Source organism: Thiomonas islandica, from assembly GCF_055383445.1.
Map to the genome: position 1 here is coordinate 968438 of NZ_AP042391.1, position 111279 is coordinate 1079716.

Here is a 111279-nt window from a genome sequence, read left to right on the forward strand (position 1 = left end):
ATCGACGTCTCTATGGCAAGGATGATGAATGCCAGCAGATCGGGGCGCTTGGCATGCAAGGCTTCGTACTCGCCGGGCCGTAAGCGCCGGTCGCGGGCATCAGAACGCTTGGGTTTGCGTACCAATCGGCATGGGTTGCCCCCTGGCAAATCAATGCTGAGGTCCTTTGCCATGTACGTGAACAGGGCGGAAAGGCTGGTGAGGTGATGGCCCACGGTCGTGTTGCTTAGGCCTAATTTCAATAAGTCATCGCACCATCTCGAAATCTCTAGTCCACGGATGTTCGCGATGTAAAACGCTCCGAACCGCTCGCGGATCCGTGCGAGGTGGCCTCGGACCGTTGCCTGACTGCGCAACTGCGGCAATCGGTCACTCTCGTACCGTTCCAACACGTCGGCGATGGTTGTGCGCACTGCATCTTGTCTCAAGACCGCGATATTGCCGCGCTGGTGCTCTCGCTCAATCTCCCGAGCCCATGTCTCTGCGTCGGCTTTCAGGTCGAACGTACGGCTGATCGTAGGCGCACCTTTCTTTCGAACCTTGGCTTGCCAGACGCGCTTGCCATCCGCGCCGATTCGCTCCGAGATTGTTGCCATGTTCGTCCCTCAAGTGTCCCGCTACTGTCCTAAATGGCCAAGACAATAGTGGAGAACATAGCATTCATGGGGTCTGCGTGGCAAATTGGATTCGGGCTCATAACCCGAAGGTCGCAGGTTCAAATCCTGCCCCCGCAACCAAAATTTTCTCAATCAAGCCAAGCACTCAGCGGTGCTTGGCTTTTTTGTGCCCCCAGCATGGGCGCCCTCTTGAGGGTGCAAGTCCCTCCGCGAGCTGACCACAGCGAGCGAAGCCAAGCGCAACTGCGCAAGGGTGACCGACCGTGGGGAGTTGGAAGGCATATTTCCAGCTGGCGCAGACACCGAAGGTGTTTCGCTCTCTGGACGAATGGCTGCGACGAAGGTTGCGCGCGCTGCAATTGAAACAGTGGCGGCGTGGCACCACCCTGTTGCGTGAGTTGCGCGCTCTCGGTGCAAGCAAGGATCTGGCTGCGAAAATCGCCGGCCACGGCCGGCACTGGTGGCGTGCCAGCCGGTCGGAAATACATCGTGTGCTGAACAACGCATCCTTCGAGCGGCTCGGCGTGCCACGCCTGTCATCACCCTGAATCCGTGACCTCGATCTCCACAGGTCGGTACTGGATGCCAATGGCATGACCGGGGCCACCGACTGAAAAACCAAAGACCGAGTAAAACCCGCCGCAGGTGATTTTTAGTCGTGCAGGCTCCTTGCTCCATGCCAAATCTGGATAGGGGCTAATGGACCATCTGGGATGATTTCTCATGCTGAAGCGCGAAGGGTCGAACGGGCCGTCCAGCGCGCACACCATCGCCGACCTGCGCCCGCCACGGGCTTGACGCAGATCATCCCCACACCACAAATCGTCCACCCGGAGCGGCCCTCACTTGCCAGTGGCGGGCTGGCGCACTAGCCTGCGTCGCATCAGCAAACTGCACCCTCTGTGATCTGCCATGCAGGATTCCATGCAAGCACCAGCCCTTGCGGATGCCGCACTGCTGCGCCCGGTGCGGCTGGGGATCGACACCCACCACGAGCCGGTGGTGGTGCTGCGCGCCGACTCTCCGGTGTGCCGGGCCGAGGGGTTCGAGGCGCATGCGCGGGTCGAGGTCATCGCCCCGCAGCGCAGCATCATCGCCACGCTGAACATTCTGGTGACCGGATCGCTGCTGCAGCCCGACGAGGTGGGGCTGTCGGAATCGGCCTGGCGGCGGCTTGCGCCGGCCGAGGGCGAGCGGCTGCAGTTTCGTTACGCCCCGCCCAGCGACAGCATGAGCCATGTGCGGGCGAAGATCTACGGCCAGCACCTGAGCGAAAGCCAGCTCGACGCCATCATTGCCGACGTGGTCGCAGGGCGGCTGTCGAATGTGGAGATCAGCGCCTTTTTGGTGGCCTGCGCGGGCGGGCGAATGAGCGCGGCCGAGGTCACTGCGTTGACCCGGGCGATGGTACAGCGCGGCCGGCGTCTGAGCTGGGCGCATCCGGTGGTGGTGGACAAGCACTGCATCGGCGGCCTGCCGGGCAACCGCACCACGCCCATCGTCGTGCCCATCGTCGCCAGCCTGGGGCTGGTCATGCCCAAGACCAGTTCGCGCGCGATCACCTCGCCCGCGGGCACCGCTGACACGGTGGAGACCATCACCCGGGTCGATCTCAGCCTGGATGCGATGCGCCGCGTGGTCGACGCCGAGGGTGGCTGCATGACCTGGGGCGGGGCGATGAACATGAGCCCGGCCGACGATCTGCTCATCCGTGTCGAGCGCACGCTCGATCTGGACAGTGAAGGCCAGCTGGTTGCCTCGGTGCTGTCGAAAAAGCTCGCTGCCGGGTCCACCCATGTGGTGATCGACATCCCCACCGGGCCGACCGCCAAGGTGCGCAGCCAGGCCGAGGCGCAGTCGTTGTTGCATGCGCTGCAGCGCACCGCGCACGCCATCGGCCTGAAGCTGCACGGCCTAATCAGCGACGGCAGCCAGCCGGTGGGCCGGGGTGTTGGGCCGGCGCTGGAGGCGCACGATGTGCTCGCGGTGCTGCAGAACCAGCCGCACGCGCCCGACGACCTGCGCCAGCGCGCTCTGCAGGTGGCTGCCGCGGTGGTCGAGCTGGGCGGTCTGGCCGCCGGGCAGGCGGCGTTCGATCTGGTCGCATCCGCCCTAGCCGACGGCCGCGCGTGGAGCAAGTTCCAGGCAATCTGCCGCGCGCAGGGCGGGTTGCGCGAGCCGGGCCGCGCGCCCTACGCCCATCCCATCGCTGCGGAGCGGGATGGGCGTGTGGCGCGCATCGACAACCGCCTGTTGGCGCGCGCGGCCAAGCTGGCCGGGGCGCCGCATGCCAAGACCGCCGGGCTGTGGCTGGGCGCGCATGTGGGCGAGCGGGTCGAGCGCGGCGCGCCGCTGTTCGTGCTGCATGCCGAGTCGCAGGGCGAGTTGGCGTATGCGCTCGACTTTGTCGCGCGCCATCCCCCGATCATTCACCTTGAGGATTGAGATGAACGGCCCCCTGCTGCTCTATCCCATGCCGGGCAATGCCGCCCGCGCGCAGGCCATGGCGCGGGCGCTGCAGAGCAGGGCGGATGTGCGCGTGATGTCCTGCACGGTGCATGCGTTTTCCGATGGCGAGAGTCTGGTGCGGGTGGAGCCGCCGCCGCCGGGCAGTCAGGCCGTGCTGGTGTGCAGCCTGAACCAGCCGGACGCGCGCACCGTGCCGCTGCTGATGGCCGCAGACACCCTGCGCGAACTCGGTGCGCTGCAGGTCGGGCTGGTGGCGCCGTATCTGGCGTACATGCGGCAGGACATGCGCTTTGCGCCAGGTCAGGCGGTGTCCGCGCGGCTGTATGCCCGCCTGCTGTCGGCGCATGTCGACTGGCTGCTCACGGTCGACCCGCACCTGCATCGCATCCATGATCTGTCCGAGGTCTACAACCTGCGCAGCCGCGTGCTGCATGCTGCGCCGCACCTGGCGCAGTGGATCGTGGCAGAGGTGCCCAAGCCGCTGATCGTCGGGCCGGACGGCGAGAGCGCGCAATGGGCGGCCGATGTGGCCGTGCGCGCCGGGGCGCCTGTGATCGTGGTGCGCAAAACCCGGCTGGGCGACACCGAGGTGCGCTCGACCATCCCCGATCTGCACCGGCATCCTGGGCGCACCCCGGTGTTGATCGACGACATCATCAGCACCGGCCGCACCCTGGTCGCCGCGCTCGATCATCTGCGTGCCGCAGGCAGTCCGCCGCCGGTGTGCGTCGCAGTGCATGGCCTGTTCGCGGGCGATGCGCTGGATGCGATGCGCGCCGCGGGCGCCGCACGCATCGCGGTGACCAATACAGTGGATGATGTTGCCGCGCCCGGTGTGGACACCATCGCGCTCGACACCGATCTGGCGCAGGGCGTGCTCGACCTGTGCGCCGCGGGATGCAGCCAGACGCCTAGCAGCAAAGGAAGCTCGCCATGATTCGACTATCCTGCCACGGTGCCGCCAAGCAGGTCACCGGTTCCTGCCACCTGATCGAAACCGACTCGGCCCGCGTGCTCATCGACTGTGGGCTGTTTCAGGGCGGGCACGAACTGGCCGAGGAAAACGCGCAGGACTTCGGCTTCGACGCCAGCAAGATCGACGTGCTGCTGCTCACCCATGCTCACCTCGATCACTGCGGCCGCATCCCCCTGCTGGTCAAGCGGGGCTTTCGCGGCCGCATCATCAGCACAGCGCCCACGCGCGAGCTGGCCCGGCTGGTGCTCACCGATGCCGCCGGGCTACAGGAAGAAGAGGCCCGCCGCGCCGAGCGCCATGCCCACCACCGTGGCGATACCAAACCGCCGCAGCCGCTCTACACCCTGGCCGATGCGTTTCACAGCATGGACTTTTTCGACGGCACCGCCGCCTACGGCCAGCCAATGCAGGTGGCAGGCGGCGTGCGGGCCACGTTCATGAACGCCGGTCACATCCTGGGCTCGGCCTCGATCTTTCTCGAACTGCAAGACGGCGGTGGCACGCACACGGTCTACTTTTCCGGCGACATCGGCAACCCCGGTCGCCCGCTGCTGGCCGACCCGCAGGCTCCGCCCGCCCCGCCCGATTATGTCGTGATGGAAACCACCTATGGCGACCGCGACCACCGCGCTTGGGACGCGTCGGTGGATGAGCTGATCGACGCCATTTCCACCACCCACGCACGCGGCGGCAATGTGGTCATTCCCACCTTCGCGCTGGAGCGCGCGCAGGAGGTGCTCTACGCCCTGTCGGTGGGCATGGAGCAGGGCAGGCTGCCGCGTCATCTCACGGCGTTTCTCGATTCGCCGATGGCCATTTCCGCCACCGAGATCTTCACCCGTTATCCCGAGGCGCTGCGCGACAGCTTCAACGTCCGGCTCAAGACCAGCGACCCGTTTGCGCTGCCGGGACTGCGCATGACCCGCGACGCCGCCGAGTCGATGGCGATCAACACCATCCGCGGCGGTGCAGTCATCATGGCGGGTTCCGGCATGGCCACCGGCGGGCGCGTGCGCCACCACCTGCGCCACAACCTGTGGAACGCCGCAGCCAGCATCATCTTCGTCGGCTACGCCGCGCAGGGCACGCTTGCACGCCTGATCATCGACGGCGCCAAGCATGTGCGCCTGTTCGACGAGGACATTCAGGTGCGCGCGCAGATCCACACCATCAACGGCTTTTCCGCCCATGCCGGGCAAAGCGAACTGCTCTCCTGGCTGGCGCGCTGCGGTTCGCCGCGCAAGGTGTTTTTGGTGCACGGCGACCATGAGCGCGGCATGAAGGCGTTTGGCCAGCAGCTGCAGCAGCGGCGCATGCCATGGCAGATTCCAGGCGCGGGCGAGCCGATCCTGCTGCGTTGAGGCCGGTGCGAGGTCGGACGCCACGCGGCGTCTTGCGCCAGTGCGGTGCGGGCTGAGCCGGACGCGGGTTTATCCTGTGCACTGCACAGACTCACTGCCGCGCCTGCCGATGTCCGCTCCCGCCGATTCCCTGCAGCAAAGCCCGCCCGCGGCCTCGGCTTGGGCGGTGTTCGGTAACCGCCGTATCGCGGCCATTCTGCTGCTGGGGTTTTCCTCTGGGTTGCCGCTGGCGCTCACCGCGGGCACGCTGCAGGCCTGGCTGACGGTGGAAGGGCTGAGCTTGAAGGCGATCGGCTTTGCCACCCTGGTCGGGCAGGCGTATGTGTTCAAGTTCCTGTGGTCACCGGCGATGGATCGGTTCACCGTGCCGCTGTGGGGCCGCTGGCTGGGGCGGCGGCGCGGCTGGCTGCTGTTGGCGCAGCTGTTGCTGGCGGCCGCGCTGGGGATGATGGCCGCTGTCGGTGTGCCCGGGCCAGATCAGGCGGCGGCCTGGCCGGGTCTGGTGCACGCGGCCGAGCGTCTGGGGGTGGATGCCGCCAGCGCCCGCGCGGTACCGCTGCTGCTGCTGGCGGTGGGGGTGGCGTTCTTTTCCGCGTCGCAGGACATCGTGATCGACGCTTACCGCACCGATGTCCTGCCGGCGGAAGAGCGCAGCGCCGGAGCGGCGGTGCTGGTGCTGGGCTATCGTCTGGCGATGATCGTCTCCGGCGGCCTGGCGCTGTGGCTGGCCACCGATGTCACCGGCTGGCGCGGGGTGTACGCGCTGATGGCTGTGCTGATGCTGCTGTTGACCGCAGCCACGCTGTGGGCGCCGCGCCCACGGCTGCATGTCACGCCGCCGCGCACCCTGCGCGAGGCGGTGGCAGAGCCGCTGCACGAGTTCTTCAGTCGCAAGGGCGCATGGGTGCTGCTGCTGGCCATTGTGTTCTACAAGCTGGGCGATGCGTTCGCCGGGGCGCTGTCGACCACCTTCCTGATCCGTGGCGTGGGCTTCAGCCCGGCGGACGTGGGGCTGGTGAACAAAAGCATGGGGCTGGCTGCCACCATTTTCGGCGCGCTGCTGGGCGGGGCGTTGCAGGCGCGGCTGGGGCTGTGGCGGGCGCTGCTGCTGTTCGGCGTGCTGCAGGGCGGGTCCAACCTGGCGTACTGGCTGCTGGCGGTGTCTGCCAAGAGTCTGCCGCTGATGGCCACTGCGGTGGGCATCGAGAACTTCACCGGCGGCATGGGCACGGCCGCGTTCGTCGCGCTGCTCTCGGCACTGTGCGATGTGCGGTTCTCGGCCACGCAGTTCGCGCTGCTGTCGGCGCTGTCGGCGGTCGGACGGGTGTATGTCGGCCCGGCCACCGGCTATCTGGTGGATGCGATGGGTTGGCCGGCGTTCTATCTGTTCACCGTGGCCGCTGCCGTGCCCGGCGTGGTGCTGATTTACTGGCTGCGCGACACCATCATGGCGCGCGATGTCACCCGGGCGCAGGGCTGAGCGTCCTTCAGAACCCGTTAAGCCGCGCCTGCTCGAATGATCGAAGGAGGAACCCGACATGGCTGATACCGAACATGCTCTGGAGTTGGGCCGCGAAGCCCGGCTGTTCGTGCGTGCGCATCAAAACGGCGTGCTGTCCACCCTGTCCAGGCGGCTGGACGGCTTTCCCTTTGGCTCGGTCTGTCCCTTCGTGCTCGACCACGACGGCAATCCAGTCATCCTGATCTCGACGCTGGCCGAGCACACCAAGAACATCGACGCCGACCCGCGGGTGAGCCTGATCGTCCATCCCTGCGCGCCCGACATGCAGGCCGCCGGTCGCGTGACCCTGGTCGGCCGCGCCGCGCGTCTGCCCGACAAGACCGCGTTTGGCGCGCGCTACCTGCGCTATCTGCCGCAGGCCGAGGGCTATTTCGCGATGCACGACTTTCACTTCTACCGCATCGAGGTCGAAGACGTGCGCTACATCGGCGGATTCGGCAAGATTCACTGGATCCGCCCCGAGCGCTACGCGCCGCCGCCGGCGCCTGCGCTGGCCGCAGCCGAAGACGACATCCTCGCGCACATGAACGCCGACCACACGCACAACCTGCGCGCATACTGCCGCCATGTGCACGGCGTGGAGGTGCTGGACGCCGCGATGATCGGCATCGACTGCGACGGCTTCGATGTGCGCGCCGACGGCCATGTGCTGCGCTTTGACTTTCCCACCGAGGTGCGCGACCCCGAATCTGCCCGCGCCGCGCTGGTCGATCTCGCGCGGCAAGCGCGCGCCACGGCGCCGGTCTGAACCGCAGCGCGAAAGACGCGTCTGGCCGAGCGCTTCGCACTGATCGCGCAGACCCTGGACAAGCAAGACGATCTGCTGCCCAGCGGCTTCAGCATGGCCGCCGCGTTGGCCGCCGCGCGCGGCGAAAAAGGGCTGATTTCAGCCCAGCGGCCCGAAAATCGCCCACACGCCGGACAGGATGGTCGGCACGGCGAGCACGATGTTCACCGTAGACAGTCGCCGGATCTGCCCGGCTTGGGCACAGGCCGCATCCCAGTCGGCCCGCCGCACCGCGCTGCGCATGCGCAGGAAAGGCACGAAAAAGATGTACAGCGCCAGCAGCACCATGCCGCTGCCCAGCACCACCATCACCCACTGTGCCGCACTCAGCGCGCCAAAGCCGCCGCGCAGGAGCACCATGCCGTAGCCGGTGATCACCAACGCCGCGCCCGCGCCCCAGATTGCGGCGAAAAAGTTGCGAAACAGCAGGTAGAGCAGTTGCGCCCGCGGTCGGGGCTGATCAATGGCCCGCCGCAGCGCCGGGGCGACAAACCCGTCCAGGAACACGATGCCGCCGATCCACAGCACGACGGCGAGCAGGTGGATGAATTGCGCGGTGGCGTTCCAGTTCATGGCAGGCGGCGACTCGACAGGCGTGCGCTGATTGCAGCAGAACATGGGGACGCGCGGTTTGATTTGTCTCAGTGCGCACACGAGACACGCAGTCGGCCACAATGCGCGCATGTTCCGTCCGTTTCTCTCGATGTCGCCGCGCCTGAAATCTGCCGCTGCGCTGCTGGCCGCCATGCTGTGTTGGCTGGCGCAATACGGCAGCAGTCAGGCCGTGGCCGCGCAGGTGGCGCCGCTGTTTCAGGCGTCGATTTCCGCGGCCTGGGCCATGCTGCTGCTGTGGCTGTGGTCGCGCTGGCGCGGCATCGCGCTGTTCGCCCAAGGCGTGTCGCTGCCGGCCGCGCTGTGGGGTGGCGTGCTGTTCACTCTGCAGTGGGGCTGTCTGTATCTCGCGGTCGATCTTCAGGCGCTGTGGCGCGTGGCGGTCGATTTTGCGCTGCTGGCGCTGCTCGCGCTGCAGGTGGGGCACCGAAAGCAGGCGCGCGCGTCAAGACTCTGGCTGCTGGGGGCAATCTGTGCGCTGCTGCTCGGCGCATGGGGGTGGTTGGCTGGACAGGGCGGTGCGTGGCTGCTGAGTCTGGTGGCTGCAGGCAGCTTTGCGCTCGGGTTGCACCAGACTGGCTGCGCCCACATGGCGCCGCAGGACTTGATGCGCTGGCGCTTCTATCAGCTCTGCGTCGCTGCGCTGCTGTTGCCGCTGGTGGCCGTGGCGTTCAGCCCAAGCTGGAATTTCCTGCCCGACGGCAGCGCCTTGCTGGCCATGCTGCTGCAGGCCGTGTGCGGCGGGCTGGGGTTTGCCTTTCTGCTGGCCCGCGCCCTACCACACCCCGGGGATGAAGCGCCGCGTGGCCTGCATATAGCCCGCATACTGCGGCCACACGCCAAGCAATAGGCGCTCCTCCATCGCCGCCTTGAAGTTGAGCACGATGCACAGCGCGATCCACAGGCCCCAATGCACCGGACTGTGCGCTGCAGCGGCCACACCGGCCATGAACAGCATCAGCGCGACATACATCGGGTGGCGCACCCAGCGGTAGGGCCCGGTGGTCACCAGATGCGCCCCCTTGCGCGGCTCGGGCACGATGTTGAAGTTGCCCGGCCGGTTGTGCCAGAACACCCACAGCGCAAGCAAAGACCCGGCTAGCAACAGCGCAGACGACGGCCCGCTGCGCGCCCAGTGCGGCGCAGGCCAGGCGACCATCAGGCCGATCAGCCCGAACTGCGCGGCCACCCACAGCCGGGAGAGGGTGTGCGTTTGCATGTCGCGGCTTACCACCGGCGCTTGCGCACATGGCGCAGGAATTCGTCGAGGATGGGGGCGCAGTCGAGCAGAGCGGGGTTGGACGGATGGTGGAACTCGGGGTGCCACTGCAGGCCGAGCAGAAAGTTGCGCCCGGTGCCGCGGATGGCTTCGGGCAGGCCATCGTCGGGACAGATCGCATCGACCACCAGATCGCGGCCCAGGGTGCGCACCGCCTGATGGTGCACTGACACGACGTGGAGCGTGGCCGGATCGGCTTGGGCATACAGCCGCGCGAGCAACCCGCCCTCGGTGAAGCGCACGGGGTGGAAGTGGCGGTCGTAGGCGTCGCTCAGGTGCTGGACCGGGCCGGGTTTTTGTGTCGGCAGATCTTGGTAGAGCGTGCCGCCCATCGCGACGTTGATCAGCTGCGCGCCGCGGCAGATGCCCAGCACGGGTTTGCGCGCTTCAATGAACTCGTGCAGCAGTTCCATTTCATAGCCGTCGCGAACCGGGTCGCCGGCCCATTCGGGTCTGAGCGGATCTTCCCCGTAACTGTGCGGGCTCATGTCGGCGCCGCCCTGCAGGATCAGGCCGTCGAGCGCGTCGGCGTAGTCGGACAGGCGGATGTTGCTGCGCACCAGCCCGCTGTTGGTCGCCACGGTGGGCACCATGAACACCAGCACATCGCGCGACATGGCCCAGTGCGCGACCGATTGTTCGAGGTATTGCAGGGTCTTGCTGCGCAGCCCGGCTTGACCCGGCTGCGGATGGTCGATGCGGGCGGAGATGCCGATTTTCAGGGGTTTGGCGGCCATGGTGTCCTTACTCTGGCGATGTCGATCTCATGTTATGCGCCGCAGCCCGGGTCTGCGCTGTATCACTGGAATTCAAAGGTGTAGAGTAGGTCGACTGCGTTTTCGGTGCCGGTCCGCGTCTGCACCGACAGGCGTTTGGTGAGCTGGTACTGGATGGTGAAAATACTCGACACCCCGTCCAGCCCGCGCGAAAAACTCACCAGGGTGTTGGACGACAGGCGCTTGCTCAGCGTCACGATCGTGCCCTGCAGCCCGTTGCCGTTGGTGCTGCTGGCGGCGCTTTGCACGCTGATGCTGTCCAGCCCGACGGCGCGCGCCAGCCGGGTCTGCAGTGGCAGGCCGTCGCTCGGGCCCATCAGCGCGGCAGCGGCGGTCTGCAGCAGGCCGATGTCGGCGGCGCCGACCTGATCGAGCGGCTGGCCCAGCACCAGCCACGACAGGATCTGGGTGTCGGGCATCGGCGGAGTCGAACTGAGCTTGACCACCGGCTGTTGCGCGCTGCCGGTGACGCTCACGCCCGCGCTGATGCCAGAGGGTAGATTAGGCCGGGTGGCGGTGATGTTGAGGCCGGGGTTGTCCAGCGGGCCGGCGAAGTTGATGCGGCCATGCGTGACCTGCAGTTGCTGGCCGTAGGCAGTGTAGTCGCCCTTGACCACCTCGATGCTGCCGGTGGCCGTGGGCGCGGCGCCGCCGTCTGCGCGCAGGCGCACGCTGCCCGCCAGCATCGCGTCCAGCCCCTGGCCGTAGAGATGGAAGTCGGAGCCGAGGTGGAAGGTGCCGTCGAACCGCACTGCGTGCGGCATCGCTGCAGCGGGCTGCGCGGGCGGTGCGGCGCGGCCTTTGATGACCACGTCGCTGCTGAGGGTTGGGCCGCTGCTGCGCGGCAGGGCGATGTCGGCGCGGTCGGCGGTGAGGTCGGTGGTGATGTCCAGCACCTTGTCGGCCAGCCGCGCCTGCGCCGTGCCGCTGAGCACGAGCTGGCGATCCGGGCGGTTGAGCGCGTGCAGCTTGGCGGCCTTCAGCTCGAGCGTGGCGCGCGGCAGGCCGCCTTCCAGCCGGGCGTCGCCAGTGGCGGTGAGCAGGCCGCTGCCGCTGTGCAGCGTGAACTGGTCGAGCTGCAGGCGGTCGCCGGTGAAGTGCGCGCGCAGCACGCCATCCTTTAGATCGATTCCCTGCGCGGGCCAGGCCAGCCGCAGTGCGCGGCCAGTGAGTGTGCCACTGAACTGCGGCTGGGCGATGGTGCCGCGTCCCTGGACCGCAAGCTGCAGCCGCCCCTCGGCGCGGTAATCCAGGCCGATCAGCGGCGCGGCCCAGGCCAGGCTGGGCATGTCGGCCCCGGCGTCGAGCTGCAGCGGCGCATCGCCCGCCACCCCCCAGACCCCGTTGCGCTGTGACAGCACCAACTCTGCGCTGGCCTGCGCGGCGCCGATCGCGGTCTGTACCACGGCCTGCGCGCGCAGTCGGCTGTCCTTCGCGGTCAGGTCGAGCACCAGCTGACCGATGTCCAGCGGTAGGAAGCCACCGCGCGACCGCGACCCGCCGAGGGTCGCAGTGCACAGCGGCGCCACGGTCACACTGCCCACCTGCGGCGGTGGTGCGGCGAGCTCAAGCGCGATGTCGCCGCTGTCGCGCTGCAGGTGCAGGCGGCCATTGACCTGCGCACCGGCGTCGAGGGTCCAGTCGCCCGACAGCACCAGGGTGTTGCGCATCCGGGCCGGGGTGATGCCGGCCAACGCCAGCAGATCGGCGGTGTTCACGGCCTGGAGTTTGCCTTGCGTGCGCAGCTGCCCCGGGGCGATGTCCAGGTCGGCCAGGTCGATGCGCCCGGCCTGCAGCGTGAGTATCGCGCGTTGCAGTCGCAGCCGCAGTGGGCTGAACGCCAGATCGAGGGCGGCCGGGGACTGTAGGTGCAGCGCCGCGCTGCCGCGGTTGTCCAAAGCAGTGATGCTGCCACGCCAGCCCTGCTGGGCACCCAGCCAGCTGCCCTCGGCGCGCAACCGCAGATCGATCGGCATGGCGGGCGCGGCGCCCGCGCCGCTGCGCTGCCACTGGCCCTGCGCGTCCAGCGCCAGGGTGTGCTGCGCGCGAGTGCCGTCGATCTGCAGTGTGGCGGAGGTCAGCTTTTGCGCGCCTGCCTGCAGGTTCTGCAGCCGGGTGGACAGTTGCAGATGGCCGCCCATCCCCGCAGTGGTGCGCGCCTGCGACTGCAGCGCGTCCAGGCGCACGGTCTGCGCGCCCAGCGTCCATTGCAGGCCGTCCAGGTCCAGGCTGAGGGTGCCGGCCAGACGGTCGAGCAGCGCGGCAAGCAGCGGTCTGCCCTTGCCCGAAGGCGCGACGCCGGTGCCGAATGTGCTGTTCGCGCGCAAATGATGCAGCGCGAATTGCTGCGCCCAGCGCAGCTCGTCCGCCTGCAGCGCCACGGTGCCCGCAGGCGCTTGCAGGCCGCCGCGCAGCGTGCCCTGCGCTTGCAGCCTGCCGCCGAGCGCAGGGTCGATCTGCGCCAGCGCGGGCGCGGTAAGCGTCCACTGCAGGGTGTCGCGCGGCAGGCCGAATGCGCCCTGCGCGGTGAGCTGGTTGTCACCCAGCCGGAGCGCGGCGTCCACGTCCCACAGCCGCTGCGCGGAGAGCGCCAGTCGGGCGTGGCCGGTGAAGGTGTGGCCGCGCCAGATGCTGGGCTCGACCTGCAGCGCGAGCTGCGCACTGCGCTGCCCAGCCGTGCCCCGGGCGCTGAGGTCGGCATTGAGCGTGGCCGCGGGGTAGGCGCCAAAGTGCGCCGGATTGAACTGCCGCAGCCGGGCGCGCAGGTCAAAGCGCTGCGCGCCCGCGGTAGATAGGGTGCCGCTGGCGTCCAGCCGCCCGCCCAGCGCGGACAGCAGCAGATGCTCCAGGCGCACGCTGTCGCCTTGGCGCGCGGCGTCGAGCCGCACATCCCAGCCCGGCTGGGTCAGCGCGATCTGCGCGCGCTGCTGCCGTGCGGACGCGGTGAGCAGGATCGGCCCGGACAGGCGGGTCGTGGCAAGTGCGCTGTCGATCGCACCGGCGTTGAGCTGGCTGGCCTGCAGCCGGGCCTGCAGCATGGGCGCGTTCCAGTCCAGCGCACCGCGCAGCTGCCCGCCCGCGCCGAGGTCGATGACCAGATCGTGCATGCGGGCCTGCTGCGCATCGCCAGCCAGCCGGGCCTGCAGGCGGCGCAGCGGCAGGCGCTGTCGGTCGATCGGGCCGGGAAGGCGGTTGCGCAGGTCGATCTGTCCTTGCAGGCGCTGCGCGCTCGACGGCCCGAGATCGAGCTGCAGGTCCAACGCGGCGCGGGGCAGCGCGGGGTCGAGCGCGGCGGGGTCGAGCGCGGTCGAGGTCAGCTGCGCGCTGACCAGCGGCGTGCGGTCGAACGGGGCCAGGCGTGCCTGCAACCGGGCGCGGGCGGCGTCCAGGCGCAGCGTGCCGTCAAGGGTGAGATCGCGCAGCGTACCGCCGGCCTGCAGCGAGGCCGCGTCGGCGGCGGTCGCCTTGCCCGGCGGGCCGATGTGTGTGGCGCTGAGGGTGGCATGCAGCGCGAACGGCGCGGCATCTCCAAGTGTGGCGTGCAGTTCCGCCCGGGCCCAGGGCGTGATGGCGCTGAGCTGCGCGCGCCAGCGATGCTGTGCATAGTGGATCTGGCCGCTGGCGCTGCCGATGGTCTGCAGCTTGCCCGGCGGGCCCACGCGCAGCGCGCCGATTGCGATGTGATCGATGTCCAGTCGCAGCGGCAGGCGCAGGCTGGTCGGTCGTTGCGGTGATGCGCTGGGCGGCGCGGGGCGGTCTTGCCGCAAGTCGATGCCGCGTGCGCGCAAGGTTTGCACCTCCAACCGGCGCTGCCACAGCGCAGACGGCACCCATCGCAGTTCGGCGTCGTCTAGGGTGAGGGTGTCGGTCGGAGTGACGATCTGCAGCCGGCCGATGCGCACTGCGCTCCACAGACTGCCGTGCACGTCCTGCAGCGCGATGCGCGTGGCGCCCAGATGCAGCGGGCCGCGCGCCGCCAGCCATTGCAAGCCCGCCGCGCTGCCCAGCCAGACCAGCGCGCCCGCGGCGGCCAGCAGCAGCGCCAGCGCCGCGGCAAGCGTCCACGCCAGCGGCCGCAGCAGGTGGCGTTTGCTGCGCGCCGGGCTGTGACCGTTGCCTCGCGGCGGGGTGGCCTCCTCCCCAGACCTCCCCGCGGGTGGGGAGGGGGCGGCCTCTGCGCCCCTGTCGTGCGGGGGAGGTTGGGAGGGGGTGTCGTGCTGCGCTGACATGCGCGGCTCCATCAGAACGACAACCCGAGGTTGAAATTCAGCCGGTAGGCGTGCACCGCCTGGCCGTAGGCGAGATCGACCGATACCAGCCCGACTGGGCTGCGCCAGCGCGCGCCGATGCCGTAGCCGCGCACCGGCTTGAGCGCGCTCCATGAGTCTGCGGCATTGCCGAGGTCGTAGAACACCGCGCCGCCCCACTGGCGAGTGAACCAGTGGTCGAACTCGGCGCTGGCGGTGAACAGGTAGCGCGCGCCGACGATCGCGTCGCCCTGCTGCAGCCCCAAGCTTTGATAGGCGTAGCCGCGCACCGAGTTCGCCCCACCGGCGCGAAACAGAAAGTTTTGCGGAATGCCGCTGGCGCCGTTGGCCAGCACCGCACCGGCTTCGGCGCGGAAAATCAGCTGGTTGCTCGGGTTCAGCGGCACATAGCCCAGGCCGCGGGCGTACAGCCGGATGAAGTTGGCGCTGGACAGCAGCGCTCGGCTGGCTCCGCCGAGCTGCAGATTGATCAGTGTGCCACGGCTGGGGTAGAGCACGCTGTTGACGTCGCGCCGCGTCCAGCTGTAGTTCAGGCTCAGCGCATGCACCTCGCTGGGGGCGGCGCCCTGCGGCACCAGGCTTTCGGCCTGATATTGCAGCGCCAGCGCGGTGTCAATGTTGTTGCTGCGGGCGCGGGCGCGCTGCGCGCTCACACTGGTGTTGCGCGTGACCAAGCCGGAGATGTCGGTACGGTCCTGCAGCAGGCCGATGCTGTCGTCGAATCCCTGTGCGGTGCGTGGAAAGGCCAACTGCAGGCTGCCGCTCTGCTCGCGGGTCTGCAGCTTGACGCTGCTCGACAGTCGCCAGGCGCGGCCGAGGAAGTTCAGGTCGCGCCAGTCGGCCTGCACCCTCTGGCCGGTGTCGCTGCTCACGCCGGCGCCAAAGCTGATTTTCTGCGCCGGTTTTTCGGTGACTTGCACCTGCACCGGCACCACGTCGCCCTGCGCCTTGCGCACATCGGCGTCGACCAAGGCGTTGCGGAAATACGGGCTGTCCTGCAGCGCGGCCTGATAGTCGAGCAGCGTGGACTGCGAGTAGGGCTGGCCCGGGCGCATCGGCGCCAGGCGTTCGGCGATGCTTTGCGGATAGCGCTGCAGCCCGGTGATGTGCAGTCCGCCAAAGACATACGGCGCGCCGGTGTCCAGCCGCACCATCAGCTGCGCCTGCCGGGTGTCCGGGTCGATGCTGACGCGGCTGTCGGCCAGCCGCGCGCCGGGCCAGCGCCCGGACAGCAGCATGGAAAGCGCCTTGGATTTGGCCGCCTCCCAGTCCGCATCGCGGAACACCTCACCGGGTTTGAGCGGCCAGTCGCGTAGCAAGCGCGCAGTGAGCGCGGCGTCGGGTTTGCCGTCGGGGCCGTCCACCTGCAGATCGACCGACTGCACCCGGGTCGGCGCGCCGGGCTGCACGCGCAGCACGACCCGGATTGGTCCGCCATCCGGACAGTCGATCTGCACCGCGATCTGCGGCGAAAAATAGCCCTGAGTGGCCAGCAGCCGCTGCGCCTGTGCCGGGGCTTGCTCGGCCAGACGCTCGATCTGATCCCAAGGCAGGTCTGGAAAGTTGCGCCAGCGCAACAGGTCGAGGTTGTCGCGGAGCAATGTCTGCAGGTCTTCGGGCGCGTCGATGTCGACTGCGTAGGCTGGCAGTGACGCGGCTGCAGCGGCCGCGTGCGCAGACAAGACGGCGTCCGCTGCCCAGGCGGTCTGTGGCAGCGCAGCCAGCCCGCTGGCCAGGATCAGGCCGCCCATCTGGCCGACAAGCCGCGAGCCGAAGCGGATCCCGGCAATTTCGCGGAAGATGGCAGCCTGATCGACGCGCTTGGGTTCGATTGGCGTTCCGAGCATGGTCCCATTATTCCAGCCGAGCCACCAGTTCGTTGGTCCGGGGGCTTGCGGCCGTGCCGTCTGCCGGTGCGGCGGTTCGAGGCGCCTGCGCGCCGCCCGTGAGACTTGCTCTGGATCGATTTGTTGCACGCAGTTTGTAAAGCGGTCATCACATTGCTTGCACTGCGACGGGTAAACCGTGAACATTCGCACAGTATGTCGGCAAATCGCCACACCCATTTGTCACTTGCGCCTGTTTTGGTCGAGGCGTGCCAGCACGGGCGCGCCCCGTGTTTCAACCTCATCGCTCTGTCGCATGACGTCTCACCACAGCCTTGTGCCCTCTTCCGTCGCGCTGCGGATCGCCTATCTCGAAGACGACCTGCTGGTCGCGCAGGAGGTCAGCGGCTGGCTACGCGAGGCGGGCTACGAAGTTCAGCATTTTTCTGACAGCCAGGAGTTCGCGCGCGCAGTGGAGCGCGGTGGCGCTGATGTCTGCCTGCTCGACTGGATGTTGCCCGGCATGACCGGGCCAGACGTGCTGTGCCGCCTGCGCCTGCAGCTCGGTGCCAGCCTGCCACCGGTCATTTTCGTCACCGCACGCAGTGCCGAGGCCGATGTGGTGCAGGCGCTGGAGTCGGGCGCGGACGACTATCTGGTCAAGCCCCTGTCCCGTCCGGTGCTGCTGGCGCGGCTGCAGGCGGTGCTGCGGCGCGCCGGCGTGACGCAAAAAAGTGCACGGCTGCTTTTGGGCGAGATCGAGGCCGACTTTTCGCGCCGACAAATTTTCGTGCGTGGCGTGCGCGCCGAGCTGACCGACCGCGAAACCGACTTGGCGTTGCACTTCCTGCAGAACGTCAACCGGCTGCTCACCCGCGATTACCTCATTCAGACCGTCTGGGGGCTGCGCCCGGAGGTCGAGACCCGCACCGTGGACGTGCATGTCAGCGCGCTGCGGCGCAAGCTCGGCTTGCACGCCGAATCCGGCTGGCGGCTGGTGTCGGTCTACGGCCGGGGCTACCGGCTCGAACGCGCGCGCGGCCCGGATGAGGGGCCGCCGACCATCCCGCCCGAGCTCGACGACTGAGACGCCAACCGGATTCGCCGCGTGCGGCATGATGCGCAGCGCTAGCCGGCACGGCCCGAGTGCGGCGCACCCAAGCCTGTGCGCCGCTTGAATAGACAATCCCTCCGGCGCCTACTGCGCACAGCCGGTGCCAGATCGTGTAGCGCATGATCGACAATGTGTGCTATTTTGCGCATGTCAGCCGCTGTGCGGCGCGCAAATATCCAGGTTGGAATGCCCATGCCTGCCTATTTCGCGACTGATTCCGCTGCTGCCAGCGCTCTGACCTGCGCGCATCGTGGCCGGGCCCTGGCATCCGCTCAAGCATCTCGCGGGCATGCTCGGTCGCCTGCGGGATTGGGTTCGGGGCGGACCGGCGCGATCCGCCGCGCCTGATGCGCAAAGCCGCGCCCCCGAGCTGCTCGCTTCTGGCCACCGAGCCTTGCAGGTGCGCGTGGAAGTCTTGCGTGTGGGCGCGCTGCTACTGACCCTGGCGCTGGGGCTGGCATGGTCCGGGTGGCTGCAAAAGCTAGATCATCTGGTGTTCGACCTCGGCCAGCGCCTGCAGCCCGCTGCAGTTCCCCACGGTGTGGTGATCGTCGCCATCGACCAGCACAGTCTGGACAGAATCGGCGCCTGGCCGTGGCCGCGTGCCACCGATGCGCGCCTGGTCGATGCGGTCTGCCGTGCCGGGGCTGCGGCCGTTGGCCTGGACCTGGCCCTGACCGAACCGGGCAGTGATGCCGCGGGCAACGCGGCGCTGGCACGGGCGCTGCACGCCTGTGGTCGCGTGGCGCTGCCGGTGGTGCTCCACACCGCGCGCAATGGCGGGCAGATCGTCGAAGACCTGCCCATCCCCTCGCTGGCCAGCGCAGCGGCCGGGCTGGGGCTGTATTTCGTGCGACTGGTGGCGCAAAAGCACGGCGGCACCGTGGGCGTGGAGTCCATGCCCGGCGCAGGTGCACGTTTCTGGGTAGAACTGCCCCGGGTGGACTGATCACCGCAGCGCTGAAGTTGTGAATCTTTCTGCTGCGCGCCGCGCGCATGGGCAGCAGGCCGCTGGCGACGACATCTTCACAATTCCTCAGTCCGATTTTTTCAGCGTGTCCCGAATCTCGCGCAGCAGCAGGATGTCTTCCGGCGTGGGGGCAGGCGGTGCAGGCGGTTCGGCACGCTTGAGCCGGATGATCATGCGCACCATCAAAAAGATGATGAATGCGAGGATCAGGAAGTTCACCAGGACGGTGATGAAGCTGCCATAGGCCAGCACCGGCACGCCGGCCTTTCTCACCGCCGCCAGCGTGGGCGGCGTGCCGGCGGGCACCTGGCCGAGCACGATGAACAGGTTGGAAAAGTCGAGCTTGCCGAAAATGGCGCCGACGATCGGCATGATGATGTCGTTCACCAGCGAATCGACGATCTTGCCGAAGGCGCCGCCGACGATCACCGCCACGGCCAGGTCGACGACATTGCCTTTGACCGCAAACGCCTTGAACTCTTGCATCAGGGACATACTGGCTCCTCATCGATAGGAAAACCACCCGGAGACCTCACGGGTCTTCGCGATTTTCCTGGAAAAATCGGCATTCCTGCCGGCTCTTGGCCAGTTTGCTGCAAGTTTTACAGTCGGGGCGACAGGCGGCGTCAATGTGGACGGATTGCTGCGTACAACCGCACCAGTTCGAGCTGTACCTGATCGGACAGGGCGCTGAAGGCCCCGCGCAGCAAATCTGCCGCGTCTTCCGGTCGGCCATTGCGACTGTTGAGCAGCACTTGGCCTGCGGTCAGGTGGAACTCGGCGTGGACCTTGCGCAGCCGGGCATATTCCGGCAGACGACCGTAGCGCGCGCGGGCCGGGCCGTAGAGCCACTGCCCCAGCGCGCACAGGTCGTCTGCGGCGACCTGGACGATGTCCACATCGTCTTGCTCTGCGTTGGCGATGATGCTTTTGAGCCGCTTTTTCCAGGCCAGATGACTCTGCATGGCCTGCCCGAGGTACAGGCCCTCGAATAGGTCCTCCTCCGGATCGATCTCCGGGGTGAGATGTGTATCGGTGGGGGGAATTTGGCTGGCATCATGCCGGCGCAGCCAAGCAAGAAGTCCCATGACTCTTTCCTTTTACTCTGATTGGGTCGGTGAACGGGTTGCGCCGCGAGCCGTTGTCTCGAATCAGCGTGGCTCGGCACTTTAGGAGCGCCAGGCCCACATGGTCGAGGAATGTGCAACGCGATTTACGCTTGCATGCGGCAAAGCGTGAGATTGTTCACATCCCATGCAGCCGAGGATGGCCGTTGGCCGTGGAAACGCCAGGTCACAGTTGATACATACTGGCCCTAGTTTCCAGGTCGGTAACTGCCTAAAGTGCGTTCACCCAGGTTTTGCTCCTCGTTGTCGTAAAGCTTGGTCAGGCGACATTCGGTTGTACCCCCGGATGACGCCGCCCCGTTGCGCAGGGAGTGCACCGTGGCACTGCGCTGGCAGGCCATGGTGCTGCCGACAACAACAACGATTCGTGGAGAAGCCAGGCGGCGATAGACGCTGCGCCGCGTGCAGCACAACACCCGTCGAATGTCCGTCCGCTTGCGCCTTGAAGTCGCAAGCTGGGCATGCCATGCCGCAACCCCGCCTCGGGCGTGCGGCACAACCTGATCGCTGACCATCGAGATCGGCGAATGTTCCAACCCTGTGAGGAGCCAAATGAAACTAGTCAAAACCCTGATCGCTGCAGCCCTGGGCATCGGCGCCGCGCACGCCGCCTTTGCCATGGATGTCCCCGGCCCGCTGGTCACGCCGCAGTGGCTCAAAGCCCACCAGAACGAAGTCACCATCGTCACCATCGGCGACAACCCGGGAAAGATGTTCACCTCGGCACCGCAACTGGGCAAGGATCACGCGGTGATCAAGGTCGGCGGGCATATTCCGGCCTCGCTGCTGGTCGATTTCGGTGACATCCGCCAGACCCGGGTGGAAGACGGCGTCAAGCTCAAGGCGCTGATGCCCACGGCTGAATTCTTCACCGCAGCGATGGACAAGGCCGGCTTGAACAGTGGCAAGCCCATCATCATCGTTCCCGAGGGCGAGGGGCTGGCGCCGATGGACATGGGCACGCGGCTGTACTTCCAGCTGCGCTACTTCGGTGAGCCCGCCACGCAGGTGGCCATTCTCAACGGCGGTACCGCTGCCTGGCTCAACGCCGGATACCCGGTGAGCACCAGTCCGGCACCCAAGGCCACCGGCGACTGGAAGGCCAGCGGCGAGGACAAGGCGATCCTGGCCTCGATCGATCAGGTCAAGTCCGACCTGCAAAAGGGCAGCGAGCAGTTCATCGACGCCCGGCCGACGCCGCAATACCTGGGCATTGCCAAAAAGCCGATCGACAAGAGCGCGGGCCATCTGCCCGGAGCCAAGTCGTTCCCGACCGATGCCATCGTGCAGACCAAGGACGGCGTGACTCGCTTCATGACCGCAGCCGACTACAAGCACATTTTCGACGCCTACAACATCAGCCCCAATGCACCGACCACCACTTATTGCAACACGGGCCACCTGGCCTCTGGGGCATGGTTCGTGGTGCACGAGATCCTTGGCAACAAGGACTCCAAGCTGTATGCCAACTCGATGAACGAGTGGACCAATCTGGGTAATCCGACCGTCGGCCTGCCTGGCTGAGTCGGGCAGGCGTCCGAAAAGACCGGCCGCTCTGGCCGGTTTTTTTTGCCCGGCGTCTGCCTGGCGGTGTTCGATATTGCATCGCAACAAGTCTCTGCACGCCGCTGCCGTGCGGCGCAAGAAATTTCATGCAGCGTCGAAAGTCCGAGATTGCTGCACTGCAGCTCAGTGATTTCCCTAGATTTCGAACGTTCCGCTGTCAGCGCGTGGTCAGCAAGGCTGAAAACAATCCGTCATCCGCGACACGCCTGGTAACAAGCGGGTGCGTTCGGGGGTGATGCGTTGCGTTGCGGGGCTCGGGTGGCAAACCCAGCGGCGACGCCACGCCCATGTCCACACACAGGAGACTTGAGCATGGCTTCCATTGCAATGGGCGCAAAGGCGCGTCCGATGACCTCAGCCGAGAAAAAGGTGATCTTCGCCTCTTCCCTCGGCACGGTGTTCGAGTGGTACGACTTCTACCTCTATGGTTCGCTGGCGGCCATCATCGCCAAGCAGTTCTTCGCCGGGCTGGATGCCGGGTCGGCGTTCATCTTTGCGCTGCTGGCATTTGCCGCGGGCTTCATCGTGCGCCCGTTCGGTGCGTTGGTGTTTGGCCGGCTCGGGGACATGATCGGCCGCAAGTACACCTTCCTGGTCACCATCCTGATCATGGGCCTGTCGACCTTCATCGTCGGCGTGCTGCCCAATTACGCCGCGATCGGTGTGGCTGCCCCGGTGATTCTGATCGCGCTGCGTCTGCTGCAGGGTCTCGCCCTCGGCGGTGAGTACGGCGGTGCAGCCACCTACGTGGCCGAGCATGCGCCGCAGGGTAAGCGCGGCGCCTACACCTCGTGGATCCAGACCACGGCAACGCTCGGGCTGTTCCTGTCGCTGCTGGTCATCCTCGGCACCCGCACCCTGCTGGGCGAAGACACCTTTAACGCCTGGGGCTGGCGCGTGCCCTTCCTGGTGTCCATCGTGCTGCTGGGCATTTCGGTGTGGATTCGTCTGAAACTCAACGAGTCGCCGGCCTTTGTCAAGATGAAGGCCGACGGCAAGGCCTCCAAGGCGCCGCTGACCGAGGCCTTCGCACGCTGGAGCAATCTGAAATACGTCATCCTCGCGCTGCTGGGCCTGGTCGCCGGCCAGGCCGTGGTCTGGTACACGGGGCAGTTCTACGCGCTGTTCTTCCTGACCCAGACGCTCAAGGTCGACGGCGTAACCGCCAATCTGCTGATCGCCGCAGCGCTGCTGATCGGCACGCCGTTTTTCATTGTGTTCGGCGCACTGTCGGATCGGATCGGCCGCAAGCCGGTGATCCTTGCCGGCTGCGCCATCGCCGCACTGACCTACTTTCCGCTGTTCAAGGCGCTGACCCACTACGCCAACCCGGCGCTGTATCAGGCAGTGCAGAACTCGCCGGTCACACTCACCGCCGACCCCAAGGAATGTACCTTCCAGTTCAACCCAACTGGCACGGCCAAGTTCACCTCGTCCTGCGACATTGCCAAGCAGATGCTCGCGGCCAACTCGGCGAACTATGACACCAAGCCCGGCACCGGCCCGGCAGTCATCCAGATCGGTGACAGGACCATCACCGTTGTCGGCGCCAAGGACCTGCCGCCCGATGAGTTCAAGGCCAAGGAAGCCACGCTGAAAAAGGAAATCGCCGCAGCGCTCAAGGCCGCGGGCTACCCGGCCAAGGCCGATCCGGCGCAGATGAACATCCCGATGGTCATCGCCATCCTGGCATTGCTGGTGATCTACGTCACCATGGTGTATGGACCCATCGCCGCGGCGCTGGTCGAGCTGTTCCCCACCCGCATCCGTTACACCTCGATGAGCCTGCCGTATCACATCGGCAATGGCTGGTTCGGCGGTCTGCTACCCACCATTGCCTTTGCCCTGGTCGCGCAGAACGGCAACATCTATTACGGCCTGTGGTACCCGGTCATCGTGGCGGCCGGCACCTTCATGATCGGCCTGCTGTTCCTGCCAGAAACCAAAGACCGCGACATCTACGCGGAAGACTGAACGGGCACATCCCCGCACTGCAGCCACAGTTCGGGGCCAGACTCGCAGCACAGCCGAAGGCCCGCATGCGCGGGCCTTCTTCTTGGGTGCGAAGGTGGTGCAGGCGAGGACAAAATCACAGCGCTGCGGTAGGCTTTTGTGCGGCGGCGGGGCGTACCGGTGCAGGTCGGTGGGGCCTGAAACCTCTGCCCTTTTGCCCACGCCGGGCACACCGACATGGCACAGATCGAATATCCTCCTCAGGCAAGCGCATCGCCGCAGCCCAACCAGCGGCCCGCGCTGAGCAATGCGCAGGCAGTGCTGACGCGGGCTGTGCTGGTGCGCAACGAGTTCGGGCAGACGCTGCAAGTACAAATGCCTGCCGAGCGCGCGCTCACGCTTTACCTGGACAAGCAGGAGCTCGTGACCCTGATGACCGTGGGCGCTTCGCCCGAGCTGCTGGCGCTGGGCTATCTGCGCAACCAGCGTCTGGTGCGCTCGATTGCCGACATTGCTTCGGTGCAGGTCGATTGGGAGGTACAAGCCTGCTCCATCACCAGCCGAAGCGGCATTGCCAATCTGGCGCAGCGCAGCGCCGACCGGCGCGTGGTGACCACCGGCTGCGGTCAGGGCACGGTCTACGCCAGCCTAATGGATGAGGTGGAAAGCGTCGCGCTCGATCCCGACACCCGGATCAGCCAAAGTGAACTCTACGCGCTGCTCGACGCGATGCGCCTGCACGACTCGCTGTACAAAAGCGCGGGCTCGGTGCACGGCTGCGCGCTGTTCGAGGGCAGCCGGCTGCTGATGTTTACCGAAGATGTCGGCCGCCACAACGCAGTGGATGTGATTTCCGGATGGATGTGGCTGCATGGCATCTGCGGCGCGGGCAAGGTGCTCTACACCACCGGCCGCCTGACCTCGGAAATGGTCATCAAGTGCGCATTGATGGGTGTGGCCATTCTGGTGTCGCGTTCCGGAGTGACCCAGATGGGCTATGACATCGCAGACAAGCTGGACATCGCCCTGTTCGCCCGCTGCACCAATCGCCATTTTCTGCACTACACCGCGCCGCAGCGGTTCATCCCCGAGCCGCTGCAGCCGCCGCCCTCGGTTTGAGCAGCCCACAGCGCCAGCCTGCTCTGCCCTCAAGCATTGGCCGACGCCTCGGTCTTGCAGGTCAGGCAGGGCGCGTGCACCAGGTGGCCGTGCCACAGCCCGTGTGCGCTGCGCACGGCCACTACGGCCCAAACACCCACCAGCGCGACGATCAGCGCCGCGGCGAATGCGGTGAAAAACGGCATCCCGGTGCGCGCACCCAGCGTCAGGCTGGCGGCAGTGTAGACGCCCAGTGGAAAGGTAAATCCCCACCAGCCGAGGTTGAACGGCAAGCCGCGGCGCATCTGGATGGTGGTCAGTGCCACTGCAGTCACCAGCCACCACAGCCCAAGGCCCCACAACACCAGCGCGCCGACCACGCCCAGGGGGCCAGCCAGCGCGGCCACCGGCGCCATCACCGTGCCGGCGAACGCCTGCGGCGCTGCTGCGCCGAGGGTGAGCAGCGCAAACGCGCCGGTGCCGATCGGCCCCAGGCTCAGCCAGGTGGAGACGCCCAGTTCCTTCGGCGGCAGCTTGTGCAGCGCCAACCGCAGATACAGCACTGTCAGGATGCCCAGGGCGATCGGCACCGACATGCCCCACAGCGCATAGCCCGCCATGACCAGCGACTGCCCCTGCACCGCAGGCAGATGCTGCGCCAGATAGCCCGCGCTGGACGCGGCCACCTCCGCCGGTACCACCGGCAGCAGCCAGACCCCGGTCATCCGGTCCAGCGCATGATCCTGCGCGGTGAACTGATACCACGGCACCAGCCAGCCGGTCAGCAGCGACAGCGCGACGTCGACCCACCACAATTGCAGCGCCCATTGCGCCGCGTACGCATCGCCGGGGTAGAACAGCACCAGGCCGTTGACCAGCGGAATCAGTGCCATCGGAATCGCGCCGAGAAACATCGATTGCACCGGATGTCGCAGCAGCGGCATCGCGTGCCGGGTGAAAAACACCCAGCGCGCGGCAAACAGGCCACAAAACAGCGCAAAGAGCACGGCATCTGCGAGGAACAAACCGTGCGCCAGCGCCCGCAGGCCAGGCACCTGTGCCGGGAATTGCGCCAGCAACAAAAAGGTAATGCCTGTGCCCATGTTGACCGTGAACCAGTTGGGCGTGAACTGCCGCACCAGTTCGATCGGAGACGGCAGGCGATTGAGAGGTTTCCAGGTGGACATCATGGTCGAAGACAATGCAGGATCAGGCAGACGACCATGCTACGCACCGGTCCATCACAAGTAAAATGATTTGTTTTTCTATTTATAATAGAATATTTAGATCAATTGGCCGCGGCGCAGTGGACGGCTGTCGGCCAGATTCTCATGGGCCGCGTTGTCCACCCATGAACCTTGCGACGACACCCCTTTGCCGGCCCAGCCGATCGCTCTGGCGCATCTGGTTTGCGCTGCTTGTCTTCGGCCTGACCGCGCCAGTGTCGCTGCAGGCTGCAGCACAACAGCCCGCAGCGCCCGCCGTGGTGACGTTCCAGGCCGACTGGCGTGTGCATCTGGCGCAGGATGGTGAAGGGTCGGATGCACGCGGCGCGCAATTGCTGTTGTTGCTGGGCAGCCTCGGGGGAACAGACGGTGTGGCCACGGCGCGGGACACCGTGTCCTGGCCGGCCAGTGGGAACGGCGCGTACCGCATCGACAGTGTGCTGACCCCGCGCGGAGCGCTGGCCGTGCTGCTGCGACGCCTGCACTGGGTGCGCACGGCCAGCGGCACCGTGACCGACGGTCAACCGCTGCTGCTGGCGGCCAGCAACCAGAAAGGCGATAGTCCGGCCACGCAGGTGCAGGTCGATCAGGGCCGCATGCGCATCCACACCGCCGGGCAGGCCGCTTCCGCGGCGCAGCCGCCGACCAAACCCGCGCCGCCGGGCCTGACCGATCCGCTCACACTGAGCTGGAGCTATCTACAGCGCCCGCTGCCCGACAGGCAGTTGACAGTGCCCTTGCTCATCAACGATGCGGTACAGACCGCGCACATCACCCCACGGCGGGTGAACCTGCAATGGCAAGATCAGGAGGTGCCGTGCATCCTGCTCGATGCCCGCAGCGAGCAAAGCAGCGCCACGCTGCGCATCTGGCTGCGCCGCAGCGACGGCGTGCCGCTGCAGGTCGCACTGGGCATGGGCGATCGCTACGGCCTCGATGTGGTGCAGACCTTGGTTGCCGTGCCGGAGGGCTTGCGCACGCTGCAGGCTGCGCGCCACACCGACACCGCTGCCCCGATTCGCCGCTAACGCGCTACGCTATTGATCATGGACATCGACCAGAACAGCCCCGACGACAGCGCATCGACCCCCACCGCCTCTCAGCCGCCGCGCGTGCGCCTGCAGATCAAGCAGGGCGCGGCGCTGGGCCCCGGCAAGGCTGCCTTGCTCGAGGCATTGGAGCGCACGGGGTCGATTTCGGCCGCAGGCCGCGAGCTCAACATGAGCTACCGCCGCGCCTGGCTACTGATCCACAGCGTCAACCAAGCGTACAAACAACCGCTGGTCATCGCCAGCAAGGGCGGTGCGGGCGGCGGCGGCGCCGAGCTCACACCGCTTGGCCGAGAGGTGCTGGCAATTTACCGCCGCATGGAGCGCAAGGCGATGCGTGCAATCCAGCACGATCTCGACACCCTGCAAAGCCTGCTGCACGATTGACGGTCAGCGCCGGCGCGGCCACACCAGCACGTCCGCTGGCCGCAAGTGAACCTCCACCGTCACACCGGGCGCAAGCCCGAGCGCGTGTACCAGCCGCAGCGGCGCGCGCAGCCACAGCAGCGCCTGCGCGCAGCGCAGCGCGAGTATCGCACTCGCCCCCTGCGGCGTACAGTGACTGACCACACCGCGCACGGTCGCCTGCTCCGCCTGCGGCTGCACGGCTTTGCGCGGCGGCAAGCGCACATCGTCTGGCGCGATCGCCCAATCGACCCAGTCGCCTTCAGCGCAGCCGGCCAGCAGCGGCGCGAGCAGCTGGGTCTCACCTTGCGACCAGTGCAGCAGCGACAGCCCGCGCGCAGGCTCGTGCCGCAGCACCTGCGCCTCGAAACGGTTGCGCAGCCCAAGCAGCGCGGCAGCCGCCACGCTCGCCGGATGCGCGAACACCTCGGCAGGCGGCCCCTGCTGGATGATGCGCCGGTCTGCCATCACCACCACCCTGTCGGCCATTGCCGCCAGCGTGGCGTCGTGCGTTGCCGCCAGCGCGGGGATGCCGAGCGCGCGCAGCCGCAGCACCAGCTCGGCCATGATGTCGTCTCGCGTGCTGGAGTCGAGCGCCGAGGTGGGCTCGTCGAGCAGCAGCAGCTGCGGCGCGCGCGCCAGCGCCCGCGCTAGCGCAACACGCTGTTGCTGTCCGCCGGAGAGTTGCGCCGGGCGCTGCTCGGCTTGCGCCTCCAGCCCGACTGAACGCAGCAGATCGACTGCCGCCTGGCGGTGCGTGCGCAAACTGCCTCCGAAGGCATAGGCCACGTTCTCCCAGGCACGCAGATGCGGAAACAGTGCGTAGCCCTGCGGCGAGTAGCCCACCGGGCGGCGCTGCGGCGGCAGGCCGGCGAACGGCTCACCGTCTGACGGCACCAGACCGGCCAGAGCCTTGAGCAGGGTCGATTTGCCCTCGCCGCTCGCGCCCAGCAGCGCGGTCAGGCCGCGCAGCTCGAAATCGGCTTCGAGCGCGATAGGGCGGTGGATGCGAAGCGCAATGCGCATCGAGGTAGTGTCTTTCAGCGCCCTGTCCGACCGAGGCGCGACAAGACGCCGAGCAGCAGCGGCAGTGGCAGGCCGATGGCAAAGAACAGCCACAGCAGCGGAAACACCGCGGGCAGCCCTGAGTCCTGCAGATTGACCCAGAGTTTGACCGGGATGCCCTGCGGGTAGTACGCGATGATTAGCACGATGCCGAACTCGCCGAGCGCGCGCACCCAGGCCAGCGCCACGCCCGCACCCAGGCCGAGTGCGGCCAGCGGCACGCTGATTCGCCAGAAGGTGCGCCAGCTCGACTGACCGAGGGTGAGTGAGATCTGCTCGAGCTCGCGCGGCACGCCTTCGAACGCCGAGCGCGCGGCGACAACGTAATACGGCGCGCTGCCATACACCTGCGCGAGCACGAACGCCGCCGGGGTGTTGGTCAGGTTCAGCCCGAGTGTCTGCAGCGGCTGGCCGACCCAGCCGTACGGACCGTAGCTCATCGCCAGCAGCAAGCCCATCGCCAGCGGTGGCATCAGCAGCGGCAGCAGCACCAGCGCCTCGACCAGCCCTTTGCCCCGAAACGACTGCCGCGCCAGCCACCACGCAAGCGGCGTGCCCAACGTCACGACGATCGCCACCGCCAGCAGTGTGTAGCCGACCGAGACGCGCAGTGCACCCAGGTCACCCGGCTGCAGATGCAGTGCCTGCCAGGGCGTGGCCAGCAACAGCCCGGCAAACGGCAGCGTAAGGAAGGCGAGCCCCGCAAGCCCGAGCGCGGCGACCAGCCAGCCATGCGACATCTCGCCGGCATCGCCCCTGGTCGGCTGCAGACGGGCGTCGGGGATGAACGCCATGGGCGCGCCGCGTTCAAGCTCCGGGTCGCAAGTCGCTGCCCTTGGGCGCGCTGTAGCCGAATCGCTTGAAAAGCGCTTGCCCCTCGGCGCTGGTCATCAGCTTGACGAACTCGGCGCCAGCCTTCGGATTCGGTGCGTTTTTCAGCACTGCGGCATAGAACACCAGCGGTTGCGTCGACAAGGTCTCGGTCTTACCGCCCGGCTGCGCGATGCTGAAATGCACCGTGCTGTACCAATCCTTGATCATCGCCGGATTGCTCAGATTGATTTCATCGGGCAGCTTGATATAGGGCAGCTTGTGCGAGATGACCGCGCTCAGATAGCCGGAGGTGGCGTCGAGCTGGCCGGCCTGCAGCCGCGACAGCAGCGACGGCTCGGTGAAGATCTGCTGCGGGTTTTCGATCGGCCCCAGGATTTTTTGCGACAGTCCGGGATGCTTGTAGTATTTTTCCGCCAACAGCATCGTGAATACGATGTTTCGTCCTTGAGGGTCGGTTTTCGGGTCGGTGCGGCCAAAACGCAGCCCGGGCTTTTCCAGCACCGCGTACCACGGCGTCTTGCCTTCTGCCGCGGCCTTGAAGTCTGCGGCATATTTGCTGCTCTTGTCACTGTAGGCGATGACCATCTCGGTACTCGCCACCGGCACTGCGGTATCGACCAGCCCGGCCTTTTGCAGTGCCTCGATCGGCCCCGGCGTGATCGAGACGAACACATCCGGGTTGATCTGCTTGGACGCGATCAGATGCGCCAGCCCGAACGCGCCCGCCCCCTGGCCGTGGAAGCGCACGCTGGCCTGTTTCTGGATCGCTGGCCCCAGGCCCTTGTCCATCAATGCCCCCATCGACCCGGCATAGGCAACCGACAACACCGGCTCTGCCGCCAGGCTGGGCACCGCCGACAAACCCACGACCGCGAGCGCGGCAGCGGCCGCGGAAAGGTTCAGAAAAATACGTCGTTGCATCGAAGACTCCTCAGTTCTCTTTGGGAAACAGGCTGAAAAAGCATCGAGATGGGTTTTGCAGCGTGTCAGACAAAATATATCGACGGGGCGTGTGCCGAGGTGTTTTCAGGTGTAAGGGAGTTGGCAGCGGAGTAACCGGGCGGCGCACTGCCTGCGCAGGGCAGGCGCGCACGCGGCGCGCCGCCTCGACTCGCTCCCCATGGAGGGGTTTGGCAGTCGGATGGCCGAAAAAAGCCGGGACATGCCCGGCAAAATCCAGCAAGCCGGTCGCCGCGTGGTGTCGACCGGCCCCTCGAGGTGTAGCAGGCCGTTGAAAAACTACTGCGGTGGGCCATCTGCGGCGTTGCGCGGTGCCTCGCCTACCTATTGATATGTCTTGGTCGCTGCGCGCCGTGCGCCTTGCATCTGGCCATCCTCGCGACGTTTTTCAACGGCCTGGTAGTGCTTCTCGTCGTCGGGGGTTACAGGTCGAAGCGGTCCAGATGCATCACCTTGCTCCAGGCCCGTGCGAAGTCGTGGACAAACTTCTCCTGCCCGCCGTGTTCGGCGTACACCTCGGCGATGGCGCGCAACTGCGCGTTGGAGCCGAACACCAGATCGGCCAGGGTCGCGGTCCATTTCACTGCGCCGGTCTTACGATCGCGTCCCTCGAGCACGCCGTCGGTGGCAGTGCGCTGCCACTGCGTGCCCATGTCGAGCAGGTTGACGAAAAAGTCGTTGCTCAGCGTCTCGGGCCGGCGGGTGAACACCCCGTGCGGCGACTGGCCGACATTGGCGTTCAGCGCGCGCATGCCGCCCACCAGCACGGTCATTTCGGGCGCGGTGAGATTGAGCAGCTGCGCCTTGTCCAGTAGCAGCTCCGGGCCGTAGGCGGCGTAGCCTTTGCGGGCATAGTTGCGAAAGCCGTCGGCCTTGGGCTCGAGCGCCGCAAACGACGCCGCGTCGGTTTGCTCCTGCGTGGCGTCGGTGCGTCCGGGCACGAAGTGCACCTCGACCTCGACCCCGGCCTTGTTCGCCGCAGCCTCGACCGCGGCGCAGCCGCCGAGCACGATGAGATCGGCGAGCGACACACGCTTGCCGCCGCTGGCCGAGGCGTTGAACGCTTGCTGCACCGCCTCGATGCGCGCAAGCGCCTGCGCCAACTCGGCTGGCTCGTTGACCTCCCAGTCCTTTTGCGGCGCCAGGCGAATGCGCGCTCCGTTGGCTCCGCCACGCTTGTCCGAGCCACGAAAGGTCGAGGCCGAAGCCCAGGCGGTGCGCACGAGCTGGCTGATCGACAGCCCGCAGTCGAGCAGGGCGCGCTTGAGCGCGGCAATGTCGGCGGTATCGATCAGCGGTTGATCGACCGGCGGCAGCGGGTCTTGCCAGAGGAGATCCTCCTGCGGCACTAGCTTGCCCAGGTAGCGGCTGCGCGGGCCCATGTCGCGGTGCGTGAGCTTGAACCAGGCGCGGGCGAAGGCATCGGCGAATTCGTCCGGATGCGAGAGGAAATGCCGCGCGATCTTCGCGTAGGCCGGGTCGTAGCGCAGCGCCATGTCGGCGTCGGTCATCATGATCGGCACCTTTTTGCTCGGGTCGTGCGCGTCTGGCGCCATGTTCTGCGCGGTGTTGTGCTTCGGCACCCATTGGTTGGCGCCGGCCGGACTTTTCACCAACACCCATTCGTTGTCGAACAGCATCTGCAGATAGCTCATGTCCCACTGCGTCGGCGTCGGCGTCCAAGAGCCTTCCAGCCCGCTGCTGATGGTGTCGGCACCCTTGCCGCTTTTGTAGCTGCTCATCCAGCCCAGGCCCATCTGCTCGATCGGCGCGGCCTCTGGCTCGGGGCCAACGTGCGAGGCGGGTGCAGCGCCGTGGCATTTGCCGAAGGTGTGGCCGCCTGCGGTGAGTGCGACCGTCTCATAATCGTCCATCGCCATGCGTGCGAAGGTCTCGCGCACCAGCTGCGCCGACACCAGTGGGTCGGGCTTGCCGCCGGGGCCTTCGGGGTTGACGTAGATCAGGCCCATTTGCACGGCGGCCAGCGGGTTCTCGAATTCGGCCGCCTTTGTGCCGTGGCGCTCGTCAGCGAGCCACTTGCCCTCCGGGCCCCAGTACACCGAGTTGTCCGGCTCCCACTGGTCAGGCCGACCGCCGGCGAAGCCAAAGGTCTTCAGGCCCATGCTTTCCAGTGCCACCGTGCCGGCCAGCACCAGAAGGTCCGCCCATGACAGCTTGCTGCCGTATTTTTGCTTGATCGGCCACAGCAGCCGGCGCGCCTTGTCGAGGTTGACATTGTCCGGCCAGCTGTTGAGCGGGGCGAAGCGCTGCTGGCCGTGACCGGCACCGCCGCGACCGTCGCCAATGCGATAGGTGCCTGCCGCATGCCAGGCCATGCGCACGAACAAGGGGCCGTAGTGGCCATAGTCGGCCGGCCACCAGTCCTGCGAGTCGGTCATCAGTGCTTTCAGGTCGGTAACCACCGCGTCCAGATCCAGGGTTTTGAACGCCTGGGCATAGTCGAAATCCTCGCCCAGCGGGTTGGACTTGGCCGAGTGCTGGTGCAGTATGGCCAGATTGAGCTGGTTGGGCCACCAGTCGGTGTTGCCCGGCGCGCCAGCAACTGCTCCGCCGGTCTGCGTTTGGTGGGCCACCGGGCATTTCAGTTCGCTTGACATCATGTTCTCCTTCGGCTGTGGGCTGTGAAATCAGGGTGGCGGATTCGCATCGGGTGATCAGATTCCGCCAGCCTTGGGGAGGAGCCGTGTGCCGCGGCCGCGCCGCGTCGGACTCCCGGGCCTGTCTGTCGCGGCCCTGCAGGATGCCGCGACGACCACAGCTTAGGCTTTCGAAATTGAAAAAGACAATTGAAAGTTGTTATTCAATTGATTGATTAAAACTAGCTGCGCGCAACCGTCAGCACGGCAACCCTTCGATTCACGGGGGCGTTCTGGGCGCAAATTTGTCACCAGTTGTATGGCCATTTCACGGCAGACGCACGATACTGCGTGGACGCTCGACACCTTGATGTGATGGACGAATCTCCACTGACTGCTCCAGGGCCGATCAGCACCCTGGCACGCACCTCGGCGCTCGCGGTTGCGCTGGGCAGCGGCATGTCGAACTGGCTGGCGCAGCGCCGCCCGGCGCGCCGCATCCTGATGCTGCATGGTGTGGGTACGGAGCGGATGACGCAGGATGATTTTTTCCGCGTGGTGTCCTGGCTCAAGCAGCGCTATGCCATCGTCCCGCTCGACACCATGATCCGCGACCTGCTCGGCGGCGTGCCGGCGCCGGATGGGACGGGGCGCAGCGAGCTGGCGATCACCTTCGATGACGGTCTGCGCAACCAATACCGCGTGGCGCGGCCGGTGCTTGAGCATCTGGGCGTGCCGGCCACCATCTTCGTCTGCCCGGGGCTGGTCGAGAGCGGCCAGTGGATGTGGAATCACGACATGCGCGCGCGGCTGGGCCGGCTGCAGCCTCCCGCCTTGCGCGAGTGGGCGCAGCAGCTCGGCGCGCCTTTGCCATATGTCGAAGGCATCATCGCCTGGGTGAAGACCCTGCCGCCGCAACAGCGCGGGCAGGTGCACGCTCAGTTGCGCGACGCCACCCCGCATTTCATGCCCACGGCGCAGGAGCACACTGCCTATGACGTGATGGACTGGGACGAGGTGCGCGCCTGCGACCGTGGGCTGCTGCGCATCGGCTCGCACACCATGACCCACCCGATCCTGACCACGCTCGGCGAGAAGGAAATCCGGCGCGAACTGCACGACAGCCGCACCCAGCTCGAAGCGCGGCTGGGCCGCACGGTCGACCTGCTGTGCTACCCGAACGGCGCGACCGACGCGCGCGTGCGCAGCATCGCCCGGTCGCTCTACCGGGCCGCGCTGACCACGCAGGAGGGCGTGGTCTCGGGCCCGGTCGATCCCATGTCCATCCCGCGCATTCCGGCGACCGCGCACCTGCCGCTGCTGGCCTGGCGCATGCACCGGCCCTGGGCCTGATGGCGATCGCCAGCCTGCCGATCACCGCCACGGTTCGCCCCATGCAAATCGAACGCGTCAGCACCGTGGCGGAATTCGATGCGCTCAAGCCCGCGTGGCGTCAGCTCGAAGTGCGGGCGCGCCACCGCAGCGTGTTCCTCAGCTGGGACTGGCAGCGGCTGTGGTGGACGCACTACGGCGAGCAGCGGCAGCTGCACATTCTGGTGGCCCGGCAGGGTGGCGCCGTGGTGGGGCTGTTTCCGCTGTACCTGGAAACCCACCGCGCATTGCAGGTGCTGCGGGTGCGAAAGCTCAGACCCATCGGCGCAGGGGGAGATACCGCGCCGGACGATCTGGGCCTCCTGGCCGAGCCGTCCTGCGAACAGCGCGTGACCGAGTCGTTCGTGCAGCACATCCTGAGCAGCCCCGAGCGCTGGCAGCTGCTCGATTTGGTCGATTTGCCGTTGTCATCGCCGCTGGTGGCCTGCCTGCAGCGGTATGCAGCGCAGCAACCGGCGCTGGTGCAGCTGGGCCTGCCCAAGCAGATCACCTGCTGCGATCTGCCGGCAGACTGGAACAGTTACCGCCAGAGCCTGAGCCGCAACCGGCGCGAAGTGCTCGGCCGCAAGCGGCGCAAGTTCGAGCAGCAGCCCGGCGCGCGGTTTCATCAGGTCACCGACCCAGAGCAGATCGACACGGCGTTTGCACGGCTGGCCGAACTGCACCGCAGGCGCTGGCAGGGCCGCACCGATGCACTGAGCTTCGCATCGGTGCCATACCTCGGCTTCCATCGCGAGCTGATGCACGCCCTGCTGCAGCGCGGGCGACTGCTGTTATATGGGCTGGACGTCGGGGGACAGACGATCGCCATGTTCTACGGCTTTCGCCTGGATCAGACCTGCTTCTACTTCCAGGCGGGGTTCGATCCGCGGCATGCCGCGCTCAGCCCGGGCGATGTGCTCATGGGCTATGTCATCGAGGCGGCGATCAATCAGGGCTGCACCCGCTTCGACATGCTCAAGGGCGACTACGATCATAAGCGCCATTTCTGCCAGCAGACCCGGCAGACCGTGGACATACGCGTGTACCGCCCCGGGCTTGTGCACTGGCTGTACCGCATTAAGCAATGGCGCCCGGTCCGCGCGCCGCAAGCTCCGCATGCCGCGGCCGATGCGCGATCGCCGCAGCAGCGCCTCGGCGCAGAGACCACGACATGACCTTCAGCGGATCCGGTGCCGGCGCGGCGGTATGCGACGATGCGCTGGTCTCGGTTGCGATTGCGGCGTACAACGCCCGCCACACCATCGCACAGACCCTCGACAGCCTGCTGGCGCAGACCCATCGCCATCTCGACATCGTGGTGGTCGACGATGGTTCGACCGATGGCACTGCCGAGGTGCTGGCCGGGTATGCCGAACGGGTGCGCGTGATCCGGCAGACCAATGCCGGTATCGCCATGGCGCGCAATGCGGGTGTGCAGGCCGCGCGTGGCGACTTCATCGCCCTGCTCGATGCAGACGACCTGTGCTATCCCGATCGCATCGCAATCCAGTTGCGCTTCTTGCAGGAGCATCCCGACATCCTGCTGTGCAGTTCGGACTTCAGTGCGTTCGATGCCCGCGGCCCGCTGCAGCCGGCCTCATACTGCGGCGTCTATTACAGCCGGTGCAGCCCGCAGCAAGGCGGTGTGCAGGCGCGCTATCCGCAGCAGCACCGCTTTGCCCTGCGACCCGAGGAAAGCGCGCGTCGTGGTGGTCTGACCGCGATCCCGGTCTATCACGGCGATGTCTACCACGAACTGCTGCACGGCAATTTCATCCATCCACCCACGGTGCTGTTCCGCCGCGAGGCGCTGCAACGCGCCGGAATGTTCGACCCAGAGATCCGCATCGTCTGCGAGTGGGAGTGGTTCGTGCGCGTGGCGCGTGCCGGGCCGGTGGCGCATCTGGATCTGCCATTGCTCGACTACCGCCGCAGCCCCACGCAGATTTCATCGAGCCCGCGCGCCGCGCTGGATGCCCTGGTGGCTGCCAAAACGATCTACGTCCGCCACACCCCACCCGGACAGTCGCGCAGCCGAGAGGCCCGGCGCCACCTCGCGGCGCTCAGTCTCGGCGCGGCTGACATGCTGGCTGAGGTTCAGCGTGGCACGGCCTTGAGACTGCTGGCCAGCAGTGTGCTGTCCTACCGCATGCCCAAGCGGCGGATGCTGCGCATCTTGATTAAGATCGCGCTGCCCGCTGCCGTGCTGCAGTGGGTGCGCCGCGTGCGTTGCTGAACCCAGCGTGCTGCGTCATGCCTGTGCTGCGCACACGGCCCGTGTCCGGCCCGACTCATCCGCGATGACCTCCACACCCCACCCCAGCGCGCCCGTCCTCACGGTCGATGATTTCGACTTTCACCTGCCTGCCGAGCTCATTGCGCAGCATCCTGCGCCGCAGCGCAGCGCCAGCCGCCTGCTCGACCTCAGCCAGGCGCCGGTGCTGCACGACCGTGTGTTCACCGACCTGCCCGGATTGCTGCGGCCCGGCGATCTGGTGGTGTTCAACGACACCCGGGTCATTCCGGCGCGGCTGTGGGGCCACAAGGCAGCTGCTGCGCCGGCGCACACAGGCGGGCAGGCCGGCGCCGCGCGCGGCGGGGCGGTCGAAGTCCTGGTCGAGCGGGTCTTGCACGACAACCAGGTCTGGGCGCATGTGCGTGCGAGCAAGCCGCCCAGGCCCGGACAGGTGCTGTGGCTGGGCGCTGCAGGCCCGCAGGAAACCGCGCAGCCACCGCGCGACGCTCCGACACTGTTCGCCGCACAGACTCTCGGGCGTGCCGGGCCGCAGGACAGCCTGTTCCTGCTGCAGTTCCCGAGCGAGCCGCTTGCGCTGCTACAGCGCTTTGGCACGGTGCCGCTGCCGCCCTACATCACCCACGCGCCCGACAGCGAGGACGCCGAGCGTTATCAGACGGTGTATGCGCGGCACCCCGGCTCGGTGGCCGCACCCACCGCCGGGCTGCATTTCGATGCCGAGGTGCTGGCGCGCATCGACGCGCTGGGCGCGCGCCGCGCCAGTGTCACACTGCATGTGGGCGCCGGCACCTTCCAGCCGGTGCGCGTGACCGATCTGCGCCAGCATCAGATGCACAGCGAGTGGTATACCGTGCCCGAGGACACCGCGCGGGCGATTGCCCAAGTGCGTACGCAGCAGGCACGTGCTGCGGGCCGGGCGCAGACTGCGCCGCGCGTTGTCGCGGTGGGCACGACCGCGCTGCGCGCGCTCGAATCCGCTGCGCTGGCGGCAGAGGAGGCTGGGGCGCCGGTCGGCACCGTGCTGCCGGGCGCGCGCGACACCGCGCTGTTCATCACCCCAGGCTATCGCTTCCGGGTGGTGGACGCGCTGCTGACCAACTTTCACCTGCCCAGGTCCACCCTGCTGATGCTGGTGTCGGCCTTCGCCGGCATAGACACCATCCGCGCCGCCTATGCGCATGCGATCACCCAGCGCTACCGCTTTTTCAGCTACGGCGACGCCATGTGGCTGACCCGGCAGTCATCAAGGCCGGATTTGCGCTGAGGCAAAACCTTGCTGGCGTCGTGCGCCCAAAATGGGCGCATCGTATCGACGGGACGCCATCATGCAATCCATTCTCAGCCCCCGGTTCATGCAGGACCGGCATCAACACCGCATCGAACACATCGCGGCGATTCGCCAGCGCATCGCGTCGCACCACGCGCAGGCGCTCGGCGCCGAGGAGGAGCACGACCTGCTGCACATGCGCGAGGAGGAAAAGATCGCCCGCGACGTGTACCTGCAGCTGGCCGAGCGCTGGGCGCTGCGGCCGCTTCTCAACATCAGCGGCGCCGAGCAGGCACATATGGACGCAGTGGCCGCGCTGCTCGATCACTATGGATTGCCCGACCCGGCGCACGACCTGCCGGTTGGCCGCTTTCGCACCCCGGATTTCCAGGCGCTGCACGACCAGCTGGTGGCACGCGGCTCGCGCAGCGAACTCGATGCGATCCAGGTCGGACTGCTGGTCGAGGAGCTCGATCTCTACGATCTGGCGCAGGCGAAAAGCCGCACCCGCCAGCCGGAAATCCGCGCGGTCTACGAGGATCTTGAACGCGGCTCGCGTAACCATCTTCGCGCGTTCTACCGCCATCTGCAGCGTCATCGCGGCGAATATGTGCCGCAGTACATGAGCCTGGGCGACTTCGAGGCCGTGGCCTGGAGCGAACAGGAAAGCTGCTGAGCGCGCTGGGCGTCAAAGCGTGCACAGCCCGCCCTCACACAGTGGGTGAGGGCGGGGGAGCAAACCGATGCGGGCCTGATCAATCCCGCGTCGGCGGTGCCGCCTGGGCCGCCTGCACCGCATCGCGGGTGTGCTGCACGATCTTGCCCAGCGCCTGATTCAGCAGCGCCTGCGCGCCGCGCGCGAAGTGTGCCGCATCGTTCACCGCAATCGGCTGCGCGCGGTCGAAGCGCCAGTGCGCGGCAATTCGGCGCGTGCGCTGGTCCGCCAGTTCGCACACCAAAGCCAGATGTACCGTGCCCTGGCTGCCGCGCAGGTCGTGCTCCAGGCGGTCGAGGTTGCAGTGCAGCGCCCACCGCGCATTGGCGAGCGCGGTCTGCTGCTGCACCGCGCTGACCCAGGGCTGGCGGCCGAGGGTCTGCGCGATCGCGTCAGCGACCAGCTGCGCCGGGGGCGCCAGCCAGCGGCTGTCGCGGTAAGGCGCGAGCAGGTCGGGGCTGCGGCTGTAGAGCATCGCGGCGGTCTGTAGCCCGGCTGCGGCGCGCACCGGCAGCAGCTGTACCACCACCGGCTCCGGCAGTGGCGCGCTGGTGATGTCGGCCGCGGTGAGCCGGTAGGTTTGCTGCACCGGCTGGCGGTTGACGGGCAGTGCGCAGGCGGCAAGCAGCCAGGCGCTGGCCGTCAGCAGCAAGGCCAGCAGCGCGCGGCGCGCGGTGGTGTTCACGGGTGCGGTCATGGTCGTTCTCCCGGCCCGGGCGGCGACAGCGCCGGGCCATAGAGCAGTTGACTGGGGTTAGCCTTGAGGCTTTCGGTCAGCGCGCCGAGCTGCCTGCTGAGCTGCTGCAGATTGCGCAGCAGCGCGTCAAGCTCGGGCAGGGTGCGGGTCTGCAGCTGGGTCATGGTCTGCGCGCCCGCGGCGGTGAACGCCGTGGTGGTGCTGCCTGCGCGGGCCACGCTACTGGCGGCGGCGCCGATCTGCGGCATCACCGCGCCCAGCTGCGCCGAGACCGTATCGAGCTGCCGGACCAGCGTCTGGCTCTGCCGCATCAGCGCCTCGCCCTGCGCGCTCATCTGCGCCAGGTTGGCGCTGGTCTGGCGGGCGTTGGCGAACATCTGGTCGATGTTGTTCTGGTTGGCCGCGAGCGTCGCCGTCAGCGTCTGCAGATTGCGCAGGCTGTCGCTGAGCGACTGCACATTGGTCGGGCTGAGCAGTGCATCGACCCGCTGGCTGATGCGCGCCAGGGTGATGGCCGCGTCGTTGATGCCGCCTTCGATCTGCGTGAACACCGACGGCTTGTACGGAATCACCGGATCGGGCTCGCCCGGCGGCGCCTTCAGCGGCACCGACGAGGCGCCGCCGATCAGGTTGATCGCCGACAGCCCGGTGACCCCCAGCGGACTAAGCTGCGCCACAGTGTCGCTGCGCACCGGCACGTTGCGGTCGATCTCGACCTTGATGCGGATGAGCGCCGGATTGTTCGGGTCGATCGCGATGCTCGCCACCTTGCCCACGGTCACGCCGCGGTACAGCACATTGCTGTTGGTTTTCAGGCCGCTGACATTGTCCGTGGCGTAGATCAGATAGGGGCGCGTTTCGGTCTGCTTGCCGCCAGTGGCCAGCCACCAGCACAGGCCGGCGAGCAGCGCGCCCAGCAGCACCACGAACAGGCCCACGGCGGTGTAATTGACGTTGGATTCCATGCGCTTGGCCTCGCTGAGTTCCAGTGTGGGTGTCTATGCGCTTGCGCGGATTTCGTGCAGATAGGCGGCTGAGCGGCTGCCGCGGAAGTAGGCGACCAGTTCGGGCTCGTCGCGCTGCGCCAGCTCGGCTGCCGGGCCGACCGCGAGCACCCGCTTGCGCGCGAGAAAGGCCACAGTGTCGCTGCCATGCCAGATCGAGTCCAGATCGTGCGTGACCTGCAGGATGGTCAGCCCGAGCAGGTCGCGCAGTTCGCGGATGAGCTGGTCGAACGCGGCGCCGCCGATTGGGTCCAGACCGGAGGTCGGCTCGTCGAGCACCAGCAGCTCGGGGTCGAGCGCGAGCGCGCGCGCCAGCGCGGCCCGTTTGACCATGCCGCCCGACAGCTCTGCCGGATATTTGTGCGCCGCATCCGCGGGCAGCCCGGCCAGACCGATCTTGAGCATGCCCAGCTCGGGTAGCAGGCGCCGGTCCACCAGCCCCTGCTCGCGCAGCGGTAGCAGCACGTTTTCCAGCACGGTCAGACCGGTGAACAGCGCGCCGCCCTGGAACAGTACGCCGATGCGCTGGCGCAGCGCCTGCCGCTGCGCGTCGCTCGCCGCCAGCGCATCCTGGCCGAACAATTTGAGCGTGCCGCCGTTGGGCGCGCGCAGCAGCAGCAGGCTGCGAACCAGCACGGTCTTGCCCGTGCCCGATCCGCCCACCAGCGCCATGATGGCGCCACGCGGCACCGAGAGGTCCAGCCCCTCGTGTACCACCACATCGCCAAAACGGTTGACGATGCCGCGTGCATCGATGATCAACTCAGGCGTTGCGCTCACTGGACGACCTTCCGCGCGACGCGCGTGTGCCGGAGGGAGTTGAGCGCTCCTTCGGAGCGGCCGTGCGGAGCGCTCATAGCCGCAGCAGGTTGTAGAGCACGGAAAAGCTGGCATCGATCACGATGACCAGAAAGATCGCCTGCACCACACTCACGGTCGTCGCCCGCCCCACCGCCGCGGCGCTGCCCTTGACACGCAACCCCTGCATGCAGCCCACCAGCGCGATGACCACCGCGAACACCGGCGCCTTCACCAGGCCGAGCAACAGGGTCTTGAGACCGACCACCTGTGGAATGCGCGCGGCATATTCACTGAACGGCACGCCGTACCCCAGCGCCGCGACCACGCCGCCACCCATCAGTCCCATCACATCGGCAAACAGCGCCAGCAGCGGCAGGGTGATGACCAGCGCGACCACCTTCGGCAACACCAGCATATCGAAGGGCGACAGTCCCAGCGCCCGTAGCGCGTCCACCTCCTCGGTGATCTGCATGGTGCCGAGTTGCGCGGTGTATGACGAGCCGGTGCGCCCGGCCACCAGAATGGCGGTGAGCAGCGGGCCGAGTTCGCGCAGGGTGATGATCGACACCAGGTTGACGATCAAGATGTTGGCGCCATAGGTGGCCAGCGTGGCACCGGCCTGATACGCCATGACCATGCCGATCAGAAACGACAGCAGCCCAATGATGCCCAGCGCGCGCAGCCCCGCGGCATCGATCTCATGCACGACCTCGCGCCAGCGCAGGCGCCACGGCCGCAGCAGCAGCGGCGCACCGCGCCACACCAGTTCGCCGACGAAGGCCAGCAGCGCGCGCAGCTCGTCCAGCGCGGTGAGCGTGGCGCGGCCGATGTCGCCCAGCAACCCCAGACGGCGCGGGCCCGGCGGCGGCGCGAGCGCGCGCCGAGCCACCAGATCGAGCAACTGACGCTGCGCGTCGCTCAGGCGGCTGGTGTCCACATCGGCGCCGTGGGCCTGCCACTGCGCCATGCTGCGCATCAGCAGCAGCGCACCGCTGGTGTCGAGCGTCGTGGCAGCGGCGTCGAGGATGACATGGCGCGTCGCCTCGGGCAGGCGTGTGTCGGGCGCGCGCTGCAGGCCGCGCGCGTTCCACGCGCCCTGCAGGCGGCACACGCGCTGGTGCGGCGTCCCGTCCGTGGGCATCCAGGACAGGGTGGCGACAGGCTGGGGCTCGAGCGTCGGGCGTTGCATGGGCGGGCTGTGGGTACTGTGCCGTAGGTTAGCCGATCACGCTGCAGGTCCTAGTGAGTCTGAAACAATGCGCCCATGCTGCAATTCACCGTTCACCGCACCGCGGGCCACGCGCGCCGTGGCACTCTGACCCTCAACCACGGCACCATCGACACCCCGCAGTTCATGCCGGTGGGCACCTATGGCACGGTCAAGGGCATCACGCCCGATGGCCTGAAGGCCGCAGGCGCGCAGATCATCCTGGGTAACACCTTCCATCTCTGGCTGCGGCCCGGGCTGGATGTGGTGCGGCAGTTCGACGGACTGCACCGCTTCATCGGCTGGGACGCGCCTATCCTCACCGACAGCGGCGGCTTCCAGGTCTGGAGCCTGGGGCCGATGCGCAAAATCAGCGAAGAGGGCGTGCACTTTGCCTCGCCGGTCAACGGTGACAGGTTGTTTCTCACCCCCGAGGTGAGCATGCAGATCCAGACCGTGCTGAATTCGGACATCGTCATGCAGTTCGACGAATGCACGCCGTATGTGGTCGATCGCGGCGGGGCCAAGCACATCACCACCGAGGCCGAGGCGCGCGCGTCGATGGAGCTGTCGCTGCGCTGGGCCGTGCGCTGCAAGGCCGAGTTCGTCCGGCTGGAAAACCCCAATGCGCTGTTCGGCATCGTCCAGGGCGGCATGTTCGAGCACCTGCGCGACGCCTCGCTCGACGGTCTGGCCGCACTCGACCTGCCCGGCTACGCCATCGGCGGCTTGAGCGTGGGCGAGCCCAAGGGCGACATGCTGCGCCTGCTGCGCCACACCGCGCCCCGCCTGCCCGCGCACAAGCCGCGCTACCTCATGGGCGTGGGCACACCCGAGGATCTGGTCGAGGGCGTCGCCGCCGGCATCGATCTGTTTGACTGCGTGATGCCCACGCGCAACGCGCGCAACGGCCATCTGTTCACCCGCTTTGGTGACCTGCGCATCCGCAACGCCCGCTTCAAGCAGGACGAGCGCCCGATCGACGACACCTGCACCTGCCCTACCTGCCGCCAGTTCTCGCGTGCCTACCTGCACCACCTCGACCGCTGCGGCGAAATGCTGTTCGGCATGCTCGCCACCACGCACAACCTGCACTACTACCTGCAACTCATGCGCGAGATGCGCGCCGCGCTCGATGCGGGAACTTTCGAGACTTTCGTCACCCGTTTCCGCGCCGACCGGGCGCGGGGGCCGTGAGCCGCGATCCGCAGCCGGCCCGGCTGCGCTGCCCCCGATGTCCTCAAAGCTCGAGCCAATTCTCGACCTGCAGCGCGGGCACGCGGCGGAATTCGCCCATGTTGTCGGTCACCAGAGTCAGCCCCTCGCTGCAGGCATGCGCTGCGATTGCAGATCGTTGACTCCGATGGGTTCGCCTGCCCGTTCGAGCGCGGCACGGATCTGGCCATAGTGCTGTGCTGCCTTGGCGGTGTAGGGCAACACATCGAGGCGGCTGACGAAATCGTCCACCACCGCCAGGTTGTCCGCGGGGCGACTGCGAGCGGTTGTTGGAGAACACGGTGGAGGTTGCCATGCCTGTGCCGAAGCGAGCGATGTATGTGGCGCACGTATATGGCAAACCGCGTCGCAAGGTCTGGTGCCCGCAGTTCAGTCTTTGACCGTGGCTCCGTAGCCTTCCTCCTCCACCGCCTTGACCAGCGCCTCGGGCCCGGCGCTGCTTTGGACGGTGGCATAGCCGCTGGCCAGGTCGACTTGCACGTCCTGCGTGCCGGGAACGGATTTGAGCGCTTTGGTCACGGCGGCAACGCAGTGGCCGCAGGTCATGCCGGTGATTTGCAGTTGTACGGTGTTCATTGGAAGGCTCCTTTCAGGCGGATTGCGCCAGCGCGTCTCTGGCTTGCATCAGTTTGCTGCAGACCTCTTTGGCGATGGCGTGGACTTCGGGTTTGTCGATCAGGCCGAGCACCGAGGTCGGATCCATAAAGTCGACCACGACTTGCCCGCTCGCGGCATCTTCGCGCACCACCACATTGCACGGCAGCAGTGCGCCGATGTGCGGATCGAAGTCCAGCGCTTTCATCGCATAGGCTGGGGCGCAGGCGCCGAGGATGCGGTAGCGCGGACGCTCGACGCCGAGTTTGGCCTTGAGCGTGGCGGCCACGTCGATGTCGCTGATGATGCCAAAGCCCTGCGCCTTGAGCGCCTCGGTGGTGCGGGCCACGGCATCGTCGAAGGTGCAGCGGGGCTGGGCGGAAAATACGATGGACGGCATGGTGTGTCCTCTCAAGGAGTGGGTTGGAGGGGAGCGAGATGAAGTGATGTTGCCGCCGGCTGCGCATCGGTGGGAACCCAGGGGGACAGGCGCCTGAGACGCAGGCTGTTGCCGAGGACGAACACTGACGACAGCCCCATTGCCACCCCGGCGAGCATGGGGTGCAGATGGACGCCCCACGGCGCGGCCACGCCGGCAGCCAGCGGAATGAGCACGATGTTGTAGGCGAACGCCCAGAACAGATTGCCGTGGATGGTGCGCAGGGTGTGGCGGGCGGTGTCGATCGCGGTCGGCAGGGTGGCGAGGTCGCCGCGGGTCAGGCTCACGTCGGCGGCCTCGATCGCCACGTCAGTGCCGCTGGCCAGCGCCAGACCGACATCGGCCTGCGCCAGCGCCGGGGCGTCGTTCAGGCCGTCGCCGACGAAGGCAACGCGCCGTCCCTGTGCCTGTAGCGACTGCACCACCTGCGCCTTGTCCTGCGGCAGCACGTCGGCATGCACTTCGGAGATGCCAAGCAGCGCGGCCACCGCCTGCGCGGTGCGGCGTGCATCGCCCGAGACCAGCGCCACCTCCAGGCCGCGCTGGCGCAGCGCCTGCACCACCGCAGCGGCCTCGGGCTTGATCGGATCGGAAATGCCTAGCACCGCGATGCACGCACCGTCTTGTGCAAGGAACACCGCGGTCTGGCCCTGCGCTTCGAGCGCGTCGGCGAGCGCGCCGAACTCGCCCAGCATCACGCCCTCGCGCTGCATCAGCCGCTGCGCGCCGAGCAAGAGCACGTGGCCGCCTATCACGCCGCGCACACCGTAGCCGGGAATGGCAGCGAATTCCTGCGCCATGGGTAGGGCCAGACCGCGCGCGGTGGCCGCATCGCGTACCGCGCGGGCCAGCGGGTGTTCGGAATCGGCCTCCAGCGCGGCGCTCAGACGCAGCGCCGCGTCATCGCCCAGGGGGCTGTGCAGCGCGGTAAGCGCGGGCCGGCCCAGGGTGACGGTGCCGGTCTTATCCAGTAGCACGGTGTCGATGCGCGAGAGGGTTTCCAGCGCCTCGCCCTTGCGGAACAGCACGCCCATTTCCGCCGCGCGGCTACTGCCCACTAGGATGGCCGCGGGTGTGGCCAGCCCCATCGCGCACGGACAGGCCACCACCAGCACGGCCACCGCTGCCACCAGCGCGGCGCTCAGGTTGCCGGCGAGCAGCAGCCATGCGGCAAAGCTGCCGGCGGCGATCAGCAGCACCACCGGGGTGAACACGGCCACCACGCGGTCGGCCACGCGCTGCACCGGCAGCTTGCCGGTCTGCGCGCTTTCCACCAGCCGCACGATCTGCGCCAGCACCGTGTCGGCACCGAGCGCGGTGGCTTCGACCACCAGCCGCCCTTCGGCGTTGACCGTGCCGCCGACGACCGCATCACCTGGCCTGCGCCGCACCGGCACTGCCTCGCCGGTGAGCATGGATTCGTCCACATGGCTGTCGCCTTCGACCACCCGCCCGTCCACCGGCAGGCGCTCACCGGGCCGCACGAGCACCCGGTCGCCGATCTGCAGCGCGGACACGCTGACCTGCTGCTCGCCGCCTTGCGCATCGAGCCGCGTGGCCTGCTTGGCCTGCAAGCCGAGCAATTTGTGGATCGCTGCCGAAGCGCGGCCCTTGGCCAATTCCTCCAGAGACTTGCCTGCCAGAATCACCGCGACCACCACAGCGGCCGAGTCGAAATACACATGCCGCGATTCGGCGGGGAACCACTGCGGCGCGAGCAGCACCAGACTGCTATAGGCCCAGGCCGCGCCGGTGCCGGTGGCCACCAGCGAATTCATATCGGGTGACAGATGCCGGTAGGCGATCGCGCCGGCGCGGAAAAACCGCCGTCCGGGGCCAAACAGCACCGCGGTAGTGAGCAGGAACTGCACCCAGTCCCAGAACCGCGGCACAGGACTGGCGCGCAGCAGTGCGGCATCGAGCGCGGGCCAGACCATCGGCAGCATCGACAGCAGCAGCACCGGCAGCGCAAGCGCCGCGCCCAGAATCGCGTCGCGGGCCGTGCGCGCAAGCACCTGCGCATGCGCTGCAGTGCTGGCATTTTCGGCGGCGCTGCCTTCCTGCGCCACACGGGCGCCGTAGCCTGCGGCAACCACCGCCTGCGCCAGCGCATCCGGCTGCAGCATCGCGGGCAGGAAACGCACCTGCGCGCGGTTGATCGCCAGATTCACCGTGGCTGAGAGCACGCCGGGCAGCTTGCGCAGCGCCCGCTCCACCCGCCCCACGCACGAAGCGCAGGTCATGCCCTCGACATCCAGCGTGGCCTCGGCCACCAGCGGGGTGTAGCCCGCAGCTGCCACCGCATCGACGATCGCCTGCGGAGTGACGGTCTGCGGATCAAAGGCCACTTCGGCCTGCGCGGTGGCCAGATTCACCGTGGCTGAGAGCACGCCGGGCAGCTTGCGCAGCGCGCGTTCCACCCGCGCGCTGCACGAGGCGCAGGTCATGCCGTCCACTCCGAGCCGCAGCGTCTGGCTGTTGCCGACGGGCCGCGCCGGGGGCTTTGGCGCGGGCGGGTCGGTCTGCGGGGACCGATCGACCGGGCAGGCGGTCGGTTCAGTGATGCGCTCGGTCGGGGTCATGCGCCGTCTCCTTAGTTGCATCCCCGCGCAATGCGGCGAGGATCGGGCATTGCGCGCTCGGCCCGTGGCCGGGGCAGGCGTCCATCAAAGACTGCAGCCCGGCACGCAGCCGGTGCAGATCGTCCATCTTGGCGTCGATCTCGGCCAGACGCTGCGCGACGATGGCGCGCACCGCGCCCATGTCGGCCTCGGGACGGGCATGCAGGTTCAGCAGTTCGCCGATCTGCGCCAGCGAGAATCCCAGCGCCTGCGCGCGGCGGATGAAATCCAGCTTTTCCAGCGCCTGCAGCGTGTACTGCCGGTAGCCGCTGGCGGTGCGCCGTGCCGGTGCCAGCAGGCCAAGACGCTCGTAATACCGCAGAGTTTCCACCCCCAGACTAGCGCGCTGCGCGAGCTCGCCGATGGTCAGGCTAGGGGTGTCTGCAGGATCCGTGGTTGCTTGCATGGCAGGAGGTGATCGACGAGGAGATTCAAAGTTTATAGTCGACTAAAGACTTGAATGACGGAAGGGTATTGCCGGACGAAAAAGTCCCTGCCCAAGGCGGGAAAAACCCCGCCTGCGGCGGGGAGGCAAAAAAGAACCCGCCTGCGGCGGGGAGGCAAAAAAGAACCCGCCTGCGGCGGGTTCTGGACAAAGGCAGCGCGGGCCTGGGTTAGCGCTTGGAGAACTGCTTGGCGCGTCGGGCACCGCGCAGGCCCACTTTTTTGCGTTCCACTTCGCGGGCGTCGCGGGTGACGAAGCCGGCCTTGGACAGCGCGGGCTTGAGCGAGGCCTCGTAATCGATCAGCGCGCGGGTGATGCCGTGACGCACGGCGCCGGCCTGGCCGGTTTCACCGCCGCCGTGGACGTTGATCTTGATGTCGAAGTTGTTTTCGTTCTCGGTGAGGATCAGCGGCTGCTTGACGATCATGATCGAGGTCTGGCGGCCGAAATACTGCTCGACATCCTTCCCGTTGACCGTGATTTTGCCGGTACCCTTTTTGATGAACACGCGAGCCACCGAGCTCTTGCGACGGCCTGTGCCGTAATTCCAGTTTCCGATCATCGCGCGTCCTTAGATGTCGAGGGTCTTGGGCTGTTGGGCGCTGTGCGGATGCTCCGCGCCCGCATAGACCTTGAGCTTCTTGATCATGGCATAGCCAAGCGGGCCCTTGGGCAGCATGCCCTTGACCGCCAGTTGCAGTGCACGGCCTGGGTGGCGTGCCTGCATGTCCTTGAACTTGGTGGCGTAGATGCCACCGGGATACCCGGTGTGGCGGTAGTAGATCTTGTCGTTGGCTTTGTTGCCGGTCACGCGCAGCTTGGACGCATTGACGACGATGATGTAATCACCGGTATCGACGTGCGGGGTGTAGATGGGCTTGTGCTTGCCGCGCAGACGGTGGGCTACTTCGCTGGCAACCCGACCGAGAACCTTGTCTGCGGCGTCAATCACGAACCACTCATGCACGACCTCGGCCGGCTTGGCGCTGAAGGTTTTCATGGTTGTTCCTGAAAGAAAGGTGAGAAATGAAATTACCCACCAGTGATGTGCGGCTGTCTGCGTCTGCACAGAAGCAGACATTGCAGCTCCGCGCCCACCGGCATGGGATCGCTTTTGGCCCTCGCTCAAAGCCAAACAGTGCATTATATGCCGCAGCGCTGGCTTGTCACGGCCAGGAGTTTGAATGGCCGCGGCGTCGTGGTTTTGCCGCACAGGGCCATGCTGGCGGCAGGGGGATGCTCTTGAACTCAGATGATCCATTGGGCGCACCTGCGGTGCTGTTTGGGTGCACGATGCGGCGCACTGGCTCGCCACTGCATCCGCCTGCCCTCCAAACCCCAATGAACAATCGGGGTTGAATTCAGTCGGGTGCGGCCTAAACTATGTTGCACTGCAACATACCAAACCGACGGTCTCTCCCCCATGTCTGCGACACCCGAATCCGCACCGCCCGCCCCGCACCTGGCACTGGCAGCCCAGCCGGTGCGCCAGGTGCGCGCACCGATCATTCCGATTCGACCGATCGGCCCGGAGCACCGGGAGCAATTGCTGCGGCATTTCCTCGCGCTGGACGCTCAGGACCGCTACCTGCGCTTCGGCTACGCCGCCAGCGACGAGCGCATCCGCGCGTATGTCGATTCGATCCGTTTCGACCGGGACGAGATTTTCGGCGTGTTCAACCGCACGCTCGAACTGATCGCGGTGGCGCACATCGCGATCGAGCCGGGGCAGACGCAGCGCGCCGAGTTCGGCGTATCGGTGCTGCCGCGCGGCCGCGGCCTGGGCATCGGCACCCGATTGTTCCAGCGTGCCGCGGTGGAGGCGCGCAACCGTGGCTTGCACGTGCTGTACATGCAATGCCTGAGCAGCAATGCCGCGATGCTCAAGATCGCACGCCGCGCTGGAATGAAGGTGCACAACGAAGGCGGTGAAACCGAAGCCTATCTGGAGTTGCCGGAGGACGATTACCAAAGCCACTTCGATGCCCTGCTGGAAAACCAGACCGGGCAGATCGACTATTGGTTCAAGGCCGCGATGCGTCAGTGGCGTTGCTTCTGGCTGTTCGGCCGCTGCGCCAAATCGACCTGAGCGGTCTGTCAACGCCCCAGAGGTTTAACAGGCCGTTGAAAAACTACTGCGGTGGGCCATCTGCGGCGTTGCGCGGTGCGCGCTGCCACGCCTATCTATTTGATATGTCTTGGTCGCTGCGCGCCGTGCGCCTTGCATCTGGCCATCCTCGCGACGTTTTTCAACGGCCTGTTATTTTTTCTGCGGCGCGGCCCGCTGGTCGCAAAGCGCGGTGCTCGGGTTTCGCTGATCAGAAGGATCTGTCCGGACCCGAGCCGCCGCCGCAGCCGGAGCAGCGAAGCGAAACCCGGGTGCTGCCAGGCGCGAAACCCCGCAAGCGCCTTGCAACGGCACCATGTCGGCCGCATACGCAGGCAGGGCGGCGCACAGCAGCAGCACAACGCCTGAGGCGATCCGGTGCAGTCGCATCACAGTCGCCCCATCAGCTTCATCAGCCAGCGTGTGCGGGCGCCATACGGCGGGACCGCCAGGCCGATGCCCGACAGGCGCGACTGCAGCAGCACCGGTTTGAGCTTGCTGAAGGTGTCGAACCCCCAGTGGCCGTGGTAGTGTCCCATGCCCGAGGCGCCCACACCGCCGAATGGCAGGCCGTCCTGCGCGAAATGCAGCAACGTGTCGCCCACCGTGACCCCTCCGGCATGCGTGCGCAGCAGCGCGTCGTGGATGCGGCGGCGATCGCGGTCGAACCAGTACAGCGCCAGCGGCCGCGGCTGGCTGCGGACCAGATCGATCGCCTGTCCGATGTCGTCGTAGGTCAAGACCGGCAGGATGGGGCCGAAAATCTCCTCGGTCATCAGCCGCACCGTGGGGGGCACATCGACCACCAGTGCGGGCGCGAGACGGTGGTGCAGGTCGTCGGCCTGCAGCCCGTCGAACAGCGGGTGCACTCGCGCCCCGCTTGCCCTGGCTTCGCCCAGCAGACTCAGCAGGCGGCTGTATTGCCGGTGGTCGATGATGCTGGCGTAATCCGGGCTGCGCAGCCCGAGCGGATACAGCTGCTGCGCCGCGGCGCGGCTGGCGTCGAGAAAGGTTGCCTCCTGCCCGCGCGGCAGCAAGACATAGTCCGGCGCGATGCAGGTTTGCCCGGCGTTGAGCAGCTTGCCGTAGACGATGCGCTGCGCCGCATGCCGCAGGTCGTAGCCCGGGGCGATGACCGCCGGCGACTTGCCGCCCAGCTCCAGAGTTACCGGGGTTAGGTTGGCGGCAGCCGCCGCCATCACCTGCCTGCCCACCGCGGTGGAGCCGGTAAACAGCAGATGATCGAAAGGCAGCGCGCTGAACGCCGCGGCCACGTCGGCACCACCTTGCACCACGGCCACCTCGTCGCTGGCGAAGGCCAGCGCCATGCGCTGCGCGAACACCGCGCCGAAGGTCGGGGTGTATTCGGAGAGCTTGACCATCGCCAGATTACCGGCAGCCAGCGCCGCAGTCAGCGGCGCCACCGCCAGCGCCAGCGGGTAATTCCACGGCGCGATGATGCCCACCACCCCGAGCGGCTGTGGCAGCACATGCGCCCGGGCCGGCAGGAACCAGCGCGAGACTGCAGCGCGCCGCGGCCGCATCCAGCGTTTGCCGTGGCGCAAGGCATCGGCAATGCCGGTCAGGCAGGGGACGAGCTCGAGCAGTCCGGTCTCGGGCGGCGGGCGGCCGCCGAAGTCGGCATCGATCGCCTCGGCGAACTCCGCCGCATGGCGCCGCAGCAGCGCCTGCAGCCGGCGTAGACGGTCGCGGCGCACGGCCCAGGCCGGGTAGGGCGCCGCATCAAAGGCTGCACGCAGCTGGCTGTGCGTGTGCTGCAAAGAGGTTGCGAAGTCGGGAGCGCGATCCATGGGGCATGCGCGACGGTCGGGCGACCCGCCGATGGTAAGCCTGCAGGCCGCTGCGTGCAGCGCAGGACAAACCCATGAGTGCTTCCGGGGTGTCCGTTTGTGACCACGGCAGTCTTTGCCTAAGCAATAAAATACATGGCATGAATTCGTCGAACCCCCACCCCGACTCCGCCGCACCGCGTTTTTACGACGGCTCACAGTATTGCAAGGAGCGCTCGGTCGGTTTTCTGATCAAGCGCGCCTTGGCAATTCTGGTGCGCAATCTGGAACACCAGATGCAGGCGCTCGATCTCACCGGCACGCAGTGGCTTCCGCTGCTGCACATCTATCTGGGATGCGACACCGTGGCCGCCTGCGCCCGCGAGATGCAGACCGACGCCGGCGCGATGACCCGCATGCTCGACCGGCTCGAAGCCAAGGGCCTGCTGGTGCGCGAGCGCAGCAGCACCGACCGCCGGGTGGTCAACCTCGCGCTCACCGCGCGCGGTGCCGAGGTGGCCGCGCAGATTCCGTATGTGCTGGCCGATGTGCTCAACGAGCATCTGCGCGGATTCAGCCCGCAGGAGTTCGCGCAATTGCTCTCTTTGCTGCAGCGCTTCGTCGCCAACGGCGAGACGCTGGCCGAGGTCAACCACGCGGCGCCCGGCCCCGATCTGCTGGTGCAGGAGCGCACGCCCGTGGCCCGGAGCGACAAGACCGATTCCTGATCCATGCCCATCATGCTCAAGACCCACTCCATTGCGCGCCGCGCCGTGCTGACGGCACCGCTGCTGGCCGCGCTGCTGCTGGTCGGCTGTGCCAGCACCTCAGGCATCGCGCCCACGGCCAGGCTGACCTCGCCGCAGCAACTAGGCCTGCAGCCCACGCAGACCGCCTTTCCCAAGACCGACTGGTGGACGGTGTTTGGCGATCCAGAACTCGATCGCCTGATCGCCACCGCGCTGGCAGACAACCCCAACCTTCAGGTGGCGCAGGCGCGGCTGGCGCAGGCCCGTGCGCAGGTGCAGGACGCCGGCAGCGCGCCCGAGCCCAAGCTCGGCGCGGCGGTGAGCTCGACCCGGGAGCAGTTCAGCAACAGATCCATCTACGGCCCGTTCGGCGGCAACTGGTACACCGACAACGCCGCGCTGCTCAAGGGCAGCTGGGAGCTGGACTTTTTCGGCAAGAACCGCCAGACCCTACAGGCCGCCATCGGCGAAGCCCGCGCCGCGGCAGCGCAGGAGCAGGCGGCGCGGGTGCTGCTGTCGGCCAACATCGCCAGCGCCTATATCAACCTCGCCCGGTTGGTGGCGGTGCGGCAGGTGCTGCAGCACACGCTGCAGCAGCGCGAGCAGATGCTTGTCCTGGTGCGGGACCGGGTGCGCGCCGGGCTGGAGACCACGGTGCAGGAAAAGCAGGCGCTGGCCGAAGTGCCGCAAATCCGCCTGCAGCTCGACCAGAACGATGTGCAGATCGCGCAGGCGCGCAACCTGCTCGCGGCGTTGATCGGCCAGGGCCCGCAGGCCACCGCCACCCTCAGCCCACATCTGGACAGCCTGCCGACCATCGGCCTGCCCAACACCCTGCCGGCTGCGCTGATCGGACGTCGCGCCGATCTGGTCGCCGCGCGCTGGCAGGTCGAGGCCGCACTGCATGGCGTGAAGGCCGCACGCGCCGCGTTCTACCCGAACATCAACCTGACCGCCTTTGCAGGTTTCAGTGCGCTTGGCTTCAGCCAGTGGCTCACCGGTAATGGGCAGACCCTGGGCGTCGGTCCCGCGCTGACCCTGCCGATTTTCGAAGGCGGGGCGTTGCGCGCGCAACTGCGCGGCACGACGGCGCAGGCCGACGCGGCGATCGCGCAATACAACGCCACCCTGGTCGATGCAGTGCACGAGGTGGCAGACGCCATCGCCGCACGGCAGTCGATCAGCCAGCAGATCGCGCAGCAGCAACAGGCGCTGGCCGCCTCGCGGGATGCAATGCGCCTGATCGAAGCCCGCTACAAGGCTGGGCTGGTGAATGAACTCGCCATGCTGACCGTGCAGAGCAGCGTGCTCAAGCTGCAGCAGGCCGGGGTCGAGCTGAAGGCGCAGGCGCTGGCCGACGACGTGGCGTTGATCCGCGCGTTGGGTGGCGGCTATCGCGCGCCCGAACTGCCCGCGACCGCCAGCGCAGCGCGATGACCGTCTCTTTCCGCCGCCCCCCGAATTCCCACGGAGTCTTTCGATGAGTTCCACCGACAACAACAACGCAGGTGTGCCGGTGCAGCCGGCAAACGGCAACGGCAGGGCTACCCGGCGCCGCACGCTGATGCTTGGCGCGATCGTTTTTTTTGTGATCGTCGGTCTGATCTATGGCGCCTACCACTACTGGGAATCACTGCATTACACCTACACCGACGATGCCTATGTGCAGAGCAATCTGGTGCAGGTCACGCCGCAGGTCGGCGGCACGGTGATCGCCATCGACGCCGACGATACCCAGATGGTTAAGGCGGGGCAGCCGCTGTTGCAGCTCGACGGTGCCGACACCCATGTCGTGCTGCAGCAGGCCGAGGCCGCGCTGGCGCAGGCGGTGCGGCAGGTGCGGGTGAACTTTGCTAACAACGGCACCCTGGCCGCTCAGGTCGCGGTGCGGCAGACCGATGTCGCCACCGCGCAGGCCAATCTGCAGACCGCGCAGGCCAATGTCGCCAAGGCCGAAGATGCGCTGCGTCGCCGCCAGAAGCTTGCCGGCACCGGCGCGGTCGGCGCCGAGGAACTGCGCCAGGCGCAGATCGCGCTGCAGGCGGCCCAGGCGCAATACGCCACCGCGCAGGCGCAACTGCAGACCGCGCGCGCCGCGGTCAAGGCCGCGCAGCAACAGCTCGCCAGCGGCGAGGCGCTGACCGCAGGCACGGTGATCGCCAACAACCCGGCGGTCAGGCTGGCTGCGGCCAAGGTGCGCGAGGCCTATCTGGCCTATGAACGCACCACCATTCCCGCCCCGGTCAGCGGTGTGGTGGCGCGGCGCACCGTACAGCTCGGTCAGCGCGTGGCCCCCGGCACACCGCTGATGTGGGTGGTGCCGCTGGACCATGTGTGGGTCGACGCCAACCTGAAGGAGACCCAGCTGCGCGATGTGCGCATCGGCCAAAGGGCCACGGTCACGGCGGATACGTACGGCAGCAGCTTCACCTATGACGGGCGGGTGGTCGGGTTGTCGGCCGGCACCGGCGCGGCCTTCTCGCTGCTGCCCGCGCAGAACGCCACCGGCAACTGGATCAAGGTGGTGCAGCGCCTGCCAGTGCGCATCGCGCTCGACCCGAAGCAACTCGCCAGCCACCCGCTGCGTGTGGGCATGTCCACCGAAGTGACCATCGACATCAGCAACCACAAGGGCCCGTTGGCCACTGACATGCCGCCGACCAGACCCGCGGCGCGCACCGAGGTGTACGCTGCCGACTGGCAAAAGGCCGATGCCCTGGTGAATGCCATCATCGCCGCCAACGCCGGCGCCGCGCGCTGATCGGAGCTGCTCATGGCCAATCTCCAGGAGATCGAGGAAAGCGCCGCCGGGGCCACCCCGGCTGCGCCGCAGACCGCCGCGCACCTCACCCCGCTGACCGGCGGCACGCTGGTGCTGGGCACCATTGCGCTGTCGCTGGCGACCTTCATGAATGTGCTCGATACCTCGATCGCGAACGTGTCGATTCCCGCGATTGCCGGCGATCTGGGGGTGAGCTCATCGCAGGGTACCTGGGTCATCACCTCGTTTGGCGTGGCCAACGCCATCGCCGTGCCGCTGACCGGTTTTCTGACCCAGCGCTTCGGTGCGGTCAAGGTGTTTTTGGCCAGCATCCTGCTGTTCACGCTGTTCTCGTTCCTGTGCGGGCAGGCGCCGAGCATCGAAGTTCTCATTCTGTTTCGCGTGCTGCAGGGGGCCAGCGCCGGGCCGATGATTCCGCTGTCGCAAACCCTGCTGCTGTCCAGCTACAGACCGCAGCGTGCGGGCATGGCCATCGCCATGTGGTCGATGACCACGCTGATCGCGCCGATCATGGGGCCGCTGCTCGGCGGCTGGATCACCGACAACATCTCCTGGCCGTGGATTTTCTACATCAACGTGCCGGTTGGCCTGCTTGCCGCGGCGGTGACCGCTTCGATCTACATCCGGCGCGAGACGCCGATCCGCAAGCTGCCGATCGACTGGACCGGGCTGGTACTGCTGGTCATCTGGGTCGGCGCGCTGCAGATCATGCTCGACAAAGGGCAGGAGCTCGACTGGTTCGGCTCGCGCATCATCGTCGCGCTGGCAGCGACCGCGGTGGTCGGCTTCGTGCTGTTTCTGATCTGGGAGCTGTTCGATGAACATCCCGTGGTCGATCTGAGCCTGTTCAGGATTCCCACCTTCACCATCGGCACGCTGCTGCTCGCGCTGGCCTACGGCATGTTCTTCGGCAGCCTGGTGCTGCTGCCGCTGTGGCTGCAGGAGATCGTCGGCTACACCGCCACTCAGGCCGGCGAGGTGCTGGCCTGGGTCGGGTTGTTCGCGCTGATTCTCTCGCCCATCGTCGGGCGTCTGCTGCCGGTGCTCGACTCGCGCTGGGTGACCACCTTTTCCTTCATGACGTTTGCCCTCGTGTTCTATCTGCGCTCGCAGTTCACCACCGGTGACAGCTACTGGGAATATGCCATGCCCACGGTGATCCAGGGCATCTCCACCGCAACCTTTTTCATTCCCCTGCTGGGTATCATCCTCGGTGGGCTACCGCAGCACCGCATTGCCGCGGCCTCGGGGCTGTCGAACTTCGCACGCATCACCGCAGGGTCGTTTGGCACCTCGATCTACACCACATGGTGGACCAACCGCGCTGACCTGCACCACGAGCAACTGGTCAGCCACATCTATGCCGGCAGCCCGGTGGCCACGCCAGTGATCCAGGGTCTGCAGGCGCAGGGCTTCAGCCTCGAGCAGACCTTGGGCGTGATCAACCGCCTGGTCGATCAACAGGCGTATACCCTAGCGGTGGATGACATGTTTCGTCTGAGTGCATGGCTGTTTCTGGCGATGATCGCCCTGGTGTGGTTCATCCGACCGGTCAAGGGCGGCAACGCAGGCGGTGAGGCCGCAGCCGGCGCGCACTGACCACTCGCCTTCTTCCTTCTCTCATGCAACCCGACAAGAGGTCAAGATGCCACGACGTTCCCACCCCCGACTGCTGACCGCGCCGTTCGTCCGGCAGGGCATCGCAACGGCTGCGCTGCTGGCTGTGCTGTGCAACGCCGGCGCACAGGCCGCCGAGCTCGGTGCGCTGTGGGGAGCGGCGGGCCGGGGCTACCAGAACCTCACGCTGGCGGTGCAGACCGCGCCGCTGTGGAGCAGGCCACTTGCGCACAGCACGCTCGATGCCGTGCTCGAGGCCTCGGCAGGGCAGGTCAGTGCGTCGTCCGGCCCCGGTCAACGCCATCTCGTGCATGTCGGGCTGACTCCGATCGCGCGCTGGTGGTTTGCGCCTCAGACCGCGCTCGAATTCGGCATCGGCGCCAACCTGTTTTCCGGCACCACCCTGGGCGCCAAACGCATTTCCACCGCGTACCAGTTTGGCGATTCGATCGGTCTGCTGCACCGCATCGACGGCACGCCGTGGACGCTGGGCGCGCGTTTCACCCATTACTCGAATGCCGACATCAAGCGCCCGAACCCGGGGCAGGATTACTTGCAGCTGCACATCGGCTACCGTTTCTGAGCGCCCCCGCGATCGGGACACCGGCCCCGCAGCCCGCCAGCCGCGCGGCCGTGCTGCGGCACAATGCGCCCCATGCCACACAGCCCGCCCGAGCCCACCCGCATCATCGCCCTGCGTCATGGCGAGACCGACTGGAACGCCGCGGCGCGCATCCAGGGCCATACCGACATCCCGCTCAACGCCCGCGGGTTGGAGCAGGCGAGTCTGGCTGCGCGGGCCTTGGCTGATGAGGCGGTGGCCGCGGTCTACGCCAGCGATCTGCAGCGCGCCTGGCAGACCGCCGAGGCCATCGCCGCGCTGCATGGCCTGCCAGTCATCCGCGACCCCGCGCTGCGCGAGCGCTGCTTCGGCCAGTTCGAAGGGCACAGCTTTGCTGCGCTGGAGCCGCTGCATCCCGAACTGTGCGCCCGCTGGCGCCAGCGCGACCCCGACTTTGCCGCGCCGGGCGGCGAAACGCTGCGGGCCTTTGCGGCGCGCGCCCAACAGGCGCTGCTGCGTATTGCCGCGCGCCATCCAGGCCAGCTGATCGTCATTGCGGCGCATGGCGGCGTGCTCGACGCGTTCTACCGCGCCGCCACCGGGCAGGAACTGCAGGCCCCGCGCAGCTTCGAGCTGCGCAACGCCGCGCTCAACCGCCTGCTCTACGCCCAGGGCCAGCTTACCCTGGTGGGCTGGGGCGACACCGCGCATCTGGACCGCAGCCTCGAAGAGGGTGTGCAGTGAACGCCTGCGCCGTGCGCTCGGGTTCGGGTGCGACGACCGCCCTGGCCTGCCACGCTGTCCGACGGTCACGGGTCTTGGGTAGACTCATGCGATCGCCATGCGTTGCACTTCGGCCATGACTGCCCTTCGCCCTTCCCTGCTTGCCCTTGGTCTCCTGCTCGCCTTGCCTGGCACTGCGGCGCACGCCGGTCTGGGGCGGCCGCTGGCCGAGGCAACAAAAGACGGCCAGCCGGTCGCGCAGGTGCGGCGCTTTGTCGCGCAGGCCGCATCCGGCGCAAGCGCAAGCTCGTCCGGTGTACAGATGCAGACCGTGCAAACCGCACAGGGCGTCACGGTCACCGAATATGCCAACGCGGCCGGCACCGTGTTCGCCATCACCTGGAAGGGGCCGTTCAAGCCCGATCTGCAGCAGTTGCTCGGCAATTACTTCGCGCCCTATCTGCGCGCGGCCCAGGCCCAGGCCCCGCAGCTCAACCTGTCGCTGGTCAAGGGCGGCGACATCGTGGTGCACAGCGCGGGGCGCATGCGCGGTTTTTTCGGTGTGGCCTGGGTGCCCTCGCTCGTGCCTGCCGGGTTCGACCCGTCCCGCCTGCAGCCCTGATCGTCCATCAGCCATCGCCGAGTCGCCATGATGCTCTTGCTCAGCCGATCCCTGACTGCCTCCCGCTGGCTCGTGTTCGTCACCGCGCTGCTGCTGTCTGCCTGTGGCGGCGGGTCGTCTGCCACCTCGGCAGGCAACGTCGTCCCCATCAGCATCCCAGGCAACGTCGTCCCCATCAGCATCCGCCAGTTGGCGTCGAACAACACTACGCTGACGGCTAACACGCCGTATGTCGATGTGACCATCTGCGCGCCCTCCGGCGTTTGTCAGACGGTGCGCGATGTGCTCATCGACACCGGATCGTCCGGGCTGCGGCTGTTCGCCTCGGCGCTCACTGCGCAGATGCAAACGGCGCTGCCGATGATCAGCGCAACCACCGGCGGGCAACTCGCCGCCTGTGCGCAGTTCGCCTCGGGCTACGCCTGGGGCAGCATGCGTCAGGCAACGATTCGCATCGGCGGCAAAGCCACCAGCACCGCGGTGCCGATCCAGTTGATGAACGACCCCGGCCTGCCTGCTGCGCCGGCCGCGTGCGCGGGACAGGGGGTCGATTTTGCGAGCAGCTTCGCCGGCATTGCCAACGGCATCCTGGGCATCAGCAATTTCAAGTACGACTGCGGCCAGGTCTGCGCCCAAAGCACCCGCAGCGGCTTCTACTACACCTGTAGCAACGGCAATTGCAGCCTGACCACCGCCGCGCTGGCGCAGCAGGGCATCAACCCGGTTGCCGCGTTTGCCACCGACAACAACGGCAGCATCCTGCAACTGCCTGCCGTGCCGCTACCCAATGGGGCGCCAAGCGCCGATGGGACGCTGACCTTCGGCATTGGTACGCAGAGCAACAACACCCTGACCGCAGCGCAGCTGTATCCGCTAGATTCGCAAGGCAACCTCAAACTGAGCCTCTCCGGTGTGGTGCAAACCGGATTTGTCGACAGCGGCTCGAACGCTTTTTACCTCGATCTTTCCGGCGTTCCCACCTGTTCCAACGGGTTTTACTGCCCGAGCACGACCCTGAACGGCACGGTGCAGCTTCAGACCGCAAGCGGCGTGTACGGCAGCATGCAGCCGATCTACATCGGCGACGCCAAGGCCATGTTCGCCACGCAAAACGCTGCGCTGCCTGCGCTCGGCGGCCCGGCGGCGATCGCTGGACTGGTCGATCTCGGCCTGCCGTATTTCTACGGCCGTGCGATCGCCACTGGGCTGGAGGGCACCAACACCAGCGCGCCCAACGGCTACCTGCTCTACTGACCGCCGAACAGATCGCCGCCCGGGCGAGGTGGCGCAGCCAGGCCCAGGTGGGCGTAGGTGGCCGCGGTGGCGATGCGTCCACGCGGGGTGCGCTGCAAATAGCCCTGCTGGATGAGATAGGGCTCGATCACATCCTCGATGGTGTCGCGCTCCTCGCCGATTGCCGCAGCCAGATTGTCCAGCCCCACCGGGCCACCGTCGAAGCGGTGCACCACGGCTTCGAGCAACTTGCGGTCCATCACATCCAGGCCAAGCGGATCGACGTCGAGCATTTTCAGCGCCGCATCGGCCACCGCGGCGGAGATGCGTCCGGCGGCCTTGACCTCGGCGTAATCGCGCACGCGCCGCAGCAAGCGGTTGGCGATGCGCGGCGTACCGCGGGCACGCCGCGCGATTTCCTCGGCGCCATCGGGTTCGATCATCGCCCCCAGCAGATCCGCCGAACGCAGCACGATGCGCCGCAGCTCCTCGGTGGTGTAGAACTCCAGCCGCGCGACGATGCCGAAACGATCGCGCAGCGGGTTGGTCAGCATGCCCGCTCGCGTGGTTGCGCCCACCAGAGTGAAGGGCTGCAGGTCGATTTTCACACTGCGTGCGCCCGGCCCTTCGCCGATCAGGATGTCGATCTGATAGTCCTCGAGTGCCGGGTACAGGATTTCTTCGACCACGGGCGAGAGGCGGTGGATTTCGTCGATGAAAAGCACATCGTTGCGCTCGAGGTTGGTCAGCAGCGCGGCCAGGTCGCCGGCGCGCTCGAGCACCGGGCCGGAGGTCGAGCGCAGGTTCACGCCCATTTCCCGCGCGACGATGTGCGCCAGCGTGGTCTTGCCCAGCCCGGGCGGGCCGAACAGCAGCACATGGTCGAGCGCTTCGGCGCGCTTGCGCGCCGCGCCGATGAAAATGTCGAGCTGCTCGCGCACCCGGGTCTGGCCGACATAGTCGTCGAGCTGCTGCGGCCGCAGCGCGCGCTCGACCACCGCTTCTTGCGGCGACACCGGCGCGGCATCGATCAGCCGCGCCGAGGCAGGGGCAAAGGCATCAGGTTGAATGGGCACGGCGAGGGTGGCGGAAAACTGGGATTGTGCACAGCATAAGTCATCCGCGCAGCAGCGCCTCCTCGGCCACGGCTAGCGCATCGGGCAGCCCCGAGAGCACCACGGTATCGCCTTCGCGCAGCTGCAGTGAGGGCGTGGGCTTGAGCACCTGACCATCGCTGCGCCGCACCTGCGTCACCCGTGCGCCTTCGCGGCTGACCGTGCCCAGCGTTTTGCCCACGGCGGCGGCCTCGGCGGTGAGCGTCACCGACTGCAGCCGGGGTTGGTCGGCATCGTCGAGTGAGGCATCGTCGCTGCCGTGAAACCAGTCGCGCAGCAGGCTGTAGCGAGCGGCACGCGCATGCCGCACCCGCTTGAGCACGCGCGGCAACGGCACGCCCACCAGCGCCAGGGTGTGCGAGGCCAGCATCAGCGAGCCCTCGAGCACCTCAGGCACCACTTCGGTCGCGCCAGCCTGGCGCAGTTCTTCCAGCGGGCCGTCGTCCAGTGTGCGCACCACCACCGGCACATGCGGCGCATGCGTGCGGATGAGCTGCAGGATACGCAGCGCCGACTGGGTCTGCACATAGGTGATGACCACGGCGCTGGCCCGCTGCAACCCCGCGGCCTGCAGCGTGGCCAGCCGTGTGGAGTCGCCGTACAGCACGTTCTGTCCAGCGGACCGGGTCTGAGCCACCCGGTCCGGATCGAGGTCGAGCGCGATGTGCGGGATGTGCTCGGTATCGAGCAGCCGCGCCAGGTTTTGCCCGCAGCGGCCAAAGCCACAGATGATGACATGGTTCTGCGCAGCAATGCTGCTGCGCGCGATGTCGGTGAGCTGCAGCGATGCCAGCATCCAGTCCGCCGACGAGACTTTGAGCACGATGCGGTCGATGTACTGTCCCAGCAGCGGGGTGTAGAGCATGGAGATGACCATTGCCGCCAGCACCGGATTGAGCACTTCGGGCGGAATCAGCCGGTTGTTCGATGCAATGTTGAGCAGCACGATGCCGAACTCCCCCGCAGGTGCCAGCCACAGCGCCACACGCAGCGACAGTCCGGGCGGCGACTTGCGCAGGCGCTCGATGCCGAACACCAGCGCCGCCTTGAACAGCGGCGGCAGCACTGCCAGCAGCAGCACCAGCCACCACTGCGCTAGCACCAGCCGCCAGTCGAGCAGCATGCCGATAGTGATGAAAAACAGCCCGAGCAGCACGTCGCGAAACGGCCGGATGTCGGCCTCCACCTGCGCCTTGTACGGCGTCTCGGCGATCAGCATGCCGGCCAGGAACGCGCCAAGCGCCAGCGACAGCCCGGCCAGCTCAGTGATCCAGGCCAGGCCGAGCGTGAGCAGCAGCAGATTGAGCATGAACAGCTCGTCCGACTTGCGCTTGACCACGATGCGCAGCCAGGGCTGCAACAGCCGCCCGCCGGCCAGCAGGATGACCGCCAGCACCAGCGCCGCCTTCACCGCCGCAAGACTCAGCAGCCGCGGCAGATCGGCGCTGTGCGAGGCCAGCGCCGGAATCAGGATGAGCAGCGGCACCACCGCCAGGTCCTGGAACAGCAGCACACCGATGATGTGGCGCCCATGCTCCGAGTCGAGCTCGATGCGTTCGGATAGCAGCTTGACCACGATCGCGGTCGAGGACATGGCGAACGCGCCGCCGATGGCCACCCCTGCGCTGAGCGGATGCGCCCCGATCGGCCCCAGTGCCAGGCTGATGCCGATGCTGCCGATCACGGTTGCCGCCATCGCCGCACCCACCTGCGTCGCACCCAGCCCGAACACCAGTGAGCGCATCGCTTTGAGCTGCCCCAGACTGAACTCCAGCCCGATGGAAAACATCAGGAACACCACGCCGAATTCGGCCAGATGCTGCAGCCCGGTCAGGTCGCCCGCCAGCGCGAGGGTGTTGGGCCCGATCACCACACCCACCGCCAGGTACCCCAGCATCGGCGGCATCGACAAGGCGCGAAACACGGCCACGCCGATCACTGCGGCAACAAGGTAGAGCAAGGTGAGTTCAAGGCCGGTCATCTGGCGGCAGAAGGGCTGGGTGCGAGTCTGTCTTGGAAGTTGTGAATCTTTCTGCTGCGCGGCCCGCTGGCCGCAAAGCGCGGTGCTCTGGTCTGGCCGATCTGGTTGATCTGCCCGGGCCTTGTGCGCCTGCGCATGGGCGACTGGCCGCTCGCGACGAAATCTTCACAACTTTTCAGGCCGACAAGCATAAATCACGCCCGGCCTGCGCCCTGCGATCAAGATCAACCGGCACGCGTTCGAAAAATCGAGTACACTGTGTTTCGTAGTAAACGCAAAAGTAGGTCGTTTTGAAGAAAATCGTCAAATCCCAATCCGTTGTTCCGCAGCGGTTTGCGGCCTGATTGAATTCCCCAAGTGATTTCTGGCGTGTTTCTGCACTGCGCTGGCATGTTGCTGCGCAGCTCACTGACTTTTTAAGGAATTGAAAAATGGCTATGCAAACTGGCTCTGTCAAATGGTTCAACGAAAGCAAGGGCTTCGGCTTCATCGCGCAGGATGGCGGCAATGCCGACCTGTTCGTGCATTTCAGCGAAATCCAGGGTAACGGCTTCAAAACCCTGGCTGAAAATCAGCGTGTGCAGTTCGAAGTCAAGCAAGGCCCCAAGGGCCTGCAGGCCTCGAACGTGACCGCGATCTGATTTCGCCGTCCTTCGCAATAAAAACCGCGGCCTCGGCCGCGGTTTTTTTGTGCCCCCAGCATGGGCGCCCTCTTGAGGGTGCAAGTCCCTCCGCGAGCTGACCACAGCGAGCGAAGCCAAGCGCAACTGCGCAAGGGTGACCGACCGTGGGGAGTTGGAAGGCATATTTCCAGCTGGCGCAGACACCGAAGGTGTTTCGCTCTCTGGACGAATGGCTGCGACGAAGGTTGCGCGCGCTGCAATGGAAGCGCTGGCGGCGTGGCACCACCCTGTTGCGTGAGTTGCGCGCTCTCGGTGCAAGCAAGGATCTGGCTGCGAAAATCGCCGGCCACGGCCGGCACTGGTGGCGTGCCAGCCGGTCGGAAATACATCGTGTGCTGAACAACGCATCCTTCGAGCGGCTCGGCGTGCCACGCCTGTCATCACCTCAACGACTCGAACCGCCCGGTGCGGACCCGCATGCCGGGTGGTGTGGGAGGGGGATCGACTAGGATGGTCGGCGCCCCCTATTTCGATGCCGGCGTTGCGTATGCGTCGTGGCGGCGCGGTGTTTCTGGCATCATGCCTGTCCAGGGAGGTTGTTCCATGCACATCGTTTTACCGGTGGACGGTTCCAGCTACACCACGCGCGCGGTGCAGGTGTTGGTGCAGCATGTTCGGCTATACCGAGCCGCGCCGCAGATCACTTTGTTGACCGTCGTCTTGCCGATTGGCACGCCGCTGGCGCGGGCGCAACTGAGCAAGGCGACGCTGGACGACTATTACCGCGACGTCAGCGCGCAGGCGCTTGCGCCTGCTGAAGATGCGCTGAAGCAGGCCGGACTGGCGTTTGAGTCCCGCTTTGTGGTGGGCGATCCGGCCGAGCAGATCGCCGCCGAGGTGACCCGTCTGCAGCCCGACCTGCTCATCATGGGCACGCACGGCCATTCGGCGCTCAAAGGGTTTGTGATGGGCTCGGTGGCGAGCAAGGTGGTGGCATCTACGACTGTGCCGGTATTGCTGGTGCGGTAATCGGACGTTGCCTTGGGCGAAGCCGCTCGGCGCTCAGCGCTGGCTCAGCGCATTGCCCACCAGTTTGGCGGTGATGTCCACGATCTGGATCATGCGGTCATAGGCCATGCGGGTGGGGCCGATGACGCCGAGGGTGCCGACGACCTTGCCGTCTGTCGCATAGGGTGCGGTAATGACCGAGAGTTCTTCGAATGGCACGGCCTCGCTTTCGCCGCCGATGTAGATGCGTACGCCGTCGGCCTTGGCCGAGGCGTCCATCAGCTTGAGCAACTGGGCCTTTTGCTCGAACAGGTCGAACAGTTGCCGCAGTTTGTCGATCTTTCCGGCCAGATCATCCAGTCCCAGCAGCTGCTGTTGCCCGGCGATCACCACCTGGTCCTGCGCCTGGCTCAGCGCCTGGCTGCCGACTTCCACGCCGGTCTGCATCAGCGCGACCAGTTCGGCGCGCAGGTGTTCGACCTCGCTGCCGAGCTTTTGCGCCACCTGTTCGAAGCGCATGCCGGAGAAGTGGGTGTTGAGGTAGTTGGTGGCGGTGTTGAGTTCGCTCTGGGTCAGCGGCTGCGGCCAGTGCAGCATGCGGTTTTGCACATCGCCCTCGGGACTGACGATGATGAGCAGGATGCGGTGCTCGCTCAGCCGCAGAAATTCGATGTGCCGGAAGGCGTCGCTGCGTTGCGGTGCGAGCACCACACCGACGAAGTGCGACAGGCTGGACATGAGCTGCGCCGCGCGCGCCATGACCTGCTGCGGCGGGGCGGCATCGAGCGACTGTTGCAGGGTGTGCTGCAAAAACTCGGCCTGCGCGGGCGGCTGGGCGGTGAGCATTGCATCGACGAACACCCGGTAGCCACGCGGGGTGGGCACGCGTCCGGCCGAGGTATGCGGGCTGGTGATCAGCCCCATGTCCTCCAGATCGGCCATGACATTGCGGATGGTGGCCGCAGACAGCTCCAGCCCGCAGGTGCGCGACAGGGTGCGCGAGCCCACGGGCTGGCCGTCGGCAATGTAGTGCTCGATCAGGGTTTTGAGCAGCACGCGGGAGCGTTCGTCCATGCCGCAATTTTAGGCAGCACGGGGTTGGCGCGCATTGGCGCGCGGGCGATCATGCGGCTGTGCTGTAATTTGCCGCTGCGCACTCTCCTTCCGAGCCATGTCCAGAACCGCGTTCCAGCAGGTCTTGCTGATCGGCAAGCATCAGGTGCCGCAGGCGCAGCGCCTGCTGGGCGACATCGCTGCGCGGCTCGCCAGCGCCGGGGTGGAGGTGTGGGTGGGCGAGCTGACCGCGCAGCACACCGATCTGCCGTATCCGGTGCTACGCGGCAGCGAGCTGGCCGAGCGTACCGCGCGGGGCGGCTGGGTGGCGGTGGTGCTGGGCGGTGACGGCACCATGCTGGGCGCAGCCCGCAGGCTCGCTCCGCTGAATGTGCCGCTGGTGGGCATCAACGCCGGACGGCTGGGCTTCATGACCGACATTGCCGACAGCGCCTGGGAAGAGGCGATCGACGGGCTGCTGGCCGGGGCGTTCGAGCGCGAGGAGCGCGCCATGCTCAGCGGCGCTGTGGAACGCGGCGGGCAGTCCATTTTCCAGGCGATTGCAGTCAACGATGTGGTGGTCAACCGCAACGGCGCGTCGGGGCTGGTGGAGTTGAAGGTCGAGGTGGATGGCCGCTTCATGTATGTGCAGCGGGCCGACGGCCTGATCGTCGCCACGCCCACCGGCTCCACGGCGTATGCGCTGTCGGCCTATGGCCCCATCCTGCATCCGCGCGTGGATGGTGTGGTGCTGGTGCCGATTGCGCCGCACACACTGTCGAACCGGCCCATCGTGTTGCCGGGTGGGGCGCAGATCGTGATCGAGGTGGTCACCTCGCGCGACGTGAGCGTGAATTTCGACATGCAGAGCTATGCCGAGCTGATCGGCGGCGACCGCATCCGCGTCAGCCAGGCACCGTTTCGTTGTGTGTTCCTGCACCCGCCGGGGTGGAGCTACTTTTCCACCCTGCGCAAAAAGCTGCACTGGCACGAGATCCCCGATGAGTCCTGAACCGCTGCGCGCTGCCTGAACCATGCTGCTGCACCTGCACCTGCGCGACTTTGTCATCGTCCCCGCGCTCGACATCGATCTGGGCCCGGGATTCACCGTGCTCACCGGAGAGACCGGCGCGGGTAAGTCCATCCTGATCGACGCGCTGAAGCTCGCGTTGGGCGAGCGTGCCGACAGCGGGGTGGTGCGCAGCGGCGCAGCGCGCGCCGAGATCGGCGCCGAGTTCAGCCTGAATCCGCGCCTGGCCGCCTGGCTAGAGGATCAGGGCTTCTCGGTCGAGGGCGACAGCGTGCTGCTGCGTCGGGTGATCGACGCGCAGGGTAGGTCGCGCGGCTTTATCAACGGCAGCCCGGCCACCGCAGCGCAGCTCAAGGCCGCAGGCGAGATGATGGTGGACATCCACGGCCAGCACGCGCATCAGGGTCTGGTGCGGCGCGAGGTGGTCACCAGCCTGCTCGACGCCTACGCCGGCGCACAGGCCGAGGCGCGGGCGGTGGCGCAGGCCTGGACGCAGTGGCGCGCGGCGCAGCAGGCCCTGCAGCAGGCGCAGACGGATGCCGGTCGGCTGGCCGAGGAGCGCGAGCGCTTGCAGTGGCAGTGCGAGGAACTCGATCGCCTGCGCCCTGCGCAAGGCGAGTGGGACGCGCTGGAGGCCGAGCACAAGCGGCTGGCGCATATCAGCAGCCTGCTCGAAGACTTTGCCACTGCGCAGGCTGCGCTCGACGGCGAGGAGGTCAGCGCGCTGGCGCTGCTGGCGCAGGCGCAGCAGGCGCTGGAACGCGCTGCGCAGGTGGACGCCGGCCTGCAGCCTTTGGTGCAGCAGATCGACTCGGCGCACACCAGCCTGCGTGAACTCGGCCATGACCTGCAGCGCCTGGCCGAGCGCACCGAAGCCGACCCGCAGCGCTTGGCCGAACTCGACGCACGGCTGGCCGCGTGGATGCAACTGGCGCGCAAGCACCGTGTGCCGCCCTTCGAACTGCCGCAAGCGCATGCCGCGCTGCGCGAGCGGCTCGCCCAGCTCGACCGCAGCGCCGACCTGCCTGCGCTGGAACAGGCGGCACACGCCGCGCATGCCGCGCTGGAGCACGCCGCGGCCCAGCTTAGCGTCCGCCGGCGCAAGGCGGCACAGCAACTGGCCAAGGCGGTGCAGGCGGCGATGCAGGATCTGGGCATGCCCGGCGGCCGGTTCGACGTGGTGCTCATTGCGCTGGACGCGGTGGGCGCGCGCGGCGCCGAGAGTGTGGAGCTGCAGGTGGCCGCGCATCCCGGCGCTGAACTGCGCGCGCTGGGCAAGGTGGCCAGCGGCGGCGAGCTGTCACGCATTGCGTTGGCCGTGGCCGTGACCACGAGTGCGCTGCAGGATGTCGACACCCTGATTTTCGATGAGGTCGACGCCGGCATCGGCGGCGCGGTAGCGCAGACCGTCGGCCGGCTGCTGCGCAAGCTGGGCCGCGACCGGCAGGTGCTCGCGGTCACGCATCTGGCGCAGGTGGCGGCTTGCGCGCAGCAGCATTTCACGGTGCGCAAAACCAGCATTGGCCAGCAGACCGCCAGCCTGCTCGAAGCGCTGGAGCCGTCACAACGGCAGAGCGAGATCGCCCGGATGTTGGGCGGCAACGCGCAGTCCGGCGCCGCGCTCGAACATGCGCGTGAACTGCTCGCCGCCTGCGACGCCGTTTGACCGCTCTCGGAGCCCGCGATGAACTCGCCGCCGACCACCGCAATGCCGACCGAACCGCGCTTCACTCACCAACTGGTGCTGATTTCCGGGCTGTCGGGCTCGGGCAAATCGGTAGCCCTGGCTGCGCTCGAAGACTCGGGTTATTACTGTGTGGACAACCTGCCGCCGCAGCTCATCAACGCGCTGGTCGAGCAGACCCGGGCCTCGGGACAGATGCGCGTGGCGGTCGCGGTCGATGCACGCAGCGCCGAGTCGCTGACCGACGTGCCGGCCCTGCTGCAGCAACTGCGCACCCGCTGCGAGGTGCATGCGCTGTTTCTCGACTGCGCCACCGACACCCTGGTGCAGCGGTTTTCCGAAACCCGCAGACGCCATCCACTGACCAGCCGCATCACCGCGCAGCAGACGGGCAGCGCGGCAGCAGCGCGCGGCGATGGCTATGCCAATGCGCTGACTGAGGCGATCGAACTGGAGCGCGAGCTGCTGCGCCCGGTGGCCGAGATCGGCCTGCATCTGGACACCAGCCAGATGAAGGCCGCGCAACTGCGCGACTGGATCAAGCAGACCGTGCGGGTGCAGGCCTCGCAGATGGTGGTGCTGTTCGAGTCGTTCGCATTCAAGCGCGGCGTGCCGCTCGATGCCGACTATGTGTTCGATGTGCGCATGCTGCCCAACCCGCATTACGACACCGCGCTGCGCCCGCTGACCGGGCGTGATGCGCCTGTGGCCGACTTTCTGCTGCGCCAGCCTGAGGTGCTGCAGATGCTGGCCGACATCACCGCCTTCCTGCAGCGCTGGCTGCCCCGGCTTGCGGCCGATCACCGCAGCTACGTCGGTGTGGCCATCGGCTGCACTGGCGGACAGCATCGCTCGGTGTTTCTGTCCGAGCAGCTCAGCCGCGCGTTCAGCGGCCAGTACACCGTGCTGCTGCGTCATCGCGAGCTCGACGCCTCCGGAGCCGGCGCCAGCGAACAGTGACCGGCATCCGCCGTCGGCCCGTTGCCCAGCGCCAGCGGCGGCGGTTCGGCGAAGCGGTCGTGCGGCGTGACCGCGTGCCAGTCCAGCACCAGTAGCGTGAGCACCGCGGCCCAGAACAAGGCGATGCGCCAGGAAGATCGACGGTGCATCGCAAAGGCCCTCAATCCTGCATCCCCAGCCGACGACGCAGCCGCACACCCAGCAGACTGCCGCCGAAGGCACAGGCAAACCACACCCAGCCGTGCAGACTGCCGGTGGCGATGCCGGAAAAATACGCCCCAACATTGCAGCCGAACGCCAGCCGCGAGCTGTAGCCCAGCAGCAGCCCGGCGGCGATCGAAGCGAGCCACTGCCGCGCCGGCAGCTTCACCGCGGGGCTGGCCTTGCCCTTCCAACAGGCGGCGATCAGCGCGCCCAGCAGCAGTCCCAGATCGGTGACGCTGGTGTTGTCCGCCAGCACCGTGGCGTGCAGCTGCGCCTGTTGCGCCGGCTGGCCCCAGAAGGCGTTGTGGCTCAGGTCGATGCCGAGCGCCTGCGCGATTTTCGCGCCCCAGAGTCCCAGACCGTAGACGATGCCCCAAGGTTGGCCGGCGACAACCAGATTGACCGTGGCCAGCAGCCCCAGCCCGATGGCCGCCCACCACACTGCAGACCCCGTCCAGCGCGACGGCCCGGGGCCGCGCCAGCGCCACAGTAGGGCTGCAAGCAGGGCCAGCGCGCCCAGTTGCGCCGTCAGCGTCCATTCCGCCCCCAGCATCTGCACCAGATCGACCGGCGGCAGCGCGCCGAGACGAAGCCAGGCCGGTAGCTGCGCCGCGCCGACGAAACTGCCCAGCACGAACGCCGGCAGCACAGCCAGGCTGACCGGATGTCCCAGCCCAGCCTTGTACAGCGTGCCCGAGCCGCAGCCGTCGGCCACCTGCATCGCCGCGCCGAACACGAAGGCGCCAACCAGCAGGCTGATCGACAGCGGGCCGTCCGCGCCCTGCAATTCGGGATGTGCGGCCAGCAGCGGCACACTCAGCAGCATGGCCACCGCAATGCCCACGAACTGCGCCCACAGCCCCTTGGGATCGCGTCGCGTGATCCACACTCGCCAGCCGGTGGTGAAGCCGAACGCCGCTGCGGCCAGCAGCACGCCATAGCCCAGGCCAATCAGCCACAGCAGGCCTTGTCGCCAGCCGACCAGCCAGGTGATTGCGGCAAATCCGGCCAGCGCAGCCGCGAGCAGCAGACGGCTGGCGAGTTGCTGCAGGCTGCGCCGCGGTGCAGGGGCTGCGGGCGCAATCGACACCGTGTTCAGAGCGCTTGCCATATCTGTTCCAGTTGCTGCCAAAGCTGCTGCAGCCGGGTGGGGACATGCGCCATCGGTGCCTTGGTGCGCGACCAGTCCACCATCGAGCCGGGGTACAGCGCCACACCGGGCCGGTGCAACACCTCGGACAGCACGAACCAGTTGGTCGCGGCCCAATGCCCGGTATTGCAGAACGACACGGTGCGCCGTATCCCGTCTGGCTGCGGCAGGCTGCGGGCAATGCGTTGCAGCACTTCCACATCGGGCAGCACGCCGCCACCGTGCACAAACCAGCGAGCGTTGTCGAAGTCCAGCGCACCGGGCAGGGTGCCCGGACGGGCCGCGGCGGGGGCTTTTTCGCGGCCCACATAGAAGGCGCGGGGACGGGCGTCGAGCAGCAGCACGCCGGGGTCGTGCAGATCCTGCTCGACCGCTTCGCGGGTGGCCAGGATGGACATGTCGAGCTGCGGGGTGAAGCGGCTGGGCGTGACCGCAGTCGGCCGGGTGGTCAGCGGCAGGCCGGCGGCGCGCCACGCGGCCATGCCGCCGTTGAGGATGGCGAGCTGCTTGAACCCGAGCCATTTCAGCGTCCAGTACACCCGCGCTGGAGCGCCGAAGTCGCTGGCGTCGTTGCCGCTGGCGACGATGACCACGGGCCGTTGTCCCTCCAGCCCGAGGCTGCGCAGCAGCGCGGTGAACTGCCCCAGCGGCAGCAACGCCCCCGGATTGCTTGCCGGGCCGCGCCAGCGGGCATACGGTGCCGCAATGGCGCCGGGGATGTGCGCGGTCTGCGGCGCGGCCGCATCATCGCGGATGTCCACGATCTGCACCGGGCCGCGCCATGCCGCCAGCGCCGGTGCCGAGATCAGCGGGCCGAAAGCCAAGGGTTGCTGCACCAGCGGTGCGGCGCTCACCCCCTGCTGCAGCGCCCAGGCGGCGAGCAGCCACAGCGCCACGACCGCGCGCTGCAGCCGCCGCCATCTGCCGAACCGCTGAGGGGACGAAGGGGAAGACAGAAGACTAGCGTGTTCCATGTCACCCATTTTGGAAACACGATCACGCAAAGGGAACGACAGAGTTGTCATGCGCATCCAACTGCGCGGAATATGGACCGTTGCGAAGCCTGTTGTCAGCGCGTGGGGGCAAGCGCCTGCTTCGGAAAAATCGGGTTTTTCTGACAGACTCGACGGCCTGTGCGGTGCTACGCTTAACGTTTTTGTACATTCTTGTTCTCGAAGCAAAATGTCCTGTGCCGCGAGGTTCTCCTGATGGAACCGCTTGCCCCCGTCTCGCCCAGCGCGGCATGGATCGAGCAACTGCCCGCATCGGTGGTGATGCTGGTGGGCGACACCCTGCGTTATGCCAACGCCACGGCGCTGCGGTTGGTGCGGGCGTCGCAGCCGGCCGATGTGATCGGCCGGTCGGTGCAGGACTTCATCCATCCCCTGGATCTGCACCGCGCGCTGGCGCGGCTGCGCCATGCCGAAAGCGGCGGCATCAACCCGGTCACTGAAATCCGCGCCTACGCTTGCGACGGCACGCCGCTGATGCTGGCCATGAGCAGCGCCATCGTGGTGGTGGACGATCGGCGGGCGGTGCTGGCGACCTTTCTCGACATGACCGAGCGCGCCGCGATGGAACAGCGCCTGCGCCAGACCGACGAGGACTTCCAGCGCATGATGAACACCATGCAGGATGTGTTCTATCGCACCGATGCGCAGGGCATCACCCGCTATGTCTGCCCCGCGGTGAAGCATGTGCTGGGCTATACCGCCGAGGAGATCATCGGCCTGCCGGCGGCGGCGTTCTACCCCGACCCCAGCGAACGCGACGCGCTGGTGGCCGCGATCCGGCAGCACGGCGCGGTGCGCGATTTTCCCGGACGCATGCGGCGCAAGGACGGCGTGATCATCGACATATCCATTAGCACCCGCGCTCTGCGCGACGAACGCGGCAACTACGCCGGCGTCGAGGGCATTTGGCGCGACATCACCGAGCGCAAGGCGCTGGAGCGCCGCCTCGAACATCTCGCCACCCGCGACAGTCTCACCGACATCCACAACCGCCGCAGCATCCTGGAACAACTCGACCGGTTGCTGCAGCGTGGCGCGCCGCTGTCCATCCTGCTGCTCGATCTGGACCATTTCAAACAGGTCAACGACCGCTTCGGTCACGCCGGCGGAGACTGCGCGCTGCAGCGCTTCGCCCAGATCATCACCACGCACAAGCGCAGCCGCGACTGGTTTGGGCGGCTGGGCGGCGAGGAGTTCCTGCTGATCCTCGACGGCGCAGACGCCGAAGAGGCGCTGCAAATTGCCGAGCGTCTGCGCGCTGGAGTCAACGCGCAGCCGGTGGCGCTGGACGATACAAAGCAGGTGCAGTTGAGCGTGAGCATCGGCCTGACACCGTCGGGCCCCGACGATCGCCAAGCCGGTGATCTGCTGCTGCGCGCCGACCGTGCGCTCTATCGCGCCAAGCAGCAGGGGCGCAACTGCGTGTGCTGCGGTTGACGGGGCGCGACCGCATGCCGGGGCTCTAGGGTGGCACCCGGTTTGCCCCACCCCAGCCCTCCCCACGCATGGGCAGGGAGCACACCAACGTGACACGCCGCTGCGCCAAATGCCCTTGTCCCACACCTTGGGGGAGGTTGGCAGGGGAATGATGCTCTATGCGCGCCGTGCCCGATACTGCCGAAAGTTTCCTGGCGGGCGCTCAATACGTGTTCTTCAGTCCGCCCGCCAGCGCGACGAAGGCACGCGCGGCCACGGCGACGAAAGGGCGCAGCCACCACGGCGCGCGGGTGCGCAGTCGTGCCGGGGTGTCGATCGGCTCGGAGCGGACGATCTGGCTTTCGATGTGCGCGCCGAGTTCGCGGGCGAAGGCGCGGTCGCGCACCGCGAGGTTGGCCTCGAGGTTGACCAGCAGCGACAGCGGGTCGATGTTTGAGCTGCCCACAGTGGCCCAGTCTTCATCGACCACTGCGACCTTGGCATGCAGGTAGGCTGGGGTGTACTCGAAAATCAGCACGCCGGCGCGCAGCATTTCGCCGTACAGCGCGCGTGCCGCCCAGGCGGCCATGCGGTAGTCCACCCGGCCCTGCAGCAGCAGCTCGACCCGCACTCCGCGTGCCGCTGCGGCCTTGAGGGCTTGGCGAAACGCACGCCCGGGATAGAAATAGGGGCTGACGATGAGCACGCGCCGACGGGCGCGATCGATGGCGTGGATGTAGCTGTGCTCGATGGCGCGGCGCTGTGAGAAGTTGTCGCGCACTACCAGTGCGGCCAGGCTCTGCGCCGCGGTGCGCGGTGTGCGCCGCCGGGCCTTCGGTGCAGCGGTTCTGCCCGCCGGCAGGTCGGGGTGCAGCGGCGCGCCGTCTTCGTCGACCGGCGGGGTGGCGCTGCCCCAGTTGAGCAGTTCCTGCCAGTATGCGCGCTGGTTGGGTGAGGTGTCGAACATGCCCGGGCCCGGCAGATTGCGCAGGCGGCGCTCTAGGCTGCCGGCCAACACGGTGCGCAGCCACAGTCGCTGCATCAGCCACTGCGTCTGCCGCGCCAGATGCCCGTGGTACTGCACCGCGTAATCCAGCCGGGGCTGCGCGCTCCAGCCGTGGTGAATGTCCAGCCGGTCGTCGATGATGTTGATGCCGCCGATGAACGCGGTGCGTGCGTCGACCACGCACAGCTTGCGGTGCAGCCGCCGCCAGCGTCCGCGCTGCACCACGTCGGGCCACATGCGCCAGGGGCGAAACACCATGAACTCGACCCCGGCGTCCGCAAAGCGTGTCGACAGCAGGCTGATGCTGCGCGCCGAGCCCAGGCCGTCGACCAGCACCCGCACCTGCACGCCGCGTCGTGCGGCGTCGCACAGCGCGCTAGCGACGGACAGCGCCACGTCGTCGGTGTGAAAGATGTAGGTCTGCAGCCAGATGCTGGAGCGGGCTGTATCGATAGCCTGGATCAGCGCCGGAAAGAAGGCGGCGCCGTAGGGCAGCAGCCGCGGCATCGCGCCCTCGGTCCAGTTCAGCGGCAGGTCGTCCAGCGCGGGGTCTGGCCGGGGCGGTTCGGCGGGGTTGGTCGGCTGCGCGTTCACGCGGCGATGTCTTCAAGGCGGGCGCCGGGTGCGGCAGTTTGCGGGCACTGCGGCAAGGTGCAGCGCAGCGCCGCCAGCAGCGGCGCGTGGTCGGACAGCCGCGCCCAGCCACGCCCCCAGCCCAGGCCGATTTCGCTGGCGACCAGGCCGCGGGCGTAGATGCGGTCCAGCGGCACCAGCGGCAGGCGGGCCGGGTACGTGCGCACGCGCTGGTGCCAGGCGGTCTTGCCGTTGGTCTTGACCAGCGGGTTGCTCACGTCGACCAGCTGCTGCGCCAACAGCTGCGGGCCGATACGGCCGTGCCAGTCGTTGAAGTCGCCAGCGACGATCAGCGCGGCCTGCGGCGGCACCGCGGCGGCGATGTAGTCGAGCAGACGCTCGGTCTGCCGCTGGCGGCTGGCGGCAAACAGCCCGAAATGCACCACGATGCAGTGCAGCGGCCCGCCTGCGGGCAGCGCCACCTGCGCGTGCAGCAGGCCGCGCTGCTCGAAGCGGTGATCGGACACGTCGCAATGCGCGACGTCGATGATGGGGTAGCGCGACAACAGCGCGTTGCCATGCTCGCCGTGGCGGGTGCGGGCGTTGGTGCGGTAGGCCGCGTACATGCCCAGCGCCTGCGCCAAAAAGTCGTGCTGCGGCTGCGCTGGCCAGGCGCTGAAGCGACGTGCGTGGCGCAGGTGCAGGAACTGCACTTCCTGCAGAAACACCAGATCGGGCTGTAGTCCCTGCAGCGCAGCGCGCAGATCCAGGATGCTGGCCCGCTTGGTGGGGCCGTGGCCGAGCACACCCTTGTGGATGTTGTACGACGCCACGCGCAGTTCCATGAGGACTCCTGTCAACCGTGCGCCAGCCGGCGTGGAAGCTGGCGGATGGCGTCGGCATTCGACGCCGAGAAACAACGCGCAGCAGCCTGTTGCCAGGGCAGCCATATCAGCGCCCGGTGCTCGCGCTCGGCCAGCCGCACCGGGATGCCCGCGGGCACCTGAAGGCTGAACACATGCTCGATGTTTTTCCACACGCCGGGGGGGTAGCGGTGGCGCCACTGCGGATAGATCTCGTACACATTGGCCAGATGCCAGTCGCGCAGCGCGGTGTGCGGCACTTCGGCGCTGCCGATGCGGATGCCGGTTTCCTCCTCGACCTCGCGGGCAGCGGTGACGGCCAGCGGTTCATCCAGCGCATCGACACTGCCGGTGACGCTCTGCCAGAATCCGGGCTGGCCGGCGCGCTCGATCAGCAGCACGTCGAGCGCGGGGGTGTGAATCACCACTAGCACGGAGACCGGAATCTTGTGGCCCGCTGCAGCGGCAGGGCTGGCGTTGACGATGGCATCCATGCGCCGCAGTGTATGGCAAGGCGGGCGAAAAAACGCCTCCACGGCGTTTGCGGTGGAGGCGTTTGGGCGGGCGAACCGGGGGGTCAGAGCGCCTTCTTGGTGAAGTACCAGTCGGTCACTTCCATGCCCTGCTTGGGCCCTTCGGTGACACGCTCCTCGGCTGCAGCAGTCGTCTTGGGCGGGGGCACGATGACCTTGTCGCCCGGGCACCAGGCTTCGGGGGTGGCTACGCCATACTTGTCGCTGGTCTGCAGCGCCTGCAGCAGGCGCAGGAACTCGTCGATCGAGCGGCCGTTGCTCATCGGGTAGTACACCATGGCACGCAGGATGCCGTTGGGGTCGATAAAGAAGGTCGCGCGCACCGCCTGGGTGTCGGCAGCGCCGGGGTGGATCATGCCGTAGGCGCGGGCCACGTCCATCTTTAGGTCTTCGATGATGGGGAAGGGAATGTCCACGCCGAAGTGCTGCTTGATCGAGCGCACCCAGGCCAGGTGGGCGAAGATGGAGTCGATCGACAGGCCGAGCAGCTCGCAGTTCAGCGCCTTGAACTTGTCATAGTTGCGAGCGAACCCCATGAACTCGGTGGTGCACACTGGGGTGAAGTCAGCCGGGTGCGAGAACAGGATCAGCCACTTGCCCTTGTAGTCAGCCAGGGTACGGTCGCCGTGCGTGGTCTTGGCGACGAAGTTCGGTGCAGGTTCGTTGAGCCGGGGCAGACCGGCGGTTTCAGTAGTTTGTTCCATGGTTGAGGTCCTTGTGGTTGGTCTGAAAAACGCGGCAGGTTTGCCGACGGGAGCAGAGTTTAGGGTTAACCCTGAAATTGATCCAATCGAATGTTCTCATCGCACACTTAGAAAAAATGTATGGCGAGAGCGCATCCGCCATCGCGATTGTGCGCCGTGATGCAGACCGCCGTGTGACAGCCGGGCCGACGCGCCCGCGCCGTGCGGTGCGAGCGTCGATCCGGCGCGCAGAAGGTGAATTCCTCTGCCGACTGGGCTTTCACTCGCGATGGCGGAAAAGAGATGGGGGCGAGCCGGGGTCCTTCAACACCAACTTGCCGGATCAATCGCGACGCAGCGCAAACACCAGCTCCACCCATGTGCCCGAGTCGTGCGGCTGCGGGGGATGGGGATGTTGCGCGGCGGGAAAGTCGGCACTGTGCCTCCAGGTGATGCGCCCGCCCAGCGCGCGGGCGCGGATCTGCATGCTGGTCAATCCGTGGCCGCTGCCACCGGGTTGCGGCGTCAGGCCCACGCCGTCGTCGATCACATCCAGCCGCATCTGCCCGCCGTCCTGCACCGACAGGCGCACCGCGACATGGCGGGCGTGGGCATGGCGGATGGCATTGCTCACCGCCTCCTGCAGCAGCGCGCGCAGGTGGTATTGCTGCGCGGGGTCCTGCGCCGGGTGGTCGGGCGTGCTCTGGTGCGCGCAGGGCATGGCGACGAGGCCGCCGATCAACGGTGCGGGCCAGTCGAGCGTGATGCCGGCAGCGGCCAGGCGCTGTGCGGTTTCCGAGCGCAGGTCGGCGGCGAACTCGTCCCAGGGCTGTGGGGGTTGGCGCAGGCCGCGCACGATGGCGCGCAGCTGGTCGATGGTGGTCATCAGCATGGCCTGCTCGCGCTCGCCTTGCAGCAGATGCCGCAGGGTGAGCAGCCGCGCGCCGATGTCGTCGTGCAGGTCGCTGGCGATGCGGTCGCGCTCCTGCTGTACTCCGGTCTCCAGGGCATCCCGCCCCGCGGCGGCCTGATTGACCAGGGTCACCAGCGCGGTGGCGAGCTCGGCGTCGGCCGTGGTGAACAGACGCTGCCCTGCGCTGCGCCCCTGCAGGCGGCGTGCGGCCATGCCGCCGGCGGGCGCCACGCGCAGTTCCATGCCGTCGAGCGCCAGCCCGATCTGCGCATCGGCCTGCGTGGCCGACAGCGGCAGGTTGTGCAGCGGCTGGTAAAGCCGGTCGAGCAGCCCCAGCCAGCGTCGCTCGCGCTCCTGGGGCTGTGCGGTGAAGGCCACGGTGATGATTTCCGGCAGCAGCTTGTCGATCGGCGGCAGTTCACCCTGCATCATGCGCTGCCACAGCCATTGCCGCAGCGGCAGGTACAGCAGCCCGGCGATCAGCAGCGTGAGGATCAGCGACAGGTCCTGACGCAAGTTCAGCAACAGCACCAGCAGCATGTCGACCACGACGATCAGCCCGAGCCCCAACACCCACAGCAGCGCGCGGTAGGCCCAGCGGTCCAGGTCGAACAGGTGATAGCGCCCCACGCCCAGCGCCAGGCCGAGATACATGGCCAGAAAAAAGCCGAAGGCATAGCCCTGCTGCATCGGCGGGAAGATGCCGAATAGGCGCGAACCGAAGGTCAACACAACGAAGGTGAAGCTGCCGAGCATGGCCGACAGGATGAACCAGCGCAGCGCGGCCCGGTCTGCGGCGCGCTTTGCACTGCGCCGCCACTGCACCACTGCCAGACCGATTGCGAGCAGGATTTCGAGCAACAGCGGAATGCGTACCCCCCAGCTCACATCCGGTGCTAAGCGCAGCACGTCGGCGGCCCACCAGGCCGGTACGATCACGGCAGCAGGCCAAAGCGATTTCGGTGCCGCCAGTCTGGCTGGATACACCAGGAACAGCGCAGCCAGCGCACCGCCGAACCCCAGTCCGCCGAGGTGGTTGATCGCCGACAACTGCGCGAACAAATCGCCGGCAAGCGCCAGTTCCCGCGTGCTGTAGACCGCCGCCGAAAACGTGTTGGGCAGGAACAGCAGGCCGGACAGCGCCAGCAGCCGCGCGGCCCAGCTCAGCGGCTTGAGGGCATACACCCAGGCGCCCACCAGCATGGCCACACTGCCGCACAGCAACTGGAACCAGAATACGAACGGCAGGCTGGGCAGCGGTCGGCTGGCCGCAGGGCGCACGGTCTGCGCGACGATTGTCCCGCCCGGATCGCGCCACCGCAACTGCAACTGCGCCGACCGCAGCAGCGTGGCGATCTGGCTCTGACGCTGGAAAAACGCTTCGACCTGCGCATAGCGATCGAAAAAGTCGGGTTCCTCGATCAGATCGCTGGGCTGCAGGGCCAGGGTGCGATCGCCGGCACCGATGGACAGCAGACGCGATCCCGGACGGACCACCGCGGCCGGGCCAGCTGGATCGACTGCGGTCACCAGCAGGCCGGGGCCGGCGGAGTCGGCGCGCGACGCGAAGGCCAGGCCCAGCCAGGGCTGATGCAAGGCGAGCGACAGCGCGGTCGTGACCCCGGCAAGGGTCAGCAGCAGGGCCGCCATCAGGATGCGGGCAGAGCGGGTTTGCGGCGCAGGCATGATGGACGATTGTCGCCCAGAGCCGCCGCGCGGCGTCAGTGTTTGCCTGCTCGCGCCACGGCGCGTTCGAGCGCCGAGACGAAGCGCGCCGCCACATCGCAGTCGGTCTGCTGGGTGATTTCCTGAAAGCAGGTCGGGCTGGTGACGTTGATCTCGGTGAGCCGGTCGCCGATGATGTCGATGCCCACCAGCAGCAGGCCGCGCGCGGCCAGCACCGGCCCGATCGTGCGGGCAATCGTCCAGTCGGTTTCGGACAGCGGCTGCGCCACGCCCAGGCCGCCTGCGGCAAGGTTACCGCGGGTTTCGCCGCCCTGCGGGATGCGCGCCAGGCTGTAGGGCACCGGCTCGCCGTCGATGATCAGCACGCGCTTGTCGCCCTGCACGATCTCGGGGAGGAAGCGCTGCGCCATGATGGTGGTGGCACCGTTTGCGGTGAGGGTTTCGATCACCACGTTGAGGTTCGGATCGGGGCTGCCGTCAGCCTGTTGGCGCAGGCGAAAGATGCCGGTGCCGCCCATGCCATCGAGCGGCTTGAGGATGATGTCGCCATGCTCGGCGTAGAACGCCTTGATCTGCGCCGCGCGACGGCTGACCAGGGTGGGGGGGATGAACTGCACGAACTCCAGGATGGAGAGCTTTTCCGGATGGTCGCGCAGCGCCTGCGGGCTGTTGAACACCGCCGCGCCCTCGCGCTCGGCTTGCTGCAGCAGATGGGTGGCATAGAAGTATTCGCTGTCGAACGGCGGGTCTTTGCGCATCAGCACCGCATCGACATCGCGCAGCGCCAGCGGCCGCTGGTCGAGCACGCGGTACCAGTCCTTGCCCTGTGTGGCGCCGGTGAGGTCGATGCGGCGGCAAACGGCTGTGACCGGCGCCGCCGCATTGGCGGCAAGCGTGGGGGCACCGCCCCTCCAGTGCAGATCGCCTGCCTCGCACACCCAGATCGCGTGCCCGCGCGCCTGCGCCTGGCGCATCATCGCGAAGGTGCTGTCCTTGTGGATCTTGAGAGACGCGATCGGGTCGGCGACGAACAGCAGTTGCATGGCCTCAACCCAGCTCGGTTTCCGGGTCGGTGCGCTCGAGCTCGTAGCTGGCGGCCACCATCGCCAGCCGGGCGATGACCCCATACATATAGAAGCGGTTGAGCCCGCTGGTGCCGGGGGCGGCTTCGGGGTGGGTGACGTTGAACTGTTCCTCGAACGCCAGCGGCACGAAGTGCATGCCGGGCGCGTTGAGGTTTTCGTCCGGGCCGCGGTCGGCGTGCACGCGGTAAAAGCCGCCCACCACATAGCGGTCCATCATGTAGACCACTGGCTCGCACACTGCCTCTTGCAGTCGTTCCACGCTGGGCACGCCTTCCTGCACCAGCACCTCGCTGACCTCCATGCCTTCCTTGACCACACTCATTTTGTTGCGCGTCTTGCGGTTGAGGTCTTTGACGTCGCTGGGGTCGCGCACGGTCATCACCCCCATGCCGTAGGTGCCTGCATCGGCCTTGACGATGACAAAGGGCTTTTCCTGGATGCCGTATTCCTTGTACTTTTTGCGCACCTTGGCCAGCACGCTGTCGACCGCGTCGGCCAGGCAGTCCTCGCCGTGGCGCTCGTGAAAGTTGACCTTGCCGCACTTGGCGAAATACGGGTTGAGCATCCACGGGTCGACGCCGATGAGCTTGGCGAACTTTTTCGCCACGTCGTCGTACGCATGGAAATGGTTGGACTTGCGCCGCACCACCCAGCCTGCGTGCAGCGGCGGCAGGAGGTATTGTTCGTGCAGACCCTGCAGGATGGGCGGAATGCCGCTGGACAGATCGTTGTTGAGCAGGATGGTGCAAGGGTCGAAGTCTTTCAACCCCAGTCGCATCTTGTTGCGCACCAGCGGTTCGATCACCAGCTCGCCGCCCGAGGGCAGCTTCAGGTGCATCGGCTCGGAAACCTTCTCGTCGAGCGAGCCCAGCCGCACGTTCAGCCCCGCCTGGCGGAAGATGCGCATTAGCGTGGCGACGTTTTCCAGGTAGAAGGTGTTGCGCGTGTGGTTCTCGGGGATGACCAGCAGATTCTTGGCCTCAGGGCAGATTTTCTCGATCGCCGCCATCGCCGCCTGCACCGCCAGCGGCATCATGTCGGGCGAGAGATTGTTGAACCCGCCCGGGAACAGATTGGTGTCCACCGGCGCGAGCTTGAACCCGGCGTTGCGCAGATCAACCGAGCAGTAAAACGGCGGGGTGTGCTCCATCCACTCCAGGCGGAACCAGCGCTCGATCGCCGGCTGCGCCTCGAGGATGCGCTGTTCGAGCTCGAGCACGGGGTCGCCCGAGGATGTGATGAGATGCGGGATCATCGAGTTGTTGTGTAGTGCAAGGACATCCCCGATTCTTGCAGACCCGGCGCAAACTCGCTGAGTCTGCACACCGTCCGCACTCAGGCGCTGCCGGTCATCCAGCCCCAGCGGCGGAAAATCGCCTCACCCTCGGGGCCTTGCAGGAATTCGATGAAGCGCAGCGCCTGCGGTTTTTGCTTGCCGCGGATGGTCGGCGCGATGCCGGTGTCGCGGTAGATGCGGTAGGGCTCCTCGACCTCGACCAGATCGGCGAGTTTGGGGTTCGACACCTGCCAGATGTTCCAGATCAGCCAGGCGTCGATGTCGGGCCGCTCGATCCACAGTTGCCGTGCCAGCGCGCTGTTGGCGGGGTAAGCGACGATGTTCCTGCGCAACGCGCGCACGGTGCGGATGTCGCCGAGTCGCCCGGCGGCGTCCTCCCAGACTCCGTTCTGCCCGGCGCCGTTGACGACCAGCACCTTGATCCCCGGCTGCAGCAAGTCCTTGAAGCCGCCGATCCGTTTGGGGTTGCCGGGGCGCACTAGGATCGAGAGCGGGCGCAGGTACAGCGGCACGACGTCGGCGCTGTCGAGCTGGCCGCCCATTGCGGTGACGAAGTCGCTCATCATCGTCTCCGAGCCGGAGTAGATCAGGTCAGCGTCAGTGCGCGCGGCGTCGATCCATTTCGGCGTCGGCCCAGCGGTGACCGTGACCTTGACCCCGGAGGCTTTTTCGAACGCGGCGGCGGCCTCGTGCATTGCTGGCGCCGGGCCGCCGGGGCCGTAGATCTTGAGTTCGATGCTCTCGGCGGCAAGCGCTGGTGCGCGCGCGGCAAGCAGCGCCGAGGCGCCCATCAGCCCGGCGCGCAGCAGTGCGCGGCGCTGCGGATCGTTGGCGCGTGGCGTGGGTTCGTTGGGGGTGCGATCGGACATGGTGAGACTCCGTGGGTTGAGAAACGTGTGGTGGGGGAAAAGTCTCCGGCGTATTTGCGCCGGATTGGGGGTGGTGTGAACTTCGGCATGCCAGCCGCCGGCCTGCGCCCGCGGCAGCGCGCGGTTCACACCGACGGTGCGCCGCGCTGCGGTGCGAAGTCGCCTGGCGCATTGCTGTAGCGCGCGTAAAGCGCGCGCGCGGCGGCAAGCAGCTGCGACCGCGGCAGATCGCCGGTCAGCGCATAGCCCCAGTCGCGGTCGACCCAGTAGAACGTGGTCGCGCGCTTGCCGCTGACGATGCGAAACGCGGTCTGCTGTGTTGGCTTGGCCATGCCGCGCAGATAGACCGTGACGCGGTGGCCCTGCGCGTCCTGGTACATCAGCTGCGCGGCGGGCTTGCCGGGCATGCCGGGAAGCAGCCGCCCGCCGATCAGCTCGAGCCCGCCCGGCAGCGTGTCGGGGGCGATGATTGGGCGGTCAAGCCGCTTGGACAGCCAGGTGATGAGGTCGCTGCCGTCGCGCACTTCGACCGGGCGGCGCGCATCCGGCGTGTACACCGCCCAGGCCAGCTCGGCCTGGTGGACGAAATGTTGCATGCCTTCGGTCTGCGCGACCGCCACTGTGTCGTCGTGTTGCGCCTGATGGGTGATCAGGCTGCCGGCCACGGCACCCACGCCGATCCACAGCGCCACGGCAGCGGCACGGGCCCAGGGACGCGCTGGCGGTGCGGCGCTTTGCAGCAGCCGCGCCGGGATCGGCTCGCTCAGCAGCGGATCGAGCGCGGCGCGCAGCGCGCGATTCTGCGCCTGAATCGCGGCGAGCTCGGCACGCACGCTGGTCTGATCGCTGGGCTGCGTCGCTGCGACATCCGCATGCAGGTCGAACTGCGCCTCGCGTTCGAGATAGCGCTCGACCTCGGCGCGGCGCGCGCCATCGAGCTGGCCGTCGGCGTAGGCCATCAGGGTGTCGCGATCTGGGCGCTGCAGCGTCATCCCACACTCCTTTGCCCGTCGATCACGCGCAGGGCAGGGCGCTGAACGCCGTCGCCGCTGGTGAGCTGCCAAAGCTGCGTGCGCGCCCGCGACAGCCGCGACATCACCGTGCCGACCGGAACGCCCAGCGCCTTGGCAGTCTCGGCGTAGCTCAGGCCTTCGACCGCGACCAGCAGCAAGACCTCGCGCAGCGGCACGCTCAGGCGCTGCAGCGCAGCGAGCATTTCCAGCGCCTCGATCCGCGACTCATGGCCCGCGGCCTGCGCCGGCAGTAGCGCGTCGGGCACATCGTCCAGCGCCTGCGTGGCCTGCGCGCCCTGTAGCGCGCATTGATCGACGAACAGGTTGTGCATGATGGAAAACAGCCAGGGACGAACGCTGCCCGCGCCTCGCCACAGCCCCCATTTGCTCACCGCGCGCTCCAGCGTGTCCTGCACCAGATCGTCGGCATCCGACGCGCGACCTGCATACAGCATGCGGGCGTAGCGGCGCAGGTGTGGGATCTGCTCGGTCAGCAACTGGTGGCGGTCTGCCATTGGGGCACCGGGCTTGGGCGGGTGGTCAGGCGATTGCGATCAGTATCCGCCCTTGCTCGCGAGCTTGGGGTCGATTTGCCAGATTTCGTCGACCAGCTTGCCGTCGCGATAGGTCAGCACATAGCGTACGGGAATCGCGGTCTTGCCCTGGAATACCACGTCGGCGGTGACTGTCGCGCCCTTGGGATTGGCGGCTTCCTGCAGCTGGCTGATCTCGGCCTTGAGCGTGCCGTTGGCCTTGGTGAACTTGGTCCAGGTGGTCTTGATCTCGTCGGGTGCGGCGTAGCGGCCGTCAAGCGGGCCGCCGACCCATTCGAGTACGGCGTTGGGCGCGTAGCTCGCGGTGATCGCATCGACCTTGCCGGCGGCGATCGCCTCGATGTGCGCGCGGGCGGCTTCAAGGGGGCTCTCGGCGGCGTGCGCTAGCGAGGACAAGCCAAACGCGGCCATCAGTGCGGCAGCGGACAGGGCGGGGGTAAGACGTTGCAGTCGGTTCATGGAAGACTCCAGTTGAGGTGAATGACACGGTATAGACGCCCCAGCTTGCGGTTTATTCCAGACCCGGCAAAAAAACCGCCCCGGGCAAGCCAGGGGCGGGTGGAACATCCTGTGATCAGGATGAGGAGACGCCTTCGGGTGCGGCGGCTGGCCGCTGCACCGTCCGGAAACCGGGGATCAGAGCACTTGCTCGCCGTGCAGGCTGATGTCCAGCCCTTCGCGTTCCTGCTCTTCGGTGACGCGCAGGCCGATGACCATGTCGATGACCTTGAGGATGACGAAGGTGACGATCGCGTCGTAGACGATGGTGAAGCCCACGCCCTTGGCCTGGATCAGGATCTGGGCCATATTGCCTTCCAGGGCGCCGGCGGTGCCGCCGATGGCTTTCACCGCAAACACGCCGGTCAGCATGGCACCGATGATGCCGCCGATGGCATGCACGCCGAAGGCGTCGAGCGAGTCGTCATAGCCGATCATTTCCTTCATATAGACCGCAGTCCAGAAGCACACCACGCCAGCGATCAGGCCGATGGCCAGCGCACCGCCAGGGCCGACAAAGCCGGACGCCGGGGTGATGGCCACCAGACCCGCGACCGCGCCGGAGGTGATGCCCAGGATGGTGGGTTTGCCGCGAGCGATCCACTCGGCGAACATCCAGCCCAGTGCGGCGGCGGCAGTGGCGATCTGCGTGACGGCCATGGCCATGCCGGCGCGGTCGCTTGCAGCCACGGCGGAACCGGCGTTGAAGCCGAACCAGCCCACCCACAGCAGCGAGGCACCGATCATGGTCAGCACCAGGTTGTGCGGAGGCATCGCTTCCTTGCCATAGCCGATTCGCTTGCCCATCACCAGCGCGGCCACCAGGCCGGCGACGCCGGCGTTGATGTGCACCACGGTACCGCCCGCGTAGTCGAGCACGCCGTCACCGCCCAGCCAGCCGCCGGGGCCCCAGACCATGTGGGCGATGGGCGCATACACGGCCAGCAGCCAGATGCCCATGAACCACAGCAGCGCCGAGAACTTCATGCGGTCGGCGAACGACCCCACGATCAGCGCCGGGGTGATGATGGCAAAGGTCATCTGGAAAGTCATATAGGTCGATTCAGGGATGGTCGACGCCAGCGGGTTGGCCGAATCCAGCCCCATGCCGTTCAGGAAGAAGCGGCTCAGCCCCCCGATGAATCCGCTGCCCGAGGTGAACGCCAGGCTGTAGCCAACGATCATCCACAGCACGGTCACCAGACAGGTGATGGCGAAGCTTTGCATCAACGTGGCCAGCACGTTCTTCTTGCGCACCATGCCGCCGTAGAACAGCGCCAGCCCTGGGATGGTCATCATTAGCACCAGCGCGGTGGAAGTCAGCATCCAGGCGTTGTCGCCAGAGTTGATGAAGGCCGCCGGGTTGGGCGCTGCGGCGGCGGGAGCGGTCTGCGCCCAGGCGCTACCCATGCCTAGCAGCATCGCGGCAAGCGCCGCGGGAAAAGCAAGACGTTTGTTCATGTCGGTTTCCTTCGTGTGCGGTGTTCAGAGCGCGTCGCTGCCGGTCTCGCCGGTCCGGATGCGCACGACCTGTTCGAGGGCGGAGACAAAAATCTTGCCGTCGCCGATCTTGCCCGTGCGGGCCGCGTTTTCGATCGCCTCGATGGTGCGTTCGACCAGGGCTTCCGGCACGGCCGCCTCAATCTTCACCTTGGGCAAAAAGTCGACGACATATTCCGCGCCGCGATACAGCTCGGTATGGCCTTTTTGTCGACCGAAGCCCTTGACCTCGGTGACGGTGATGCCCGTCACCCCGATGCCCGACAAGGCTTCACGCACCTCGTCGAGTTTGAACGGCTTGATGATGGCCGTGATCATTTTCATGTGTGGCTCCTTCAGTGGGCCCGAAGGCCCGTGGGATCAGAACGAGTAAACGGCCTGCAATTGCAGCGAGGTTTGCTTGTCCGTTGGATTGCCGCTGGTGTCCGTAAAAATCTTTTTATCCGAGCGGTCCTGGCGCACTTCGGCCATGAGCTTGACCGCTTTCACCGGGGCATAGCTCAGCGTGAGCGTGGCTTCCTTGAGCTTGTTCGCTGCCATGCCCGAGACGATGCCTTGCTGGTCGTCGATGTATTCGCCGCGCGCTGACAACGTCCATTGGTCGGCGAGCGCGTAGTTGGCATACAGCGCAAGTCCATTGGCCTTGCCCGTCCCGCTGCCCGGGCCGTTGTAGTCATCCTTGTGCAGAATGTCGATATTGGCGCCGAAACTCAGCACATCGGTGGCGTTGAGTGTGCCGACCAGATCGAGCAGTTGCAGCAGGCCGTTCGTGGTGCCGTAGAGCGGCGACTGGCCGCGGTAATACGCGGCAGAGTAGGAAAACAGCTTGTTGGGACTGCCCGAAGCGCCGAGCTCCAGCGTTTTGCCAGTGCCCGCTGGGGCGCTGGTGAAGTTCCAGCCATTGTTGACGCCGGCCGTGACCGTCAGCGCCGGGCTGACGGCATACGCCGCGCGCAGACCGGTGTGCGTGCCCGGCTCCATGTTCCAGAACAGCAGCGAGCGCGAAATCTGGTTGTCATTGGCGGGGTTGAGCACCTCGGCGCCGGCGAGGGTGGAGAACTTGCCGGCCATGACCGTCAACGGCCCGGTGGCGTATTGCACGAACGCGTTGTTGAGGTCGAATTGGCTCGACGTGGTGTTAAATGGCCAGGTCTCGCCCTGTCGCAGCACCTTCGCATCCGATCCTGCGATCGCGGTGACCTGCGCACCAAAGCCGCTGCTGGGCAGGTAGGACGCGGTCAGCGCGGCCTGTGGGACTTGAAAGCTGTTGCGGCTGCCCGAATACAGGCGCAGCAACGGCGTCTTGTCGTCGAAATACGAGTACGTCGCCGCGACATAGCCTGTGAGACTCAGGCCGGGTGTTGCGGCCAGTACCGCGCCGAGGCTGGGCGCGGCAGGTGCCGCGGGAGCGGCCGGGGCTGGTGCGGTCTGGGCCGAGGCCACGCCGGCGGTGCCGGCCAGAGCAGCGGCGACAGCCGCGGCGATTGCGATTTTGTTCATCCAAGTTTCTCCTGTGAGTGCTGCCGGGCAAGACGCCCACTGTGAAATGCCAGGGAGCATCTGCAGCTTTCGTGCCAGGTCTGTTTGGGGCCTGTCATGTCCTTGTCGCTTGCTTGACGCGGGTTGAACGCGAATTCGCGCACTTTTTTTGTGCGTTGCAATGCATCTGCACCGTGATGGTGCAAAAACCTGTCGGGCCGAATCCTTGGCCGCACGCAAGAACCCAATGACCCGCCGCACGTCGGGCCGGGGAAATCGGTCACAATGCGCAACGGTAAATTTCAGGAGCACAGCGATGAACGACAGCTTTCGCCAACGCAACACCGCGTTTTTCGACCAGATCGGTCGACTCATCGAAAAAACCCCGCTGCACGATGCGCAGCGCAATCTGCGCGCGCTGGCGCAATCGGCTGCGGGGCGGCTCGATCTGGTGACGCGCGACGAATTCGAGGCTACACAGCGCATGCTGCTGGCCGCGCGGCAGCAGATCGATACCCTCGAAGCCCAAGTGCGCGAACTGCAGGCGCGGCTGGACGCCGCCTCGCCAGACGCCGCGGCGTCGCCCGAAGACGCCTGGCGCTGAGCCGCGCCGGTTCGCGGTTCATGTCGCTGGCGCAGGTTGCCAGCCGGGCACTGCTGGGCATGGAGGCGCCGCCGGTCACGGTGGAAGTGCATCTCTCGCCCGGCTTGCCCGGCTTCACCATCGTTGGTTTGCCTGAGGCCGAGGTGCGCGAGGCGCGCGACCGGGTGCGCAGCGCGCTGATCAACAGCGGGCTGGGGTTTCCGGCGAACAAGCGCATCGTGGTCAATCTGGCGCCGGCCGACCTGCCCAAGGAATCCGGGCGGTTCGACCTGCCGATCGCCATCGGTCTGCTGGTCGCGCAGGGGCTGATTCCAGCCGAGCGGCTGCAAGGCCATGTCTTTGCCGGCGAGCTGTCGCTGACCGGCGCGCTGCGCCCCACGCGCGGCGCATTGGCCATGGCCTGTGCGCTGGCGCCGCAGGCTTCGCAGCCGCAAGCCGAGCACCGACTGGTGCTGCCGCTGGCCAGCGCCGAGGAGGCCGCGCTGGCGCAGGCGGTAGTGGTGCTGGGTGCGCGCGATCTGCAGCAGGTCGTGGCGTATCTGCTGCAGCAGGACGGCGCGGCGCAGCAAGTCGTTGCGTCCGGCTCGGGCACTGTGCATCAGAGCGGCCCGGACATGGCCGAGGTGCGCGGCCACAGCGCGGCCAAGCGCGCGCTGGAAATCGCCGCAGCCGGGGGTCACCATGTCCTGATGGTCGGGCCGCCGGGAAGCGGCAAGTCCATGCTGGCGCAGCGCTTCGTCGGGCTGTTGCCGCCGCTGACCCGCGCGCAGGCGCTGGAGAGCGCCACCGTGCTCAGTCTGGTCGGCCGCTTCGACCCGCGGCAATGGGGCCAGCGCCTGCTGCGCAGTCCACACCACACCGCTTCGGCCGTGGCGCTGGTGGGTGGCGGGGCAGGCGCCATCCGCCCTGGCGAAATCAGCCTAGCCACGCAGAATGTGCTGTTCCTCGACGAGCTGGCCGAGTTCGATCGCGGTGTGCTCGACAGCCTGCGCGAGCCGCTGGAGACCGGGCGCATCCACATCTCACGCGCGGCGCGGCAGGCCGAATTTCCGGCGCGCTTTCAGCTCATTGCGGCGATGAACCCTTGCCCCTGCGGGTATCTGGGCCATGCCACGCGCGCGTGCCGCTGCACACCCGACCAGGTGGCGCGCTATCGGGGCCGTATTTCCGGCCCGCTGCTCGACCGCATCGACATCCAGATCGAGGTCGGCGCGATCGATCCCGAGACGCTGCTGCAACTGCCGCAGGGTGAGACCAGCGCGCAGATCGCGGCACGCGTGGCAGCGGCAGCGGCGGTGCAGCAGGAGCGGCAGGGCGTTCCCAATGCGCTGCTGCACGGCGCTGCGCTCGATGCGTACTGCGCGCTGGACGCCGCCGGCAACGCGTTCGTCGCGCAGGCCATTTCACGGCTTGGCTGGTCGTCGCGCGCCACGCACCGCGTGCTGCGACTGGCGCGCACCATCGCCGATTTGGCACAGGCGCGGGACATCGCGCTGCCACATCTGGCCGAAGCCATGCAACTGCGCCGCGCGCTGGCTGTTTGAACCCAGATCGTCCATTAGCAGGCCGTTGAAAAACTACTGTGGTGGGCCATCTGCGGCGTTGCGCGGTGCGCGCTCCCTCGCCTATAGCGACGGCGATGAGCTTGTTGCGCGGGGCCAAATCCCTCTCCAACTCGCCACACCATCATCCCGTGCCCTCATGAACAATCTTGAAGGCAGCCGGCCTGCGGGCAAAAAAAAGCCAGGTGCCTTGCGCACCTGGCTGGAAATGCCCGGATCGGGGGGAGAGTCTGTAGAGCAGACTACCGGGCAACTTGGAGGGCCACATGATTGAGCGTGAACTCGAACCACAGTAGCACCTGTTCTGTGCGGAAATCTCGCGGAAAGTTCATTTGATTTTGTAACGCGATCTCTTGCCTGTCAATCGCGCCCGCAGATGTGGTCTCACCGCAAACAGGCGGTTTCGGGCGGGGCACGTGTGCTTTAGCAGGCCGTTGAAAAACTACTGCGGTGGGCCATCTGCGGCGTTGCGCGGTGCGCGCTGCCACGCCTATCTATTTGATATGTCTTGGTCGCTGCGCGCCGTGCGCCTTGCATCTGGCCATCCTCGCGACGTTTTTCAACGGCCTGTTAGTGTTGCTATTGGATCGGGTTGAGCCCGCCGTCTGCGCCGATCTGCACCCGTTGTCCCACCGGCGGTGCGACCTTGAGCTGCAGGGTGCGCACCTGACCATCGTCGAGACGCACCTGAACGTTGTAGATGGTCTGTGTGTCCACCCGCTTGGCAATTTCGTTGCCCGCCAGACCGCCGCCGATCGCGCCCGCCACGGTGGCGAGTTTGCGCCCGTCACCGCCGCCGATCTGATTGCCCAGCAGGCCACCGACGATGCCCCCGGCGATGATTCCCACCGGATTGTTCTGTTGCGACTGCACCTGCTGCGCGGTCACCGCGATCACCGTGCCGCATGTGGTGCACACCGGCTGCTGCGGCGGTGTCTGCGCCGGACTCGGGATGGGTTGGGGCGCGAACTGCTGAGGGGCGAATTGCTGCGGCGCCATCGGGTTCTGCGCGACCTGGGTGGGCTGCGGCGCGGCCACGACGTGGGCGGTCGTGTGTTGCCGTGCGGTGGGCTGCGCAGACTGGCTGCGCGTTTCTTGCACCGGGCGGGGCGCCGGGGTTGCCGCAGTTTGCGTGTAGGGCGCGACCGCCGCAGTGGCCGGCGTGCTGGCCTTCGTTGCGGCCGAGGCCAGTTGTAGCGGGTTGGCGGGTACGGACGCCGCCGCTGTTGTGGCCGGCGTGGTTGGCGCTGCCGTGTTTGTCGGAGCCTGACTCAGCTTGTACAGCACGGCGGCCAGCAGCGCCACGATGACCGCGCCCATCGCGAACACCGCGATCCAGACACCTCTGCCGCCGGTGGCCGTTGTTTGGGGAGGATTGGATGACATGACTCTCTCCTGAAATGGTTTGTCGCCCCTCTTAACGCACCGGCCGGGCCGCGTGCCGACAGCGCCGCAGGCCGTGCTTGAGCGATTGATTCGGCGCGCTGCGGTTTGCACTCCCCCCTCTCATCTGCCACCCCCGGCGCAGGCCAAGTCATGGGGTCTGGGCGATGCTGCTCGAAGTCCGCATGCCCGATCAAGCCTACCGGCTTCTGGCCAGCGCCTGATCGAGGTCGGCGATCAGGTCGTGCACATGTTCGATGCCGATCGACAGCCGTACCATGTCCTCGCTTACTCCGGCGGCGGCCAGTTCCTCGGCGTTGAGCTGACGGTGCGTGGTGGTGGCCGGGTGGCAGGCGAGCGATTTGCAGTCGCCAATGTTGACCAGACGGGTGAACAGCCCGAGCGCGTCCTGGAAGCGCGCGCCGGCCTCGCGCCCGCCCTTCAGTCCGAAACTCAGGATGCCTGATGCGCGGCCGCGCATCAGGCGCTGCGCGATGTCGTGGTCGGGGTGGTCGGGCAGTCCAGCGTAGCGCACCCAGGCCACCTGCGGGTGCCGCTGCAGGTGCTCGGCGATGCGCAGCGCGTTGGCACAGATGCGGTCCATCCGCAGCGGCAGCGTCTCGATGCCTTGCAGGATGAGAAAGGCGTTCAGGGGCGAGAGCGCCGCGCCCATATTGCGCAGCGGCACGACCCGGGCGCGGGCGACGAATGCCGCCGGGCCAAACTGCGCGGTGTAGCTCACGCCGTGATAGCTCACATCGGGTTCGCTCAGCAGCGCAAAGCGCTTGCCGTGCGCCGCCCAATCGAACCGGCCGGCATCGATGATCGCACCGCCGACGCTGTTGCCATGCCCAGCGAGGTATTTGGTCAACGAGTGGACGACGATGTCCGCGCCATGCTCGATCGGGCGACACAGGTACGGCGACGGTACGGTGTTGTCGACGATCAGCGGCACCCCGTGCGCATGCGCCACCGCAGAGAGCGCGCCGATGTCGGTGACATTGCCCAGCGGGTTGCCGATGGTTTCGCAAAACACCGCCTTGGTGCGCGCATCGATCAGCCGGGCGAACGCCTCGGGGTCGCGCGGGTCGGCAAACCGCACCTCGATGCCCTGCCGCGGCAGCGTGTGCGCAAACAGATTGAACGTGCCGCCGTAGAGCCGGCTGCTCGAGACGATGTTGTCGCCGGCTTCGGCGATGGTCTGAATCGCCGCAGTGATCGCCGCCATGCCCGAGGCCAGCGCCACCGCTGCCACACCGCCTTCGAGCGCAGCGACCCGCTTTTCCAGCACGTCGTTGGTCGGATTCATGATGCGGGTGTAGATATTGCCCGCCACCTTGAGGTCGAACAGATCGGCGCCGTGCTGCGTGTCATCGAACGCGTACGACACGGTCTGGTAAATCGGCACGGCCACCGCGTGGGTGGTCGGCTCGGGCTGGTAGCCGGCGTGTATCGCCAGGGTTTCGAATTGCATTGCGTGTCTCCCGCAGTCCTGATCCAGCCGCAAAGCGTAGCGCCAGCCGCGGGTGGCGCCAAACAATCTTTGCTTGGATCGATATGCCATCAGACCACAGCCGGCTCGCTCTCTGGCTGCCGCGCGCGCTGCGTCTGCAGGTAGGCGGCCGGCGTGCTGCCCAGCGTCTGGCGGAAGGCTTTGATGAGCGTGCTGACGCTGCGGTAGCCGAGCGACAGCGCCACATCCTTGACCGCGTGGCCGGTGGCAAGCCATTCGAGCGCGCGCGACAGTCGCGCCCATTGCTGCCACTGCGCAAAGCTCATCCCGGTCTCTTGCACGAAGCGGCGGCTAAGCATGCGTGGCGAGATGCCGCCCCAGCGTGCCCATTGCTCGAGCGTGCGGCTGCTGGCGATCGCCCGCGCGCTGCTCGAGCAGATCGCCAGCAGCCGCGGGTCGACCGGCCACGGCAATTGCAGCGGGCGCCTCGGTGCCTGCTGCAGCTTGTCGAGCAGTACGTGGACGAGCCGCAGCCGTGGTGTGTCGAGCGGTTGCCCGTGCGGCCAGGACAAGGCGCGCTGCAGGATCAGCGCAATCAGTGGGTCGAACGCAAAGCTTGCCGGCTCGCGCGGCAGATCGGCGCAGAGCTGCGGCAGCACAAAGGCGCCGACGCCCGCGGTCGGCCCGCACGAGCGCACCGCGTGCTCCGTCCCCGGTGGCATCCAGCTCAGGCTGTGCGACGGCGCAAGCTGCCGCCCCAGCGCGGTCTCGACCACGAACAGCCCCTCGGTGAGCAAAAACAGTGTGCCGCGGGCCAGGCAATGCGTCGTCGGGTCGAGCGCGACCGGGTTGCGCACGTTGACGGCGATCAGCCCGGCGCCATCCAGGCGGTTGATCAGCGCGAGCAGCTCCTGCGGGGTGCTGACCGGAGCATCGCGCAAGCTGCGAATGGAGCTTTGCATCGGCCAATCGGCAGTGGTGGCAGGTTTTGGCGAATTTGCGATATTCATTGGCATCGTAAAGCCACTCGGCCAAAAATGCCTGCCCTAGCATGCATTCGCCTGCGCCTTTGATCGCGCGTTGCACGCCCGGCAAACGCAAGAACTGACGCCTAGAATCGTCCGACTTTTCAGTCTCGCGGCGTGCTGCCCCGGCGCGCGACGCAGATCGTTGTCGGCGCAGCGCCCTGCCGCGCCCCCGGCTGTCTTTCAGGAACGTCTCTCATGCAGAAATTTCCCGCGACTCTTCGCGCAAGGTGGATGGCCCTCGGCGCTGTGCTGCTGGCGGGCTGCACCACGGTCGGTCCGAACTTCAAAACCCCGGCACCGCCCGAGGTCAGGCAGTACACGCGGCAGGCCCTGCCGGCGCAAACCGCGTCTGCGCCGGCAGGGCAGGGCGCTGCGCAGCGGTTCCAGACGGTCGAGCAGCTCGCGCCCGATTGGTGGCGCGCCTACGGCTCGACCACGCTCGATGCGCTGGTGAACACCGCATTGCGCAACAGCCCCACCCTGGCCGCCGCCAAGGCCACGCTGCGGCAGGCGCAGCAGACCTTCGCGGCGCAGGCCGGCTCCACGCTGTATCCCACGGTTGGCGCCAAGCTCGGCGTCAGCCGCAACCAGACCAACACGGCGTCTGTTGGGCAAAGCAGCAAGACCACCAATGTGTTCAACCTGTACAACGCGGCGGTTGCGGTCAACTACAACTTCGACCTGTTCGGCGGCAACCGCCGCGCGCTCGAAGCTTTGGCGGCGCAGGCCGATTTTCAGCGGTATCAGTTCGACGCTGCCCGGCTGACCCTGGCGGCCAATGTAGTGACCGCGGCGATCACCCAGGCGCAGCTCGCCGCGCAGATCGCTGCCACAGAGGCCATCCTGAAGGCGCAGCAAGATCAGCTCGACATCGCGCGCAAGCGTTTCGAGTTGGGCGCGGCCGCGCGCACCGATGTGCTGGGCCTGCAGACCCAGGTGGAGCAGACCCGCGCCAGCCTTCCGCCGCTGCGCAACCGGCTGGAGCAGACCGATCACCTGCTCGCCGTGCTGCTCGGGCAGGCACCGGGCGCGGCCGAGATCCCGCGTTTTACTCTGGCCGACTTCGCCTTGCCGCAGACCCTGCCGGTGGTGGTGCCGTCGCAGCTGGTACAGCAGCGGCCCGACATTCAGGCCAGCGCCGCGCTGCTGCATGCGGCGACCGCGCAGTATGGGGTGGCGGTATCCAACCTGTACCCCCAGATCAACCTCAGCGCCAGTCTGGGCACGCAGGCGCTCACCGCAGGCGCCCTGTTCGGTCCCGGCTCCACGGTCTGGGCGCTGGCAGGACAGCTGGCGCAGCCCTTATTCAACAAGGGCCTGAGGGCCGGCGCCAACGCAGCCGAGGCCAGCCTGCAGGCCGCCGGAGCCAACTATCAGCAGACCGTGCTGCAGGCGCTGCGCAATGTGGCCGATGCGCTGCGCGCGCTGGACAACGACGCGCAGACCCTGCAGGCGCAGGCCGCGGCGGATGCCTCGGCGCAGGATTCGCTCAAGCTGATCGAGCAACAGTATGCGCTCGGCGCCGCCAGCTATCTGCAACTGCTCACCGCGCAGCAGCTGGCGCAGCAGACGCGCATCGGGCTGATCGCGGCGCAGGCGCAGCGCCTGGCCGACAGCGCCGCGCTTTACCAGGCCATGGGCGGTGGCGTGATCGGCAGCGCAGCCGCTGCGACGACGACCGCAGCTGGCCGCTGATCCCGTCCCGCGCACCGCTGCATCGACACAGACCAATAGCCATTTCGGAGTGCACACATGACCAAAGGCACAACCAAGCGCATGATCATCATGCTCATCGTCGCAGCCGTGATCGTCGGCGGGGTGGTGTGGTTCCAGGGCTTCAAGAATTCCATGATCGCCAAGGCGATCAAGGGCCAGTCGAATCCGCCGCAGACGGTCTCGACCATGATGGCCGAGGTCTCGCGCTGGCAGCCGACGGTCGAGGCGCTGGGCAATCTGCGCGCCAGCCAGCAGGCGAACCTGAGCGCACAGGTCGGCGGCATCGTCAAGGCGATCCACTTCGAGTCGGGGCAGAAGGTGCGCGCTGGCCAGCTGCTGGTGCAGATTGATGATGCCCCGCAGCGCGCGCAGCTGGCACAACTGCAGGCGCAGCTCGGCCAGGTGCAGGCGCAGCTTGAGCTCGCCCGCATCAACCTGCGGCGTGACGAGGCGCAGCTCAAGGTGCAGGCGATCAGCCAGGCAGTGGTCGATACCGACCGCGCCAACGTCGCCAGCTTCGAAGCGCAGCTCAAGGCGCTGGGTGAGCAGATCAACGCGCAAAAGGCAGTGATTGCGCAGGCCAGTATCCGCGCGCCGTTCTCGGGCGTGCTCGGCATCCGGCAGATCGACCTCGGGCAGTATCTCGCCCCCGGCGCGACTGCAGTCACGCTGCAGCAGCTCGACCCGATGGACATCGACTTCACAGTGCCGCAAAACCAGATCGACCTGATCCACCCCGGCATGCGCGCGCAGGTGCAGACCAATGCCGCGCCGGGCAAGACCTTCGACGCCAAGGTGGTCGCAGTCGAGCCGCAGCTCGATCCGAGCACGCGCAACCTCAAGGTGCGCGCGCGCATCGCCAACCCCGGCGGCGCCTTGCTGCCCGGGGTGTTCGCCACGGTGCGCATCGATGAGGGCCAGCCGCGCGACTACATCACCCTGCCAAACGCCGCGGTGGCCTATAACCCGTATGGTGCGACCGTGTTCATCGTCAAGAACGAGGGCAAGGGGCCGGACGGCAAACCCAAGCTGGTGGCCGAGCAGCGTTTTGTCACCACCGGGCCGACGCGCGGTGACCAGGTCGCGGTGCTGTCGGGCATCAAACCGGGTGAAACCGTGGTCACCGCCGGGCAGCTCAAGCTGCGCAACGGCACGCCGCTGCTGATCAACAACAGCGTGCAGCCGGCGAACAGTCCCAACCCGCAAGTGCCCAACTCCTAAAACAGGCTGCGAGCGATGAACAAAAAATTCACCGACATTTTCATCGAGCGCCCGGTGCTGGCCAGCGTGGTCAGCCTGGTGATTCTGGTGCTGGGGCTGCGCTCGATCGGGCTGCTGCCGGTGCTGCAGTATCCGTACACGCAAAACGCTGTGGTCACGGTGACGACTGCCTACCCTGGGGCGGATGCCAATCTGGTGGCCAGCTTCATCACCACGCCGCTGGAAAACGCGATCGCGCAGGCCAACGGCATCGACTACATGACCTCGAGCAGTGTGCAGGGGGTCAGCACTATCACCGTCAACCTGCGGCTGAACTACGACCCGGACAAGGCGCTCACCGAGATCAACACCAAGGTCAACTCGGTGCTCAACCAATTGCCGCCGCAGTCGCAAAAGCCGGTGCTGTCGGTGTCGATCGGGCAGACGATCGACGCGATGTACATCGGCTTCTACAGCGATGTGCTCAAGCCCAACCAGATCACCGACTACCTGATCCGCAGCGTGCAGCCCAAGCTGCAGGCGGTCGAGGGTGTGCAGACCGCGGAAATCCTCGGCGCGAAAAACTTTGCCCTGCGCGCCTGGCTTGACCCGCAAAAGCTTGCCGCCTATGGCTTGACCGCAGCCGACGTTTACCAGGCGCTGGCGGCGAACAACTATCTGGCCTCGACCGGCAATGCCAAGGGGCAGATGATCCAGATTGCGCTGTCGGCCAATACCGATCTGAAATCGCTCGATGGCTTCAAGAACATGGTGGTCAAGTCGGTCGGCGGCCGGGTGGTGCGGCTCGACGATGTGGCCAACGTCACGCTGGGATCGGATGATTACGACACTTCGGTCGCCTTCGACGGCAAGACCTCGGTGTACATCGGCATCCAGGTCGCGCCGGGTGCCAACCTGCTCGACGTCATCGCCCGCGTGCGCAAGGTGTTTCCCGACATCCAGGCGCAGCTGCCATCGGGCCTGAAGGGCACCATCGTCTACGACTCGACCAAGTTCGTCAACGCCTCGATCGACGAAGTGATCAAGACCCTGGTCGAAGCGGTGTTCATCGTCGCGCTGGTGGTGTTCCTGTTCCTGGGTTCCCTGCGCGCGCTGATCATTCCACTGGTGGCGATCCCGCTGTCCATCGTCGGCACCTTCACCATCATGCTGGCGCTGGGTTACTCGATCAACCTACTGACCCTGCTGGCCATCGTGCTGGCCATCGGCCTGGTGGTCGATGACGCGATCATCGTGGTCGAGAACGTCAGTCGCCACCTCGAGGAAGGCATGAGTCGGCATGACGCTGCGGTGCGCGCTGCGCGCGAGCTGGCCAACCCCATCATCGCGATGACCATCGTGCTGATCGCGGTGTATGTGCCCATCGGCTTCATGGGCGGTCTGACCGGCGCGCTGTTCACCGAGTTTGCGTTCACCCTGGTGGGCACCGTGGTGATCTCGGCGATCATTGCGCTGACCCTGTCGCCGATGATGTGCTCGCGGCTGCTCAAGGCGTCCAACCCGCAGAGCCACAGCCTACAGGACCGCATCGTGCTGTTCCTCGACCGCACGTTCGAGCGTCTGCACAACCGTTACGAGCGCGTGCTGCACGGCTCGCTCGACTTTCTGCCGGTGACCGCAGTGATGGCGCTGATCGTGCTGGGCTTCATCCCCTACCTGTTCACGACTTCGATGTCCGAGCTGGCGCCGCAGGAAGACCAGGGCGTGCTGATCTCGATCTCGTTCAACAACCCTGCGGCCACGCTCGACCAGCGCGCGCTGTACGCCAAGCAGGTGTACGAGGTGTTCAAGCAATTCCCTGAAACCGACCATGTGTTCCAGCTCAACACCCCGAGCCAGGTGATCGGCGGCATGGTGCTCAAGCCCTGGGATGAACGCACCAAGACGGCCACGCAATTGCAGCCTGTGGTGCAAAAGGACCTGAGCCACATCGCCGGCAGCCAGATCGCGGTGTTCCAGCCGCCGCCGCTGCCCGGCGCGCGTGGGTTGCCGATCCAGTTCGTCATCACCACCAGCGAGCCGTTTTCCAAGCTCTATGAGGTCTCGCAGAAATTCCTGCAGGATGCGCTCAAGACCGGGCAGTTCATTTTCCTGCAGTCCGACCTGCGTATCGACCTGCCGCAGACCCGCATCGAAATCGACCGCAACATGGCCGCGCAGCTCGGTCTGACCATGCAGGATATCGGCTCGGCGCTATCCGCCATGCTCGGTGGCGGCTATGTCAACTTTTTCGAGCTCGACGGCCGTTCGTACAAGGTCATCCCACAGGTCGAGCAAAAGTTTCGCCTCAATCCGGATGCGGTCAAGCACTACTACATCCGCTCCGCCAGCGGCGCGATGGTGCCGCTGTCCACCGTGGTGCATCTAAAGACGACAGTGCAGCCGGAGACGATCAACCACTTTCAGCAGGCCAACTCCGCGACCATTCAGGGCGTGCCCCTGCCCTTTGTCGCGCAAGGCGAGGCGCTGCAGACGCTCACTCAGCTTGCGCGGCAAACGCTGCCCAGCGGTTATGGCTACGACTATGCCGGGCCGTCGCGGCAGTTCGTGCAGGAATCGGGCGGACTGCTGCTGACCTTTGGCTTTGCGCTGGTGATCATCTTTCTTGCGCTGGCTGCGCAGTTCGAGAGCTTCCGCGACCCGGTCATCATCCTGGTGTCGGTGCCGATGGCGATCTCGGGTGCGCTGCTGTTTATCAACCTCGGCATCGGTCATGCGACGCTCAATATCTATAGCGAGGTCGGGCTGGTGACGCTGATTGGGCTGATCTCCAAGCACGGCATTCTGATCGTCGAGTTCGCCAACAATCTGCAGCGCGAGGGCCTGAGCAAGCGCGAGGCGATCGAGCGCGCTGCCGGACTGCGGCTGCGGCCGATCTTGATGACCACCGCGGCCATGGTGTTCGGCGTGCTGCCGCTGATCTTCGCCAGCGGCGCCGGCGCGGTCAGCCGCTTCAGCATGGGGCTGGTCATCGCCTCGGGGCTGTCGATCGGCACGCTGTTCACGCTGTTCGTCGTGCCGGCGATGTACATGCTGCTCGGCGCCGACCATCATGCCGAGGCGCGTGCCAAGGCGCTGCGCGAGGCCGAGGCGCAGGACGCGCTGCGCCAGACGCCGCCGAGCGGCACGCGTTCGGCGCACTGAGAAGTCGTAAAGATGTCGTTGCGAGTGGCCTGCTGCTCATGCGCGCGGCGCGCAGGGTCGAGACAGATCGACCAGATCGGCCAGACCCGAGCGCCGCGCTTTACGGCCAGCGGGCCGCGCAGAAGAAAGATTCACGATTTCTGAGCGGGCGCAGACCAGCCTGACGCCGGCTTCAGAATGGTGGTCTCAGGCCACGGTCTGCGGCAGTTCCTGCACCGCGACCGATTCGAGCGGGCGCCCGGCGCGGCGTTCCCAGTCGGCCTTCTGATCCGGTCCGATGGGGCCGACATTGAAATATTGCGCCTCGGGATGGGCGAAGTAAAAGCCGCTGACACTGGCTGCTGGCAGCATGGCCCAGCTTTCGGTGAGCTCCATGCCGATGTCCTGCGCCCGCAGCACGCGGAACATTTCGCCCTTGACCGAATGCTCGGGGCAGGCCGGGTAGCCGGGCGCCGGGCGGATGCCGCGATACTTTTCTGCGATCAGCTCGGCGGTAGTCAGTGCTTCATCGGGCGCATAGGCCCAGAACTCAGTGCGCACCCGCTGGTGCATGCGCTCGGCGAACGCCTCGGCCAGACGGTCGGCCAGTGCCTTGAACATGATGGCCGAATAGTCGTCGAGATCGTCGAGAAAGGCCTGCTCCTTTTTCTGCACCCCGATGCCCGCGGTCACTGCGAACAGGCCGATGTAGTCCGGCGCAACGCCAACCGGAGCGATGAAGTCGGCCAGCGCGCGGTTCGGCCGGGTCACGCCGTCGACTACCGGGCGCTCGGTCTGCTGGCGCAGGCCGTGCCAGACCATCAGCTCAGTGCGGCGGCTCTCGTCGGTGTAGATCACGATGTCGTCGTCGTTCACACTGTTGGCCGGCCACAGGCCGATCGCGGCATTGGCCGTGAGCCAGCGGCCTTCGATCAATCGCTTGAGCATGCGCTGCGCATCGCTGTAGACGCGGCGTGCAGACTCGCCGACGATGTCGTCGGTGAGGATGTCGGGAAACTTGCCGGCCAGATCCCAGGTCTGGAAGAACGGCGCCCAGTCGATGCTCGCTGCGATTTCGCTCAGGTCATAGTTGCGGAACGCCCGCCGGCCGATGAATTTCGGCACCGGCGGGGTGTAGGCGGCCCAGTCGATGCGCGTCTTGTTCGCGCGCGCTTGCGCCAGCGGCACCAGCGGCGTGGCCCGCTTGCTGGCGTGCAGCGCGCGCACCTTGGCGTAGTCGGCCTCGATCTCGGCGATGAACTGCGCTGCTTGGTCCGACAGCAGGCTTTGCGCCACACCGACGCTGCGCGAGGCATCGGGCACGTAGACCACGGGGCCGTCGTAATGCGGCGCGATTTTCACTGCGGTATGTACCCGGCTGGTCGTCGCCCCACCGATGAGCAGTGGCAGCTTGCGGCTGCGGAAGTAGTCGTCGCGCTGCATTTCGGCGGCCACATGCTGCATCTCCTCGAGGCTTGGGGTGATCAGCCCGGACAGACCGATGATGTCCGCGCCTACCTCGCGTGTCTTGGCGAGGATGTCCTTGGCCGGCACCATCACGCCCATGTTGATCACTTCGAAGTTGTTGCACTGCAAGACTACGGTGACGATGTTCTTGCCGATGTCGTGCACATCGCCTTTGACCGTGGCGATGACGATCTTGCCCTTGGGCCGCACATCGCAGCCGGCGGCCTGCATGTCCAGCTTCTCGGCCTCGATGTACGGCAGCAGATGCGCCACCGCCTGCTTCATCACCCGCGCGCTTTTCACCACCTGCGGCAGGAACATCTTGCCGGCGCCGAACAGATCGCCGACCACGTTCATGCCATCCATCAACGGCCCTTCGATGACATGCAGCGGCCGGCCGCCCTCGGCGCGGATCTGCTGCCACATCGCCTCGGTATCCTCGACGATGAAATCGGTGATGCCGTGCACCAGCGCGTGCTTGAGCCGCTCGCGCACCGGCAGCTCGCGCCAGGCCAAGCGCGCACCCTCATCTTTGGCTGCGCCCTTGACAGCCTCGGCGATTTCAAGCAACCGCTCGGTGGCGTCCGGCCGGCGGTTCAGCACAACGTCCTCCACGCGCTCGCGCAGGTCGGGATCGAGATCGTCGTAGACACCGATCTGACCGGCGTTGACGATGCCCATATCCATCCCGGCGCGGATCGCGTGGTAGAGGAACACGGTGTGGATCGCTTCGCGCACCGGCTCGTTGCCGCGGAACGAAAAGCTCACATTGCTGACCCCGCCCGAGACCTTCGCCCCTGGCAGGTTCTGCTTGATCCAGCGCGTGGCCTCGATGAAGTCGACCGCGTAGTTGTCGTGCTCCTCGATGCCGGTGGCGATGGCGAAAATGTTCGGGTCGAAGATGATGTCTTCCGGCGGAAAGCCGATTTGTTCGACCAGCAGGCGGTAGGCGCGCTCGCAGATCTCGATCTTGCGCGCAAACGAATCGGCCTGCCCGCGTTCGTCGAACGCCATCACCACCGCGGCGGCGCCGTAGCGCCGCACCAGCTTGGCCTGCCGCAGAAACTCGGCTTCGCCTTCCTTCATCGAGATCGAGTTGACAATGCCCTTGCCCTGCACGCAGCGCAGCCCGGCCTCGATCACCTCCCATTTGGAGCTGTCGATCATCACCGGCACGCGGGCGATGTCGGGCTCGGCGGCGAGCAGGTTGAGAAAGCGCACCATCGCCGCCTTGCTGTCGAGCATCGCCTCGTCCATGTTGACGTCGATGATCTGCGCGCCGTTTTCCACCTGCTGGCGGGCTACCGCCAGCGCCTTGTCGAATTCGCCGGCGAGGATCATCCGCGCGAACACCTTCGAGCCAGTGACGTTGGTGCGCTCGCCGATATTGACGAACAGCGAGCCCGGTCCGATGGACAGCGGCTCCAGGCCGGAGAGTTGTAACGGGGCAGGGGCAATGGCGGCGGCAGACATGCGGATGCGGGCGTGATGTTCAGATGCAGGGGCTTGCCCGCGGTGCAGGCGGGCATTTGGGTGAGCGCCGTTGATTCCCCCAAGCCTGGCACCGTCGGATCCCCGCAATCGGTGCTGCAACGCCCCTTGGAATCGTCTATTGTAAGAAGCAGCGTGCAAGCCTGCCTGCTGCCCTACCATGCGCGCATTGCGCCCTCCCGACCATGTCACCTTCACCTCCACTGCGCCGCGCCGACCGCGCCACCTGGGTGCCGCGCATCGCGCAACTGCTGCTGCGCCAACCCGGTCAACGTCTGAGTGCCGACGATGCGGTACTCATCGCAAACCTGATGCAGGTGCGCTGGGTGCAGGCCGGCACGTGCTTCATCCAGCAGGACGACGACGCGCACGACAGCACCATCCTGATGTTGCTCGACGGCGAGGTCACCGTGGAGAAGACGCCGCAGCGCCAGGGCGACAGCCTCGTGGTGTCGATCGCACGGCCAGGGCAGATGTTCGGTGAGATGGGCGTGCTGCTCGACGCGCCGCGCAGCGCGAGCTGCGTGGCCTATTCAGACGTGGCGCTGGCCGAACTCAGCCGCGCTGCGCTCGACCTGCTGGTCGAGCAACACCCGGCAGCGGCGGCGCGGCTGGCGCTGGGCATCGCCAGTCGCCTGGCCGAACACCTTCGCGACACCTCGAACAAGCTCAGCTCCATGTCCCGGCTGGTCAGCGCGATGCACCCGGCGATCCGCGTGCAGATGCTCGGGCCGAAGTCGGGGTTATCGCCCAGCCAGATCGCCGGCTCGGCAGACCCGGACGACCCGCCTTCACGCTGATCCGGTCACAGCCGACCCACAGCCTCGGCGGCCAGCCAGCTCACCACGCTGGCGAGCAGGAACACCAGAAATCCGATATTGCTCTGCATTCCCAGGCGCTCGGTGAAAAACCGCCGCAGGCCGTACACGGCAAACGGGTAGATGATCAGCGAGACAAAGAATCCAGCCACGGCATGCGTCTCCAGTGGGGTCGCACGCGGCAGGCGGTGCCACCCTACCTGGATTATTTTGTCGCCTGCGGTGCGTGGCAGGTGTGAGGATGTGTAAAGGCCCGTTGGTAAACGAATACGGAGGCCGGTGGTGCATTGCGCCAGGCCAGGCCCGAGCGGCGCACTTGCAGCCCGAGCTCCTCGCGCAGCGCCCGCGATACCGGGCTGGCATGTCCGTAGGTGAACTGCACGAAGCAGCCGCCGGGCCGCAGCACTGCAAACGCTTCGGTCAGGATCGAGCGCTGCATGGCGCGCGGCATCGACAGCAGACCCAGGCCGCTGATCACCGCGTCTGCCGGTCCGTCCAGCGCGTAGCCGCAGGCCAGTGCCGCGGTACGCAGCGCGCAGGCGTCGGCCCGGATCACCTGCAGATCGGGAAATCGCTGGCACAGCAGCTCGTGCAGTGCGGGGTCACGTTCGACCACGAGCAGATTGCATGGCTGCAGCCCGTATTCGACCAGCGCCCGGGTGAACGCACCGGTGCCCGCGCCCAGCTCGATCACCCGTTGCCGGGCCGGGTCGGACTGCGGCAGCAGCGCAAGCGGCTTGAGCATTTGCTGGCTGAGCTGCCGACCGGACGGCAGCACCGCGGCCACCCCAATCGGGTCGCGCGCCCAGGCGCGCAGGAAGGTGCCGATCTGCTGCGCAGTGCGGACGCGGGATGCGGAGGGTGGGGATGGCAAACGCATGCGGGTGGTTATTCTTCCGGCTCGACGCCGGAAGAGTCCCGGCTGCGCCTGTCTGCATGAATGTCTGGATTGCACAGACTGCAACTTGGCTGAAACTTAGCATGAACGCCGATCCGAACATGTCCGCCGCTGTCCCCGCGCTGCAATGGCTGGGTTTGCGCGACTATCTGGACACCTGGGAGGCGATGCGCGCCTTCACCGCCGCGCGCACCGCGAGTACGCCCGACCAGCTCTGGGGTGTGGAGCATCCGCCGGTATTCACCCTGGGACAGGCTGGCAGGCCCGAGCATGTGCTGGCGCCGCATGCGGTGCCGGTGGTGTACACCGACCGCGGCGGGCAGGTGACCTATCACGGTCCGGGGCAGGCGGTGGTCTATCTGCTGCTCGACATTCGCCGCCACCGCTGGATGGTGCGCGAGACCGTGCAGCGTATCGAGGAGGCGGTGATCCGCACTCTAGGGCGCTGGGGCATTGCGGGGCAGCGACGATCGGGTGCGCCCGGTATCTATCTGGCCAGCGGCGAGAAGATTTCCGCCTTGGGGCTCAAGGTGCGCGCCGGCTGTACCTACCACGGCGTGGCGATCAATGTGGACATGGATCTGACCCCGTTCGAATGGATCAACCCCTGCGGCTATCCGGGGCTGCGCACCATCGACATGGCCAGTCTGGGCGTGCCCGCCACGGTCGAGCAGGTGGCTGCGGCCTTTGCCGAGGAATTCGCCGCGATCTGGCAGGCACCTGCCGCGGCGCCTAACATGATGTCTTGAACGCGTTTTCCCTTGCTGCCATGACCACGCCCCCCCCCTTGCACGCCGACCCCACGATCAAACAGAAAGGGCAGGCCAAGACCGCGCGCATCCCGATCAAGATCGTCGCCGAGCACGCGCCGCTGCGCAAGCCAGAGTGGATCCGGGTGAAGGCGGCCGCGCCCTCGTCGCAGTTCTATGCCATCAAGGGACTGCTGCGCGAACACAGGCTGGTGACCGTGTGCGAAGAGGCAAGCTGTCCGAACATCGGCGAATGCTTCGGCAAGGGCACGGCGACCTTCATGATCATGGGCGACAAGTGCACGCGGCGCTGCCCGTTCTGCGATGTCGGCCACGGCCGACCCGATCCGCTCGATCCCGCGGAGCCCGCCAATCTGGCCCGTGCGATCTCGGCGATGAAATTGCGCTACGTGGTCATCACCAGCGTGGACCGCGACGACCTGCGCGACGGCGGCGCGCAGCATTTCGTCGACTGCATCCAGGCCGCCCGCGCCATGTCGCCCGGCACGCAGATCGAAGTGCTGGTGCCCGACTTCCGCGGCCGCCTGGACAAGGCGCTGGATATTTTCGCCGCCGGTCTGCCCGATGTGATGAACCACAACCTCGAGACCGTGCCGCGCCTGTACAAGCAGGCCCGCCCCGGCGCCGACTACGCGCACTCGCTCAATCTGCTGGCCGACTTCAAGGCGCGCTACCCCGGCATTCCGACCAAGAGCGGGCTGATGGTCGGCCTGGGCGAGACCGACGACGAAATTCTCGAGGTGATGCGCGACCTGCGCGCCCACGGGGTGGACATGCTCACCATCGGCCAGTACCTCGCGCCCACTCGTCACCACCTGCCGGTGGCGCGTTATGTGCATCCCGACACCTTCGCGCGGTTCGAACACGAGGCCCAAGCCATGGGCTTCACCCACGCCGCAGTCGGCGCGCTGGTGCGCAGTAGTTATCACGCCGACCAGCAGGCGCACGCCGCCGGGGTTTGACCCGAAGGTTTGCGCTGACGCAGCCGGGCGAGCGCTGGTGTGGACGACAATTTTTGCAGTCCGTCCGACGTTCCAGGAGATGCCTCGATGAAATCCGCCGCCTACGCTCTCGGCCTGTCCGGGCTGATTCCGTTCATCGCACTGGGGCTGGCCACGTGGATCGCGCCCGCCGCTTCGCTGACCGCTGTGGTGGTCATCCAGGCCCAGTACGCTGCGGCGATCCTGAGCTTTCTCGGTGCGCTCTACTGGGGAGGCTTGCTGGTGCAGCCCGAGGCGCAGGCGCAGCGCCCCTGGCTGCTGCTCGGCTGGGGCGTGGTGCTGCCGCTGTGGGCATGGCGCATGACCTGGGCATCGAACTGGGTGTACGGCATGTCCGGGCTGTTCATCGGCCTGGCGGTGGCCTATGCCGCCGACGTGTCGCTGCGCAGACTGCTGCCCTGGCCCGCGTGGTTCCTGCAACTGCGGCTGTGGCTGACCCTGGGCGCGCTGCTCGGCCTGGGCCTGACGCTGGTGCGGCTCTACACCCTCAAGCCTGCGGGCTGAAACGCGGCCGGTTCAGCGCGCATTTGCTGCCGTGGCGGCGCAGTCGGCACACAGGCCCCGCACCTCCAGCCGGGCATGGTGGGCGACAAAGCCCGTGGATGTCACGGCCTGGGCGATTGCGCTATCCAGCGCATCACTGTGCAGTTCCTCTACCCGCCCGCATTGGGTGCACAGCAGCAGGTGCGCGGCGTGCGGCGTGTCGGGGTGGTTACAGCCGACGAAGGCATTGAGGCTGTCGACCCGGTGCACCAGTCCCTGCTCCAGCAGAAAGTCCAGCGCACGATACACCGTGGGCGGCTTGGCGGCGTGATCCTCGGTGGAGAGCTGGGCGAGTAGGTCGTAAGCCTTGACCGCCTCGGGGCGAGACTGCACCAGCTCGAGCACACGGCGACGCAGCGGCGTCAGTCGCACCCCGCGCGCAGCGCACAGCGCCTCGGCGTGCTGCAGGGCATCGTTGTGGGCGGGGCGATCGGCAGTGCGGGCGCGGGTCATGGGCACAAGTATGCATCAGCGCGGGCATGCGCGGCATCATTCCTGCGCGGGCACATGCCTAACAGGCCGTTGAAAAACTACTGCGGTGGGCCATCTGCGGCGTTGCACGGTGCGCGTTGCCTTGCCTATCTATTTGATATGTCTTGGTCGCTGCGCGCCGTGCGCCTTGCATCTGGCCATCCTCGCGACGTTTTTCAACGGCCTGCTAACCTTGAAAAAAATGGTGCAGCCGCTGCGGCTGAACGGAGCATGCTGGCCCAGATGTGCAGGCTGCGCATCCAGATGCCTGCGGGGTGTCGGCCAATGCGTTCATGGCGTCACCTGCCGCGTCGGCATGATCAGCAATTCTTGCGGGTTGACATGCGGCGGCTGCGCGAAGGCGTAGACCAGCGCCTGCGCGATGTCTTCGGCGTGCAGCGCGGCAACCGCGTCGCGCCGTGCCTTCATCTGCTCGGTCGGCACGTTGTAGCCCCAGTCGGTGTAGACCGCGCCCGGTTCGATCAGCGAAACGCGGATACCCTCCGGGCCGAGTTCTTTGCGCAGCGCGTCGTGCAGGCCGACGACGGCGAACTTGGTCGCGTTGTAGACCGCCCAGCCTTCGATGCCGCGGCGCCCGCCGACGCTCGACACCGTGCTGATCATTGCCCCGGGGCGGCCGCGCAGCAGCGGGATTGCCGCGCGCGTGCAAAACAGCACGCCCCAGAGGTTGGCGTCGATCGTCGTCTTCCACTCGGCGGTTTTGCCGTGCTCGAACTTGCCGAAGTAGCCCACGCCCGCGTTGTTGAACAGCAGGTCCAGCCCGCCAAAGCGCGCGGCGACCTGCTCGAACAGCCGCTCGACTTGCGCCTCGTCGCCGACATCGGTCGGCACCGCGAGTGCACGCTCGCCGAGCTCGGCGGCCAAGCGCGCGAGCTTGTCCGCCGAGCGCGCAGCGAGCACGACCTGCATGCCCTCGGTAACGAGTGCCCGTGCCGCGGCGGCGCCAATGCCGCTCGACGCACCGGTGACGACCGCGATGCGGTCTTGCAGTGAACGCAGTTGCATGAGCAATTCCTCCTCGCGTTGAAATCTGCACAGATGCTAGACCCGCATGCACCGCGCTGCAGCCGGGCGGCCGATGCTGCTGCGCGCCGCGGGGCGAAGCGGCCGGTGGCTTGCGCACGGGCCGAACTTGTGTCTGACCGCGCAAGACAGGATTGCGCTGCGCAGTGCTGCAGGCGTGGCAAGGCACGAAAAAAGCCGCCAGCAGGCGGCTTATCGGGCAGGCCGAGGTCAGCTCAGTTCCTCGTACAGCGGCAGCGTGAGAAAGTCGGTGAAGGTCTCGCCTGTGGCCATCTGCTCGAAAATCCTTGCAGCCTTGTCGAACTCGCCGTGTGCACCGGTCGCCTTGACCCGCGCCAGCTCCTCGGGGATCAGCGCGCGCACCAGTTCGGCAGTCACCTTGCGGCCGTCGTCCAGCACGCCCTTGGGGCTGTGGATCCATTGCCAGACCTGGCTGCGTGAAATCTCGGCGGTGGCGGCGTCTTCCATCAGGTTGTGGATCGGCACCGCGCCACTGCCGGCCAGCCATGCGCCCAGATAGTGGATGCCGACGTTGATGTTGTTACGCAGCCCGGCTTCGGTGATCGGCTGCTCGGGGCGGAAGTCGAGCAGATCGGCGGCGCTGACCCGCACGTCGTCGCGCTGCTTGTCGATCTGGTTCGGCCGCTCACCCAGCACGGCGACGAACTCCTCCATTGCCACCTGCACCAGCCCGGGGTGTGCCACCCAGCCGCCGTCATAACCATCGGTGGCGTCGCGTCGCTTGTCCTGGCGGATGCCTTGCATCGCCTGCGCATTCTTCTCGGGGTCGTTCTTGATTGGGATCAGCGCGCTCATGCCGCCGATCGCCGGCGCCCGCCGCTTGTGGCAGGTCTTGAGCAGCAGCAGCGCGTAAGCGCGCATGAACGGCACGGTCATGGTGATGCGCGCACGGTCGGCCAGGCAGAAGTTGCGGTCGTTGCGGAACTTCTTGATCGCGCTGAAGATGTAGTCCCAACGCCCGGCGTTCAGCCCAGCGCTGTGCTCGCGCAATTCATAGAGGATCTCGTCCATTTCGAACGCGGCGAGAATGGTCTCGATCAGCACGGTCGCCTTGATCGAGCCGCGCGGCAGGCCAAGCTGCTCCTGCGCAAAGATGAACACATCGTTCCACAGCCGCGCCTCGAGGTGGCTTTCCAGCTTCGGTAAATAGAAATACGGCCCGGCGCCGCGTGCGAGCAGCTCGCGCGCGTTGTGGAAGAAAAACAGGCCGAAGTCGAACAGGCTGCCGCTGATCCGCTGGCCGTCGACCAACAGGTGCTTCTCATCCAGATGCCAGCCGCGCGGGCGCACCTGCAGCGTGGCCACACGCTCGCCCAGTTCGTAGATCTTGCCGTTTTGCTCGAAGCGGATGGTGCCGCGGATGGCATCGAACAGGTTGACCTGACCCTGCACCTGGTTGTCCCAGTTTGGCGTATTCGCGTCCTCGAAATCGGCCATGTAGCTGTCGGCCCCCGAGTTCAGCGCGTTGATGATCATTTTGCGATCGACCGGGCCGGTGATCTCGACGCGGCGACGCGCAAGCGCCGCAGGCAGCGGTGCGATCGTCCAGTCGCCTTCGCGCACCGCGCGCGTCTCGGGCAGGAAGTCCGGGCGCTCGCCGGCGTCGAGTCGCTTGGTGCGGGCAGCGCGTGCGGCGAGCAGTTCGCGGCGGCGCGGCTCGAAAGTACGGTGCAGTTGGGCCACGAAGGCCAGCGCCTGCGGGGTGAGGATGCGGTCAAAGCCTGGCTGCAGCGGGGCGTTCAGGCTGACGCCCTGAGGGGCGGACAAAGTGTTCATTCGGCGATCTCCGTCATGGGTTGAAAGGTTGCGTTCGCTGCGTGGCAACGGGTCGCGCGGCGTGCAGGCGAACGCCCATCTTTGTGGGATGACGACAGTTTATGCTGCGCCGCCGCATCAGGTGAGCGGATCAGGGCAAAGGGATCAGGGCAAAGGCGTGGGTGAAGACAGCACCGACCAAGTTCCCTACGCGCTGCGCATCCGGGCTGCTGGCGGTCTGCTGTGTTGCATATCCTCGCCATGGCGGGGGCGATTGTCCCGGTGCGCGCGCTTCTCGCAGTCAGGCACGCAGCGGGGTTTGCATTCCTCCCCCTCCCAGCCTTCCCCCACGCGGTGGGGAAGGGGCCATACCGTATGCGATTGCCGGGTCAATATTCAGTGTTGCTAGATTGATGGCTTTTCCAGATGCAAGGCATGCGAAGATGGACAAGCTCAAACAGATCGAAACCTTCGTTGCCGTGGCGACCAAGGGCAGCCTGACTGCCGCGGCGCATGCGCAAGGGGTGGCAGCGGCGATCATCGGGCGACGCATCGATGCGCTGGAGGAGCGGCTCGGCGTCAAGCTGCTGGTGCGCACCACCCGCCGCATCAGCCTGACCGAGGAGGGCAGCGCCTTTCTGGAAAACTGCCAGCGCCTGCTGGCCGACCTGCACAACGCCGAAGCCAGCGTCAGTGCCGGTGGGGTCAAGGCCAGCGGGCATTTGCGCATCACCGCACCGGCGGGATTCGGGCGTCGGCTGGTCGCCCCACTGATCCCGGAATTCCTCGACCGGCATCCCGAGGTCACACTCTCACTGGACCTGACTGACCGTCTGGTCGATCTGGTCAACGAAGGCTATGACTGTGCGGTGCGCGTGGGGGATCTGACCGATTCCTCCCTGGTCAGCCTGCGGCTGGCGGACAACCGCCGCGTCTGCGTGGCCTCGCCGGAGTATGTGCGCAGGTTTGGCGCGCCGGACACGCCGGCTGATCTGGCCCGACACAATTGTCTGGCCTATGCGTCGGTGGGCAGCCAGCCGCGCGGCTGGGTGTTCCAGAGTGGCGGCCAGATCATGCATGTGCGCGTGAGCGGGCGCATGGACTGCACCGACGGCGCGGTGCTGCATCAATGGTGCCTGGAGGGTCGGGGCATCGCCTGGCGCTCGTTCTGGGAAGTGGGCGACAATCTGCGCGAAGGCAGGCTGGTGGCGCTGCTGGAGGGCTATGCCGCGCCGCCCAACGGCATTTTCGCGCTGTTCACTCAGCGCAAGTTTCAGCCGTTGCGGCTGCGGGTCTGGCTGGACTATCTCAAACAGAAATTCGCCCGGCTGGGTACGCAGACCGCCGGCTGAGCGGCCAGCATCACGCTGGTTGCGCCAGCAGCCGGTCGATCAGCTGATGCAATTGGGCAAAGTCGGGTGGCCCGACATATTGCTTGACGATATGCCCGGATTTGTCGATCAAAAAGCTCGTCGGGGTGAGCCGAACGTCCTTGAACGCCTTGGCCGTCTGGCCGCTGGCGTCGAACGCCACGGTGAATGGCAGTTGCCGCTGCTGCACGAAGTTGCGCACGAAGGTCGGGTTGTCATAGCTCATGGCCACGGCGACCAGATCGAAGCCCTTGGGGCTGAGCTGTTCATAGGTCTTGACCAGTTCGGGCATCTCGCCCACGCAGGTGGTGCAGCTCGTCGCCCAGAAGTTAACCAGCACCACCTTGCCGCGGTAAGCCGACAGATCGACCGTTTTGCCGTCGAGCAGGCTGAAGCTGGCGTTGGGCGCCAGCGGCTTTTGCTCCAGCGCAGACCAGCCGAGATAGCCGCCA

General features: G+C 66.9%; 101 protein-coding genes, 1 tRNA gene and 1 riboswitch (2 of these 103 only partly in view). Of the genes, 47 read left to right on the forward strand and 55 right to left on the reverse strand.

Annotated features, from left to right (window positions below):
* Positions 1–596: the 5' portion of a tyrosine-type recombinase/integrase gene (locus ACZ47F_RS04645; protein ID WP_464926119.1), read on the reverse strand. 544 nt of this gene lie to the left of the window's left edge; only the first 596 of its 1140 coding nucleotides appear in the window; it begins with the start codon at positions 594–596; its stop codon lies off the left edge, out of view.
* A gap of 65 nt (positions 597–661) precedes the next feature.
* Here ACZ47F_RS04645 and ACZ47F_RS04650 point away from each other — a divergent pair.
* From ACZ47F_RS04650 to ACZ47F_RS04680, 7 genes are all read left to right on the forward strand, one after another.
* Positions 662–737: transfer RNA gene (locus tag ACZ47F_RS04650), tRNA-Met, on the forward strand.
* A 188-nt stretch (positions 738–925) separates the two neighbouring features.
* The gene (locus ACZ47F_RS04655; protein ID WP_464926575.1) at positions 926–1165 is read left to right on the forward strand and encodes a hypothetical protein; all 240 of its coding nucleotides are present in this window, start codon (positions 926–928) and stop codon (positions 1163–1165) included.
* Positions 1166–1541: 376 nt separating this feature from the next.
* A complete protein-coding gene (locus ACZ47F_RS04660) occupies positions 1542–3062 on the forward strand; it encodes a thymidine phosphorylase family protein (protein ID WP_464926120.1) in 1521 nt (506 codons plus the stop codon).
* Between the two features lies 1 nt (position 3063).
* The gene (locus ACZ47F_RS04665; protein WP_464926121.1) at positions 3064–4023 is read left to right on the forward strand and encodes a ribose-phosphate diphosphokinase; all 960 of its coding nucleotides are present in this window, start codon (positions 3064–3066) and stop codon (positions 4021–4023) included.
* Positions 4020–5423 (forward strand): MBL fold metallo-hydrolase, encoded by a 1404-nt coding sequence (locus ACZ47F_RS04670; protein ID WP_464926122.1) that lies wholly within the window; start codon positions 4020–4022, stop codon positions 5421–5423. Before ACZ47F_RS04665 ends, ACZ47F_RS04670 begins: the two co-directional genes overlap by 4 nt.
* Positions 5424–5532: 109 nt before the next feature.
* Positions 5533–6903: an AmpG family muropeptide MFS transporter gene (locus ACZ47F_RS04675; protein WP_464926123.1), complete on the forward strand. Its 1371-nt coding sequence runs from the start codon at positions 5533–5535 to the stop codon at positions 6901–6903.
* A gap of 58 nt (positions 6904–6961) precedes the next feature.
* A complete protein-coding gene (locus tag ACZ47F_RS04680; RefSeq protein ID WP_464926124.1) occupies positions 6962–7693 on the forward strand; it encodes a HugZ family pyridoxamine 5'-phosphate oxidase in 732 nt (243 codons plus the stop codon).
* A gap of 138 nt (positions 7694–7831) precedes the next feature.
* On the opposite strand, the gene ACZ47F_RS04685 is transcribed toward ACZ47F_RS04680, so the two are convergent.
* The gene (locus tag ACZ47F_RS04685; protein ID WP_464926125.1) at positions 7832–8305 is read right to left on the reverse strand and encodes a CopD family protein; all 474 of its coding nucleotides are present in this window, start codon (positions 8303–8305) and stop codon (positions 7832–7834) included.
* A 109-nt stretch (positions 8306–8414) separates the two neighbouring features.
* Between ACZ47F_RS04685 and ACZ47F_RS04690 the strand changes: the two genes are divergently transcribed.
* Positions 8415–9194, forward strand: a complete 780-nt coding sequence (locus ACZ47F_RS04690) for a hypothetical protein (protein WP_464926126.1) — start codon at positions 8415–8417, stop codon at positions 9192–9194.
* Here the strand turns inward: ACZ47F_RS04690 and ACZ47F_RS04695 are convergent.
* The 4 genes from ACZ47F_RS04695 to ACZ47F_RS04710 form a co-directional block, all read right to left on the reverse strand.
* Positions 9120–9563 carry a methyltransferase family protein gene (locus ACZ47F_RS04695; protein WP_464926127.1) on the reverse strand — a complete coding sequence of 148 codons (444 nt, stop codon included), beginning with the start codon at positions 9561–9563 and terminating at the stop codon, positions 9120–9122. The genes ACZ47F_RS04690 and ACZ47F_RS04695 overlap by 75 nt on opposite strands.
* Positions 9564–9571: 8 nt before the next feature.
* Complete coding sequence (locus ACZ47F_RS04700; RefSeq protein WP_464926128.1) at positions 9572–10360, reverse strand: gamma-glutamyl-gamma-aminobutyrate hydrolase family protein; 789 nt, start codon at positions 10358–10360, stop codon at positions 9572–9574.
* A 62-nt stretch (positions 10361–10422) separates the two neighbouring features.
* Entirely contained in the window at positions 10423–14628 is a 4206-nt protein-coding gene (locus ACZ47F_RS04705; protein WP_464926129.1) for a translocation/assembly module TamB domain-containing protein, read from the reverse strand.
* A gap of 11 nt (positions 14629–14639) precedes the next feature.
* Complete coding sequence (locus ACZ47F_RS04710; RefSeq protein WP_464926130.1) at positions 14640–16514, reverse strand: autotransporter assembly complex protein TamA; 1875 nt, start codon at positions 16512–16514, stop codon at positions 14640–14642.
* 295 nt (positions 16515–16809) lie between these two features.
* Between ACZ47F_RS04710 and ACZ47F_RS04715 the strand changes: the two genes are divergently transcribed.
* A complete protein-coding gene (locus ACZ47F_RS04715) occupies positions 16810–17580 on the forward strand; it encodes a response regulator transcription factor (protein WP_464926131.1) in 771 nt (256 codons plus the stop codon).
* A 277-nt stretch (positions 17581–17857) separates the two neighbouring features.
* On the forward strand, positions 17858–18556 hold the full coding sequence (locus ACZ47F_RS04720) for a CHASE2 domain-containing protein (protein WP_464926132.1): 699 nt from the start codon (positions 17858–17860) through the stop codon (positions 18554–18556).
* Between the two features lie 87 nt (positions 18557–18643).
* On the opposite strand, the gene mscL is transcribed toward ACZ47F_RS04720, so the two are convergent.
* Both mscL and ACZ47F_RS04730 read right to left on the reverse strand, forming a co-directional pair.
* Positions 18644–19072, reverse strand: coding sequence for a large conductance mechanosensitive channel protein MscL (gene mscL, locus ACZ47F_RS04725; protein WP_464926133.1), 429 nt, complete (start codon positions 19070–19072; stop codon positions 18644–18646).
* A gap of 131 nt (positions 19073–19203) precedes the next feature.
* Positions 19204–19665, reverse strand: coding sequence for a CZB domain-containing protein (locus ACZ47F_RS04730; RefSeq protein WP_464926134.1), 462 nt, complete (start codon positions 19663–19665; stop codon positions 19204–19206).
* Between the two features lie 591 nt (positions 19666–20256).
* Between ACZ47F_RS04730 and ACZ47F_RS04735 the strand changes: the two genes are divergently transcribed.
* The 3 genes from ACZ47F_RS04735 (at position 20257) to ACZ47F_RS04745 (ending at position 24342) form a co-directional block, all read left to right on the forward strand.
* On the forward strand, positions 20257–21228 hold the full coding sequence (locus ACZ47F_RS04735) for a sulfurtransferase (RefSeq protein ID WP_464926135.1): 972 nt from the start codon (positions 20257–20259) through the stop codon (positions 21226–21228).
* A gap of 354 nt (positions 21229–21582) precedes the next feature.
* Positions 21583–23244 (forward strand): MFS transporter, encoded by a 1662-nt coding sequence (locus ACZ47F_RS04740; RefSeq protein WP_464926136.1) that lies wholly within the window; start codon positions 21583–21585, stop codon positions 23242–23244.
* A 216-nt stretch (positions 23245–23460) separates the two neighbouring features.
* Positions 23461–24342, forward strand: coding sequence for a formate dehydrogenase accessory sulfurtransferase FdhD (locus tag ACZ47F_RS04745; protein ID WP_464926137.1), 882 nt, complete (start codon positions 23461–23463; stop codon positions 24340–24342).
* Between the two features lie 29 nt (positions 24343–24371).
* Here the strand turns inward: ACZ47F_RS04745 and ACZ47F_RS04750 are convergent, their stop codons facing one another.
* Positions 24372–25508 (reverse strand): TDT family transporter, encoded by a 1137-nt coding sequence (locus ACZ47F_RS04750; protein WP_464926138.1) that lies wholly within the window; start codon positions 25506–25508, stop codon positions 24372–24374.
* Between the two features lie 164 nt (positions 25509–25672).
* On the opposite strand from ACZ47F_RS04750, the gene ACZ47F_RS04755 reads away from it, so the two are divergent.
* Positions 25673–26575, forward strand: a complete 903-nt coding sequence (locus tag ACZ47F_RS04755) for a hypothetical protein (RefSeq protein ID WP_464926139.1) — start codon at positions 25673–25675, stop codon at positions 26573–26575.
* 18 nt (positions 26576–26593) lie between these two features.
* A complete protein-coding gene (locus ACZ47F_RS04760) occupies positions 26594–26983 on the forward strand; it encodes a winged helix-turn-helix domain-containing protein (RefSeq protein ID WP_464926140.1) in 390 nt (129 codons plus the stop codon).
* A gap of 3 nt (positions 26984–26986) precedes the next feature.
* Here the strand turns inward: ACZ47F_RS04760 and ACZ47F_RS04765 are convergent, their stop codons facing one another.
* The 4 genes from ACZ47F_RS04765 to katG all read right to left on the reverse strand — a co-directional run bounded on the left by ACZ47F_RS04765 (position 26987) and on the right by katG (position 32478).
* A complete protein-coding gene (locus ACZ47F_RS04765; RefSeq protein WP_464926141.1) occupies positions 26987–28027 on the reverse strand; it encodes an ABC transporter ATP-binding protein in 1041 nt (346 codons plus the stop codon).
* A gap of 14 nt (positions 28028–28041) precedes the next feature.
* Complete coding sequence (locus ACZ47F_RS04770) at positions 28042–28860, reverse strand: ABC transporter permease (protein ID WP_464926142.1); 819 nt, start codon at positions 28858–28860, stop codon at positions 28042–28044.
* Between the two features lie 13 nt (positions 28861–28873).
* Positions 28874–29821: an extracellular solute-binding protein gene (locus ACZ47F_RS04775; protein ID WP_464926143.1), complete on the reverse strand. Its 948-nt coding sequence runs from the start codon at positions 29819–29821 to the stop codon at positions 28874–28876.
* Positions 29822–30282: 461 nt separating this feature from the next.
* The gene (gene katG / locus ACZ47F_RS04780) at positions 30283–32478 is read right to left on the reverse strand and encodes a catalase/peroxidase HPI (protein ID WP_464926144.1); all 2196 of its coding nucleotides are present in this window, start codon (positions 32476–32478) and stop codon (positions 30283–30285) included.
* Between the two features lie 354 nt (positions 32479–32832).
* Between katG and ACZ47F_RS04785 the strand changes: the two genes are divergently transcribed.
* From ACZ47F_RS04785 to ACZ47F_RS04805, 5 genes are all read left to right on the forward strand, one after another.
* Positions 32833–33810, forward strand: coding sequence for a polysaccharide deacetylase family protein (locus tag ACZ47F_RS04785; RefSeq protein WP_464926145.1), 978 nt, complete (start codon positions 32833–32835; stop codon positions 33808–33810).
* 41 nt (positions 33811–33851) lie between these two features.
* The gene (locus tag ACZ47F_RS04790; RefSeq protein WP_464926146.1) at positions 33852–35006 is read left to right on the forward strand and encodes a GNAT family N-acetyltransferase; all 1155 of its coding nucleotides are present in this window, start codon (positions 33852–33854) and stop codon (positions 35004–35006) included.
* Positions 35003–36067 (forward strand): glycosyltransferase family 2 protein, encoded by a 1065-nt coding sequence (locus tag ACZ47F_RS04795; RefSeq protein WP_464926147.1) that lies wholly within the window; start codon positions 35003–35005, stop codon positions 36065–36067. Before ACZ47F_RS04790 ends, ACZ47F_RS04795 begins: the two co-directional genes overlap by 4 nt.
* A 64-nt stretch (positions 36068–36131) precedes the next feature.
* The gene (gene queA, locus ACZ47F_RS04800) at positions 36132–37352 is read left to right on the forward strand and encodes a tRNA preQ1(34) S-adenosylmethionine ribosyltransferase-isomerase QueA (protein ID WP_464926148.1); all 1221 of its coding nucleotides are present in this window, start codon (positions 36132–36134) and stop codon (positions 37350–37352) included.
* Positions 37353–37413: 61 nt separating this feature from the next.
* Complete coding sequence (locus tag ACZ47F_RS04805; protein WP_464926149.1) at positions 37414–38031, forward strand: DUF2202 domain-containing protein; 618 nt, start codon at positions 37414–37416, stop codon at positions 38029–38031.
* 79 nt (positions 38032–38110) lie between these two features.
* On the opposite strand, the gene ACZ47F_RS04810 is transcribed toward ACZ47F_RS04805, so the two are convergent.
* The 4 genes from ACZ47F_RS04810 to ACZ47F_RS04825 form a co-directional block, all read right to left on the reverse strand.
* Positions 38111–38767, reverse strand: coding sequence for an ABC-type transport auxiliary lipoprotein family protein (locus tag ACZ47F_RS04810; protein ID WP_464926150.1), 657 nt, complete (start codon positions 38765–38767; stop codon positions 38111–38113).
* Positions 38764–39732 carry an MlaD family protein gene (locus ACZ47F_RS04815; protein WP_464926151.1) on the reverse strand — a complete coding sequence of 323 codons (969 nt, stop codon included), beginning with the start codon at positions 39730–39732 and terminating at the stop codon, positions 38764–38766. Before ACZ47F_RS04815 ends, ACZ47F_RS04810 begins: the two co-directional genes overlap by 4 nt.
* 33 nt (positions 39733–39765) lie before the next feature.
* A complete protein-coding gene (locus tag ACZ47F_RS04820; RefSeq protein WP_464926152.1) occupies positions 39766–40551 on the reverse strand; it encodes an ABC transporter ATP-binding protein in 786 nt (261 codons plus the stop codon).
* Positions 40552–40624: 73 nt separating this feature from the next.
* The gene (locus tag ACZ47F_RS04825) at positions 40625–41761 is read right to left on the reverse strand and encodes an MlaE family ABC transporter permease (protein WP_464926153.1); all 1137 of its coding nucleotides are present in this window, start codon (positions 41759–41761) and stop codon (positions 40625–40627) included.
* A gap of 75 nt (positions 41762–41836) precedes the next feature.
* Here ACZ47F_RS04825 and tgt point away from each other — a divergent pair, with 75 nt between their 5' ends.
* Entirely contained in the window at positions 41837–42976 is a 1140-nt protein-coding gene (gene tgt / locus ACZ47F_RS04830; RefSeq protein ID WP_464926154.1) for a tRNA guanosine(34) transglycosylase Tgt, read from the forward strand.
* 117 nt (positions 42977–43093) lie between these two features.
* On the opposite strand, the gene ACZ47F_RS04835 is transcribed toward tgt, so the two are convergent.
* From ACZ47F_RS04835 to rplM, 7 genes are all read right to left on the reverse strand, one after another.
* Entirely contained in the window at positions 43094–43246 is a 153-nt protein-coding gene (locus tag ACZ47F_RS04835) for a hypothetical protein (RefSeq protein ID WP_464926155.1), read from the reverse strand.
* A gap of 138 nt (positions 43247–43384) precedes the next feature.
* On the reverse strand, positions 43385–43591 hold the full coding sequence (locus ACZ47F_RS04840; RefSeq protein ID WP_464926156.1) for a CopZ family metallochaperone: 207 nt from the start codon (positions 43589–43591) through the stop codon (positions 43385–43387).
* A gap of 13 nt (positions 43592–43604) precedes the next feature.
* A complete protein-coding gene (locus ACZ47F_RS04845) occupies positions 43605–44009 on the reverse strand; it encodes a DUF302 domain-containing protein (protein WP_464926157.1) in 405 nt (134 codons plus the stop codon).
* A gap of 11 nt (positions 44010–44020) precedes the next feature.
* Positions 44021–46630, reverse strand: coding sequence for a heavy metal translocating P-type ATPase (locus ACZ47F_RS04850; protein WP_464926158.1), 2610 nt, complete (start codon positions 46628–46630; stop codon positions 44021–44023).
* Positions 46605–47075 carry a heavy metal-responsive transcriptional regulator gene (locus ACZ47F_RS04855; protein WP_464926159.1) on the reverse strand — a complete coding sequence of 157 codons (471 nt, stop codon included), beginning with the start codon at positions 47073–47075 and terminating at the stop codon, positions 46605–46607. Before ACZ47F_RS04855 ends, ACZ47F_RS04850 begins: the two co-directional genes overlap by 26 nt.
* A 208-nt stretch (positions 47076–47283) precedes the next feature.
* On the reverse strand, positions 47284–47676 hold the full coding sequence (gene rpsI / locus ACZ47F_RS04860; protein WP_464926160.1) for a 30S ribosomal protein S9: 393 nt from the start codon (positions 47674–47676) through the stop codon (positions 47284–47286).
* Between the two features lie 9 nt (positions 47677–47685).
* On the reverse strand, positions 47686–48114 hold the full coding sequence (gene rplM / locus ACZ47F_RS04865) for a 50S ribosomal protein L13 (protein ID WP_464926161.1): 429 nt from the start codon (positions 48112–48114) through the stop codon (positions 47686–47688).
* Positions 48115–48537: 423 nt separating this feature from the next.
* On the opposite strand from rplM, the gene ACZ47F_RS04870 reads away from it, so the two are divergent.
* Positions 48538–49203 carry a GNAT family N-acetyltransferase gene (locus ACZ47F_RS04870; RefSeq protein ID WP_464926162.1) on the forward strand — a complete coding sequence of 222 codons (666 nt, stop codon included), beginning with the start codon at positions 48538–48540 and terminating at the stop codon, positions 49201–49203.
* 407 nt (positions 49204–49610) lie between these two features.
* Here the strand turns inward: ACZ47F_RS04870 and ACZ47F_RS04875 are convergent, their stop codons facing one another.
* Positions 49611–51032 (reverse strand): coniferyl aldehyde dehydrogenase, encoded by a 1422-nt coding sequence (locus ACZ47F_RS04875; protein WP_464926163.1) that lies wholly within the window; start codon positions 51030–51032, stop codon positions 49611–49613.
* Between the two features lie 140 nt (positions 51033–51172).
* Here ACZ47F_RS04875 and ACZ47F_RS04880 point away from each other — a divergent pair, with 140 nt between their 5' ends.
* From ACZ47F_RS04880 to ACZ47F_RS04915, 8 genes are all read left to right on the forward strand, one after another.
* The gene (locus ACZ47F_RS04880) at positions 51173–51739 is read left to right on the forward strand and encodes a MarR family winged helix-turn-helix transcriptional regulator (protein WP_464926164.1); all 567 of its coding nucleotides are present in this window, start codon (positions 51173–51175) and stop codon (positions 51737–51739) included.
* A 3-nt stretch (positions 51740–51742) separates the two neighbouring features.
* Positions 51743–53197 carry an efflux transporter outer membrane subunit gene (locus ACZ47F_RS04885; RefSeq protein WP_464926165.1) on the forward strand — a complete coding sequence of 485 codons (1455 nt, stop codon included), beginning with the start codon at positions 51743–51745 and terminating at the stop codon, positions 53195–53197.
* 43 nt (positions 53198–53240) lie between these two features.
* On the forward strand, positions 53241–54521 hold the full coding sequence (locus tag ACZ47F_RS04890) for an EmrA/EmrK family multidrug efflux transporter periplasmic adaptor subunit (protein ID WP_464926166.1): 1281 nt from the start codon (positions 53241–53243) through the stop codon (positions 54519–54521).
* Positions 54522–54533: 12 nt separating this feature from the next.
* Positions 54534–56141 carry a DHA2 family efflux MFS transporter permease subunit gene (locus ACZ47F_RS04895; protein ID WP_464926167.1) on the forward strand — a complete coding sequence of 536 codons (1608 nt, stop codon included), beginning with the start codon at positions 54534–54536 and terminating at the stop codon, positions 56139–56141.
* Between the two features lie 46 nt (positions 56142–56187).
* Positions 56188–56742 (forward strand): acyloxyacyl hydrolase, encoded by a 555-nt coding sequence (locus ACZ47F_RS04900; protein ID WP_464926168.1) that lies wholly within the window; start codon positions 56188–56190, stop codon positions 56740–56742.
* A gap of 72 nt (positions 56743–56814) precedes the next feature.
* Positions 56815–57465: a histidine phosphatase family protein gene (locus ACZ47F_RS04905; RefSeq protein ID WP_464926169.1), complete on the forward strand. Its 651-nt coding sequence runs from the start codon at positions 56815–56817 to the stop codon at positions 57463–57465.
* 115 nt (positions 57466–57580) lie between these two features.
* A complete protein-coding gene (locus tag ACZ47F_RS04910) occupies positions 57581–58066 on the forward strand; it encodes a DUF2844 domain-containing protein (protein WP_464926170.1) in 486 nt (161 codons plus the stop codon).
* A gap of 27 nt (positions 58067–58093) precedes the next feature.
* A complete protein-coding gene (locus tag ACZ47F_RS04915) occupies positions 58094–59320 on the forward strand; it encodes a DUF3443 family protein (RefSeq protein WP_464926171.1) in 1227 nt (408 codons plus the stop codon).
* Here ACZ47F_RS04915 and ruvB read toward each other — a convergent pair.
* Together ruvB and ACZ47F_RS04925 are read right to left on the reverse strand one after the other, a co-directional pair.
* Positions 59314–60375 carry a Holliday junction branch migration DNA helicase RuvB gene (gene ruvB / locus ACZ47F_RS04920; RefSeq protein WP_464926172.1) on the reverse strand — a complete coding sequence of 354 codons (1062 nt, stop codon included), beginning with the start codon at positions 60373–60375 and terminating at the stop codon, positions 59314–59316. The genes ACZ47F_RS04915 and ruvB overlap by 7 nt on opposite strands.
* Positions 60376–60415: 40 nt before the next feature.
* Entirely contained in the window at positions 60416–62395 is a 1980-nt protein-coding gene (locus ACZ47F_RS04925) for a monovalent cation:proton antiporter family protein (RefSeq protein WP_464926173.1), read from the reverse strand.
* A 437-nt stretch (positions 62396–62832) separates the two neighbouring features.
* Here ACZ47F_RS04925 and ACZ47F_RS04930 point away from each other — a divergent pair, with 437 nt between their 5' ends.
* The 3 genes from ACZ47F_RS04930 to ACZ47F_RS04940 all read left to right on the forward strand — a co-directional run bounded on the left by ACZ47F_RS04930 (position 62833) and on the right by ACZ47F_RS04940 (position 64047).
* Positions 62833–63036: a cold-shock protein gene (locus tag ACZ47F_RS04930; RefSeq protein WP_464926576.1), complete on the forward strand. Its 204-nt coding sequence runs from the start codon at positions 62833–62835 to the stop codon at positions 63034–63036.
* A gap of 191 nt (positions 63037–63227) precedes the next feature.
* Complete coding sequence (locus tag ACZ47F_RS04935; RefSeq protein WP_464926174.1) at positions 63228–63527, forward strand: hypothetical protein; 300 nt, start codon at positions 63228–63230, stop codon at positions 63525–63527.
* Positions 63528–63621: 94 nt separating this feature from the next.
* Entirely contained in the window at positions 63622–64047 is a 426-nt protein-coding gene (locus ACZ47F_RS04940; RefSeq protein ID WP_464926175.1) for a universal stress protein, read from the forward strand.
* Between the two features lie 33 nt (positions 64048–64080).
* Here the strand turns inward: ACZ47F_RS04940 and hrcA are convergent, their stop codons facing one another.
* Positions 64081–65100: a heat-inducible transcriptional repressor HrcA gene (hrcA, locus tag ACZ47F_RS04945; RefSeq protein ID WP_464926176.1), complete on the reverse strand. Its 1020-nt coding sequence runs from the start codon at positions 65098–65100 to the stop codon at positions 64081–64083.
* A gap of 97 nt (positions 65101–65197) precedes the next feature.
* Between hrcA and ACZ47F_RS04950 the strand changes: the two genes are divergently transcribed.
* Genes ACZ47F_RS04950 through rapZ form a run of 3 tightly spaced genes read left to right on the forward strand, consistent with a single transcriptional unit; the run spans position 65198 to position 68753 of the window.
* Positions 65198–66091 carry an NAD kinase gene (locus ACZ47F_RS04950; RefSeq protein WP_464926177.1) on the forward strand — a complete coding sequence of 298 codons (894 nt, stop codon included), beginning with the start codon at positions 65198–65200 and terminating at the stop codon, positions 66089–66091.
* Positions 66092–66113: 22 nt separating this feature from the next.
* The gene (gene recN / locus ACZ47F_RS04955) at positions 66114–67775 is read left to right on the forward strand and encodes a DNA repair protein RecN (protein WP_464926178.1); all 1662 of its coding nucleotides are present in this window, start codon (positions 66114–66116) and stop codon (positions 67773–67775) included.
* 18 nt (positions 67776–67793) lie between these two features.
* A complete protein-coding gene (gene rapZ, locus ACZ47F_RS04960) occupies positions 67794–68753 on the forward strand; it encodes an RNase adapter RapZ (protein WP_464926179.1) in 960 nt (319 codons plus the stop codon).
* Here the strand turns inward: rapZ and ACZ47F_RS04965 are convergent.
* From ACZ47F_RS04965 to ACZ47F_RS04975, 3 genes are read right to left on the reverse strand one after another with little or no spacing between them, the layout of a single operon-like run.
* Positions 68708–68902 carry a hypothetical protein gene (locus ACZ47F_RS04965; RefSeq protein WP_464926180.1) on the reverse strand — a complete coding sequence of 65 codons (195 nt, stop codon included), beginning with the start codon at positions 68900–68902 and terminating at the stop codon, positions 68708–68710. The two genes, rapZ and ACZ47F_RS04965, sit on opposite strands and share 46 nt — an antisense overlap.
* 11 nt (positions 68903–68913) lie before the next feature.
* A complete protein-coding gene (locus tag ACZ47F_RS04970; RefSeq protein ID WP_464926181.1) occupies positions 68914–70068 on the reverse strand; it encodes a YeeE/YedE thiosulfate transporter family protein in 1155 nt (384 codons plus the stop codon).
* Positions 70053–71090 carry a sulfurtransferase gene (locus ACZ47F_RS04975; RefSeq protein WP_464926182.1) on the reverse strand — a complete coding sequence of 346 codons (1038 nt, stop codon included), beginning with the start codon at positions 71088–71090 and terminating at the stop codon, positions 70053–70055. Before ACZ47F_RS04975 ends, ACZ47F_RS04970 begins: the two co-directional genes overlap by 16 nt.
* 225 nt (positions 71091–71315) lie before the next feature.
* Here ACZ47F_RS04975 and ACZ47F_RS04980 point away from each other — a divergent pair, with 225 nt between their 5' ends.
* Positions 71316–72557 (forward strand): sensor domain-containing diguanylate cyclase, encoded by a 1242-nt coding sequence (locus ACZ47F_RS04980; protein ID WP_464926183.1) that lies wholly within the window; start codon positions 71316–71318, stop codon positions 72555–72557.
* A 202-nt stretch (positions 72558–72759) separates the two neighbouring features.
* On the opposite strand, the gene clsB is transcribed toward ACZ47F_RS04980, so the two are convergent.
* The 14 genes from clsB to ACZ47F_RS05050 all read right to left on the reverse strand — a co-directional run bounded on the left by clsB (position 72760) and on the right by ACZ47F_RS05050 (position 87109).
* A complete protein-coding gene (gene clsB / locus ACZ47F_RS04985) occupies positions 72760–74049 on the reverse strand; it encodes a cardiolipin synthase ClsB (RefSeq protein WP_464926577.1) in 1290 nt (429 codons plus the stop codon).
* An 83-nt stretch (positions 74050–74132) separates the two neighbouring features.
* Complete coding sequence (locus ACZ47F_RS04990) at positions 74133–74960, reverse strand: endonuclease/exonuclease/phosphatase family protein (protein ID WP_464926184.1); 828 nt, start codon at positions 74958–74960, stop codon at positions 74133–74135.
* Positions 74961–74971: 11 nt separating this feature from the next.
* Entirely contained in the window at positions 74972–75472 is a 501-nt protein-coding gene (gene nudB, locus ACZ47F_RS04995; RefSeq protein WP_464926185.1) for a dihydroneopterin triphosphate diphosphatase, read from the reverse strand.
* An 83-nt stretch (positions 75473–75555) separates the two neighbouring features.
* Entirely contained in the window at positions 75556–76215 is a 660-nt protein-coding gene (locus ACZ47F_RS05000; RefSeq protein ID WP_464926186.1) for a peroxiredoxin, read from the reverse strand.
* A gap of 322 nt (positions 76216–76537) precedes the next feature.
* Positions 76538–78793, reverse strand: a complete 2256-nt coding sequence (locus ACZ47F_RS05005) for a sensor histidine kinase (RefSeq protein WP_464926187.1) — start codon at positions 78791–78793, stop codon at positions 76538–76540.
* Positions 78794–78828: 35 nt separating this feature from the next.
* Complete coding sequence (gshB, locus tag ACZ47F_RS05010) at positions 78829–79836, reverse strand: glutathione synthase (protein ID WP_464926188.1); 1008 nt, start codon at positions 79834–79836, stop codon at positions 78829–78831.
* Positions 79837–79840: 4 nt separating this feature from the next.
* On the reverse strand, positions 79841–81133 hold the full coding sequence (gene gshA, locus ACZ47F_RS05015) for a glutamate--cysteine ligase (protein ID WP_464926189.1): 1293 nt from the start codon (positions 81131–81133) through the stop codon (positions 79841–79843).
* 80 nt (positions 81134–81213) lie between these two features.
* Complete coding sequence (locus tag ACZ47F_RS05020; protein WP_464926578.1) at positions 81214–81966, reverse strand: substrate-binding domain-containing protein; 753 nt, start codon at positions 81964–81966, stop codon at positions 81214–81216.
* A gap of 203 nt (positions 81967–82169) precedes the next feature.
* Entirely contained in the window at positions 82170–83036 is an 867-nt protein-coding gene (locus tag ACZ47F_RS05025; protein WP_464926190.1) for an anti-sigma factor family protein, read from the reverse strand.
* Entirely contained in the window at positions 83033–83572 is a 540-nt protein-coding gene (locus ACZ47F_RS05030) for an RNA polymerase sigma factor (protein ID WP_464926191.1), read from the reverse strand. The genes ACZ47F_RS05025 and ACZ47F_RS05030 overlap by 4 nt, the downstream gene beginning before the upstream one ends.
* Before the next feature lie 39 nt (positions 83573–83611).
* Positions 83612–84070 (reverse strand): nuclear transport factor 2 family protein, encoded by a 459-nt coding sequence (locus ACZ47F_RS05035; protein ID WP_464926192.1) that lies wholly within the window; start codon positions 84068–84070, stop codon positions 83612–83614.
* 177 nt (positions 84071–84247) lie between these two features.
* Complete coding sequence (locus ACZ47F_RS05040) at positions 84248–85570, reverse strand: ammonium transporter (RefSeq protein WP_464926193.1); 1323 nt, start codon at positions 85568–85570, stop codon at positions 84248–84250.
* A gap of 24 nt (positions 85571–85594) precedes the next feature.
* Positions 85595–85933: a P-II family nitrogen regulator gene (locus ACZ47F_RS05045; protein WP_464926194.1), complete on the reverse strand. Its 339-nt coding sequence runs from the start codon at positions 85931–85933 to the stop codon at positions 85595–85597.
* A gap of 36 nt (positions 85934–85969) precedes the next feature.
* Positions 85970–87109, reverse strand: coding sequence for an outer membrane beta-barrel protein (locus tag ACZ47F_RS05050; protein WP_464926195.1), 1140 nt, complete (start codon positions 87107–87109; stop codon positions 85970–85972).
* A gap of 295 nt (positions 87110–87404) precedes the next feature.
* Between ACZ47F_RS05050 and ACZ47F_RS05055 the strand changes: the two genes are divergently transcribed.
* Entirely contained in the window at positions 87405–87692 is a 288-nt protein-coding gene (locus tag ACZ47F_RS05055) for an accessory factor UbiK family protein (RefSeq protein WP_464926196.1), read from the forward strand.
* A 20-nt stretch (positions 87693–87712) separates the two neighbouring features.
* The gene (locus ACZ47F_RS05060) at positions 87713–89236 is read left to right on the forward strand and encodes a YifB family Mg chelatase-like AAA ATPase (protein ID WP_464926197.1); all 1524 of its coding nucleotides are present in this window, start codon (positions 87713–87715) and stop codon (positions 89234–89236) included.
* Between the two features lie 597 nt (positions 89237–89833).
* On the opposite strand, the gene ACZ47F_RS05065 is transcribed toward ACZ47F_RS05060, so the two are convergent.
* The 3 genes from ACZ47F_RS05065 to ACZ47F_RS05075 form a co-directional block, all read right to left on the reverse strand.
* Positions 89834–90640 (reverse strand): glycine zipper 2TM domain-containing protein, encoded by an 807-nt coding sequence (locus ACZ47F_RS05065; RefSeq protein ID WP_464926198.1) that lies wholly within the window; start codon positions 90638–90640, stop codon positions 89834–89836.
* Between the two features lie 196 nt (positions 90641–90836).
* Positions 90837–92111 (reverse strand): O-acetylhomoserine aminocarboxypropyltransferase/cysteine synthase family protein, encoded by a 1275-nt coding sequence (locus tag ACZ47F_RS05070; protein ID WP_464926199.1) that lies wholly within the window; start codon positions 92109–92111, stop codon positions 90837–90839.
* An 89-nt stretch (positions 92112–92200) separates the two neighbouring features.
* The gene (locus tag ACZ47F_RS05075) at positions 92201–93052 is read right to left on the reverse strand and encodes a helix-turn-helix transcriptional regulator (protein ID WP_464926200.1); all 852 of its coding nucleotides are present in this window, start codon (positions 93050–93052) and stop codon (positions 92201–92203) included.
* Positions 93053–93313: 261 nt separating this feature from the next.
* Here ACZ47F_RS05075 and ACZ47F_RS05080 point away from each other — a divergent pair, with 261 nt between their 5' ends.
* From ACZ47F_RS05080 to ACZ47F_RS05090, 3 genes are read left to right on the forward strand one after another with little or no spacing between them, the layout of a single operon-like run.
* The gene (locus ACZ47F_RS05080) at positions 93314–94813 is read left to right on the forward strand and encodes an efflux transporter outer membrane subunit (RefSeq protein ID WP_464926201.1); all 1500 of its coding nucleotides are present in this window, start codon (positions 93314–93316) and stop codon (positions 94811–94813) included.
* Between the two features lie 57 nt (positions 94814–94870).
* The gene (locus ACZ47F_RS05085) at positions 94871–96055 is read left to right on the forward strand and encodes an efflux RND transporter periplasmic adaptor subunit (RefSeq protein ID WP_464926202.1); all 1185 of its coding nucleotides are present in this window, start codon (positions 94871–94873) and stop codon (positions 96053–96055) included.
* A gap of 15 nt (positions 96056–96070) precedes the next feature.
* The gene (locus tag ACZ47F_RS05090) at positions 96071–99199 is read left to right on the forward strand and encodes an efflux RND transporter permease subunit (RefSeq protein WP_464926203.1); all 3129 of its coding nucleotides are present in this window, start codon (positions 96071–96073) and stop codon (positions 99197–99199) included.
* A gap of 186 nt (positions 99200–99385) precedes the next feature.
* Here ACZ47F_RS05090 and metH read toward each other — a convergent pair whose 3' ends face one another.
* A complete protein-coding gene (gene metH, locus ACZ47F_RS05095; RefSeq protein WP_464926204.1) occupies positions 99386–102118 on the reverse strand; it encodes a methionine synthase in 2733 nt (910 codons plus the stop codon).
* Positions 102119–102173: 55 nt separating this feature from the next.
* Positions 102174–102252: riboswitch (S-adenosyl-L-homocysteine riboswitch) on the reverse strand.
* Between the two features lie 69 nt (positions 102253–102321).
* On the opposite strand from metH, the gene ACZ47F_RS05100 reads away from it, so the two are divergent.
* Entirely contained in the window at positions 102322–102936 is a 615-nt protein-coding gene (locus tag ACZ47F_RS05100) for a Crp/Fnr family transcriptional regulator (RefSeq protein ID WP_464926205.1), read from the forward strand.
* Positions 102937–102941: 5 nt separating this feature from the next.
* On the opposite strand, the gene ACZ47F_RS05105 is transcribed toward ACZ47F_RS05100, so the two are convergent.
* Positions 102942–103106, reverse strand: coding sequence for a hypothetical protein (locus tag ACZ47F_RS05105; RefSeq protein ID WP_464926206.1), 165 nt, complete (start codon positions 103104–103106; stop codon positions 102942–102944).
* A gap of 53 nt (positions 103107–103159) precedes the next feature.
* A complete protein-coding gene (locus ACZ47F_RS05110; RefSeq protein ID WP_464926207.1) occupies positions 103160–103834 on the reverse strand; it encodes a class I SAM-dependent methyltransferase in 675 nt (224 codons plus the stop codon).
* Positions 103835–103953: 119 nt separating this feature from the next.
* On the opposite strand from ACZ47F_RS05110, the gene lipB reads away from it, so the two are divergent.
* The 3 genes from lipB to ACZ47F_RS05125 all read left to right on the forward strand — a co-directional run bounded on the left by lipB (position 103954) and on the right by ACZ47F_RS05125 (position 106127).
* Positions 103954–104601 (forward strand): lipoyl(octanoyl) transferase LipB, encoded by a 648-nt coding sequence (gene lipB / locus ACZ47F_RS05115; RefSeq protein ID WP_464926208.1) that lies wholly within the window; start codon positions 103954–103956, stop codon positions 104599–104601.
* 20 nt (positions 104602–104621) lie between these two features.
* Positions 104622–105584: a lipoyl synthase gene (gene lipA / locus ACZ47F_RS05120; protein WP_464926209.1), complete on the forward strand. Its 963-nt coding sequence runs from the start codon at positions 104622–104624 to the stop codon at positions 105582–105584.
* Between the two features lie 87 nt (positions 105585–105671).
* The gene (locus tag ACZ47F_RS05125) at positions 105672–106127 is read left to right on the forward strand and encodes a DUF3429 domain-containing protein (RefSeq protein ID WP_464926210.1); all 456 of its coding nucleotides are present in this window, start codon (positions 105672–105674) and stop codon (positions 106125–106127) included.
* 12 nt (positions 106128–106139) lie between these two features.
* Here ACZ47F_RS05125 and ACZ47F_RS05130 read toward each other — a convergent pair whose 3' ends face one another.
* The 3 genes from ACZ47F_RS05130 to aceB all read right to left on the reverse strand — a co-directional run bounded on the left by ACZ47F_RS05130 (position 106140) and on the right by aceB (position 109478).
* Complete coding sequence (locus ACZ47F_RS05130) at positions 106140–106619, reverse strand: transcriptional repressor (protein ID WP_464926211.1); 480 nt, start codon at positions 106617–106619, stop codon at positions 106140–106142.
* Between the two features lie 309 nt (positions 106620–106928).
* Complete coding sequence (locus ACZ47F_RS05135; RefSeq protein WP_464926212.1) at positions 106929–107663, reverse strand: SDR family oxidoreductase; 735 nt, start codon at positions 107661–107663, stop codon at positions 106929–106931.
* A gap of 228 nt (positions 107664–107891) precedes the next feature.
* The gene (aceB, locus tag ACZ47F_RS05140; RefSeq protein ID WP_464926213.1) at positions 107892–109478 is read right to left on the reverse strand and encodes a malate synthase A; all 1587 of its coding nucleotides are present in this window, start codon (positions 109476–109478) and stop codon (positions 107892–107894) included.
* Between the two features lie 422 nt (positions 109479–109900).
* Between aceB and ACZ47F_RS05145 the strand changes: the two genes are divergently transcribed.
* Complete coding sequence (locus ACZ47F_RS05145; protein WP_464926214.1) at positions 109901–110809, forward strand: LysR family transcriptional regulator; 909 nt, start codon at positions 109901–109903, stop codon at positions 110807–110809.
* 10 nt (positions 110810–110819) lie between these two features.
* On the opposite strand, the gene ACZ47F_RS05150 is transcribed toward ACZ47F_RS05145, so the two are convergent.
* On the reverse strand, positions 110820–111279 hold the 3' portion of the coding sequence (locus ACZ47F_RS05150; protein WP_464926215.1) for a peroxiredoxin family protein. It continues 56 nt past the right edge of the window; 460 of the gene's 516 nt are visible here — the last part of the coding sequence; its start codon lies off the right edge, out of view — the gene reads right to left on this strand; its stop codon occupies positions 110820–110822.

Coding starts and splice junctions, on each gene's coding strand:
- ACZ47F_RS04660 (WP_464926120.1), top strand. CDS start 1,542: ATGCAAGCACCAGCCCTTGCGGATGCCGCACTGCTGCGCCCGGTGCGG.
- ACZ47F_RS04665 (WP_464926121.1), top strand. CDS start 3,064: ATGAACGGCCCCCTGCTGCTCTATCCCATGCCGGGCAATGCCGCCCGC.
- ACZ47F_RS04670 (WP_464926122.1), top strand. CDS start 4,020: ATGATTCGACTATCCTGCCACGGTGCCGCCAAGCAGGTCACCGGTTCC.
- ACZ47F_RS04675 (WP_464926123.1), top strand. CDS start 5,533: ATGTCCGCTCCCGCCGATTCCCTGCAGCAAAGCCCGCCCGCGGCCTCG.
- ACZ47F_RS04680 (WP_464926124.1), top strand. CDS start 6,962: ATGGCTGATACCGAACATGCTCTGGAGTTGGGCCGCGAAGCCCGGCTG.
- ACZ47F_RS04685 (WP_464926125.1), bottom strand. CDS start 8,305: ATGAACTGGAACGCCACCGCGCAATTCATCCACCTGCTCGCCGTCGTG.
- ACZ47F_RS04690 (WP_464926126.1), top strand. CDS start 8,415: ATGTTCCGTCCGTTTCTCTCGATGTCGCCGCGCCTGAAATCTGCCGCT.
- ACZ47F_RS04695 (WP_464926127.1), bottom strand. CDS start 9,563: ATGCAAACGCACACCCTCTCCCGGCTGTGGGTGGCCGCGCAGTTCGGG.
- ACZ47F_RS04700 (WP_464926128.1), bottom strand. CDS start 10,360: ATGGCCGCCAAACCCCTGAAAATCGGCATCTCCGCCCGCATCGACCAT.
- ACZ47F_RS04705 (WP_464926129.1), bottom strand. CDS start 14,628: ATGTCAGCGCAGCACGACACCCCCTCCCAACCTCCCCCGCACGACAGG.
- ACZ47F_RS04710 (WP_464926130.1), bottom strand. CDS start 16,514: ATGCTCGGAACGCCAATCGAACCCAAGCGCGTCGATCAGGCTGCCATC.
- ACZ47F_RS04715 (WP_464926131.1), top strand. CDS start 16,810: ATGACGTCTCACCACAGCCTTGTGCCCTCTTCCGTCGCGCTGCGGATC.
- mscL (WP_464926133.1), bottom strand. CDS start 19,072: ATGTCCCTGATGCAAGAGTTCAAGGCGTTTGCGGTCAAAGGCAATGTC.
- ACZ47F_RS04730 (WP_464926134.1), bottom strand. CDS start 19,665: ATGGGACTTCTTGCTTGGCTGCGCCGGCATGATGCCAGCCAAATTCCC.
- ACZ47F_RS04735 (WP_464926135.1), top strand. CDS start 20,257: ATGAAACTAGTCAAAACCCTGATCGCTGCAGCCCTGGGCATCGGCGCC.
- ACZ47F_RS04740 (WP_464926136.1), top strand. CDS start 21,583: ATGGCTTCCATTGCAATGGGCGCAAAGGCGCGTCCGATGACCTCAGCC.
- ACZ47F_RS04745 (WP_464926137.1), top strand. CDS start 23,461: ATGGCACAGATCGAATATCCTCCTCAGGCAAGCGCATCGCCGCAGCCC.
- ACZ47F_RS04750 (WP_464926138.1), bottom strand. CDS start 25,508: ATGTCCACCTGGAAACCTCTCAATCGCCTGCCGTCTCCGATCGAACTG.
- ACZ47F_RS04755 (WP_464926139.1), top strand. CDS start 25,673: ATGAACCTTGCGACGACACCCCTTTGCCGGCCCAGCCGATCGCTCTGG.
- ACZ47F_RS04760 (WP_464926140.1), top strand. CDS start 26,594: ATGGACATCGACCAGAACAGCCCCGACGACAGCGCATCGACCCCCACC.
- ACZ47F_RS04765 (WP_464926141.1), bottom strand. CDS start 28,027: ATGCGCATTGCGCTTCGCATCCACCGCCCTATCGCGCTCGAAGCCGAT.
- ACZ47F_RS04770 (WP_464926142.1), bottom strand. CDS start 28,860: ATGGCGTTCATCCCCGACGCCCGTCTGCAGCCGACCAGGGGCGATGCC.
- ACZ47F_RS04775 (WP_464926143.1), bottom strand. CDS start 29,821: ATGCAACGACGTATTTTTCTGAACCTTTCCGCGGCCGCTGCCGCGCTC.
- katG (WP_464926144.1), bottom strand. CDS start 32,478: ATGTCAAGCGAACTGAAATGCCCGGTGGCCCACCAAACGCAGACCGGC.
- ACZ47F_RS04785 (WP_464926145.1), top strand. CDS start 32,833: ATGGACGAATCTCCACTGACTGCTCCAGGGCCGATCAGCACCCTGGCA.
- ACZ47F_RS04790 (WP_464926146.1), top strand. CDS start 33,852: ATGCAAATCGAACGCGTCAGCACCGTGGCGGAATTCGATGCGCTCAAG.
- ACZ47F_RS04795 (WP_464926147.1), top strand. CDS start 35,003: ATGACCTTCAGCGGATCCGGTGCCGGCGCGGCGGTATGCGACGATGCG.
- queA (WP_464926148.1), top strand. CDS start 36,132: ATGACCTCCACACCCCACCCCAGCGCGCCCGTCCTCACGGTCGATGAT.
- ACZ47F_RS04805 (WP_464926149.1), top strand. CDS start 37,414: ATGCAATCCATTCTCAGCCCCCGGTTCATGCAGGACCGGCATCAACAC.
- ACZ47F_RS04810 (WP_464926150.1), bottom strand. CDS start 38,767: ATGACCGCACCCGTGAACACCACCGCGCGCCGCGCGCTGCTGGCCTTG.
- ACZ47F_RS04815 (WP_464926151.1), bottom strand. CDS start 39,732: ATGGAATCCAACGTCAATTACACCGCCGTGGGCCTGTTCGTGGTGCTG.
- ACZ47F_RS04825 (WP_464926153.1), bottom strand. CDS start 41,761: ATGCAACGCCCGACGCTCGAGCCCCAGCCTGTCGCCACCCTGTCCTGG.
- tgt (WP_464926154.1), top strand. CDS start 41,837: ATGCTGCAATTCACCGTTCACCGCACCGCGGGCCACGCGCGCCGTGGC.
- ACZ47F_RS04840 (WP_464926156.1), bottom strand. CDS start 43,591: ATGAACACCGTACAACTGCAAATCACCGGCATGACCTGCGGCCACTGC.
- ACZ47F_RS04845 (WP_464926157.1), bottom strand. CDS start 44,009: ATGCCGTCCATCGTATTTTCCGCCCAGCCCCGCTGCACCTTCGACGAT.
- ACZ47F_RS04850 (WP_464926158.1), bottom strand. CDS start 46,630: ATGACCCCGACCGAGCGCATCACTGAACCGACCGCCTGCCCGGTCGAT.
- ACZ47F_RS04855 (WP_464926159.1), bottom strand. CDS start 47,075: ATGCAAGCAACCACGGATCCTGCAGACACCCCTAGCCTGACCATCGGC.
- rpsI (WP_464926160.1), bottom strand. CDS start 47,676: ATGATCGGAAACTGGAATTACGGCACAGGCCGTCGCAAGAGCTCGGTG.
- rplM (WP_464926161.1), bottom strand. CDS start 48,114: ATGAAAACCTTCAGCGCCAAGCCGGCCGAGGTCGTGCATGAGTGGTTC.
- ACZ47F_RS04870 (WP_464926162.1), top strand. CDS start 48,538: ATGTCTGCGACACCCGAATCCGCACCGCCCGCCCCGCACCTGGCACTG.
- ACZ47F_RS04875 (WP_464926163.1), bottom strand. CDS start 51,032: ATGGATCGCGCTCCCGACTTCGCAACCTCTTTGCAGCACACGCACAGC.
- ACZ47F_RS04880 (WP_464926164.1), top strand. CDS start 51,173: ATGAATTCGTCGAACCCCCACCCCGACTCCGCCGCACCGCGTTTTTAC.
- ACZ47F_RS04885 (WP_464926165.1), top strand. CDS start 51,743: ATGCCCATCATGCTCAAGACCCACTCCATTGCGCGCCGCGCCGTGCTG.
- ACZ47F_RS04890 (WP_464926166.1), top strand. CDS start 53,241: ATGAGTTCCACCGACAACAACAACGCAGGTGTGCCGGTGCAGCCGGCA.
- ACZ47F_RS04895 (WP_464926167.1), top strand. CDS start 54,534: ATGGCCAATCTCCAGGAGATCGAGGAAAGCGCCGCCGGGGCCACCCCG.
- ACZ47F_RS04900 (WP_464926168.1), top strand. CDS start 56,188: ATGCCACGACGTTCCCACCCCCGACTGCTGACCGCGCCGTTCGTCCGG.
- ACZ47F_RS04905 (WP_464926169.1), top strand. CDS start 56,815: ATGCCACACAGCCCGCCCGAGCCCACCCGCATCATCGCCCTGCGTCAT.
- ACZ47F_RS04910 (WP_464926170.1), top strand. CDS start 57,581: ATGACTGCCCTTCGCCCTTCCCTGCTTGCCCTTGGTCTCCTGCTCGCC.
- ACZ47F_RS04915 (WP_464926171.1), top strand. CDS start 58,094: ATGATGCTCTTGCTCAGCCGATCCCTGACTGCCTCCCGCTGGCTCGTG.
- ACZ47F_RS04925 (WP_464926173.1), bottom strand. CDS start 62,395: ATGACCGGCCTTGAACTCACCTTGCTCTACCTTGTTGCCGCAGTGATC.
- ACZ47F_RS04930 (WP_464926576.1), top strand. CDS start 62,833: ATGCAAACTGGCTCTGTCAAATGGTTCAACGAAAGCAAGGGCTTCGGC.
- ACZ47F_RS04940 (WP_464926175.1), top strand. CDS start 63,622: ATGCACATCGTTTTACCGGTGGACGGTTCCAGCTACACCACGCGCGCG.
- hrcA (WP_464926176.1), bottom strand. CDS start 65,100: ATGGACGAACGCTCCCGCGTGCTGCTCAAAACCCTGATCGAGCACTAC.
- ACZ47F_RS04950 (WP_464926177.1), top strand. CDS start 65,198: ATGTCCAGAACCGCGTTCCAGCAGGTCTTGCTGATCGGCAAGCATCAG.
- recN (WP_464926178.1), top strand. CDS start 66,114: ATGCTGCTGCACCTGCACCTGCGCGACTTTGTCATCGTCCCCGCGCTC.
- rapZ (WP_464926179.1), top strand. CDS start 67,794: ATGAACTCGCCGCCGACCACCGCAATGCCGACCGAACCGCGCTTCACT.
- ACZ47F_RS04965 (WP_464926180.1), bottom strand. CDS start 68,902: ATGCACCGTCGATCTTCCTGGCGCATCGCCTTGTTCTGGGCCGCGGTG.
- ACZ47F_RS04970 (WP_464926181.1), bottom strand. CDS start 70,068: ATGGCAAGCGCTCTGAACACGGTGTCGATTGCGCCCGCAGCCCCTGCA.
- ACZ47F_RS04975 (WP_464926182.1), bottom strand. CDS start 71,090: ATGGGTGACATGGAACACGCTAGTCTTCTGTCTTCCCCTTCGTCCCCT.
- ACZ47F_RS04980 (WP_464926183.1), top strand. CDS start 71,316: ATGGAACCGCTTGCCCCCGTCTCGCCCAGCGCGGCATGGATCGAGCAA.
- clsB (WP_464926577.1), bottom strand. CDS start 74,049: ATGCCGCGGCTGCTGCCCTACGGCGCCGCCTTCTTTCCGGCGCTGATC.
- ACZ47F_RS04990 (WP_464926184.1), bottom strand. CDS start 74,960: ATGGAACTGCGCGTGGCGTCGTACAACATCCACAAGGGTGTGCTCGGC.
- nudB (WP_464926185.1), bottom strand. CDS start 75,472: ATGGATGCCATCGTCAACGCCAGCCCTGCCGCTGCAGCGGGCCACAAG.
- ACZ47F_RS05000 (WP_464926186.1), bottom strand. CDS start 76,215: ATGGAACAAACTACTGAAACCGCCGGTCTGCCCCGGCTCAACGAACCT.
- ACZ47F_RS05005 (WP_464926187.1), bottom strand. CDS start 78,793: ATGCCTGCGCCGCAAACCCGCTCTGCCCGCATCCTGATGGCGGCCCTG.
- gshB (WP_464926188.1), bottom strand. CDS start 79,836: ATGCAACTGCTGTTCGTCGCCGACCCGATCGCGTCTCTCAAGATCCAC.
- gshA (WP_464926189.1), bottom strand. CDS start 81,133: ATGATCCCGCATCTCATCACATCCTCGGGCGACCCCGTGCTCGAGCTC.
- ACZ47F_RS05020 (WP_464926578.1), bottom strand. CDS start 81,966: ATGGGCGCCTCGGCGCTGCTTGCCGCGCGCGCACCAGCGCTTGCCGCC.
- ACZ47F_RS05025 (WP_464926190.1), bottom strand. CDS start 83,036: ATGACGCTGCAGCGCCCAGATCGCGACACCCTGATGGCCTACGCCGAC.
- ACZ47F_RS05030 (WP_464926191.1), bottom strand. CDS start 83,572: ATGGCAGACCGCCACCAGTTGCTGACCGAGCAGATCCCACACCTGCGC.
- ACZ47F_RS05035 (WP_464926192.1), bottom strand. CDS start 84,070: ATGAACCGACTGCAACGTCTTACCCCCGCCCTGTCCGCTGCCGCACTG.
- ACZ47F_RS05040 (WP_464926193.1), bottom strand. CDS start 85,570: ATGAACAAACGTCTTGCTTTTCCCGCGGCGCTTGCCGCGATGCTGCTA.
- ACZ47F_RS05045 (WP_464926194.1), bottom strand. CDS start 85,933: ATGAAAATGATCACGGCCATCATCAAGCCGTTCAAACTCGACGAGGTG.
- ACZ47F_RS05050 (WP_464926195.1), bottom strand. CDS start 87,109: ATGAACAAAATCGCAATCGCCGCGGCTGTCGCCGCTGCTCTGGCCGGC.
- ACZ47F_RS05055 (WP_464926196.1), top strand. CDS start 87,405: ATGAACGACAGCTTTCGCCAACGCAACACCGCGTTTTTCGACCAGATC.
- ACZ47F_RS05060 (WP_464926197.1), top strand. CDS start 87,713: ATGTCGCTGGCGCAGGTTGCCAGCCGGGCACTGCTGGGCATGGAGGCG.
- ACZ47F_RS05065 (WP_464926198.1), bottom strand. CDS start 90,640: ATGTCATCCAATCCTCCCCAAACAACGGCCACCGGCGGCAGAGGTGTC.
- ACZ47F_RS05070 (WP_464926199.1), bottom strand. CDS start 92,111: ATGCAATTCGAAACCCTGGCGATACACGCCGGCTACCAGCCCGAGCCG.
- ACZ47F_RS05075 (WP_464926200.1), bottom strand. CDS start 93,052: ATGCAAAGCTCCATTCGCAGCTTGCGCGATGCTCCGGTCAGCACCCCG.
- ACZ47F_RS05080 (WP_464926201.1), top strand. CDS start 93,314: ATGCAGAAATTTCCCGCGACTCTTCGCGCAAGGTGGATGGCCCTCGGC.
- ACZ47F_RS05085 (WP_464926202.1), top strand. CDS start 94,871: ATGACCAAAGGCACAACCAAGCGCATGATCATCATGCTCATCGTCGCA.
- ACZ47F_RS05090 (WP_464926203.1), top strand. CDS start 96,071: ATGAACAAAAAATTCACCGACATTTTCATCGAGCGCCCGGTGCTGGCC.
- metH (WP_464926204.1), bottom strand. CDS start 102,118: ATGTCTGCCGCCGCCATTGCCCCTGCCCCGTTACAACTCTCCGGCCTG.
- ACZ47F_RS05100 (WP_464926205.1), top strand. CDS start 102,322: ATGTCACCTTCACCTCCACTGCGCCGCGCCGACCGCGCCACCTGGGTG.
- ACZ47F_RS05110 (WP_464926207.1), bottom strand. CDS start 103,834: ATGCGTTTGCCATCCCCACCCTCCGCATCCCGCGTCCGCACTGCGCAG.
- lipB (WP_464926208.1), top strand. CDS start 103,954: ATGTCCGCCGCTGTCCCCGCGCTGCAATGGCTGGGTTTGCGCGACTAT.
- lipA (WP_464926209.1), top strand. CDS start 104,622: ATGACCACGCCCCCCCCCTTGCACGCCGACCCCACGATCAAACAGAAA.
- ACZ47F_RS05125 (WP_464926210.1), top strand. CDS start 105,672: ATGAAATCCGCCGCCTACGCTCTCGGCCTGTCCGGGCTGATTCCGTTC.
- ACZ47F_RS05130 (WP_464926211.1), bottom strand. CDS start 106,619: ATGACCCGCGCCCGCACTGCCGATCGCCCCGCCCACAACGATGCCCTG.
- ACZ47F_RS05135 (WP_464926212.1), bottom strand. CDS start 107,663: ATGCAACTGCGTTCACTGCAAGACCGCATCGCGGTCGTCACCGGTGCG.
- aceB (WP_464926213.1), bottom strand. CDS start 109,478: ATGAACACTTTGTCCGCCCCTCAGGGCGTCAGCCTGAACGCCCCGCTG.
- ACZ47F_RS05145 (WP_464926214.1), top strand. CDS start 109,901: ATGGACAAGCTCAAACAGATCGAAACCTTCGTTGCCGTGGCGACCAAG.